This window comes from Sphingobium sp. B11D3D (assembly GCF_025961755.1).
Lineage (GTDB): Bacteria > Pseudomonadota > Alphaproteobacteria > Sphingomonadales > Sphingomonadaceae > Sphingobium.
Map to the genome: position 1 here is coordinate 3,176,139 of NZ_JAOQOG010000001.1, position 115,343 is coordinate 3,291,481.

At 62.8% G+C, this 115,343-nt stretch carries 77 protein-coding genes and 1 pseudogene (3 of these 78 running past the window's edge); 24 read left to right on the plus strand and 54 right to left on the minus strand.

All coding sequences use genetic code 11. The annotated features are described in order from the left end of the window. Positions 1–4: the 5' end (the start) of a response regulator transcription factor gene (locus M2334_RS14990; protein ID WP_264605830.1), read on the minus strand. The gene continues 749 nt to the left of window position 1, outside the view; 4 of the gene's 753 nt are visible here — the first part of the coding sequence; its start codon is at positions 2–4; its stop codon lies beyond the left edge, outside the window. Next, positions 1–2,240: the 5' portion of an ATP-binding protein gene (locus M2334_RS14995; RefSeq protein WP_264605831.1), read on the minus strand. Its footprint begins 13 nt before the window's first position; 2,240 of the gene's 2,253 nt are visible here — the first part of the coding sequence; the start codon lies at positions 2,238–2,240; its stop codon lies beyond the left edge, outside the window. Before M2334_RS14995 ends, M2334_RS14990 begins: the two co-directional genes overlap by 17 nt. Before the next feature lie 6 nt (positions 2,241–2,246). Then, positions 2,247–2,762: a YfiR family protein gene (locus M2334_RS15000; RefSeq protein WP_181560762.1), complete on the minus strand. Its 516-nt coding sequence runs from the start codon at positions 2,760–2,762 to the stop codon at positions 2,247–2,249. Position 2,763: 1 nt separating this feature from the next. After that, on the minus strand, positions 2,764–4,773 hold the full coding sequence (locus M2334_RS15005; protein WP_264605832.1) for a TonB-dependent receptor plug domain-containing protein: 2,010 nt from the start codon (positions 4,771–4,773) through the stop codon (positions 2,764–2,766). Beyond that, positions 4,770–6,287, minus strand: a complete 1,518-nt coding sequence (locus M2334_RS15010; protein WP_264605833.1) for a putative bifunctional diguanylate cyclase/phosphodiesterase — start codon at positions 6,285–6,287, stop codon at positions 4,770–4,772. The genes M2334_RS15005 and M2334_RS15010 overlap by 4 nt, the downstream gene beginning before the upstream one ends. Before the next feature lie 468 nt (positions 6,288–6,755). Then, positions 6,756–6,989, minus strand: coding sequence for a hypothetical protein (locus M2334_RS15015; RefSeq protein ID WP_264605834.1), 234 nt, complete (start codon positions 6,987–6,989; stop codon positions 6,756–6,758). A 125-nt stretch (positions 6,990–7,114) separates the two neighbouring features. Here M2334_RS15015 and M2334_RS15020 point away from each other — a divergent pair, with 125 nt between their 5' ends. Continuing rightward, a complete protein-coding gene (locus M2334_RS15020; protein ID WP_264572409.1) occupies positions 7,115–7,546 on the plus strand; it encodes a response regulator in 432 nt (143 codons plus the stop codon). A 60-nt stretch (positions 7,547–7,606) separates the two neighbouring features. Here M2334_RS15020 and M2334_RS15025 read toward each other — a convergent pair whose 3' ends face one another. The 7 genes from M2334_RS15025 to M2334_RS15055 form a co-directional block, all read right to left on the minus strand. Further along, positions 7,607–22,174, minus strand: a complete 14,568-nt coding sequence (locus tag M2334_RS15025; RefSeq protein ID WP_264605835.1) for a YDG domain-containing protein — start codon at positions 22,172–22,174, stop codon at positions 7,607–7,609. A 270-nt stretch (positions 22,175–22,444) separates the two neighbouring features. Beyond that, the gene (locus M2334_RS15030) at positions 22,445–23,215 is read right to left on the minus strand and encodes a SapC family protein (protein WP_264605836.1); all 771 of its coding nucleotides are present in this window, start codon (positions 23,213–23,215) and stop codon (positions 22,445–22,447) included. Between the two features lie 34 nt (positions 23,216–23,249). After that, a complete protein-coding gene (locus M2334_RS15035; RefSeq protein WP_264605837.1) occupies positions 23,250–24,971 on the minus strand; it encodes a ShlB/FhaC/HecB family hemolysin secretion/activation protein in 1,722 nt (573 codons plus the stop codon). A gap of 603 nt (positions 24,972–25,574) precedes the next feature. After that, the gene (locus M2334_RS15040; protein ID WP_264605838.1) at positions 25,575–26,261 is read right to left on the minus strand and encodes a response regulator transcription factor; all 687 of its coding nucleotides are present in this window, start codon (positions 26,259–26,261) and stop codon (positions 25,575–25,577) included. A 233-nt stretch (positions 26,262–26,494) separates the two neighbouring features. After that, positions 26,495–26,884, minus strand: coding sequence for a response regulator (locus M2334_RS15045; protein WP_264572414.1), 390 nt, complete (start codon positions 26,882–26,884; stop codon positions 26,495–26,497). Then, the gene (locus M2334_RS15050) at positions 26,881–29,319 is read right to left on the minus strand and encodes an ATP-binding protein (RefSeq protein WP_264605839.1); all 2,439 of its coding nucleotides are present in this window, start codon (positions 29,317–29,319) and stop codon (positions 26,881–26,883) included. The genes M2334_RS15045 and M2334_RS15050 overlap by 4 nt, the downstream gene beginning before the upstream one ends. 1,005 nt (positions 29,320–30,324) lie before the next feature. Beyond that, the gene (locus M2334_RS15055) at positions 30,325–30,663 is read right to left on the minus strand and encodes a GIY-YIG nuclease family protein (RefSeq protein WP_264605840.1); all 339 of its coding nucleotides are present in this window, start codon (positions 30,661–30,663) and stop codon (positions 30,325–30,327) included. Positions 30,664–30,765: 102 nt separating this feature from the next. Between M2334_RS15055 and M2334_RS15060 the strand changes: the two genes are divergently transcribed. Both M2334_RS15060 and M2334_RS15065 read left to right on the plus strand, forming a co-directional pair. Continuing rightward, positions 30,766–31,362 (plus strand): DUF2239 family protein, encoded by a 597-nt coding sequence (locus M2334_RS15060; RefSeq protein ID WP_264572421.1) that lies wholly within the window; start codon positions 30,766–30,768, stop codon positions 31,360–31,362. After that, complete coding sequence (locus tag M2334_RS15065) at positions 31,359–31,790, plus strand: ester cyclase (protein ID WP_264572422.1); 432 nt, start codon at positions 31,359–31,361, stop codon at positions 31,788–31,790. The genes M2334_RS15060 and M2334_RS15065 overlap by 4 nt, the downstream gene beginning before the upstream one ends. Positions 31,791–32,097: 307 nt before the next feature. On the opposite strand, the gene M2334_RS15070 is transcribed toward M2334_RS15065, so the two are convergent. Next, positions 32,098–33,027 (minus strand): LysR family transcriptional regulator, encoded by a 930-nt coding sequence (locus M2334_RS15070; protein WP_264605841.1) that lies wholly within the window; start codon positions 33,025–33,027, stop codon positions 32,098–32,100. Positions 33,028–33,140: 113 nt separating this feature from the next. Here M2334_RS15070 and M2334_RS15075 point away from each other — a divergent pair, with 113 nt between their 5' ends. The 11 genes from M2334_RS15075 (at position 33,141) to M2334_RS15125 (ending at position 46,359) form a co-directional block, all read left to right on the plus strand. After that, positions 33,141–36,017 carry a TonB-dependent receptor plug domain-containing protein gene (locus tag M2334_RS15075; protein WP_264605842.1) on the plus strand — a complete coding sequence of 959 codons (2,877 nt, stop codon included), beginning with the start codon at positions 33,141–33,143 and terminating at the stop codon, positions 36,015–36,017. 143 nt (positions 36,018–36,160) lie between these two features. Further along, on the plus strand, positions 36,161–36,571 hold the full coding sequence (locus tag M2334_RS15080; protein WP_264605843.1) for a YybH family protein: 411 nt from the start codon (positions 36,161–36,163) through the stop codon (positions 36,569–36,571). Positions 36,572–36,598: 27 nt separating this feature from the next. Continuing rightward, complete coding sequence (locus M2334_RS15085) at positions 36,599–38,917, plus strand: arylsulfatase (RefSeq protein ID WP_264605844.1); 2,319 nt, start codon at positions 36,599–36,601, stop codon at positions 38,915–38,917. A gap of 18 nt (positions 38,918–38,935) precedes the next feature. Beyond that, entirely contained in the window at positions 38,936–41,317 is a 2,382-nt protein-coding gene (locus M2334_RS15090) for an arylsulfatase (protein WP_264605845.1), read from the plus strand. Positions 41,318–41,493: 176 nt separating this feature from the next. Beyond that, entirely contained in the window at positions 41,494–41,823 is a 330-nt protein-coding gene (locus tag M2334_RS15095) for a hypothetical protein (protein ID WP_264605846.1), read from the plus strand. A gap of 723 nt (positions 41,824–42,546) precedes the next feature. Beyond that, positions 42,547–43,074 carry a hypothetical protein gene (locus tag M2334_RS15100; protein WP_264605847.1) on the plus strand — a complete coding sequence of 176 codons (528 nt, stop codon included), beginning with the start codon at positions 42,547–42,549 and terminating at the stop codon, positions 43,072–43,074. Further along, on the plus strand, positions 43,071–43,718 hold the full coding sequence (locus M2334_RS15105; RefSeq protein WP_264605848.1) for a hypothetical protein: 648 nt from the start codon (positions 43,071–43,073) through the stop codon (positions 43,716–43,718). Before M2334_RS15100 ends, M2334_RS15105 begins: the two co-directional genes overlap by 4 nt. A gap of 186 nt (positions 43,719–43,904) precedes the next feature. After that, a complete protein-coding gene (locus M2334_RS15110) occupies positions 43,905–44,351 on the plus strand; it encodes a hypothetical protein (RefSeq protein WP_264605849.1) in 447 nt (148 codons plus the stop codon). A gap of 40 nt (positions 44,352–44,391) precedes the next feature. After that, entirely contained in the window at positions 44,392–45,771 is a 1,380-nt protein-coding gene (locus tag M2334_RS15115) for a site-specific DNA-methyltransferase (RefSeq protein WP_264605850.1), read from the plus strand. Next, on the plus strand, positions 45,764–46,087 hold the full coding sequence (locus M2334_RS15120; protein WP_264605851.1) for a DUF5681 domain-containing protein: 324 nt from the start codon (positions 45,764–45,766) through the stop codon (positions 46,085–46,087). The genes M2334_RS15115 and M2334_RS15120 overlap by 8 nt, the downstream gene beginning before the upstream one ends. Then, positions 46,084–46,359 (plus strand): hypothetical protein, encoded by a 276-nt coding sequence (locus M2334_RS15125; RefSeq protein WP_264605852.1) that lies wholly within the window; start codon positions 46,084–46,086, stop codon positions 46,357–46,359. Before M2334_RS15120 ends, M2334_RS15125 begins: the two co-directional genes overlap by 4 nt. 543 nt (positions 46,360–46,902) lie before the next feature. Here the strand turns inward: M2334_RS15125 and M2334_RS15130 are convergent. Genes M2334_RS15130 through M2334_RS15140 form a run of 3 tightly spaced genes read right to left on the minus strand, consistent with a single transcriptional unit; the run spans position 46,903 to position 49,479 of the window. Then, positions 46,903–48,576 carry a recombinase family protein gene (locus M2334_RS15130; protein ID WP_264605853.1) on the minus strand — a complete coding sequence of 558 codons (1,674 nt, stop codon included), beginning with the start codon at positions 48,574–48,576 and terminating at the stop codon, positions 46,903–46,905. Next, a complete protein-coding gene (locus tag M2334_RS15135) occupies positions 48,563–48,961 on the minus strand; it encodes a DUF2924 domain-containing protein (RefSeq protein ID WP_264605854.1) in 399 nt (132 codons plus the stop codon). The genes M2334_RS15130 and M2334_RS15135 overlap by 14 nt, the downstream gene beginning before the upstream one ends. Further along, positions 48,958–49,479 carry a DUF3489 domain-containing protein gene (locus tag M2334_RS15140; RefSeq protein WP_264605855.1) on the minus strand — a complete coding sequence of 174 codons (522 nt, stop codon included), beginning with the start codon at positions 49,477–49,479 and terminating at the stop codon, positions 48,958–48,960. The genes M2334_RS15135 and M2334_RS15140 overlap by 4 nt, the downstream gene beginning before the upstream one ends. A gap of 545 nt (positions 49,480–50,024) precedes the next feature. Between M2334_RS15140 and M2334_RS15145 the strand changes: the two genes are divergently transcribed. From M2334_RS15145 to M2334_RS15160, 4 genes are all read left to right on the plus strand, one after another. After that, positions 50,025–51,176 carry a hypothetical protein gene (locus tag M2334_RS15145; protein WP_264595187.1) on the plus strand — a complete coding sequence of 384 codons (1,152 nt, stop codon included), beginning with the start codon at positions 50,025–50,027 and terminating at the stop codon, positions 51,174–51,176. Between the two features lie 383 nt (positions 51,177–51,559). Continuing rightward, a complete protein-coding gene (locus tag M2334_RS15150) occupies positions 51,560–51,991 on the plus strand; it encodes a DUF488 family protein (protein WP_264605856.1) in 432 nt (143 codons plus the stop codon). A 775-nt stretch (positions 51,992–52,766) separates the two neighbouring features. Continuing rightward, positions 52,767–53,843, plus strand: coding sequence for an efflux RND transporter periplasmic adaptor subunit (locus tag M2334_RS15155; protein WP_413716150.1), 1,077 nt, complete (start codon positions 52,767–52,769; stop codon positions 53,841–53,843). Further along, complete coding sequence (locus M2334_RS15160) at positions 53,840–57,067, plus strand: multidrug efflux RND transporter permease subunit (RefSeq protein WP_319801353.1); 3,228 nt, start codon at positions 53,840–53,842, stop codon at positions 57,065–57,067. The genes M2334_RS15155 and M2334_RS15160 overlap by 4 nt, the downstream gene beginning before the upstream one ends. A gap of 595 nt (positions 57,068–57,662) precedes the next feature. Here M2334_RS15160 and M2334_RS15165 read toward each other — a convergent pair. The 22 genes and pseudogenes from M2334_RS15165 to M2334_RS15270 all read right to left on the minus strand — a co-directional run bounded on the left by M2334_RS15165 (position 57,663) and on the right by M2334_RS15270 (position 84,330). Continuing rightward, positions 57,663–57,812, minus strand: a complete 150-nt coding sequence (locus M2334_RS15165) for a CBS domain-containing protein (RefSeq protein WP_319801203.1) — start codon at positions 57,810–57,812, stop codon at positions 57,663–57,665. A 12-nt stretch (positions 57,813–57,824) separates the two neighbouring features. After that, entirely contained in the window at positions 57,825–58,034 is a 210-nt protein-coding gene (locus M2334_RS15170) for a CBS domain-containing protein (RefSeq protein ID WP_264595191.1), read from the minus strand. After that, complete coding sequence (locus M2334_RS15175) at positions 58,031–59,374, minus strand: transporter (protein ID WP_264595192.1); 1,344 nt, start codon at positions 59,372–59,374, stop codon at positions 58,031–58,033. The genes M2334_RS15170 and M2334_RS15175 overlap by 4 nt, the downstream gene beginning before the upstream one ends. Before the next feature lie 13 nt (positions 59,375–59,387). Next, positions 59,388–60,128: a hypothetical protein gene (locus M2334_RS15180; RefSeq protein WP_264605857.1), complete on the minus strand. Its 741-nt coding sequence runs from the start codon at positions 60,126–60,128 to the stop codon at positions 59,388–59,390. A 2-nt stretch (positions 60,129–60,130) separates the two neighbouring features. Continuing rightward, positions 60,131–60,826 carry a C39 family peptidase gene (locus M2334_RS15185; RefSeq protein WP_264605858.1) on the minus strand — a complete coding sequence of 232 codons (696 nt, stop codon included), beginning with the start codon at positions 60,824–60,826 and terminating at the stop codon, positions 60,131–60,133. Beyond that, a complete protein-coding gene (locus M2334_RS15190) occupies positions 60,826–61,173 on the minus strand; it encodes a hypothetical protein (RefSeq protein WP_264605859.1) in 348 nt (115 codons plus the stop codon). The genes M2334_RS15185 and M2334_RS15190 overlap by 1 nt, the downstream gene beginning before the upstream one ends. 67 nt (positions 61,174–61,240) lie before the next feature. Next, on the minus strand, positions 61,241–62,515 hold the full coding sequence (locus M2334_RS15195; protein WP_220128492.1) for a hypothetical protein: 1,275 nt from the start codon (positions 62,513–62,515) through the stop codon (positions 61,241–61,243). Positions 62,516–62,755: 240 nt separating this feature from the next. Beyond that, the gene (locus M2334_RS15200) at positions 62,756–63,874 is read right to left on the minus strand and encodes a helix-turn-helix transcriptional regulator (protein WP_264584194.1); all 1,119 of its coding nucleotides are present in this window, start codon (positions 63,872–63,874) and stop codon (positions 62,756–62,758) included. 312 nt (positions 63,875–64,186) lie between these two features. Then, positions 64,187–64,452 (minus strand): annotated as a pseudogene (locus M2334_RS15205) (DksA/TraR family C4-type zinc finger protein). Between the two features lie 57 nt (positions 64,453–64,509). Next, positions 64,510–64,701, minus strand: a complete 192-nt coding sequence (locus M2334_RS15210) for a hypothetical protein (RefSeq protein ID WP_264605860.1) — start codon at positions 64,699–64,701, stop codon at positions 64,510–64,512. Between the two features lie 356 nt (positions 64,702–65,057). Then, positions 65,058–66,218: an alpha/beta hydrolase family protein gene (locus M2334_RS15215; protein WP_264605861.1), complete on the minus strand. Its 1,161-nt coding sequence runs from the start codon at positions 66,216–66,218 to the stop codon at positions 65,058–65,060. Positions 66,219–66,221: 3 nt separating this feature from the next. Further along, positions 66,222–67,124, minus strand: coding sequence for a VOC family protein (locus M2334_RS15220; protein ID WP_264605862.1), 903 nt, complete (start codon positions 67,122–67,124; stop codon positions 66,222–66,224). A 12-nt stretch (positions 67,125–67,136) separates the two neighbouring features. Beyond that, a complete protein-coding gene (locus M2334_RS15225) occupies positions 67,137–68,252 on the minus strand; it encodes an FAD-dependent oxidoreductase (RefSeq protein ID WP_264605863.1) in 1,116 nt (371 codons plus the stop codon). A gap of 200 nt (positions 68,253–68,452) precedes the next feature. Beyond that, complete coding sequence (locus M2334_RS15230; protein ID WP_264605864.1) at positions 68,453–69,349, minus strand: LysR family transcriptional regulator; 897 nt, start codon at positions 69,347–69,349, stop codon at positions 68,453–68,455. Between the two features lie 121 nt (positions 69,350–69,470). Next, positions 69,471–70,454 carry a creatininase family protein gene (locus M2334_RS15235; protein ID WP_264605865.1) on the minus strand — a complete coding sequence of 328 codons (984 nt, stop codon included), beginning with the start codon at positions 70,452–70,454 and terminating at the stop codon, positions 69,471–69,473. Between the two features lie 27 nt (positions 70,455–70,481). Further along, the gene (locus M2334_RS15240; RefSeq protein WP_264605866.1) at positions 70,482–72,044 is read right to left on the minus strand and encodes a carboxylesterase/lipase family protein; all 1,563 of its coding nucleotides are present in this window, start codon (positions 72,042–72,044) and stop codon (positions 70,482–70,484) included. 34 nt (positions 72,045–72,078) lie between these two features. Continuing rightward, positions 72,079–75,006, minus strand: coding sequence for a TonB-dependent receptor plug domain-containing protein (locus M2334_RS15245; protein WP_264605867.1), 2,928 nt, complete (start codon positions 75,004–75,006; stop codon positions 72,079–72,081). 260 nt (positions 75,007–75,266) lie between these two features. After that, the gene (locus M2334_RS15250) at positions 75,267–76,670 is read right to left on the minus strand and encodes a neutral/alkaline non-lysosomal ceramidase N-terminal domain-containing protein (RefSeq protein WP_264595203.1); all 1,404 of its coding nucleotides are present in this window, start codon (positions 76,668–76,670) and stop codon (positions 75,267–75,269) included. 30 nt (positions 76,671–76,700) lie between these two features. Further along, a complete protein-coding gene (locus M2334_RS15255) occupies positions 76,701–77,561 on the minus strand; it encodes a sugar phosphate isomerase/epimerase family protein (RefSeq protein ID WP_264595204.1) in 861 nt (286 codons plus the stop codon). Between the two features lie 43 nt (positions 77,562–77,604). After that, positions 77,605–80,310, minus strand: coding sequence for a glycoside hydrolase family 2 TIM barrel-domain containing protein (locus tag M2334_RS15260; protein WP_264605868.1), 2,706 nt, complete (start codon positions 80,308–80,310; stop codon positions 77,605–77,607). A 55-nt stretch (positions 80,311–80,365) separates the two neighbouring features. Further along, entirely contained in the window at positions 80,366–81,889 is a 1,524-nt protein-coding gene (locus M2334_RS15265; RefSeq protein ID WP_264605869.1) for a carboxylesterase/lipase family protein, read from the minus strand. A gap of 176 nt (positions 81,890–82,065) precedes the next feature. Further along, positions 82,066–84,330 (minus strand): TonB-dependent receptor, encoded by a 2,265-nt coding sequence (locus M2334_RS15270; RefSeq protein ID WP_264605870.1) that lies wholly within the window; start codon positions 84,328–84,330, stop codon positions 82,066–82,068. Between the two features lie 263 nt (positions 84,331–84,593). Here M2334_RS15270 and M2334_RS15275 point away from each other — a divergent pair, with 263 nt between their 5' ends. Continuing rightward, positions 84,594–85,352: a FadR/GntR family transcriptional regulator gene (locus M2334_RS15275; RefSeq protein WP_181558593.1), complete on the plus strand. Its 759-nt coding sequence runs from the start codon at positions 84,594–84,596 to the stop codon at positions 85,350–85,352. Between the two features lie 31 nt (positions 85,353–85,383). On the opposite strand, the gene M2334_RS15280 is transcribed toward M2334_RS15275, so the two are convergent. The 3 genes from M2334_RS15280 to manD all read right to left on the minus strand — a co-directional run bounded on the left by M2334_RS15280 (position 85,384) and on the right by manD (position 89,955). Next, complete coding sequence (locus M2334_RS15280) at positions 85,384–87,651, minus strand: glycoside hydrolase family 3 protein (RefSeq protein WP_264595208.1); 2,268 nt, start codon at positions 87,649–87,651, stop codon at positions 85,384–85,386. 163 nt (positions 87,652–87,814) lie between these two features. After that, a complete protein-coding gene (locus M2334_RS15285) occupies positions 87,815–88,747 on the minus strand; it encodes a sugar kinase (protein WP_264595209.1) in 933 nt (310 codons plus the stop codon). Beyond that, positions 88,747–89,955: a D-mannonate dehydratase ManD gene (gene manD, locus M2334_RS15290; RefSeq protein WP_264595210.1), complete on the minus strand. Its 1,209-nt coding sequence runs from the start codon at positions 89,953–89,955 to the stop codon at positions 88,747–88,749. The genes M2334_RS15285 and manD overlap by 1 nt, the downstream gene beginning before the upstream one ends. A 110-nt stretch (positions 89,956–90,065) precedes the next feature. On the opposite strand from manD, the gene uxaC reads away from it, so the two are divergent. The 4 genes from uxaC to M2334_RS15310 are packed head-to-tail and all read left to right on the plus strand — an operon-like array spanning position 90,066 to position 96,082. Next, positions 90,066–91,475 (plus strand): glucuronate isomerase, encoded by a 1,410-nt coding sequence (uxaC, locus tag M2334_RS15295; RefSeq protein ID WP_264595211.1) that lies wholly within the window; start codon positions 90,066–90,068, stop codon positions 91,473–91,475. Next, complete coding sequence (locus tag M2334_RS15300) at positions 91,472–92,878, plus strand: mannitol dehydrogenase family protein (RefSeq protein ID WP_264595212.1); 1,407 nt, start codon at positions 91,472–91,474, stop codon at positions 92,876–92,878. The genes uxaC and M2334_RS15300 overlap by 4 nt, the downstream gene beginning before the upstream one ends. Positions 92,879–92,909: 31 nt before the next feature. After that, positions 92,910–94,193 carry an MFS transporter gene (locus M2334_RS15305; RefSeq protein WP_264605871.1) on the plus strand — a complete coding sequence of 428 codons (1,284 nt, stop codon included), beginning with the start codon at positions 92,910–92,912 and terminating at the stop codon, positions 94,191–94,193. Between the two features lie 38 nt (positions 94,194–94,231). Beyond that, positions 94,232–96,082: a sulfatase-like hydrolase/transferase gene (locus M2334_RS15310; RefSeq protein ID WP_264606098.1), complete on the plus strand. Its 1,851-nt coding sequence runs from the start codon at positions 94,232–94,234 to the stop codon at positions 96,080–96,082. 252 nt (positions 96,083–96,334) lie between these two features. Here the strand turns inward: M2334_RS15310 and M2334_RS15315 are convergent, their stop codons facing one another. From M2334_RS15315 to M2334_RS15340, 6 genes are all read right to left on the minus strand, one after another. Beyond that, entirely contained in the window at positions 96,335–97,765 is a 1,431-nt protein-coding gene (locus tag M2334_RS15315) for a DUF1593 domain-containing protein (RefSeq protein ID WP_264595214.1), read from the minus strand. Between the two features lie 390 nt (positions 97,766–98,155). Then, entirely contained in the window at positions 98,156–98,659 is a 504-nt protein-coding gene (locus M2334_RS15320; protein ID WP_264605872.1) for an ester cyclase, read from the minus strand. 295 nt (positions 98,660–98,954) lie between these two features. Further along, a complete protein-coding gene (locus M2334_RS15325; RefSeq protein WP_264605873.1) occupies positions 98,955–100,493 on the minus strand; it encodes a carboxylesterase/lipase family protein in 1,539 nt (512 codons plus the stop codon). A 227-nt stretch (positions 100,494–100,720) separates the two neighbouring features. Next, positions 100,721–103,234 carry a TonB-dependent receptor gene (locus M2334_RS15330; RefSeq protein ID WP_264605874.1) on the minus strand — a complete coding sequence of 838 codons (2,514 nt, stop codon included), beginning with the start codon at positions 103,232–103,234 and terminating at the stop codon, positions 100,721–100,723. Positions 103,235–103,351: 117 nt separating this feature from the next. Then, positions 103,352–104,815, minus strand: coding sequence for a carotenoid oxygenase family protein (locus M2334_RS15335; RefSeq protein ID WP_264605875.1), 1,464 nt, complete (start codon positions 104,813–104,815; stop codon positions 103,352–103,354). 326 nt (positions 104,816–105,141) lie between these two features. Then, positions 105,142–105,855: a FadR/GntR family transcriptional regulator gene (locus tag M2334_RS15340; protein ID WP_264574328.1), complete on the minus strand. Its 714-nt coding sequence runs from the start codon at positions 105,853–105,855 to the stop codon at positions 105,142–105,144. A gap of 465 nt (positions 105,856–106,320) precedes the next feature. On the opposite strand from M2334_RS15340, the gene M2334_RS15345 reads away from it, so the two are divergent. Then, on the plus strand, positions 106,321–106,935 hold the full coding sequence (locus M2334_RS15345; protein ID WP_264574327.1) for a DUF3237 family protein: 615 nt from the start codon (positions 106,321–106,323) through the stop codon (positions 106,933–106,935). Positions 106,936–107,142: 207 nt separating this feature from the next. On the opposite strand, the gene M2334_RS15350 is transcribed toward M2334_RS15345, so the two are convergent. The 6 genes from M2334_RS15350 to M2334_RS15375 form a co-directional block, all read right to left on the minus strand. Continuing rightward, the gene (locus tag M2334_RS15350; RefSeq protein ID WP_264605876.1) at positions 107,143–107,982 is read right to left on the minus strand and encodes a dienelactone hydrolase family protein; all 840 of its coding nucleotides are present in this window, start codon (positions 107,980–107,982) and stop codon (positions 107,143–107,145) included. A gap of 472 nt (positions 107,983–108,454) precedes the next feature. Continuing rightward, the gene (cobA, locus tag M2334_RS15355; RefSeq protein ID WP_264605877.1) at positions 108,455–109,246 is read right to left on the minus strand and encodes a uroporphyrinogen-III C-methyltransferase; all 792 of its coding nucleotides are present in this window, start codon (positions 109,244–109,246) and stop codon (positions 108,455–108,457) included. Next, entirely contained in the window at positions 109,239–111,836 is a 2,598-nt protein-coding gene (locus M2334_RS15360; protein ID WP_264606099.1) for a nitrate reductase, read from the minus strand. The genes cobA and M2334_RS15360 overlap by 8 nt, the downstream gene beginning before the upstream one ends. 127 nt (positions 111,837–111,963) lie before the next feature. Next, a complete protein-coding gene (gene nirD, locus M2334_RS15365; protein WP_264574324.1) occupies positions 111,964–112,302 on the minus strand; it encodes a nitrite reductase small subunit NirD in 339 nt (112 codons plus the stop codon). Next, entirely contained in the window at positions 112,299–114,833 is a 2,535-nt protein-coding gene (gene nirB, locus M2334_RS15370; RefSeq protein WP_264595223.1) for a nitrite reductase large subunit NirB, read from the minus strand. The genes nirD and nirB overlap by 4 nt, the downstream gene beginning before the upstream one ends. Positions 114,834–115,039: 206 nt before the next feature. Next, positions 115,040–115,343: the 3' portion of an alginate export family protein gene (locus M2334_RS15375; RefSeq protein WP_264595224.1), read on the minus strand. 887 nt of this gene lie beyond the right edge of the window; the window shows 304 of its 1,191 coding nt (coding positions 888–1,191); the start codon falls outside the window, past its right edge; it ends in the stop codon at positions 115,040–115,042.

Sequence of the window (115,343 nt, forward strand, 5' to 3'; positions counted from 1 at the left end):
ACATGATGCATTCCATCATCAAAGGGTTGATCGGTCCGGACGCGCGCCAGAGCTTCGCGCTGGTCTTTGACCAGCTTCACGGCAGCCTTAACGAGGGCTTCCGGCGCGAAGCTTCTCGGATCGAGAAACGCATCCCCGCCCAGCCGGCGCAAAACGTCGTCTTCGGGCCGGCGCTCACCCATCACCAGCACCGCACTGGCCCGTCGCGCGCGCGTCCCGCGATGAACATGGTCGCTGACGATCTGGGCAAGATCGACCACAGCCAGGTCGGGCCGGTCGTCCGCCATGCAGAGAGTGAAACCAGCCTGTTTCAAACTCCGCTCCAGCTTCGCGCTCATCGTCCCGTCGAACCCGGAGACGCAGACCCGCGCCGCAAGCTGCCGCGCGTCCGCATAAAGCCCGAGCAGAGACAGCAGCCGGTCCCGCTGCAGCGGCTTGGGAAGATAGGCAGCCGCACCCAGGGCAAAGCTGGAGGCTTCCATATCGTGGACGCTGATGATGAAGCAGGGGATCGCCGCCAGCGCTTCGTCCTCGGACAGCTGACGCAGCACGGCGCGCCCATCGGTGCCCGGCATGACGAGATCGAGCAGAATGGCACACGGGCTGGTCTCTCGCACCATCTGCAGGCCTGCGTCGCCGCCGGAGGCCAGCCGCAGATCATATCCGGCCGGGGAGAGCCAGCGATCCAGAATGGCAAGACAGGCCGGATCATCATCGATGGCGATAATGTGATCCGGCTTCACCCCGGCAGGCGCCATCTCTTCGATAGACAGGACGCCCGACTGCGCCTCCCGCTCGATCGGGATGGCGACGGTGAAGATGGTGCCCAGCCCTTTTTCGCTGGAGACACTGATGGTCCCACCCATCAACTCCACGAACCGCAAGGTGATGCTGAGGCCAAGGCCCGTGCCGCCCGCCCGGTAGGAGGCGGTGCTGCCCTGCACGAACGGCTCGAACAGACCGTCGATCTGCTCGGCATCGATGCCGATGCCGGTATCCGCCACGCTGAGGATCAATAGCGTGCCTGCGCCCTCCTCCTTGAGCGAGGCGCTGAGCACGATATGCCCCTCGTCCGTGAATTTGCAGGCATTGCCGCCCAGATTGAGCAGGCATTGGCGGATCTTGAGCGGGTCGACCCGCATCGGTGTGGGCGGAACGTTGATTTGCAAGGCGACGCTGTTATTGCGGCGTGAAGCAATCGGCTCGAGTGTCGCCAGCACGTCGCGCATGATGTCGCCCAGATCGATCATCTCGAGATCCAGGGTCATCCCGCCCGCTTCGATCTTGGCGAAATCGAGCACCTCGTTGATCAGGGTGAGCAACTGGAGCGCCGACCGGTGGATGACCGTGACATCGGCAAGATTCTCCTTGTCGTCGAGCGCGGCCAGTTCCTCTTTCACCAGTTCGGCATAGGCGATGATGGCATTGAGGGGCGTGCGCAGTTCGTGGCTCATGCTGGCGAGAAACTCGGACTTGGCGACATTGGCCGCCTGCGCCTGATCGCGCGCTGCCTGCAAATCCGTCAGCGTCGCCGCCAGCGCGCCCTCGCGGCGTTCGATTTCGGTCAGCATCCCATTGAATGCCTTCACGATCCGGCCGAGTTCATCTCCGATCGACTGCGGCATACGGGCTGAATAGTCCGCCGTCTGCCGGATGCGCTCCATGGCCTCGACCATCCGGTCCATCGGGAAGAAGAGCAGCATGAGCATCCTGCGGGCGATGAGCCAGGCGACGAGAAACGCAATGCAGCCAAAGGCACTTGCGATGCCCAGAGTTCGCAGCATCATTTCGGTCAGCGTCTCGGTTTCGGTGGAGAGTTTGAGCCACCCCACGGTGTCCCCGGCCACCATGATCGGCGTGACGACCTGCAGGCCCGCCTGATCCGCTTTCGATCCGACGAGAGCGGCAGGTTTATCCTGATTTCCCGTCGGCGGTTGCCCACGGACGGCGATCCGGCGCTGCTGCTCGTCATAGACCTCGATGGAGCGGATCGTCTTGATGGTCGCCATGGAAGCCAGCGTTTCTTGGATCGCCTTCACGTCGTTGAAGACGAGCGGCGCCCCCAGCGTGGCCGCGACCACCTCCCCCAACTCACTTTGGCGCTCGGCATTGGCCGCGCTCTGGACATGATATTGCCAGGCCGCCAGACCGGCGCAGCTCAGGAGCAGGGCAACCATGCAACTGCTGAGCACCGTCGCGATCAGGCCGCGGCGGAAGCTCCAGGGGGAGAACCATGGCATGCGCCCTCAATCCCTGACGGCGCGTGCGAGGCGGAGGAGGCGTGAACTGAAGACGGCCCCGCCGCGAGCCCCGGCCTTCAGGTTCACCTCGAACCCGATCTGCCTGCCGAAATTGACGAGCGCGACGCTCCCCTGCCGATCGAGAAAGTCCGATCCTTCGCCGATGAGCAGCGGTGGCGGGGACGAGGCGACGAGCGGCGCAGTGCTCGTTCCGGGGCCGACATAGGCGATGCGGCAGTCGACGCTCCACGTCGTCCGCTTCACGATCCGCACCTCCAGCCGGCCGCCAGCGACATTGCGGCCTTCATAGACCTGCAGGGCGCCCGCGAGAGGCTCGTCACTGGAAACGCACAGGACCACACGGTCACGCGGCGGGCGCAGGTCGACGAAGCGGATGATGTTGTAGATGATCGCAGCCTTGAGCTCGCTCTGCTCGTCAGCCGCGCGCGCGGGCGCGCAGGCCGCGAAGAAGGCCAGAAGCGCGATGAAGGGGCCCGTGAGGAGATGAACGAGGCGCATCATCTCAAAAATCCACCGAGAGACGCAGGGCGACGGAGCGACCGACATAGCTGCGGGGCGCGGGATAGAGCTGCTGCGCGAACTCGACCCGCCTGTCGGCCAGCAGGTTCTGGCCGATCAGCGACAGATTGAGGCGCGGCATGAGCGCATAGTTGATGCGAAGATCGAGGTCTTGATAGGCCGGAATATCGCTCGCCGGCAAAGCGCTGACATGGCGCAGCCAGGCATCGACTTCCAGATTGGGTGCCACGTCGTAGCTGACCCGCATGCCGGCCTGAAACTTGGGCGAGAGGCCGGGGAGCGCATGGCTGATCGAGGTCGGACTGTCCGTCTCAAAGGAGAGATGCTGCATCGAGGCATTGGCCTGCACCTTCAGATTGGGCGCGGGACTGAAGGTGATCGCGGCTTCCACGCCATAGGTCTGCCCCTTGCCGATATTGGCGCTCTGATAATCCAGCAGCAGAACAGGCGTGGGCGAGAAGACCATGGACTGGCCGCGCGCGGCGTAGCCGATGAGGTTGCGATAGCGGTTGTAATAGGCCGCGATGTCATAAGTGAAGGAGCTTGAGAGGCTGCCGCGAATCCCCAGCTCAAAGGCGTCGAGATTTTCAGCGGCCAGATCGGCCTGACCTTCGATACGCGCGACCATGGGCATCGGGGTCGGATTCATCGGCGTTCCGGCGGGGACCCCCAGATTGACCCGGACGGCCTCCTCGAACCGTGCCGGCGTCCGCACCGCGCGGGAGGCAGCGGCCCAGATGGTCATTGAGGGCGTGGGCTTGGCGAGCAGGCGAACGCTGGGCTGAAGGGCAAAGCCGCTGATCGTGTTATATTCCGCCTTGGTCCCGACCGAGAGCCGCAGGCGATCCGGCACCAGCCAGAGATCCTGCTGCGCAAAGCCGCTCACCCAATGATGGGTTTCGCGCGGTACGGTGAAGGAGACGAAGCGGTCCGAAGAGCCCAGAGAATCGGTCGTCCGCCGGACGTTGAGGCCCAGGACCAGTTCCTGCCGGTCGCCGCCCAGCCTCAGGCTCGCGTCAAGGTCATCCACGGTGCGGGAAATGTTGACGCCGAATTCGCGCCGCTGAACCCAATCATGATAGGCCTGCAGATTGAACTCGCGCTGGCTGTCCCAGCGATGTGACCAGCGCCCGAGCAGATTCATACCAGAGAAGCTGCCGTCGAACGGGTACATGCCGGTCTGCTGGACCTGCGGCGGCGTTTGCAGCAGGTCCGCGACGAAGGTGCCATGCTGCACATCGCCCTGCAGCGTGATCGTGTCATTCTCGTCCGGCACCGCGTCCAGGCGGAAGCCAGCCTGCACGGCGCGCGAGCCGCTGTTCCAGCTGTCACCATTCGGCTGCTCGAGCCCATCGATGTCGCGCGCGGTCACATAGGCGCGATAGCTGAGCTTGTCCTTGCTTCCCCCGTAGCGCACCGTGCCGTTGCGCCCGTCGGCGGAGATGAACGCATTCGCCTGCCAGCCCTGGGTCTGGATGCTGTCCTTGGTGATGATGTTGATGACGCCGTTCACGGCGTTGGACCCCCACAGGGTGGCGCCCGGTCCCCTGACCACCTCGATCCTCTCGATGTCGGACAGGGGCACGAGCTGCTGGTCCCACAGCACGCCGGAGAGGCTGGAGACATAGAGCGAGCGGCCATCGATCATCACGAGCAGATTATTGGCAAAGCGCGTGCTGAAGCCGCGTACGGAAACCGCCGTCGAGACGCTGTCGATCTGGCCCACTTCAACGCCGGGCACCAGCCGCAGCACCTCGGGAATGCTCTGCGCCCCGGAGCGCAAAATATCGTCCTGGGTCAGGATGGTGACGGCGGCAGTGCTGTCACTGAGGCGCTGCCTGCGCTTGGCGACGGAGGTGGATTCGGTGGTCAGCAGGTCTTCGAGCGAATAGGTGCTCAGATCCTGAGCGTGAGCGCTCCTGACGCCGGGTAGGCAGGCGCCGACCAGCGCCGCGGCTGCCATCAGCCGCCACCGGAAGGCCTTGACGCTCATCGGTCGCTCCCGGCGACGGGCAAACCGGCCATGTGCGGACAGCGCAGCCAAGCCAGCGCGTCCGCTTCATTGAGGGGCCGCGCGATGGCATAGCCTTGCAGCGCATCGCAGCCCATCTCCTTGAGCATCTCGGCCTGGGCCGCCGTTTCCACGCCTTCTGCCACCACTTCGAAGCCGAGACCGTCCGCGAGGCTGACGAAGGTGCGCACGACCGTCTGATAGTCCTTGCGCGTGGCAAGGTCCGTCACCAGCGAACGGTCGATCTTGATGCAGTCGATCGGGAGAAGCAGCATTCTGGCCCAGTTGGAATAGCCGGTGCCGAAGTCGTCGATCGCAATGCGGATGCCCAAGGAGCGAACCTCCAGCAAGCGCTCGACGAAGATGGGCGAGTCCTCCATCAGCATCGATTCCGTAACCTCAAACTCCAGAAGCTCGGCGGATGCGCCGGTCTGCGCCAAAGACGCCCGCACGAAATCCACGAAGTCCGGCTGGCGGATGTCCTGCACGGTGATGTTCAGCGAGAGCAGGCAAGGCATGTCCTGCCGCGCCCAGTCTGCGGCGACCCGCATCCCTTCCAGAAGAGTCCAGCGGCCGATCTGCACCAGAAAACCAGCCTCTTCCGCCAGCGGGAGGAAACTGCCGGGCAATAACATGCCCCGCTGCGGGTGGCGCCACCGGACCAGCGCCTCGACAGAGGGACGCACATCGGGTCTGGTGGGCAGCTTGGGCTGGAACGCGAATTCCAGCTCGCCCCGGTCCGCCGCGAGCCGCAACTCGGCCTCCAGCCTTGCACAGTCCTGCGCCCGTTCGATGATCTGCGGATCGCATAGGCAGACCTGATTGCCGCCTCGCGCTTTTGCCTGATGCATCGCCATGCCGGCTTTCGCCATCAGTCGCTCATAGATCCTGGCGTCGTGCGGCATCCGCGCGGCGCCAGCGCTCGCGGTGAGCGTGGCCGGAAGCGTCCCGCCATCAAGGTCGAACGGTTCTGCCAGTAGGCGCAGGCACCGGGTCGCCAGTTCCTCCAGATCGTCCGCTGTCAGCGCGCCCGAGCAGAAGATGCCGAACTCATCGCCCGCGAGGCGCGCGATGATCGGCGCGGGGCCAGTCGGCCGCAACTCCCGGCACCAGTCCGCGGCCAACCGCAATCGCCCCGCAATCGCCTGCAGCAGCCGGTCGCTTTCCCACAAATCGAGCCGGTCGTTGATCTTTCGGAACGAGTCCAGGCCCAGATAAATGATGGCGCCGACCGGGCTGGTCGCACCGCTTTCGTGGATGGCGGCCTCGACCAGACGACGAAAGCCGACACTATTGTCCAGAGCGGTCGCCGGGTCGGTGAGCGCCGCCCGCTCACTGGCGCGCAATAATGTGGACACCCGCCTCATCAGTTTCGCGAGGGCAAGTCTGAGTTTTTCCGGCTCGGCATCGAGATCGGTCTCGGGGTTAAAGGCCCACTCCCCAAGCGCGGTCGCCTCGATCATCTCGCAGACGCGATCCAGCCACGTCTCATCCACACGCTCCCCTGTGGCGCGAGGCGTGAAAGCCGAAGGGCTATCGCCGCTATGGGAGGGGATTGGATCGTGCTTCACCAGTCGCCTGCCTTGCAGGAGAGAAGCAGCTTCTGTCGCATGGGGCCCCTGCCCCCGCGTCGCAGCGGCCGGCATGAGGTTAGATTTTGGGGGCGGGATTTCGCAGGCACGACAAGGGATTGCGCCACACGAAAACGATCGATGAACATCCGCACGAGCCTTTCAATCCAGCGCGGCTCAGCGAGACCGCGACCGATGGTCGGCCGTGACAAAACAGGGCAAGCCGCCGAGGAGAGAGAAGCGGCCTGGCCCTATCTGTTGCCAATCATCGAGTGCAAGCGGCTCATTCCCGCCCCCTTAAGACAATGATTGGCACAACTATTCGAGAAATTTAAGTTTCTTCTTGTAACATATTGAAAGCATCTACAGCCACACAGTATTAATTTATGTTAACTAAGTTATTGTGCTGGATAGTTCTTCAATAAGCTCATGAAGAGACTTTGACGCCCGCTTGAAACGGTCGATATCCTCCGCCTCCTGAGAATCGCGAATTTCTGTCGGCGGATGCATGAGTTCGAACGTTCCATCCATGACGCCTAATTTGTTCCGCATCTTGTGCTGCAGCTCCCGCACACGCGCGACCGACAGCGTCGTGGGTGAGTCCAAATTTTTCGGCTGTTCCATCATGACACCATATAAATTTGTCGCAGATGATCGTCTGCTATTGATTGCACGATAGGGAAGGCTTTTAAACGGGGGAAAATAAGCCCGCCGTTCGGCTTCAGGCCGTTCGCACTGGATAGGGTAAAGACATGCCGCAGGTCGCAAGCGTCGAAAAATCCACCCAAATACTCTATGCAGACGATGAGGATGATCTTCGAGTCGTCGTAACGCGTCTGCTGGCCCGCGTCCCTGACTTCGAGGTGCAGGACGTGAACAGCGGCGCAGCGCTGCTTGCACGGCTCGCCGATCCGGCGTGCAAGCCGGACGTCATTCTGCTCGATGTCATGATGCCCGGCCTTGATGGCCTGGAGACAGCCCGTCGGGTGCGGCGAACAGACCAGCAAACCCCGATCATCTTCTTCACCGCCAATGCCGAACTCACCGAGCAGTGGCGCGCCAGCGATGGGCCAATCCTCGGCACGCTCAAAAAACCCTTCGATCCCGACATGCTGGCGCTGGATATTTTGCGGATGCTGGGCCGCCAGCTGTCCTCAGACCCAGCCGCGCCATTCCCTGACTGAAAGAAGAAGGCACGGACACTGTTGCGTCCGTGCCTTCTGGCTGGATTGCCGGGTGCCCCGTCAGCGCCGGATGAAGCGCAGACTTGGCGAGATCACCCGATTGGTCGGATAGGGGAGACCACTTCCCTTCACCGTGACCCTGCAATCCTGCTGTTCGGTTCCGCTCTTGCAGACCAGTTCTTCATCGGACGAGGCCTCGACTGTGCCCTGCTCGCTGCTCTGGCCATTCCCGTTCGTCGCAGCGCCATCGGCATTGGCGACGCCGGTGCGGCCAAGTTCACCCGGGCCAGTGATGGTCTGGCCGGCATCGGCCCATCCATCGTTATAGCCGACCTGCACGTTGACGGGGATCGTACCGGGCAACTGGTTCGCACCGCCCCAGCCGAACACCGCGCCCGGATCGAACCCGGCGCCGCCCCGCACGGGTGCGGTCGAAGCCGACGTGTTGCTCGGCGGGGTGCTCTGCGAGGCCGTATCGGCCGCACCATGAGCTGCATCGATAACGGTGGAAGGCAGCGGGCTTCCGCCGTTACCCGAACCGCCATTGCCGGACCCACCGTTGCCAGACCCACCATTCCCGGTTCCGCCATTACCGGACCCATTCCCACCGGAAGCCGATGCCAGGATCGCGAAATTGCCCGGCGTGACGCTCAGCGCATAGTTGCCGCCGGCCGACAGCGAACCCAGTCCGATGGCGTAATTGCCGACCGCTTCACCTGCGACACGCGATGCACTGCCGGTGAGGTGGTCACCCGCGACCATGCCCTCGCCGCCGAGCGTGTAGGTGAAGGCGGGATCGACCGTGCCGCGCACCTTGCTCTGATCGGCGAAGACGATGCTGATCTGGCGCTGGTTGATCGTACCCACGGCGCCGGCAAGAGCAGGGCTGACCGTGTAGTTGCCGGCATCCGCACCATTCAGGGCCAGATCGGCAACCGAGACCATCTTGACAGTGCCAGCGTTCCGGTCGGCATAACGCGCCGTGCCGTTCGCAACCACTTGGTCGCCGGTGATCAGCCCATCGAGAGCCACGTCGCTGGCCGAGAAGCTGGCCAGATCGGCGCCATCATAGCCCTTGACCAAAGTGCCAACGAACCGTGCCGAGAGGGCCTTGGGCGAGATGGCGGCCACCAGCGGCGCGATGGTGTCGAGCACATAGTTGCCGGCATCCGCACCGGAGAGCCCGGCACTCGACACCGTGACCACCTTGCCGGTTCCCGCATTGCGATCGGCAAAGGTGAAGGTGGCGCCGGTCAACGCGACATGGTCGCCCGTCACCACGTCGGTGAGCGGATCGAACTCGCCCGTGCCGGCGGTCGTGCCGTCATAGACCTTGTCGTTGGCATGGGCCACCGTGGCAATCAGCCGCTGGGCAATGGTGCCGGTCGCATCGGTGTCGAAGCCCACGATATAGTTGGCGCCGCCATTGCCGTCGTCGAGGGTCCAGTTGTTGACCCGCAGCGTGCGGTTGCCGGCATTGCGGCTGTCGAACGCCTGCGTCGCCTGAGCCATGTCACCCTGCACCAGCCCCGTGATCAGCACTTGGCCGGAGGAGGCATCGGTGCCGTCATAGGTCTTGCTATCGGAGACAGTGCCGAGCGTCAGAGCCGCACGAGCGATGTTCGCGATGCCAAGGGCAGAGCCATCCGCCAGCACATAATTGTCGTAACCGTTATTGGTCAGGGCGTAACCCGAGAGCGTGACCGCCTTGCCGGTGCCTGCGTTGCGATCGGCCAGCAGGCCGGTCACGCCGGAGGTGTCGAGGAACACGCCATCGGCGCTCAGCAGATCCTGGGTTACCGTGTCGCCATCGGCGAGCGTGAACCCGATCGTGCCGAGCTGGTGCGTGCCGAGCAATGTGGTGCCGTCATAGGTTTTGGTGCCCGCACCGGAGACCGTCACCGTGATGGCCCGCGGCGTGATCGTGCCAATATTGGCTGCGGCATAATCCTGCAGCAGGACATAGTTGCCGGCATCCGCGCCGTTCAGGGTCATGCCGCCCACCGACACCATCTTGTTGGTGCCGGCATTGCGATCGTCATAATGAGCGCCAGCCGTGGTGAGCGTCAGCGCATCGCCGGCGATCACCCCATCGAGATTGATCGGCAGCACCGTGGCGTTGTCAGTCCCGTCATAGACCTTGGTGACGGTCCCGGTTAGTGCGCCACTCAGCATCTTCTGCGTGATGTCGCCCGACGCCGTGACGATATTGCGGATATAGTTATTACCGTCATTGCCGTCGTTGATCGTCCAGCCGGTGACCGTCAACGTGCGGTTGCCCGCATTCTTGCTGTCGAACGACTGCGTGGCAGTGGCGGTATCGACATCGACGAGGCCGGTGATCGTCACGGTCCCGGTGGACCCGGTGGTGCCGTCATAGACCTTGCTGTCGCCAGAGGCTGTCAGCGTCAGGTTCGCCTTGAGGATATTGGCCGTGCCGTTGGCGACATTGCTCAGCACATAGTTGGCTGCATCCGCACCGGAGAGGCCAAGGCCCGAGACGATCACGCTCTTGCCGTTGCCGGCATTGCGGTCGATGAAGGCCATGTGCCCGTTGCTGTCATCCAGCGAGACCAGATCATTGCCGATGACGCCGACAAGGCCGTCGAAGCTTCCCGCGAGGGTCGTGGTGCCGTCATAGACCTTGTCATTCACGATCGCGCCGGCGTTCAGCACCTTTTGCGTGATCGTGCCGCTAGCGGTCGAGCCGAGCGAGACGGCGTAGTTGTTACCACCATTGCCGTCATAGACCGCGTAGCCGTTCTGCACGGTGAGCGTGCGGGTGCCCGCCTGACGCTGGTCATATTCCTGCGTCGCGATGACGGTATCGCCCGCGATGAGACCGACCGCCTGCACGAGGCCGTTCGACAGCGTGGTGCCGTCATAGACCTTGCTGGCACTGGTTGCGTTGAGCACCAGGCTGGCCTTGTAGATGTCGGCCGTGCCGTTGGCGATGGAATTGAGCGTGTAGTTCGCCGCATCCGACCCTTCCAGCAGATAGCCGGTGGCGACCACCGCCTTGCCGAAGCCCGCATTGCGGTCGATGAATGTCAACCGGCCATTGGCGTCGTTGAGGTGAACCTGATCCGTGCCGATCACCCCGTCCAGATCGGCGAAGGTGCCGATTGCAGCGGTGGTGCCGTCATAGACCTTGTTGCCGACCGTCGCCGTGGCGGTGATCGTCTTGGGGGTGATGGTGCCGGCCGTGGCCGATCCGATCACGACCGCATAGTTGTGGCCACCATTGCCGTCCTGCACGCTCCAGCCATTCTCGACCTGCAGCGCCCGGACGCCCGCGTTGCGGCTGTCGAACGACTGGGTCGCGGTGACGAGGTCGCCACTGATGAGGCCACTGGCCACAACCGTTCCGCCAGAGGCGTTCGTGCCGTCATAGACCTTGCTGTCTGCGCTGGCGGTGAGCACCAGATTGGCCTTGAGGATGTCGGCGGTGCCGTCCGCCACCGGATCGAGGATGTAGTTGCTGGCATCCGCACCGGTCAGCACCGGGTTGGAGACAGTCACCGTCTTGCCGATGCCGGCGTGGCGATCGGCGAAGGCCAGTGTCCCGGCTGCCTCGACATGGTCGCCAGTCACCAGATTGGTGAGCGCGCTGAACGTGCCGGTGGCCGTGGTGGTGCCATCATAGACCTTGTTCTGGACGGACACCGTGGTGCTGGTCGTCCGGCGGTCGATGATGCCGTTGGCCGTTCCGAAGTCGACCAGATAGTTGGCCCCGTTGTTGCCGTCATTGATGACATAACCGTTCTGTACGACGAGTAGACGATTGCCGGCATTCTTGCTGTTGAACGCCTGGGTGGCGGTGGCACTGTCTCCCGCAATAAGGCCGACGATCTGCACCACTCCGTCCGAACTTTCAGAGCCATCATAGACCTTCTGATCGGAGACAGCATTGAGCGTCAGGGCGGCGCGGGCAACGTCAGCGACACCAAAGGCCGAGGACGATGCGAAGACATAATTGCCGAAGTCATTGCCGGTCAGCGTATACCCGCTCAACGTCACGCTCTTACCGGTTCCGGCATTGCGATCAGCCAGCGCTCCGGTCATCCCCGAAAGATCGACCCCGATCCCGTCCGCAGCCATCAGATTCTGGGTCGCACTGTCGCCATCGGCAATCAGCAGGGCAATGCTGCCGAGCTGGTTATTGCCCAGAATATCGGTGCGATCATAGGTCTTCGTGCCGAGGCCCGTCGCGGAGACGGTGATCTGGCGGGCGGAAATCGTCCCCACATAAGCGGAGGCATTGTCGCTCAGCAGATCATAGTTCGCCGCATCGGCGCCGCTCAGCTGGATGCCGGACACGGTGACCAGCTTGCCGGTGCCGACATTTCTGTCCGCATAGTTCGCCGTGCTGGCGGTCACCGCGACGGCATCGCCCGACACGATATCGACGAGGTTGCTCGGAAGCAGGATCGCCGTCGTCGTGCCGTCATACACCTTGCTAACGGCGCCGGTGAGCGTGGCACTGATCTGCTTGCGCGAGATGGTGCCCGCAGCCGTGTTGCGCACCACAAAGTAGTTGGCGCCGTTATTGCCGTCATCGATGGTAAAGTGGTCGACGACAAGCTGGCGATTGCCGGCATTCTTGCTGTCGAACGCCTGGGTGGCGCTCAGGCTGTCGCCTGCAAACAGACCGTTCCACTGCACCACGCCGTTCGATGTCGTCGTGCCGTCGTAGATCTTGCTGTCGGATACGGCATTAAGTGTCAGGGTCGCCCGAGCGATGTCGGCCAGACCCAAGGCGGATGTCGAGGTGAGGGCGTAATTGCCCAGGCTGTTGTTGGTGAGCGAGAAGCCGCTCAGCGTCACAGCTTTGCCATTGCCGGCATTGCGGTCTGCAAACGCTGCCGACAGGGTCGAAGAGTCGAGCCCCAGGCCGTCGGCGCTCAGCATGCCTTGCGTCGCGGCATCACCATCGGCGAGGATCAGCGCCAGACTGCCGAACTGCGAGAGCGCGAGGTTGGCGTTGCCGTCATAGGTCTTGCTGCCATGGCCGGTCACGGTCACGTTGACCTGACGCGGCGTGATCGTGCCGATGTCCGCAGAAGCCGAGGTGGCATTCAGCACATAGTTGGCGGCATCGGTGCCCGTGAGCTGCATGCCTGAGACGGTGACCGTCTTACCGGTGCCGACATTCGCATTGGCGAAATCGGCGCTGGCGGTGGTGACGACCAGATCGTCCCCGGCGATCACGCCGGCAATATTGACAGGCTGCAGCGTCGCGCTGGTGGTGCGGTCGTAGACCTTGCTCACCGTGCCGGTCAGCGAGCCGGAGAGCAGCTTCTGCGCGATGCTGCCGCTGGCCGCCGTGCCAAGGACGACGGCATAGTTGCCACCGCCATTGCCATCCTCGACCGTCCAGTGATCGACCTGCAATGTGCGGCTGCCCGCATTCTTGCTGTTGAACGCCTGGGTCGCGGTCACGCTGTCGCCGGCGATGAGGCCGCTGGAGAGGACAACGCCCGTCGAGCCGGTCGTGCCGTCATAGACCCGTGACTCCGACACCGCCGTGAGGTTGAGCGTCGCCTTGGAGATCGTCGCCGTCCCGTCGGCAATGTCGCTCAGCGTGTAGTTCGCCGCGTCCGCGCCGGAGAGCGTTGCGCCCGAGACCGTCACGGTCTTCCCGACGCCGGCATTGCGATCATAGAAGGCAAGGGTCGCGCCGCTGTGATCCAGCGATACATCGTCTCCCGTGATGGTATTGCCAAGGCCACTGAAAGTGCCCGTGGCCGTCGTCGTGCCATCATAGACCTTGTTCTGGACCGCCGCAGTCGCCTGCAGGACGCGCTGGCTGATCGTGCCGTTGGCCATGGCGCCATAGCCCACCAGATAGTTGCCGCCGCCATTGCCGTCGAACACCGTGTAGCTATCGACCTGCAGCGTGTGTGCGCCGGCCTTGAAGCCGTCGAACCGCTGCGTCGCCACAAAGCCGTCGCCCGCGATCAGGCCGCTGGCCTGCACCGCGCCCGCCGAAGCGGTCGTGCCGTCATACTGGCGCATGTCGGTCACTGCAGAGAGGACGAGCTGCGCCTGGCTGATCGTCGCGCTGCTGTTGGCAATGCTGCTCAGCGTGTAGTTGTGCGCATCGGTGCCGCCCAAGGCATAACCGGTAGCAGTCACCGCCTTGTTGATGCCCGCATTGCGGTCATAGAAGGCCAGGCTGCCATTGGTCTTGTCCAGCAGCACCTGATCGGTGCCGACGATCCCGCCCAGCGAGGAGAGGTCGCCCGTAGCCGTCGTCGTGCCGTCATAGACCTTGTTGTTGACGATGGCCGTCGCGGTCAGCACCTTGCGAGCGATCGTGCCGGATGCGGCCGAGCCAAAGGTGGTGACATAGTTGTTGCCGCCATTGCCGTCGTTCACGGACCAGCCGGCCTGCACCTGCAGGGTGCGCGACCCCGCATCGCGCGTGTTAAACGCCTGGGTTGCCGTGAAGCTGTCCCCGGCTGCCAGGCCAAGCGCCTGGACCGCAGCGGAAGAGGCGACCGTGCCGTCATAGCTCTTGCTGTCGCTCACGGCGGTCAGCACGAGATTGGCGCGGGTGATGTTGGCCGTGCCGTTGGCGATCGGATCGAGCACATAGTTGCCCGCATCCGCACCGGTCAGGACGGCGCCAGCCACGCTGACTGCCTTGCCGTTGGCGGCGTTTTTGTCCGCGAAGCTGAGCGTGCCGCTCGCCGCGACGATGTCGCCGGATATCACACCCGAAAGCGGGTCGAACGTACCGGTGGCGCTCGTCGTGCCGTCATACACCTTATCATTGGCGTGGACCGTCGTGCTGACCGCGCGCTTGTAGATCGTTCCGGCTGCGTCGATACGGCTGACGATATAGTTCAGACCGCCATTGCCATCGTTGACGACATAGCCATTCTGGACTTGGAGCAGGCGGCTGCCCGCATTCTTGCTGTCATACGCCTGCGTGGCCGACGCCGTGTCGCTGCCCTTCAGGCCGGAAATCGTCACCGTGCCGATCGAGCTGGTGGTCCCGGTATAGGTCTTGCTCATGCTCGACGCGGTCATGGTCAGCGCGGCGCGTGCCACATCCGCAATGCCGTTCGCCGAGGTGGAGCTGAGCACATAGTTGCCCAGCCCGTTGTTCATGAGGCTGTAACCGGAGACCGTCATCGACTTGCCGGTGCCGGCATTCTTGTCGGCCAGCATGCCGGAAATGCCGCTGCTGTCCAGCGTGACCCCGTCAGCGGACAGGAGCGCCTGCGTTGCGCTGTCGCCCTGCGCCAGCGTGAAGCCGACGCCGGAAAGCTGCGCACCGGTGAGCCCAGTGGCGGCATCGTAGGTCTTGCTGCCATGGCCGGTCGTGCCCACCGTGACGGTGCGCGCCGTGATGGTGCCCACATAGCCGGAGGTGCTGGTGCTGCCGAGCGTGTAGTTGGACGAGTCCGCTCCGGCCAACGCCAGACCGGTTGCGGTGACCAGCCGGTTCGTGCCGACATTCTTGCTATCATAGCTGGCGGACGTCGACGAGACGGTGACCGCATCGCCCGCCACCACACCATTCAGATTAGTACCTGAAATGGTTGCCGTGGCGCTGCCGTCATAAACCTTGGTGACAGGGCCGACGAGCGAGGCCGAGAGGGTCTTGCGGGCAATCGCGCCAATGTTGCCGGTGACGGAGCCCGCAATCGTGTAGTTCGCCGCATCCGCGCCGGTGAGGCTTAGGCCATAGGCCGTGACCGACTTGCCGGTGCCGGCATTCTTGTCGCCATAGAGCCCGACCAGACCCGCGGCTAGTGACACGGCGTCGCCCGAGACGACGCCGGTCATGGCGACATTGGACGCCGTGATCGAAGCCAATGTGTTGCCGTCATAGACCTTGTTGGAGGCGCCGGTGAGCGAGGCCCCCAGCTGCTTGGCCGAGATCACGCCGAAGCTGGCCGTGGCTGCCGTGTTCACCGTGTAATTCGCGGCGTCGGCCCCGGTCAGCGCCAGGCCGGAGACGGTCACCGTCTTGCCGGTACCGGCGTTCTTGCTGTCATAGAGGCCGGTCGTCGGCATCACCAGCGACACCGAGTCACCGCTTACCGCATTCGCCAGCGCATAGTTGGAGGCGCTGAGCGAGGCGGTGGTCGTCCCGTCATATGCGCGGGTGATCCCGCCCGTCAGGCTGGCCGTCAGCGCACGCGGCGTGATGCTGCCCATGACGGCGGAGGCCGTGTAGTTCGCCAGACCATAGCCGTAGATGCGGATAGCGCCATCGCGCACAACCACCGCCATCTCGTCCGCCGTCACCGTCTTGGAGGCGCCGACATTCTTGTTATCGAAGCTGCCCAGCGCGTAGACCGTCGCCTTGTCGTTGCCGAGCAGGCCCGTCACGAGGAAGTTGGTCTGGGTCAGCAAGGCGTCGGTCGTGCCGTCATAAACCTTGGTGACATTGTCCTTCAGCGAGATGCTGAGCAGCGGCATCTGGTTGTACATCACGCCATTGCCGGTGGTCTGCGCCGGAGCGGTGATGCCATAGGACGCGCCATATTGGCGGAAGCTGTAGGGGAGCCCGCCGACATCGTTGGTCGGATCCTGCAGCCAGATCAGCCAGCGGCCATTGGCGGCGGAGAGCGCGCTTGCACCACTGTTGTTGAAGAACTTGCCGTTGGTCACAAGCTGCAGGGACGTGTTGGCCCCGCTCGCCGAGACGCTGCTGCCCGACGTCATGGTCAGGTCGCCGACCGAGCGGATGACCGCGCTGCCGGTGGTCACGGCGCCGTTGATCTCCAGCGCGCTGCTGGTGAATAGGTCCAGCTTGTTCGTCAGCGACATCGGGCCGAGCTTGCCGATGGTGTTGCCGCTGTTGTTGAACGAGACGGTGCCCGCGCTGCCGGTGAGCTGGCTGGCGCTGATGTCCACGGACTGGGTGAACAGACCGCTGCCTGCCAGCGCCAGGCCGCCATTGGCGATCAGCGGCTTGTTATCGGTGTCGCCGGTGACGCTCACCGTGCCGGTGCCCGCAAGGGTGACCGGGATCGCATAGATGCTCGCGCCCGTCTGGGTGTAGAGCGTCAGGCCCGTGCCGGTGCCCGTCGTTCCGCCGAAGACGATGCCGCTATAGGCGCCGGTCAGCACATTATTGTTGATGAAGCCGGCGTAGATATCCGAGCCGAGCGTCAGATTGCCGCCATCCTCGGCGCGCAGGGTCAGCACGCCCTTGGTCAGCAGCTTGGCGGCGACCGGGGTGGCGCCGTTCTTGGCGTTGAGGAACATGCTGTTGGCGACGAGCGTCAGATTGCCCGTATAGGCTGCGGTGCCGAGCGTCGCGGCGCCGGTGTTGCCCTGGTAGATGCCATAGCTGTTGGCGTTGCCTGCCCGGCCGGTGAGGGTCACCGGACCGGAGCCCGTGGCATTGACCACGGCGACGTTGTTCGCGCCGTCGAAGAAGATGCCGCTATGGGTAAGCGCCGCGCTGCCGGCGGCACCGCCACCGAAGCCGGTGAGGTTGATCGCGCCAGCAGCCGTGGAGCGCACGGCGGCGCCACCAGAGATGGAGATGCCGGTGCCGTTGGCGGTGGCCGCGCCGCCGCGCCCGTTGATCGTCAGCGCCTTGGCGCCCGAAACGGCCACGGTGGCGTTCGTGTTCATCAGCACGCCGTAACTTGATGTGGCGGAGGAGGAGCCATTGCCGACGCCGCTGATGGTGATCGCGCCGCCCGTGCTGCTGATCGCGCCACCGTTCAGGTAAACACCCAAGTCGTTGCCGACATAGCGGCTGGCGCCCATGACGATGAGGTCGCCGCTCGCGGTGCTGAGGTTGGTCGTGGAGTTGGTCTGCACCGGATAATAGTCGCTGGCCCGTCCCAGCGCATACAGCCGCAGGCTGCCTGTGCCGGTGGTGGCGAGCGTCTTGTTTATCAGATTGAGGCCCGTATTGGCGTTATTGCTGCCGAGCGCGCGCATCTCGATGTCGCCGCCGCCGGCCGTGAAGGCCGCGCTGGAAGAGCTGATGTCGATGGTCGTGCCCGTCGCCAGCATCGCCGCCGTATAGGCCGCCAGATCCACCGTCGGGTCGAGCAGCGGAGACACCGCTGCCGATCCGCCACGCAGCAGGATGTTGCCGCCCTGCGTCGTGATGCCGTTGCTGACGGTGATGGTGCCCGTCGCCGCATCGGCCGCGCGGGAGACCAGGGTCACGTCCAGCTTGCCTGCGCCGCTCGCGGCGGTGATCGCGCTGGAAACGGTGACGTTGCCGTTCGACTTGGCGGTCAGGCTGGAGGCCCCCGTCGCGGCGGCGACCTTGTTCACCGTGGCGAGCGTGAGGTTGTTGACCGCCGAGAGCGTCACGGCGCTGCTGCCATTGAGCGTGATCGTGCCGGTCGAGAGCGTGCCGCCGGACGTGATGTTGGTCGCATTGGCCGTGGCCAGACCGATCGCGCCGGTCGTCACATCGCTGGCCGCGCTGATCGCCACGGCGCCGCTGGTTCCGGTCTGGTTGATATTGCCGGTGATGACGGTGGTGGTCGCGGACGACACGGTGAGCGCACCGGAGACGGTAGTCACACCGGAAATATTGAGGTTCTTGCTGCTCTTCGCCGTCAAGGCGCCACTGCTCACCGTCAGTGCCTGCGTGGTGAGGTTGCCATCCTTCGCCTCGACCAGCAGATCGTTGGCGTCGATAGTCACGTTGCTGCCCAGCGTCACCGCGCCGCCATTGGCGACGATGCGGCTGGCTCCACCGGCCGTCTGAGAGATGGTGCCGGCAATGTTGATGCTGCCCGCGCTGGTGATGTCGATCACGCCACCAGACCTGATCTTGGAGGCGGCATTGCTGGATTGGAAGCCATTATAGCCGCTGCCCGAGCGCGGCGCCGAAATCGTCACGCCGCCCGCGCCCGCCTTCAGATCGACCGGAGCGCCAAAGCTGATGCCAACGCCGGCACTATCCCCCAGCAGGGTCACGCTGTTGGTGCCGTCGATCGTCACGGCGCCGGTGCCGGAGAAGCTCGCGCCCACATTAACGCCGGAGGTCGTCTGGCCAGTGAGGACCACGTCATTGCCGGTGAAAGTGGCGGCCCCGGCGCTGCTGCGAGCAATACCAGCCAGATTCTGAGCCGAGCCGTTCAGAGTCAGCGTGCCGACTCCCGCGTTCATTGTGGTATTCGTGTCCGTGAGGAAATATATGCCATGGCCAGCGGCCGAAGTGCCGGTGAGCGTGATGCCACCGCTGCCGGAACTGAGGATGTTGGTCCCCAGGAAAATCCCTGAGCGTTCATCCGGGGTTGATCCGCCGAGGGCTCCCGAATCGCCGACGAGCGTAATGCCGCCCGTCCCCGCCGTGAGGATGTTGGCGCCTTCGCTTAGCCTTACGCCATTGCCAGTCTGAGCGGGGTTGCTCGGATTCGTGACGCTGCCATAGAGGCTGACAGTGCCGCCGGCGGTCGTGCCGCGGCGCGCGTCAATCGTTCCCGCCACTCGCACACCGGAACTGCCGGTGTTGCCCAGCGCAAAGCCGCCGAGCGTAGAGGTGCCATAGGCGATCACGTCACCGCCTTGGGTGGTGATGGCGGAGGCGATGTCGATATAGCTGCTGCTGGAGTTGCTGTCGTCGAAATTGCTGTTCAGCGTCACGTCCATCTTGCCTGCGCCGGACGCGGCCGTAATGCCATAATTGCTGGCGAGCCGTAACTTGGTGCGCACGATCACCTTGCTGGCGCCAGTGGCGGATGACGTCTTGACGATCTTGCCAATATTGCCGCCACCATTCGGCGAAAGCACATACAGATCGCTGTTGCCGCTCATCGTGGTGGAGTTGTACGCATCAAAATCCCAGCCCAACCCGCCGCTCAGCGTGATGGCATCGTTGGTCGCGGTGGTCAGCGCGCCGAACCTGATGGCCTCATCGCTGGCGATGGACACAGTGCCGGTGGGGCCGGTCTGCTGGATAGCGAGGTTGACGGTGTCCAGATTGACTTTGTTTTTGCCATAAATATCGATGGCGCCGGCGCTCTTGATGTACGACTTTGGCGAGCTCCCATCTGCCGTCCCGGTCACCAGATCGATGCTGTTGGTGCCCGCCGCCGTGCCGTTGGCGCGGATCGTCAGTCCGCCCGTGCCGGCGCTCAGATTCAGCGTCGGATATAGGCTGCCTCCCATGCCCGCGCGAATTGTCGCCTTGGTACCCGTGGAGTTGGCAGTGCCGTAACCATTTGCGGCCGAGGTGCCGACGATCGACAAGGCGCCGGTGCCGCCGGTCGTGATCGTGATGTTGCCGACGCCGAACAGGATCGCTTCCTTGGAGAGCGTGCTGCTGGTGCTGGCGCCGATCAGGCTGATATTGCCGCTGGTCGAGGTGATGGAGCCTCCGCCGCCGAGTTCCAGCAACAGACCGGAGTTGGTCACGCTGGTGCCCTTGACCGTGATGGCGCCGCTGGCCGTCGTGATCGTAGCCGTATTCGTGAGACGGGTGCCTTGGCCGGTATTGGCCGCCGGTTCGGTAGTAGCGCTGGTGGTGCCGTCGATGCTGATGCTGCCGGTCCCGGTCGTCGCCACCCGCGCACCGTAAAGATCCACGCCATAATAGCCGGCCGAGGTGTTGGTGTTGGTCCCCTTGATCGAAATGTCGCCATTGACCGAGGTGAAGCCGAGGCCTTGATAGGTTGAAAAACCAGAGCCATAGGTAGCAGACGAGGTGCCGGTCAGTGTCATCGGGCCATTGCCGCCGGCGATGTCGAACGGACCTGTGCCGTTCCGATCAACCCTGATCCCGCTCCCGTTCAGGCTCGTACCGGTGATGGTGATCGCGCCACCCGCACGGATATTTGTATTGTAGAGCCTGACGCCGACGGTGGCATCGCTGCTGTATGTCGGGGCGATGCTGCTACCGCTCACGTTGAGCGAGCCGCTGCCAAGGTCGATCAGACCATTGAGATTGTAGCCATTGAACCAAACGCCCGCAGTATCACCGAGATTGCTGATCGCCGCGCCGCTGCCCACCGCGCCGCTGCCGCCCCAGATGTTGAGGTCGCCGCCATTGGTGGAAATGTCGTTGAAGACTTTCACATAGCCGGTGGCGGCATCGTTGGCGCGGCTGTTCAGGTTGACGGTCAGCTTGCCGGCGGTCGAGGCGATCGTGCCGTTCAGGATGATGTTGCCGTCCGCCTTCAGCGTCAGCGCGGCGTCGCCGCCTGCCGTCTTGCTGATGTTGGCGCCCGAGGCCAGCGTGATGTCGCCCGTGCCGCCCGAAACGCCGGCGCCGCCGGTCGTGATCGTCACATTGGTGCCGCTGTTGAGCCGCCCGTTGAGGTTGGTGACGTTGATCGTGGAGGTGCTGGCAATCGGCGTGTAGGTGCCGCCCGCATAGGTGGCGGAGGCATCCGCCGCCGTGGAGATGGTGACGCTGGCAGGATCGAGCAGCCACTCGCCCGCCTTGCCGGTGCCGGCCTTGGCATCGACGGTGCCGACGGCCTGGAGGACATTCTTGGACGAGGTTTCGACCCGGCCGCCGTCGGTGGCGCCGCTGGCGTCGATGGTGCCGTGGAAATTAGTGAAATTGTCGGACCAGAGCACGGCCTTGCCGCCCGCGCCGGCCGAACCGGTCACGTCGATCTTCGCATCGGGTGCGACGACCACGGCCTGCGCGCGCTGAATGTCGCGGTCGAGCAGGCGGGTGTCGGCATTGTGGCCGCCCTCCCAGTCGCCGCCGACGAGCACGGTGCCGCCGGTCGTGCCGGAGGCGTCGAGCTTGGCGCCCTGATCGAGCAGGATGTTCTTGCCGGTCACTTCGATGGCGCCGCCGGTGGCGTCGGCCTTCTTCGCGGTGAGCGTGCTGGCGATGGAAACCTCGCCGCCTTCACCGGCAGTGAGGAAGATGCGCCCGCCTTGCGCGGACACACCCTGGGCGTTGATCGCACCGCTGGTGCCGGCGAGGGCATAGATATTGCCGCTCTGCGCGCGCAACTCGGCCTCTGCGGCCTTGAGCTGGCCCGCATTGGTGACGGAGGTGCCGGTGCCGCCGACGACGACCGAGAACTTGCCGTCCCGGTCCGCCTGGTCGCGCAGCATCACCTGATAGCCGGCCAGCAGGCCCACCGAGCCGTTCGCCGCCTCGATCGCGCCCTGATTGTCCACCTTCGCGGCGACCAGCACGACATCGCCGCCCAGGCTGCCGATCTTGCCATAGTTGACGATGGAGGCTTCGCTCGCACCCGCCAGCGTCTGGCTGCCGCCGGCCATGAAGCTCTCGTTGCTGATGTCCTGCGTGGAGCCGACGAATTTGCCGCCCACATCGACCTTACCGCTCTTGCCGATGACGATGCCGTTGCGGTTGATGAGGTAGACCGATCCCGTCGATTGCAGCAGCCCGTCGATGCTGGAGGCTGCGGCGCCGGTCACGCGGTTCAACGTAGCGCCCTTGCCATTGTCGATCGCGACGGTGCCGCCCTGGCCGATCGAGAAGTCATTCCATTCGATGATGGCCTTCTCGGTCGTCTGGCGGATGTCCGTCCGTCCCGCGCCCGCGTTGATCGTCGCAGAGCCGACCACCACGGACCCGCCCGATGGCAATGTCTGTGCGTAGACAGGCGCCAGCGGCACGAACGCGCACAGCGACAGGCCGAACAACGGCTTGGAAATGAGTGCGGCGCGGCGAGCCTGAGAGCGAGTGGTCATCGTATCAATCCCATCTTCTGTGAGCGCAGTGGTCCGGCCGCCGAAAGGGCGGGGAAGATCGCTCTGGTTTCGGTGCCTGCTGCGGGCCTTCCCGGGCGGGCGTTTCATGTGTGGGCCGCTCTGGGCGGCGGAAAATCCGGTGCCGCGTAGCGCGGCGGAAATCAGCGTGCTGCGTGGCGCAGCGGAAATCTTCTGGGGCGGATGGCGGCCGGCTGGGGATTGTGCCGGCCGCCATCCTTCGGGGGATCATGGGTGGTCAGGCGGCCCTTCTCAGGCGGCTTCGGCCACCGGCTGTTCCTCGGCCTGGCGGCGCGCCGCGCGGCGGACGATGAGATCGTCCCAGCGCTGCAGCGAAACCAGGTGCATGTCGATCATCGCGTGGGCGCCACGCTTGACGAGGTCGGCGAGCACCGCATCGGGCAGTTCGCGCAGCGTCTCTTCGGCGACGGCATAATAGTCCGCCAGATGCTCGGGGGTTTCACCCGGGATGAACGTGTTCTTGACCTCGAACAGGCCGGCAGCCTCGATCATGTCGATGAAGGTCTGAGTGCGGCGGCGCTCGGATTCGAACTCGTCGAGGAACGCGATGGCGTTCTTGGTGAATTCGGTCGGTTCGCCGCCGGAGAACAGGGCTTCGCCCTCCTCACCCTCGACAAAACCGGGCGCTGCGCGGTCGATGCAGACGACGAACTGGTCCTCGCCGGCACCGGCCAGCGTGAAGGGATAGCGGCGCAGATAAGCGGGCACATAGGCGCCGGCCTCGAACTGGCCGTTCGTCATGAACAGGTTCTCGCCCTCGGCCAGGCCCATCACGGCCAGCGGCGTGCGCTCGGCACCCGCGAAGATGATCGGATAGTGGCGCATCGCCTGCGGAAACTCGCCGACGAGCAGCGGCACCAGATGCAGTTCGCGCGCGTGGGGGAAGCCCGCTTCGGTGCGCTGAAAGCGCAGGGCGCCGTGAACTTCGGAGTGGAGCGCCTCGGGCTGATCGTAGAGAAGCTGCGAGCCAGAGAGTTCGATGTCGTTGTTAACCGTGGTCATGCGAGTGGTCCTTCGCTGTTAGTCGGGTTGTGATTTAGAAGCTGGCGGTGACGCGGGCCTGGAGGCGCCAGTCGCCGGAACGTGTGCTCATCCCATCCTTGAGAGCCCAGGCCGAATTGATGCCGGCAGAGAGGTGCCGGCCGAAGCGGTAGTCCGTACCCACGCCCGCCGATGCCACGGTCGTGTTGCGACGCGCGGCAATGTCGCGCCCATGCGCGACGTCGCTGAAGAGGTAGGGAGAAAGCTGGTCATCCTTGCCGAGCAGGGCGAAGGGCGGCAGGCGCAGCTCGTTGCGCAGCACGAAGCCGCGATCGTAACTGCCGTCATCTGCCGTGTAGCCGCGGGCCAGTCCCTCGCCACCGACACCAATCTGGGCAGGCAGCGGCAGCGGGCGGCGGGCATATTGGAACGCGAACTGGCTTGTCAGCGCGAAGTTCTTCGGCAGGCGAACCGCGCCGGATACGTCCAGCGTCGCATAGGCATAGCGGTCAGACGTGACGCGGTCGTTGGTCAGTTCAGCGAGCCGCGCGCCCGAGCTGCGGGCGCTCAGCCCACCGGGGCTGACATGGAGGTTACCGCTGACCGAAAGCTGGCGTCCATTGCCCGTCCATCCCTTCGAGAGGCCGAGCAGGCCCTGCCACATATCTGCGGAGTCGGAGAGCGCGGTCAGCTGGCCGAAGAAGACGTCCCGGCGCTGGCGCTTGAACTCGACGCCGGCGAGAACATCCCCAAAGCCGGCAGGCAGCCCCAGGTTGGACAGCGCCGAGCGATAGCCGAGGGTGGCCTCGCGGGTGCGCTGGCGAACCGAGAAGTCCGCGTTGATGACCTGATTGGTGAGCGCATCGCTCAGCGTCAGTTCGATATTCTGGCGGGGGGCCGTCGGAATATAGAGGCGGCCACCTTGTGCGACATAGCGGGGCTGACCGCGAAGAATGCTGCCATCCTTGTACCAGAAATCCGTGCTGCCGGTGATCTGATAGGACGCATAGCCCCCCTCGATGAGCGGCAGACGGGCCATCGCACCGAGGAAGAACCGGTTAATCCCGGTGGAGTCCGAACCGCCATTGCTCCAACCGCCATAGACCCGCACAGGGCGGTCGCGACGCACGGCCAGTGTGAGGTCGGTGACGCCGTCCTGGTCCACCGCCGGCGCGAAACGCGCACCGACTTCACCCATCGGCGTGCGATTGAGCCAGTCGAGATCTTCGGCAAGTGGGGTCGCTTCCACCGGGTCGCCCGACTTCTGGCGGATGCCATCGCGCACGGCCTTGGCCGCCTTGCCGTCAGCGCCCTGCACCTTGATGTCGCCGACCCGGAACTCGGTGACGCGGATTTGCAGGACGCCAGAGGTGATTTCCTGTGCAGGCGTGGAAAGAGAAACGAACGGGCGCCCGACACTGCGCGCCTTGCGCGCGATACCAGCCTGGATCTGGGCGATCAGCTTGCGCGAGAGCGGCTGACCGATGAACGACTGCAACGCCCTGTCGATACCGGCGCGATCGAGATTGGGAACGCGCGAGGCGTCGACCCCATCGGCAGGCACCACGTCGGAGGCGAGCGGCTCATCCGTGCCGGAGAGAAGAACGATGTGGCGCAGCGTCGCGCCAAGCGGGGTCTCGTCCTGCGATGCCGGGACGATGTCTGGCGCCGCAATGGGCGCGCCCGGCGCGACCGGAACCGGCGGGAGGCTGCGTTCAATTGCGGTCTGCGCAGTAGCCGCCGACGCACCCAGAAGGGCAAGGCTCGTCGAAAGCATTAAGATTGTGGTCTGTTTCATCATTCCAAGCCAATTACAAAGAGACATTAAGTCACGTCTGAAAGTAAATCTGCGACCTGTAATGAGTAATTCTGATTAATAATTAGTTAAATTGGCCTGTTACATAATATATGTAACCCTATGTTACATATTTCACTATGTATCATCTAAGATGTATTTGAATAATGATAACGGCTTTTGCGTATCAGGAAGGTGAAGCATGAGAGGCACGGCTTCCTGTGGCTGCGAGCAAACGGGATCTACGCGATCCACCCGCTTCCCCCGGTGGACGGTGATCCCAGTGACAATGTCGATAAGGAGAGGACTAGGGATGCAGATCCCGCCGCGCATACCTGCAAGGCCCGGAGAACCCGGCTCGCGTCACCGCCACCGACGCACTGCCGAGGCGCCCCGAGCGAGGTTCAGGATTCAGGCAACGGATGCAAGAGGAGCGCGGTCATCCATCAAATGGATCATCGACCGGAGAAAAAAAAGCGGCGCGTGGAAACCGACACCGCGAGAAAATCATGCTCAGTTCAATATGGCGCCTTGGGAGATATATACTCCCCGCGCGGGCCTGGCTGCGCCATTCGGGCGTGCGGTTCAGGCCCGGGGATGATCGGTAGCGGTGACGACATAGCCGGTCCCCCGCGCCGCGCGGACCGGAAATGCCATGCCGGTGAAATCCTCCACCCGTCGGCGCATCCGGGAGATCAGGACATCCAATGCGCGGTTGTCCGGGTCCACATGGGTTTTCCCAAGGTTCGCATTCAACACATCACGAGAAACCGCTTGCCCGGGCGTTTCCAGCAGCGGCGCCAATATCTGGCACTCCAGCGAGGAGAGCTTGACCGATTTGCCGTTCGGCGCGGTCAAAAGCCAGGCGCGCAGGTCGAGATGCCACGAGCCCTTTTCGCCAACAGGATCTTCCTGGCTTGTCCGGCTCTTGCTGACACGTCGCGCCAGATTTCTGATAACGCTCTCAAGCTCGCGCAGATTGACGGGCTTATGCAGATAATGGTCGACCCCCATGGACAGGCTGAGCAGCTTGTCTTCTTCCGCGGTGCGTCCGGTGAGGATGATGATCCCCACTTGCGACCATGACCGAAGCCGGGCCGCAGCCATGATGCCATTCTCGCCCGGAAGATTCACATCCAGGATCACGACATCGGGCGGATCAGCCCGCCAAACATCGTCAAGATCAACCGTATTGGCAAAGGGAGCGACCTTCATCCCGACGCCGGACAAGAACCGGCTCAATATACTCCTCAGGTCATCATCATCTTCCACGATGCTTACTAAGACACTGTCTGGCATAATGGCTCCTATCTCTCGCCTTTCAATGACTCATGCCCTCGCTAAACCCTTATGCTTTCTCAGATATTACCAAAATTACCATAACCCCCAAACGCCGCTTCGGTCGGGTTGGTTGCTGGCCAGCCCTAACCGGGTGTGCGCCACCCTGACGGGTGGAGGTCTCTTTGCTGATGCGTAAAAGCGCGAGGGCCGTCTCGCGAAGCACCTCAAATATTGACGACCTTGCGAATATGCTGAGCCAGCGTGATCGGGTTGAAGGGTTTCAGGATGATGTCCGCCACCCCCAGTTTGCGATAGCTCGCAAGGTCCATTTCCCGCCCCATGGCCGTGATGAAGATGAAGGGCTTGCCATGAAGCCCATAGTCATGGCGCAGCGTCCCCATCAACTCCGGACCGCTCATTTTCGGCATCATCACATCCAGCATGATCACGTCCGGTCGCCAGTCACTGGCATCCAATAACGCCAGAGCCTCTGCCGCGCTCCCCGCAGCGCGCAGGTCCATCGCGCGATCGAGCGATACCGCAAGCTTCACGATATGCCGGATGTCCGCGTCGTCATCGACATACAGCAAGGCAAGGGGCGCCTGACCGCTCATAACCGGAGCCTGACGTGACGTTCTGCAATCACCCGGCGAATGGTCGCCTTGAGATCGGGCATGGACGCACGAGATTTCAGGAGCACCGCATCGACCGGAGTAAGATCGTCGAACCGCAAGTCCTGCGCGGAATAGATGATAACTGGAATTGCGATACCATCTGCGGTGAATAAGTCAGGCAGTAGATCGAGCCCCGTTCCGTGCTCCAAATGATAATCAAGGATCACCAGGTCGGGTTGCCGCCTGGCAAGCAGGGTGCGGGCCTGCTCCAGCGAGCGGGCCTTGAAGATTTCGGCTTCACCAGCCAACGCCATGGCCGTCACGTCCAGCGTATCCTGGTCGTCATCGAGATGGAGGACGGTCGGCTGCTCTCTCCTATTAAGCGGGACACCGGCGGAGACAGCAGCCTTCAACCGTAGGACATCGACGGGCTTTTCGATCCAATCGACCAAATCCAGGGAGAGACGGGTCGTTGGCGCCTCAAGATCCTGCGGTGACACCACCAAAATCGAGAGGCTGTCAGGCCCCGCCTGCTGGCGCAGATCACGCGCGATCTCAAAAGCGTTGGCATCTTCCAGTGCCATGTCCAGCAGCAGCATCGTGTAACCATGCTCGGCAATGGCGTCGCGGGCTGCCATGGCATTGGTGACGAGGTGACTGGCATAGCCCTCACTCGCGAGGGCAGATTGCAGGGAAAGCCCAACCTGCGGGTCGCTCTCGCAAATCAGGATGCTGGTCTCCAGATCCAGATCGTCGGCGACAGTCGCCGACACCGATGCAGGGAGCGAGAAAACGAAGCGTGTGCCGGCCTTCGGCAGATCCTCAAACCAGATCTTGCCGCCATGACGGCTGACGATCTCCTGTGCGATGGCAAGTCCGAGACCGGTGCCGGCAGTCCCCTCATGCTCGACGGCGCGCTCGAAGCGGCCGAAGATTCGCGAGCGGAATTCCGCGGCAATGCCCGGCCCTTCGTCATCCACCTGCACGATTGCCTCGCCATCGTGCCGCCCGTGGCGCACGGTAATCTGTACACGGCCCTGCCCCGGCGTATATTTGAGCGCATTGGAAACGAGATTGCCGATCACCTGAAGTATGCGATCGTCGTCCACTTCAACGATCACCGGCGCCTCCGGCACATGACACGTCAATGCGGCGCCTTGCGAGCGGGCAAGCCCGTCGAAATTCTCGCAGGCACGCAAAGCGATATCGCGCAGATCGACCTGGGCCATCGACATCTGGAACCGCCCGGCTTCGATCCGATCAACATCGAGCATATCGTTGATCAGCCGGATCAGGCGGCGGCCGTTATTTTCGGCAATGCCGACCAGCTCGCGCGCGCCTTCGGGCAGTTCCCCGCCCGCTTCGGCGTTCAGGAGCGACAGCGCGCCAATGATCGAGGTGAGCGGCGTGCGTAGTTCATGGCTGACCGAGGAGATGAGGTCGTTTTTCTGCTGGTCGAGACGGCGGCGCTCGGTGATGTCGCGCAGGGACATCACGAGATGGTCTCCATCCGGCAAGCGCATGGTGCCCAGCGCGATATCGAACGGGATCATCTTGCCGCTGCGGTCGCGCACAAGTTGCTCATGGAAGAAGCTGACCTTCAACACGCCGTCGATCAGGCCGACCCGCTCGTGAAAGCTGCCGCTTCCCGGCGCGATATCGGTGACGACACTGATGTCACGACGATCGAGCTCGTGCCCCTCATAGCCCAGCGTGCGCGTGACGGCGGGATTGATCATCTCGATCGTTCCGCTTGGGTTGATGATGAGGATCGGATCGGCCGTGCCATTGAGGATTGCCTGATTGCGCTTGGCGGCATCGTAGCTCGCGAGCGCGATACGGTATTGCGCTTGCCGTTGCCGCCACAGCAACCAGAGCATGACGGCTAACACAATGCTTCCGATGGCAAGGATGATCCACATCGCCCGCTGGATGGTCGCGGATCGCGCCTGCACGGCCTGGACGCGCTGCGCGCCCGTGGCGATCTCGCGTTGCATCAATTGGCCCGCCAGTTGTTCAAACCTGGCCATCAACCGCTGGCCCTGCCCATCGCTGATCCGACCAAGCGCGACGGCAGTGCCCTGCGTGTCACGCAGATGGATCACCTCCTCCATCTCGGCGAATTTCGCATCTGCCGTCTGATCGAGGTCGGATAGCTTGGCTTGCTGGACGACGTCACCGCCATACGCCCTGTGCAGCTCGCGCAATAAACGGCGCGTTGCGCGCTCGCCCTCGACAAATCGGGCTCGGAGCGCCTCATCGCCACTGATCGCATAGCCCCGCTGGCTTGTCTCAGCCGATCGCATGATGGACAGCAGATCGCTGACCTGGTTTCTGCGGGAGTTGGATGCGAGAGCTTCCAGACGCAGCGTTTCCCAACGGTCATATTCGCTCTGCAGCCAGGTCAGCGTCGACGCCAGCAGCAGCGGGATCATCAGCGCAGGCAGCAGGAAGAGCCATACAAGGGGTCGGCGCGGTTGTAGCCGATTCATCCGGCCGTTCCTCCTCGCCCGAGGTTATCGAGCCCCAAAAGCATCATCCCGATAAATCGAAAACTGACGAATCCGCTCAATCTTCGTTTACTTGCGAGGCAGCGCACTCAGATTTGTCCAAATCGCACGGCTTTTTGGAAATCAAAGCTCATTAGACCAAGCCGCAACACGGGTTCCATCAAAGCTCTCCCGAAATCGAAGCCTCTCAGCACGCCCCCCCTCCTTGTACTAGCAGAGAGTTAGCTCCCTGCTTGGCAGGGTGCTCCCGGCCTAGCTTCACTTTCAATTTTTGCTCCTCTGCATAATGATTTCCGAAATCAACTTTGTCTAGATTGTAGATACCAGCGCGGTCTCCTCAATTGAATCGTCGAGCCGTTGACTGTAGGAGCGCTTGCGAAGTTGATGTCGGAAAAGTCGAACATGCACTCTATGCGGTGCTGCTTATAGTGCCTCCTAATCCGACTCCGTAGCCAGGGCGGTTCAAGCGACTAGGAGAATCGGGGCTCTTATTTTCTTCGATCCGCCGTGAGCTCGACGAAGCCCGTCTGACTACTTTTCGCGTGACGGGGCCATTTTCGTAAACCTCGCCCATGAGGCCGCACTGACCGTCGACTAGTCAACAATAGCTCTGATCAAGGCCTGATCGATGTCATTCCATCACGGTGCAAATTTGCCTCATCAACGAAGCGCAAGCTTCAGGGAGCCATTTCGACCCTTCCAATGCCCGCCGTGGCGACCGCTTCCGACCACATCAAGACGTTCGGCCGAGCCGGCCGGACGACCGATTTCGGCGTGAGCAGCTATTCGAGGGTAACGACTCTGCCGGACGGGAGGCGACCACTTAAGGCCGTTCCATCGATCTGCGTGTCCCCCCGAAACTGGCCGTTCGGCGGTACGTTGGGTTGCGCTGTCGAGGGCTCCTGATCGGAGAGCTCCACCGGGTACTCGCTATATACGGATGCCGTTCAATTTCTCGACCCAATGCGCATGCAGGCTTTTGAGCGCGGTGGTGCGGGTGTAGCCAGGATAATCCCCGTCGACCAGTCTCGCGACAACCTCGAAGGTGAAAGCCTCGCTCCCATAAGATGCCCACGCCTCTTGAAGAGAACGATGCGAATTGCTCCCCTGCCGTAGCGTGAACCACAGGCGGTTCTGGATAGTGGATAGATCGGGAGCACTGCCGACCCACATCCGATCCGTTGGCCCGCATCGAACAGCGTAGATGCCCGATTCAACTTCTCTCTCCTTATAGACCGCAACAGCCGCCCTTCGATCTTCCCCGTGCATGCGCCATCCTCCCGCTGCTGCGTCAGCCCTACAACGATGGAGCAGATCGCGCAATATTGTCCGGATGAATTGACGCACGATTATACCCGGCTATAAAGGCGCATGTCCGAGTATCTGTCCGCTCCCTGTACCGCCTTCGCCGGCACCAAGCGCCTCGCGAGCGGGGCGCTGATTGACGTGGCGTTGGCGATCAAAGCGTGGGAAGGCCAATCGCAAGGTTCGATCCTCACCTTCGATGATGCTTCTGGTGCCGTGATCGACCTCGATCTTCGAGGCACCACAGCAGAGATCGTCACGCGATTGACCGAGCATGGCGAGCTTGAGGCCTTGGCGGCTAAGTCTAACCGATCGAGAGGCCGGCCGAAGCTGGGCGTGGTTGCGCGTGAAGTGACCCTGCTACCGCGACATTGGGAATGGCTTGGAAGGCAAACGGGGGGAGCCTCGCAGACATTGCGTCGTCTCGTTGACGAAGCGCGCCGCGCCGATGGTGGTCAGGCCGACCGTAAGGCAGCACACGAGCGTACCTATCGCTTCCTGTCGGCGCTGGCCGGCGATTTGCCAGGTTACGAAGAAGCGATCCGCGCCCTGTTCGCTGGTGAGGATGGGACTTTCGCCGAGCGAATGGCGACGTGGCCGCAGGACATTCAGGACCATGCGCTGGCACTCGCCCAGCCGAACCCGAGCAAGGCGCAATCATGATCACCGTGGATGAGCGTAAGCAGCGGCTTGCCGCTTTCATACGACAGGTTTGGGATGGCGGCGATGCAGACGCGGCTGATGGCTATGTCGCGGAGACATACACCATCCATCACGATCCCGGCGATCCCTGGGAGGGCAGAACGCTTGATCGCGCCGGTTTCAAAGATCGGGTTCGAAAGTCGAGAGCTGCTTTCCCCGACCAACGGTTCGACACTCAGGGATTGTTCGCCGAGGGTGATAATGTCGTGATGACCTGGCTTTGGAACGGTACGCATCGAGGTGACTTGGCGGGGTTCCCGGCAACCGGCCGGGTGATCCGTATGTCGGGCGCGACGGTCTACACGTTCGACAGCGAAGATCGGCTGACAGGCCATTGGCAGATCACGGATCGGCTTGGCGTGTTCCAGCAGCTACAGCGCTCAGGCTAAGAGATTTTCGGGGAGGCTGACGCTTTCCCAGTTCCGATCTGCGGTCAGTCAGATTGGCAGCTATCTTTGCGAATTCCCCGAAACCCACCTGGCGGCTTCCCACCAGACTTTCGCGTAGGCGGTCCAAGGAGCGGTCTGCCGAACGGCCGAATCTGGTGATAGCTGTCGTTCAGCGGACCTTGCGGGAATAACGGGTTTGTCCCAAGTTCCGCCTATGCGGTCGGCTTAACAAGCAGCCGCTGTCAGAAAGTTTCTTTGGCCGTCTAAATGTCCGTTATCGAGGCGGCTGCGGTCGCTTTGCCATCAATTATCTGATTGATGAATCGACTAATCCGCGAAATTGGGCGCGTTTCTCCAGAACGCATTCGGCACGAACCAGGTTGAACAACCTCTCAAGCGCAGGATGATTGAGCGTCTGCCAAACAACGTACAACTCGACAGGCGGCAAATCCACGGGCAGTCGAATGAGCCGTCCGCTCGCCACCTCCTCTTTCGCTTCACTTTCGAAGAGCACTCCGATCCCGCTGCCGGCGAGCGTCATGAGCCGGACGGAGTCCTTCTGTTCGGTCCTGCCGCTGGCGAAGATGCCGTGGATTCCCACACGACCCAGCCGTTCCAGCACACGCCGTTCAAGCGCAGTGTTCTTGGGCGGCAGGATGAACCCGGCCGAGGCGATCTCGGCGGGACTAGGAGAGCCGATTTGCGCCAGCGGATGCGAGGGAGCGACAAAGAGACCGGCAGGAAGGACGCCGATTTTTCGCGACGGCAAAGACACCGCTTCGCCCTCGATCATCAGAAACCCGGCCGCGACCTCGCCGGACTCGACGAGCGCGATAATCTCCTCATTCGTGCCCCGCAAGATCGAGACAGCGAGATCGGCATTCTCTCGCTCGAGCTGAATGACCGCGTTACGCAGCCACTGATCGATAATATACGGTCGGGCGGCGACTCGCAGCTCAGCGATCGGGGAATGGGACATGCGACCGACCATGCTCATCAACAGATGGGCTTGTTGGACGATGTCGCGCGCCGGCTGAAGCAGTTGCTGAGCCTCACTGGTCAAAGCGGCCCTCGCTCCGCGTTTATTCTGCAGGAGCGCCAAGCCAGTCTCCCGCTCAAGGCCCGCAAGCAGGGAACTGGCGGCCGCCTGAGAGATATCCAGCCGTATAGAAGCCGCGCTGATGCTCCCGCTGTCCGCCAGCGCGATTAAAGCTTCCAGTTGCCGCAGAGTGAACATGTTGTGCCCCGAGCCATAACATTACCTTGTAGGTTGTTCAGCCTTAGGTGCGTTGCTCCCGCGCGTCATTCGGAAAATAGGACGGACAGAAAAAACAATCAGGGAGGATTGCAATGAGTTCGGCACATTCCGTCACCGCGCGGCGCGTCTTGACGTCGATCGGCCTTGCCGCTCTGGCGGGGTCTATTGCGCAGCCCGCTTTCGCGCAGGCAGATACCACCTCACAAAGCGGGCTTGAGAACGAATCCGCCAATGACGCGATCATCGTCACCGGATCGCGACTGGTCGCCTCCGGCTTCACGGCGCCGACGCCGGTCACGGTTCTCGGGGCCGAGCTGATGCAGCGGCAGGCCGTTACCAATGTCGCTGATGCCCTCAATCAGATTCCGTCCTTTCGCGCCCAGGGCTCGCGCGCGACGTCGGGCGTGTTTGGCAACAATGTCGGCGCACAGACCGCCGATCTGCGTGGGCTTGGCGCCGCGCGCACGTTGGTTCTGATCGACGGCCGCCGCGTGGTGGCCAGCACGGTGCAAGGCGGGTCATTCACCCCGGGCGGGGTGGTCGATCTCAGCATCATCCCGACCGCGCTCGTCTCGCGCGCGGAAGTGGTGACCGGCGGCGCGTCGGCTGCTTACGGCTCAGATGCCGTGGCCGGTGTCGTGAACATCATCATTGATGACAGCCTTCAGGGCATTCGGGCGCAAGGCCAGACCGAGTTTTCGAGCCGCGGCGACAATGAGGAATATTCCCTCTCACTCGCCGGTGGCACCGGCTTTGCCGGCGGGCGCGGTCATATCGTGTTCGGCGCGGAGTATATCGATTCGCGCGGCGTGCGTGATTGCTACATGCGCAGCTGGTGCGCGCAGAGCTATGCGCCGATCCAGAACGCAACGCCGGGCGGCAATGGCGGCCTGCCCGCCGTCAACATCCTGCCGAACGCCCGGACAGCTACGGCGTCGAATGAGGGCCTGTTCAACGCTGGCCCGTTGCGGGGCGTCGCCTTCGACTCTGCCGGCAATCCGATCAGCTATCCCTATGGCGTCTATTATGGCGGCGGCCTGTTCATGAGCGGGGGCGGCACCTACAACAAGAATCCCTTCTTCGAGCATTTCCCGCTCGTCGCACCGCTCGAGCGCTACAATCTGTTCGGAAACATGAAATTCGAGGTTTCCGATGGCATCGAAGCCTTCCTCCAGTCGTCCTTCTCGTCGATCAAAAGCGACAACCTCCAATCGCAAACGCGCGATGCCAATCTCGTCATCCGTTCGGACAATGCCTATTTGCCTGAAAGCGTGCGCGACATGATGCTGAATGCAGGCGTCGCCACCGCCTCGTTCGGCCGGATCGGCGATGATTTCGGCCCGACCAGGGCGCAGACCGAGCGCGAGACCTTCCGCATCGTGGGCGGCCTCAAGGGTGAGGTCGGCCCCGGCTGGCGATGGGATGCTTATTATCAATATGGGCAGACCAACTATTCGCAGGCGATCTCCAACAACAAGATCAATGCCAACTATACCCGAGCGATCGACGCTGTGGACGATGGCACCGGCAACATCGTCTGCCGCGCGACCCTCAGCCCCGATCCCGCCGTGCGCGCTGCAGCGGCGGGTTGCCAGCCGCTCAACCTGTTCGGCGAATTCCAGTGGAGCGACGCAGCGCGCGACTACGCGTTCGGCACGGCAACGAGCGACATCAAGCTGACGCAGCATGTCGCAGCCACGAACATCAGCGGTGATCTGTTCGACACCTGGGCCGGGTCCGTCTCGCTGGCGGTGGGCGGCGAATATCGCCGCGAGAAGGTCAGCGGATCGACCGATCCCCTATCTGCCACCAACGCCTTCTATGTGAACAACGGTCTGGCCGTGAACGGGTCGCTCGAAGTGTTCGAAGGCTATCTCGAAACCGCGGTGCCCCTGGCGCGGGACGTCAACTGGGCACGCCTGCTCGAACTCAACGGTGCCGTGCGCTACACGCACTATAATACGGTCGGCGGCGTTGTGACGTGGAAGCTCGGCGCGGTGTACGAGCCGACGGACGGCATCCGCTTCCGCGTGACGCGCTCGCGGGACATCCGGGCGCCAAATCTGTTCGAACTGTATAGCCCGGTAGGACGCAGCCAGGCGGCCGTTCGCGATCCGTCGACCAACGTCCAAAGCCTGGCGCTCGTGCTCAACAGCGGGAATGAAGATCTGCGCGAAGAAACAGCGAACACCTTTACCGCCGGTGTCGTGCTGCAGCCCAGCTTCGTTCCCGGCCTGCGCTTCTCTGCCGATTATTACAATATCGAGGTCGAGGACGTCATCACGGCGCTCGGTCCGCAGATCGTCGTCAACCAGTGCTTCACGGATGGCGGAGAGATTTGCGATCTCATTACGCGCGGCCCGGCCGGCATTGTTTCGGTCAGCAATCCGCTGCTGAACCTCAACCAGTTGAAGGTCCGCGGCATCGATTTCGAGGCGCAGTACCGGATCAATCATGGCGGTTTGTTTGGCCAAGGCGGATCGCTCATCCTTCAGGGCGTGGCGACCCGCATGATAGACCTGACTACCGTCGACATCACGGGAACCGCCACGGATCGCGCTGGCATGAACGGCTCGCCCAACGGCCAGACGTCCGGTCTGCCGACATGGTCACTCAATGCGCAGGCGACCTGGGAGGAAGGTCCGGTGAGCTTCACCACGCAGGTGCGCTACCTCTCGCCCGGCAAATATGATGTCACGTTGGTTGGACCGACCGACGCCGGTTACAGCCCGACGCTCAATAACAGCATTAGCATCAACGACATTCCGGCGGAGACTTACGTCAACCTCCAGCTGCAGTTCACCGTCCGCGAGGATGGCGACAAGCGGTTCCAGCTCTACGGCGCAGTCAACAATCTGCTGGATAACGACCCGCCCAATTATCTGCCCTCGTCGACCGGCCCGACCAACGCCGTGCTCTACGATGTGGTCGGTCGCTCTTTCCGCGTGGGCGCACGGGTTACATTCTGAATGATCGGGGAGGGCGTGAACAGCTTATGGACCGGAGACAAATCCTGCTCGCAGGCATCGGGTCCATGGCTGTCTACGCCGTGCCCCGTCCGGCCCATTCCAGGTTGATGCAACCGACCTCGGACAAAGGATCAGCTCACCTTATGGACCGCGCCGATTATGCTGCCTACATCGCCGCGTTCAATCGCCGCGACCTTCCGGGCTTCACGAAATTTTATGCGCCCGACATTTGCTTCCTGCTGGGCGGACGCATGGAACTGACTGGTCGCCAGGCGATCATCGAGTGGTACGAACACGCCTGGGCGAGGATCGAGGAGCACTGCCTCGTTCGGCGCATCATCATGGATGACACCGGGATTGCGGCAGAACTTGAGACGAGCTTCCGCACAATCGCCGACTGGCCCGACTTCACAGGCGGGCCCTTGCGCACCGGCGACGTGCTCCGTCGCATCGGCTTCATCCATTATGATCTCGGTCCGGAGGGATTCACGCGGGTGGCGACAGCGCCGCACCGTGTTCTCGAACAGCCGGCACACTGGATCGCACGCTCCTGAGAAGAAGCGACGAGAGGGGAGACAGATATGCTGCTTCGCACGCTAAACATCACGGTCGCCGCATTGGCGATCATCGCCACGGCCGCCTCTGCCCAAGACAGCGCAATCCCCGCTCAGACCAAGCCGGAACGCGCCTTCCCCATGGCGCCCAGTGCTCCACGGGGCGCGCCTAACATCCTCATCATCATGACCGACGATGAGGGCTTCGGTGCCAGCAGCAGCTTTGGCGGGCCAGTGCCAATGCCGACATCCGATGCCCTGGCCGCGACGGGCCTGCGCTACAACCGCTTCCACACCACGGCGATGTGCTCCCCCACCCGCGCTGCCTTGCTGACCGGACGCAACCATCACGCGGTCGGCATGGGCGCGATCACCAACGTGGCGACGCCAGACCCTGGCTATACCTCGGTGATCCCGGACAGTGCAGCGACCATCGGTAATATTTTGCGCGCCAGTGGTTATGCGACCGCATGGATCGGCAAGAACCACAACACGCCCGAGTGGGAAATCACCCCGGCGGGACCGTTCAACCGGTGGCCGAGCGGCTATGGCTTCGACTATTTCTACGGCTTTATCGGCGGAGCGACGAGTCAGTTCGCACCAGCGCTCGTGGAAGGTCATCGTCCCCGCACGCCTCCGACCAACGATCCCAGTTACATTCTGGACCGCGACCTTGCCGATCACGCGATCGAATGGGTGACAGCGCAGAAATCGGTGCGCCCCGATCAACCCTTCCTCATGTACCTGGCGCCCGGGTCACCCCACTCCCCTCATCAGGCCCCCGCAGACTGGATCGCGCGCTTCAAGGGCCGGTTCGACAAGGGCTGGGATGCGATGCGGGAGGAGACGCTCAAGCGCCAGATCGCGATGGGCGTCGTTCCCAAGGGCACCGCGCTGACGAAGCGGCCGGAGGCGATCCCTGCCTGGTCATCCCTTTCTCCGCAGGAACAGCGCGTCGCCGCCCGCATGATGGAAATCTATGCGGCGCAGCTGAGCTATTTCGATAATCAGCTCGGCCGGCTGGTTGCAGAGCTCAAGCGCACGGGGGAGTTCGACAACACGCTGATTTTCTACGTGCACGGCGATAATGGCGCCAGTGCTGAAGGTGGCATTTCTGGCTCGATCAGCGATCTTGCTGGGCTGAATGGGATCCGGCCCGGTCTCTCTGAGATGGCCAGCGGCGTCGATCTGCTCGGCGGCCCGCTCTCCTACGGCAATTATCCAACCGGATGGGCCTGGGCGATGAACACGCCATTCCAGTGGATGAAGCAGATTGCATCTCATTTGGGCGGCACGCGCAACGGACTGATCGTCAACTGGCCGGAGCGGATTAAGAAGGGCGAAATCCGCTCTCAATTCCACCATGTCATCGACATTGCGCCGACCATTTACGAGGCTGCGGGCATCACGCCACCGCAAACGTTCAATGGCGTAAAGCAGCAACCGATCGAGGGCGTGAGCATGCTTTACAGCTTCCGCAACGCCAAGGCGCCGGATGCACGACGCGAGCAATATTTCGAGCTGCTGGGCAACCGGGCCTATTACAAGGATGGATGGATCGCCGTTACGACACCGGGGCGGCCGCCCTGGAATATCTCGGGCGGCCCCAAGGCCGAGGATTTCAATTGGGAGCTGTACAATCTCGACAAGGATTTCTCGCAAGCTCATGATCTGTCCGCAAAGGAACCGCACCGTATTGCCGATTTGCAGGCTGCCTTCCGCTCGGTCGCCGAGCGCGAGAATGTCTATCCGCTCGATGCCGATTTCGGTCACCGGATCGACAGCAGCCTGCGTCCCTACGTCTTCAACGGTCGCACCGACGCGCGCTTTGCAAACAGCTCCATGCGCTATCCCGACACCGCGTTTCCGGACATCAAGAACCGGTCCTGGGTGCTGGAGGCCGATTTCACGGTAGCGAATGGAACGGACAGCGGCACCATCATCACCCAAGGCGGCTGGGTCGCCGGCTGGGGCTTGTTCCTCATCGAGGGCAAGCCGGTCTTCCTCTACAAGCAGGCCGATGGAATCTCGGAGGCGGTGCGCATCGCCAGCACGCAGGCGCTGGCCCCCGGCGCGCACAAGCTCGAGGTCCGTTTCGATTATGACGGCGGCGGTCGCGGCAAGGGCGGCGCTGTCGAAATCCTGGTCGATGGTGCTCGCGTTGCCCAGGGCAGGCTGGACCGGACTGTCCCGAGCCTGTTCGTGGGAGAAGGCGCTTCCATCGGCCGTGACTATGGCACGCCGCTGACGGCGGACTATCAACTGCCCTTCATCTATCCGGGCGACATCCGGGAGGTGCGGTTCCATTTTCCGCAAAGTCCCACCCCGCAACAACCAGCGAACTGAGGGACGCGCAACATGATCATGAGCCGGCTGATTTCGACGTCCTGCCTCACCTTCATCTGCGCGAGCAGCGCGGCGCTGGCGCAGGCGCAACCTGCAGGGCCTGGACAAGCAGAGGGGCGATCCGCACCGGCCCAGACGGCGGGCGCGATCTTGCCAGCGCCGGAACAGCGCTTTGAAGGCAAGATCGGCCGCACGCTGGCGCAGTCCGATCCGCCCAAATATGCGCCGCTGCCCAAGCCGCCTGCCGGCGCGCCGAACGTTCTAGTCATCATCACCGACGATGTCGGCTTTGGCGCTACCACACCGTTTGGCGGGCCGGTGCCAACGCCGACCTTCGAGGCACTCGCCCATGATGGGCTGCGCTACAACCGCTTCCATACGACGGCACTCTGCGCACCGACCCGGGCCTCGCTGCTGACCGGCCGCAATCCGCATCGCGTCGGCTTTGGCGCTATTACCGAAATGGGCACGGGCTATCCCGGTTACACGACGATCCTGCCCAAGAGCGCAGCGACGGTCGGCGAGGTGCTGCGCCAGCATGGCTATGGCACGGCGTGGTTCGGCAAGAACCACAATACCCCGGAATGGGAACAGAGCGCCGCCGGTCCCTTCGACCGCTGGCCCAACGGGCTGGGCTTCGACTATTTCTATGGCTTCATGGGCGGCGCGACCAGCCTGTGGAACCCCTCCCTGTTCGAGAACCAGCTTCCGCTCGCCCGCGGAAATTTCCCGCCGGGCTATCATCTTGAGCGCGACATGGCCGATCACGCGATCGAATGGGTCCGCATGCAGGGGATTTCGGCACCCGGTCGGCCCTTCTTCATGCTCTATGCGCCGGGCACCTCGCACAGCCCTCACCATGCCCCGGCCGACTGGATCGCGCGGTTCAAGGGCCAGTTCGATCAGGGCTGGGACAAGATGCGCGAGCAAATTCTGGCACGGCAGATCGCGGCCGGCGTCGTCCCGGCCGGCACCAAGCTTACGCCGCGCCCCGCCTCCATTCCCGCCTGGGACACGCTCGGCCCGGACGAGCGACGTCTCTACGCCCGGATGATGGAGACCTACGCGGGCGCCCTCTCTTATGCGGATCACCAGATCGGCCGGGTCATCGAGACGCTGCGGTCTTCCGGCCAGCTTGAGAACACGCTCGTCATCTACATCCAGGGTGACAATGGCGGGAGCGGCGAAGGCGGCCTGAACGGATCAACAAACGACATCGCGGCGATCAACGGGATGCGCCCCGATCTCCAGACAATGCTCGGCCAGATCGACAAGCTGGGCGGCCCGGAACTCTATAATAATTACCCCGTCGGCTGGGCCTGGGCGATGAACGCCCCGTTCCAGTGGACCAAGCAGGTTGCCTCTCATCTCGGTGGCACGCGCAACGGCCTGGTGGTGTCCTGGCCTGCGCGGATCAAAGCGCACGGCGAAGTGCGCACGCAATTCCACCATGTCGCGGACATCGTCCCGACCATCTATGAGGCGGTGGGCATCACGCCGCCCGAGCAGGTGGATGGTGTGACGCAGATGCCGCTCGATGGCATCAGCATGGCCTATAGTTTCGTTCAGGCCGATGCGCCGGACCGCCGCCACGAGCAGATTTTCGAACTGCAAGGCAATGCCGGCCTGTACCGCGACGGCTGGTTCCTGAGCAGCACCCCGACCCGCGCACCGTGGGATTTCGCCGGCCCCGGCGGCCTGCCCACCGACAATGGCTGGGAGCTCTATAATCTCTCCGAGGACTTTTCCCAGTCGCGCAATCTGGCGGCGCAAGAGCCGGCGCGGCTGAAATCGATGATCGACCAGTTCTGGGCGGACGCCAAGAGCGGGGACATTCTGCCGCTCGACAACCGCTCCTTCGCACGCTGGTCGAGCCGCAATCGCCCTACGCTGCTGGCCGGGGAGACACGCTTCACCTACCAGCCCACGTCACGGCCGATCACCGGCCCCGGCTTCCCGGATCTGGCCGGCCGCTCCTGGCGGGCAGAGGCTGATATCGCCCTTGCGAATGGCATACGCGCCGAGGGCACGCTGGTCATGAACGGCAGCCGTTATGGCGGCTGGAGCCTCTACATGACAGGCGGCCGACCGACCTTCCTCTACAAGGCCTCGGATTCGCCCGGCGACATTCTGCGCCTGCAGGGCCCTGCCCTTCCCGCCGGCAAACACCGCATCTCGGTTGCGGTGACCGACAATGGGCAGGGCAAGCCCGGCGATGCCGTGCTGCACGTGGATGGCGTCGCTGTAGGCCAAGGTCAGATCAAGCGGACCATTCCCGCCATCATTCGCGGCGGCGGCGCTATCGGGCGCAGCTTCGACACGCTGGACGGCAGCTTCACGGCCCCCTTCGCCTTTAACGGGCAATTGGACAATGTGACGATCGAGGTGGTGCCGGAATAGATTGGATATTTGCAAAACGCTTCGGGCGCTCGGTGTTGCAGGGCGGGTACCAGCAGCGCTTAGGAAACATACAGCATCAGCCGGTATGAAATGGTGTCGCGACAGGCTGCCATATCGACCGCGGAGACCAAGTCACGCCGATCTTCAGGGGGTGGAATGCTGCAACGACCGCGTTGATGGATATGGAAGAACTGCTCGCGAAGATCAGCAATCGCGGCATGGTCGGTTATATGCGCGAGGCTGCCACCTGCTATGCGGCCGGGGCCTATCGTGGGGGTATCGTCTTCAGCTACATAGCGCTTTTCGATGACATGCGCGCAAAGCTGGCTCAGCTTGGCACCATCAACAAGGTCGCGCATGCCGTGCATCTCGAGGTCGAGAAGCGCGCCAATGATCAGGATGTCTTCGAGACCTTCATGGCGGACCGGCTCAAGAAGGAAGGGCTTCTGACCGCCGCCGAGCACACCGCGCGTTATCAAACAATCTGGAAAATGTTTTCGAACTAAGCCGCCGTCCGGACCTGCTGCGCCACCGAGCGTGGATAAATGGCGTAACGACGGAGGCGCGAAGGCAGACATCGCGTAATGGCGTGACGGCCAAATTATGACACGCATATCTACGCGCTGAACGCCGTCGTGTAGCTGTCTGAACCAGGGCCGCTTGCGGACGGAATTTACTACCGGGCACACCTCACGCGAATGACGGTAGGTCTCGGGCGTTTGGCACGACCATGGGTGAATGGCCGCTTTCAGAGTACTCGTTCCTCAACCTGAACGTCCCGATGGGCGGAGCGACTACCTCCCCAACCCCAATTTTGAACGAAACACCGAAAGGCGCGCAAACAGAACACGCACAAGCGCAAGTCTGCCTTGGCAAATATGTCCAAGGTGTCCCCGCGCATTTGCACAAAGTTCCGGATATTCCACTTGATCCCTTTCGCCACGCGAGCAATGTGGCGTTGCTCCTCGTGAAAGCCGGGGAGCGGGGCGTGGAAACCTCAACGTACGAACTCGGTCGAGATTATCGGCCGGGTGGCATGCGCGCATGTCCAGCCGGAAACGGTAAAGGCGCATGCGCCTGTACGTACGTCAGGTTTCCAACATCCGGCTTTGGCCGTCGCCCCGAGTGGACATAGGCGCGACGAGGAAGCCCAGGCCAGAACGTCGCACCTTCATGGGAGTAAGAGCGACGTGACCTGCCAGATTGGTATCGAACCGCCCCATCACAATATGCAGCTATCGCTGGCCTCAACGCTGATCGAGAAAGCGCTGGAGTATCAACTGGTCGGCAAACTTATCGCCAAACTGCTCGCGCGCGGGCAACGCTGCGAAGTGCTGCACGGCATCTGTGACCGCGATGGCTATGATGTCGTGATCGAGGCAGCCGGGATCGTACGGCATATCCAGCTTAAGTCGCGGGTGCAGGGTGGCAAGAATGGCAAGTTCGACATCGCGACGAGACTGGCTGACAAGCCCTCCGGTTGCGCGATCCTGATCAGCTGGGACCGCGACACGATCCGGCCGACAGGCTTTCGCTTCCTGGGTGGCGCGCCGGGCCAACCACTCGACCAGCTTGGCGACAAGGTTACGACCCACAGCCGTTACAGCGGGCAGGGCAGCAAAGGCCCACGCCCCGCCTATCGCAGCGTTCCAATCGGTCGGTTCGACAAGACGGCGACGCTCGACGTGCTGGTCGACCAATTGTTTGGACCGGCGCCTGCGCCAGCGTCTCTCCACGGTCTGGAGGCCATGGCATGACGCGCGCTGGCGTCCTCGCGCTGAGCCTGGCTCTGATCGCAATGCCTGCGGTCGCCAAGGAGAAACCTCCCAAAACATGGCAGGCGACGCGCACGACGGATCCGATCACGGGCGCAACAAGCTGTGTGGTTTCTGCCCTCGATTATGTCGGTAAGCTCCGCTACTCGCGCACCGGCTATCTTTACCCTGTGATTGAGATGAACAGCTGGCATGGCCTCCTTGTCGGCGTGAGCAGTGGCGGACGTTTTCGCTTGCCCACTGGAACGATCGTCTGGCGCGTGGATGACCAACCGTTTCGGGAACTCAAGCCTGAAGATAATCCGCAAGGCGTATCAGTCTCCGCCTCCCCGACAGCCAATGATGCTGCGACCAAGGCGATGGCAGATGCCATGGCGTTCTCGAACAAGCTGATCATGTCCGCAACCGCGACCAGCACGCTCGCCAGCGGCGAGGTCGCAAAAGCGATGCTGAGCGAACTGCGCGCCGGTCAGGGCCTTATCTTTCGCGCAGCGGCAATCTCAAGCCCCTATGGCCTGCCCGATCCGAACATGATGCGGGTTGGCCAGTTACAAAAGGATGGTCTCAAGCCCATCCCTGTCGATGCCTCACTCGCCACTGCGTTGGCAGAGTGCGGCATCGAATAAGGAGGCTGAGATTGTCGCTACTGACGCAGGATGCTCGCAGCACGAGGTTTGTTGAAAAAATGATGACGCAATTTCAGCGCATTGGCTATAGGAAGTTCCTATAGCTACTCACTCAATGTCGCACATATGTTGACATCCTGATTTTGTTGACTGATATCACCATCAGTTAATCAGGATTCGTGCGATATGACCAAGGAAGAAATGGACTCCCTCACACAGGGCCTCGACAGCAAGGCGGCGAAAGTCCGCGCCCTGTACGGTGCTGGGGTGAGTGCAGGCGACATTGGTCGCTATATCGGCATCCGCTATCAGCATGTCTATAACGTGCTGCTACGGGCAGGCCTCATTGTGAAGGCGGCCCCTACCCGAGATCGCGAAAGCGCCCTCGGCCCAGACAGCGAAATCATCGTGGCCAGCATCGGCAAAGACGGCGGGATCGAACTACCAGACTCCGTCATGGACCGTTATGGCCTGAAGGCCGGCGAAGCCGTTTACTGCCAGGCCTTGCCCGAGGGTTTGATGATCCTCAGTCAGGACGCTGCGCTTGCCCACGTCACTCGTATGGCTCGCGAGAAAATGCCTGAACAAGCTGCCCTCATCGAAGCCCTGCTGAAGGGGCGAAGTCCCACCTGACTTGCACTGTTTGACGAACATCTAGCAAGGAACATCACTCATGAATGCGAACAACCCCATCAGGGGGGACGGTCTGATCCGTTCCCTCAAGGTCGAACTGCGCCCGGTTGCGGCAGTGCGCCCTGCCCCACGCAATGCCCGCACCCATAGCGAAATGCAGATCTCGCAGATTGCTTCGTCCATTCGCCAGTTCGGCTTCACCAACCCGATCATCGTCGATGATGAGGGCGTCATCGTTGCCGGACATGGCCGCTACGCTGCCGCAAAGTTGCTGGCGCTCCCCGATGTGCCGGTGGTTCCGATCTCTGACCTCAGTGCGGCAGAGCTGCGTGCTTACGCCTTGGCCGACAACCGCATCGCCCAGAACGCGGGTTGGGACGAGGATGTTTTGCGGATCGAGTTCGAAGAGCTTCATGCTCTGGACCTGAACTTCGATCTTGAGATCACCGGCTTTTCAACCACGGAGATCGACCAGCTCATGGTCATGACGCCGCAGGATGCAAAGCTCGAGAAAATGCCACAGATTGACAAGCGTCAGACCTGCGGGGTCGAGCGCGGTGACCTCTGGGCCCTTGGCAATCATCGCCTGCTGTGTGGTGACACGCGCAGTCCTGAGAGCTTTGCGACATTGATGGGCGATGAGCGCGCGCGGCTTGTCTTCTCCGACCCACCCTTCAACGTGAAGATCGACGGGCATGTCGGTGGCCTCGGCCAGATGAAGCATGCCGAGTTCGCCATGGCCTCAGGCGAGATGAGCGAGAGTGAGTTTACCGGCTTTCTCCAGACCGCTTTTCGCAACGCAGCCGACGTCAGCATGGACGGCGCCATCCATTATCAGTGCATGGACTGGCGGCATGTCGAGGAAATGATGAACGCAGGTCGGGCAGTCTATTCCGAGCTCAAGAACATCTGTGTCTGGAGCAAGGGCAGTGCCGGGATGGGCAGCTTTTATCGCTCCCAGCACGAGCTGGTGTTCGTCTGGAAGGTTGGTACTACGCCTCATCTCAACACGGTCGAACTGGGCAAGAATGGCAGGTATCGTACCAACATCTGGAACTATCGCGGGGCCACCAGGACCGGTGGCGATGCTGAACTGGCGATGCATCCGACGGTAAAGCCGGTGCCAATGATCATGGATGCGATCAAGGATACCTCGAAGGTGGGCGAGATCGTGCTCGATCCCTTCGGTGGCTCAGGCTCTACACTTCTGGCGGCAGAGAAGACGAAGCGTCGTGCACGGCTGATCGAATATGAGCCGGGCTATTGCGAGGTGACCATCCGTCGTTGGCAGGCACTAACGCGCAAGGCGGCCGTGCTGCTGGCAACCGGCGAGAGTTTTGCTGAGGTGGCCGCGCGGCGGATTGCCGATATGGAAGCCATGGCTGATGCAGCGCTTGCTGCCGGAGCGGCGCATGGATGAGCGCGACGGCAAGGGCCGTTTCTCCAAAGGAACCTCCGGCAATCGCCGCGGCCGCCCCAAGTCTCGGCACCGACGCATCGAAACGCCAGAGGATCTCGATGAGATGATCATCGAAGTCATGAACTTGCCAACGACCATTCGCACACCAAAGGGCGAAGAGACGATTCCCCTGATCAGGGCCACCATGCTCCGCTTGGCAACCGGGCAGGCAGAGAACAGACTGGCGGCGTCCTACGCGATATCACTCATGCACACCGCCCTGCTTCAAGCTCAACATAGAGAGAGGCAGCGGCGCAGGTCCGATGCGGAGTCATGACAAAAGTGGTGAAAACCGATGCCTTTCGTGCAACCTTGGCCAGGGAGAGCGCGTCGCGCGCCATCCTCGATCTTGCCAATAGCAGGGTCAGGATCACTTGTCCGGATAGCAAGCGCAGGACTGTCACGCTGCTCGAAGCCCGACTGATCGAGCTGACATCTCCAACCTGCAGACGGCGCCTTTTGTGTCAGGATTTTATCAGCATGGTTCGCACCGCTGCGCAAATTCAGCAGCGCATAAACTTTGAAGACAATGCGCCCTCAGACGCCTGAAAAATCGCGCTTCTCGGCAGTGGTTACGCTGCAAAATCATTTAAGGTCGCATCAGGAAAAAACTGCCTGATACAGCGTCTTGTTGCGAAAGGACGTTGCCATTTTCGACCCTGTTTTACCTGTTAACTGCCAGCGCCAATTGGCTCGGGATTCCCAAGGAAAACTTTAGAAAACAACATCAAAGGAGCCGAATTCTCGACCGATACCCCATCTGATCGCCGCTAAAATATTTTGGTGAGCACCGTCGCCCGTAAGACGAGTTCGCACAAGACTGCGCCCCGCACCAGATAGTCCGTGTTTCTCCGAGATTCGTCAGCCATGGTGTGGCCGCGGCATAACTCGCGCGAAACTGCGCCGTTTTGGCGCCGACGCTTCGCGAACTGAGGTCTACAGACCAAGCACGCGGGCACCGTCGGCCATTTCTATCCCATTATGTCAGTGGCCATTTTCCAAACCTCATGACAGGTCGGCGCTGCGCGGCGTCGAACAAGAAAACGGCCGGAGGACATCCGGCCGACGCTTTCCCTAGATGGGTGACTGAATTTACCTGCAGCCAAGCAAAGCCCGCTGCTCACTCCAGTTGATCGGCAGATCGATGTTGAGCAGTCCTTTGGTCGTAATCGAAACCGGTTGAACACCTTCGATGCACTGCGCCACGATATCTGGCGCAAGCATTGCGATGCGCAGCAGCTGCGCAGAACGCTTGCGGCACTTGCCCTGCGCGTCAGCAAGTGATGCTAGACTATGCTCGGGGGCGCCAAGCAGCGCTAGATGCAGCGCTCGGGCTTCTGCGATCAGCGCGACCAGCGGCTTATTGATCGTATCAGCTGACCGATCCCGCGAGTCGCCAATGATCATGCGAACATCCTTGCCTTGCCGGATGCGGATCGCGCGGCTGGTCAGCTGCACCGGACGGTCATGGGCCAGCTGATCCAGACCCAGGAGGGACTGCAGCTTGTCACGGTGGAGTGTGAGAGTGATGCTCTCCTCTGCCATGTCGATCCGACCGAGGAGCATCGTCAGCATCGCCGGACGCTTTGATGCCTTGTGCAGATCGGCTGCAACCTGGGATGCTCTGGTCAGCGCACCTATGGCACGTTGGGCGCCGACGAACTCGACGAGAGCCCGATGATCCGTGAGCCAGCCCTTCGGGCGGTCCGTGCCGATGCGCTCGATCTCCGGCGCGCTGACCCGCCATCGTTTTTCGCTGCTGCCGATGAGCGTATTGGGATGGGTTACATAATAACGATAGCGCTTGCCCGCCTTGGCCGTGTGGCTGGGCGACATCTTTCGGCCTTCCCCATCGTGGATCAGGCCGGTGAGCAAGCTGCGCCTGGGAGACCGCTTGGCCGGGGGGTTGTTGCGTCCTTCTTCCAGCTGACGCTGTACCGCATCCCAAAGTGCCTCATTGATGATCGCGTCGTGCTGGCCGTCATAGACCGCCCCCTTGTGCACGACCTTGCCGCGATAGATAGCGTTGCCCAACAGGTGTGAGAGCGCGCCGCGGCTGAACGCAATGCCGCCCCGACCATGAAGCTGCCTGGTGCGATAGCCATCGCGCAACAGTTCTTCGACCAGGGCCTGCAGGGAGCCCAGCGCGATATAGCGGTTCATGATGTGGCGGACCTGGCTCGCTTCGGCCTGGTTGATCACCAGCGCCCTGCCCTTCACATCATAGCCAAGCGGGGGGTTACCGCCCATCCACATGCCCTTCTTCTTCGACGCGGCGATCTTGTCGCGGATTCGCTCGCCGGTGACCTCGCGCTCGAACTGGGCAAAGGAGAGCAGCACATTGAGTGTGAGCCGCCCCATGCTGCTGGTGGTGTTGAACGCCTGCGTGACCGAGACGAAGCTGGCGCCCCGGGCATCGAGGATCTCGACGATGCGGGCAAAGTCGGACAGCGCGCGGGTCAGGCGATCGACCTTGTAGACCACGATCACGTCGATCTTTCCGGCTTCCACATCTGCCAGCAGGCGGACCAGCGCGGGGCGATCCATTGACCCACCTGAGTAGCCGCCATCGTCATAGGCGGTCTTGACCAGGGTCCAGCCTTCATGGCGCTGGCTGACGATGTACGCCTCGCAGGCCTCGCGCTGGGCATCGAGGCTGTTGAACGCCTGCTCCAGCCCTTCCTCGCTGGACTTGCGGGTGTAGACGGCGCAGCGCACGGCACCGCGCGGTCCTTCAACGACCTTGGGCCGCCTAGCCATGGTCATGCAGCCGGAAGAAGCGGGGACCAGACCAGGACGTTCCGGTTACCGCGCGGGCAATAGCCGACAGCGACCGATAGCAGCGCTCGTCCCACACATAGCCATCTTCAACCACGGTGACGCTGATGCTACGCCCGTTCCACTGCCGCATAAGATGCATTCCGCTCTTGAGCGGGACGCTCTCCTTGCCGGCAGCAAGGCGACGGAGGGCTTGGCCATGGGAGGGCGATAACCCTCCCATGGTTTTCTCCTGCAGCGCATAGCCGAGCAGTCGGCGCAGCAGATCGGCGCTGACGCGCGGCGGCTCTGAACCCATTGACGATCGCCATTGATCACGCAGCTCGCCCAACGACAGCGCCGCCAGAGCATCAAGGCGTGCCTCCAGGCTCATGCCGCAGCGCTTTCGACCAGACGATAGCAGGCGCGCTCACCGCTCTTGTCCAGCGTGATCCCATGGCCCTTCTTGCGCAGGCCGGTGAGCGCCGCGCGGGTGCTGTGCGGCAGCCAGCCGGTCATGCCGACCAGCTCATCAAGCGATGCGCCCTCGGCGCGGCGGAGCAGATCCAGCACCTGCTCTGATTTTGACCGTGTGCGGTTCGGTGGCGTGACGACGGCCGCGGTAGCAACAGTCTCAGTCTGAGCATTCTGCTCGCTGTCCAGGCCGATCGCGGCACGGCCCGCTTGCGTAATGACAAGCGCGAAGCGATCATCACCCTCTTCCCGCCAGACCTTCGGCAGGTCGGTCGTCGCCGCTTCCTCGATCAAACCCCGCTTGATCAGCGGCGGGATAGCCTTGCGGATCCGGCCTGCCTGGCCCGCGAGATGATCGGGCGGTGGCAGCAAGCTGCCATCGTCACGTTGGGCAGCAGCGGACAGCAGAACGAGTTGCAGGTCGTTGAGCTTGGTCATGGGTGGTCTCCTCTTGCGGAGCAGCACTGCGCTGCTCCCACCACCCACAGCCCTGTCGACCAAGCCGGCAGGGCATATCCGCAGTTCTTTCCAGCGGCTCGACCAGCACCAATGCTCGGTGTGCAGAACAAGTCCAGTCGAATGTGCGCCCTCAGCAATGAGGAAAGCAGCTGTTCGTTCAGCCGGATCGCGCACCTGCTTTGGGAGCGGAGTTTCGCGACTGCTTTTGCGGACAGTCCTGACGGGCAGCTTTTAACTGCTGATCGAGACAAAGCGGACATTCCGAAGCGATGAACGCTATGACTGCCTTCGACCAGACCCAGTCGTTCCCGATCAGAGCAACGAACGTCTCATCCGCCAAGAGCCGCCGGGCGGGTTGCGGGAAGAGAACCCGCAATAGCCGCCATTTGCTGCTTGGGCGGAGCATTGTCGGCTGCCGACCCCAACCTCAGTCGTTCCAATCGAGATAGACGTAAGCTTGTGCTAAAGCCGTGCTATATCATCTGCATCGGAGACTCTGAGTTTTGGGACGGTCTAGGAGCGCGATGACGGAATTTGAAGAAATCGCCCATTCGGGGGGCAAGATCACCGTCAACATCATGACGGATGAGCAGGGGCGGCGGGGGTATCAGCAGACCTACAGCGGCTCACGTCCCAACCCCATGTCCATGATCGCCGTCTGGGCGCTCCAGCAGGGCATTCCCATCGCGTCCGCCAATCTCGGCGGGATCGGCGACCAGCAAGACCCGCCTCCCGTTGGCGGCTGCTACATGATCATGATCGGCTCGGACAGCCGCGGCAAATTCGGCCACCACTGCCCCACGTGCAGTGGCTATTGGCGCAGCGGGCCATGGCCGCAACTCTGCCCCTACTGCCGATTTCAGGATCAGCCCTTCAATTTCCTTTCGGAAGCCCAGCGGCGCTATGTCGCACATTTCTGCCACGCGTTGACCGAAGCCCTGGATGCCGATCAGGATGGCAGCATCACCATCGACATGGACGCCGTGGCCGATGCCGCCGGTCAGGAAGGTGAAAAACCCGCCTTCTATGTGTCCGAGGAGAGCCAGCAGCACAAATTCAACTGCGCGGCCTGTGACGAATATAACGATGTTATCGGGCGCTTCGCTTATTGCTCTGCCTGCGGCACGCGTAACGATCTGGCAATGTTCCGATCGGACATGGCCGCATTGCGCGCGACATCTACAGCGGACAAGAGCAGCAACGCGGTGCGGGACGCGGTGTCGGCCTTCGATAATCTTGTCGGCCAATACACCAAGCAATTCCTTCATCTCGTGCCTCTGTCAAAGCGACGGAGCGAACGCCTGCAGCGCGGCCGCTTCCATGATCTCGGTGCTATCGACGATGTGCTCCAGTGGTTCGATATTAACGTGCTTACAGGCCTTGCGGCGGAAGAGGTCACGTTTCTCAAGCGCATGTTCCTGCGCCGGCACATCTATGAGCATAAGGGCGGCGAGGTCGATCACGCCTATTTGGATGCGTCGGGCGACACGAGCGTGCGGCTAAAGCAGCACATATCGGAAAGATTGGAAGACGTTCACCGGCTGATCAGTGGCCTCGATCGCATGGCGCAGCGGTTGCATGATGGCTTTCACGAGCTACTGCAGCCACTCGAAGGGCCGATCCGCGCTTATGCAGAACGTCTGGCGCGTCAAAAGGCTTATAGCGAGGGGCGATAAAGAATCAGCTGCGCCAACCAGAAAAATTCACATGTGGCCTAGTCTTACAGCTCTAGGCTGCGCTTATCTGCACAGTTTTGCCCGAATAATGGCTCTATTAAATCCGCAATCGAATGTTGCTAGTTCGCTTTCGGTCTAGCCTGTTGCACTCCCAATTGGTGCTGACAGTTTTTCAGAATGTCCGCTGTCCGCCTCATATCTGCCATCCACAAGCTCTGTTGCTTACGGCAGGAAAGTCCCAGTTCGCGGCATTAAAAACGGGACTGAACGAATGGCCGCTTTCGGGATGATCGTTCAACGGTCTGAATGTCGAAATTGGGGCGGGAGGCGACCATCCCAAGTCTTACCATAGCTATAACCGCCGCGCTTCCTATCTACAGAGAATGAGGATATTTTCGATCGGATATGAAGGTGCGACCCAGGCGGAGTTTGTATCCGCTTTGCTTGGTGCCGGCGTGAAATGCGTCGCTGACGTTCGCGCAGTCCCGCTTTCCCGCCGACCGGGCTTTTCGAAGAATATTTTGGCGGCCGGGTTACGAGAGGCGGATATTGCCTATGTCGGATTTAAGGCTCTTGGCACGCCCCCTGCAGGCCGCGAAGCTGCGAGAAAAGGCGATCATGCTCGCTTGGCCGAGGTTTATGCTGGTCAGCTGGAACTGCCCGAAGCAATCGCGCAAGGAGCGCAGTTATGCGACCTCGTGAACGAGACGCCTACCGCCTTGCTTTGTTTCGAGCGCAACCCAGAGAGTTGTCACCGTTCTCTACTGGTTGGCGCTCTCATGCATGACGCAGAGGTCACGCATTTGTTCGCATGAGCGTCAGATATGTTCGCAAATCCAGCTAGGGCCCTCCCCACTAACGAATGTCCGGCTCCGACACTCAAGCGAAGCGTGCTGAACAACGGCTATGTTGGCGGCAACCGACCAAACCTGGTCGTTCAGATCCGGCGTAACGGACGTCTGCTCCAAGCAATAGCAGTCGTTCGGGCCTCTTCATTCCGACGGGCAGGACGCGCAAACATATCACGTCAATGAGGTGCCAGTTCCCCTGCCCAGCGCCTTATTACCATTGGGCCGAGACACCGACACAGTGCTGACCGATGCTTCTGATGCACGCTCAACATGAGGGGTTGGCCGCCTTTCCGCTCTTAGGAGACAGTGAGATCTGACCTCTGGCGGAGATAGCGTAGGTGCAGGAAAGGTGCGAGCCCATTTTGGAGGATGAGCGCGTCGCGCTGCGCAACCGCGCCTGGCACCGTTATTTCGCTAGGCGCGTGCCCGTTGGTGAGGTGAAAGATCTGATGCAGGACGTGCTCGCCAGCACAACCGTCAGAAAAGCCCTCAGATCGAGAAGTTGCAGGGCGCTCATTCGCAGGCCAATAGTTGCTTTCGTCTACTATGAGGTGCTGCTAGGACGAACGGATATAAGCGCTGGAAAACAAAATTTTTGCAGTCTGCGCGGGGGGATGGACGAATGAGGGGGAGCCACAGCGCGGTAGCGCGACCTGAGGAATGGCATTGCCGCAGGATTGCTATCTCGCAGTTCCCCCGCAACCAGCGCACTTTTCTAATCGCTTTTGCCCTTCACGCTTTGGCTGCCTGCTCGGAAAAAGCGCCACCGCCGCCGCCTACACCGCAAGTCATTATCGCAAAACCCTTCAGCCGCAATGTGGCCGATTGGGTAGATTATGCAGGACGTTTTGAAGCGGTGGACGCCATCGATGTGCGTCCGCGAGTCTCTGGCTTGCTGCAATCGGTCCACTTCAAGGACGGGCAGTCCGTCACGCGCGGACAATTGCTCTTCACGCTCGATCAACGGCCCTTCGCCGCAAGACTGGCGCAAGCCCGCGCCGGCGTCGCCCGTGCGCAAGCGGCGCTCGCCAGAACCTCGGCTGATTATAAACGCGCGACTGCCCTGATCGGCGATGGCTTCATCAGCCAGTCCCTGGTCGATACCCGCCTTGCTGATTGGGAGCAGGCGTCCGCTGAGCTGGCCAACGCCCGCGCCGTCGCGCAGGCCGCATCGCTGGATCTCTCGTTCACGCGCATCACGGCGCCAGCAAGCGGGCGGGCATCCTATCGCAGGCTTGCAGCAGGCAATCTGGTCTCGGCCGAGCAGACCTTGCTCACCACCATCATGACACAGAACCCCATGCGCTTTGTGTTCGATGCGCCGGAGCGTGCTTTCCTGCAATTCCGCCGGGCTCGTGAGAGTGGCGCTGTCGTGCAGATCCGCCTTGAGGATGAAACCGAGTTCAGTTGGGCCGGTCAGATCGAGATGCTGGACAATGCGCTCGATCGAAGCTCCGGCACCATCCGCGGACAAGCGCTCGTACAGAACCCCACCGGCTTGCTCACGCCCGGCATGTTTGGGAGGATGCGCTGGACTTTGGGCGCGCCTAGCCCTGCACTGCTTGTTCCAGAGAAGGCGATCATTGTCGATCAGACCCGTCCGACCGTATTCGTCGTCGGCAAGGATGGTCTGATTGCCCAGCGCATTGTGGAGCTGGGCAATATAGCGGACGGCCTGCGGGTGATCCGCAGCGGCCTCGCGCCCGGCGAGCAGGTCGTCATCGCCGGCATGCAGCGCGCGCGAGTGGGGCAGAAGGTCGTCGCCAAGCTAGGCAAGATCGAACCTGAGCGGCCCGCACCGGGAGCGACCAAGTGAGCGCCGCCAACGCGCGGATGAGCTTCTCGCATTTCTTCATCGCGCGACCCATCTTTGCTTGCGCCTTGTCGCTGTTCATTCTGCTCGTCGGCATCATTAGCTATTGGCGCTTGCCGGTCGACCAATATCCAAAAATCTCGCCGCCGGTGGTCAGCGTCACCGCCGTCTATCCCGGCGCGTCTGCCGAGGTTATGGCGGACACCGTTGCAGCCCCACTGGAGCAACAGATCAATGGCGTGGACAACACGCTGTATGTGAGTTCGACCGCGATTGCGGATGGCCGCGTGACGATCAACATCAGCTTCCAGATCGGCACCGATCCTGATTTGGCGCAGGTGCAGGTGCAGAACCGCGTGCAGACCGCGCTGCCCCAGCTGCCGCAGGAAGTGCAAAATCTCGGCGTGACGGTGCGCAAGGCGCAGAACGACACACTGATGATCGTCCACATGCTGTCGACTTCACCCAGTATCGATCGCGAATATCTCGCCAACTACGCAACCATGCAGGTGCGCGAACGGCTGCTCCGCCTGCCCGGCGTGGGCGATGTCGGAACATTCGCTTCACGTGATTATGCCATGCGCATCTGGATCGACCCGGACAAGGCAGCCGCGCGCGACCTGACCGTGCAAGAGATATTGGCGGCGCTGCGCGGCAACAATATCCAGCTTGCGGCGGGAACGGTTGGCGGCGCGCAAATGAGCCAGAATCCCGGCCCTACCCAATATAATCTGAATGTTCAGAGCAAGCTCAACCAGCCCAAAGAGTTCGAGCAAATCATCGTCAAACGCGATGCGCAAGGGCGCGTCACCCGCATCGGCGACATTGCGCGGGTGGAGCTGGGCGCACAGACCTATTCGATCAACGCCTATCTCGATCAGGGAGAAGCCTATCCCCTAAGTGTTTCGCAGGCATCGGGCGGCAATGCACTCCAGACGGCCAACGCCGTTCGCGAGACGATGAAGGAACTCGCCAAGAGTTTCCCGCCCGGCGTTTCCTACCGGATCGTATTCAACCCCAGCCAATATATCAGCGATTCCGTGAACAAGTTGCGCGACACGATGGTCGAGGCGGTCATTCTCGTTGTGATCGTCGTCATATTGTTCCTGCAAAGCTGGCGCACCGCCATCATCCCGTTGTTGGCCATACCCATCTCGCTAGTCGGCACCTTCGCTGTCATGGCGGCGGCGGGCTTCTCGCTCAACAACCTCTCGCTGTTCGGGCTGGTTCTTTCCATCGGGATCGTGGTGGATGATGCCATCGTCGTGGTGGAAAATGCCGAGCGCCATATTCGCGCAGGCGTTTCCCCGCGCGAGGCGGCGTATCGGACTATGAATGAGGTGGGGGGCGCGCTCATCGGCATCGCGCTGGTGCTGGTGGCCGTGTTCGTGCCGACCGCCTTCATGGGCGGCGTCACGGGGCAATTCTACAAGCAGTTCGCACTGACGGTGACCGCCGCAACCGTCATCTCGCTCATCGTGTCGCTTACCCTCTCGCCCGCCCTGTGCGCGCTGCTACTGCGCCAGCATGACAGTGTCCCGCCGCGCACCGCCATCATGCGTTGGCTGCACCGGAGCGGCGAGCGCTTTACGATGATGTTTGACCGCTTCGGTCAAAGCTATGGCAGGCTCACACGGCGCTTGCTGCGTATGATGGGCCTCGTCTTCATCCTCTATATCGGCTTGCTGTTGCTCACCGGTTGGCGGCTCTATGACACGCCGCGCGGTTTCGTGCCTCAGCAGGATCAGAGCCTCGCCGTCGTCGCGATCAATCTGCCGACCGGCGCCAGCCTTGCACGCACCGATGCCGTCGTGCGGCAGGCCATCGATGTCATGCTGGAGACACCGGGCGTTCAGGCAGCCTCCGTCTATGCGGGCGTGGATGCGATGGGCATGTCCGTCCAGTCCAGCGCCGGACAGCTTTATGCCATCATGGAGCCGTTCAGCGAGCGGTTGCCCAAGGGACTGACCGCGGACGTCATCGTCGCCGACCTGCGCAAGCGCTTCTCGAGCATGACCGAGGCGGACATTCGTCTCATCATGCCGCCACCGGTGCGCGGCCTTGGCACGGCGGGCGGCTTCCGCCTCATGGTGGAGGACCGTGGCGGGCACGGCTACGCGGCGCTCGATGCTGTGACACGCGATCTCGCCGCGGCGGCCGCTGAAGAGCCCGCCATTTCCCAGAGCTTCACTAATTTCAACATGCGCAGCCCGCGCATCGCGGTGGAGGTGGACCGCGATAAGGCCGAGATGCTCGGTGTGGAAAGCCAGGATGTTTATGCCGCGCTCCAGACCTACATGGCGGGCTCCTACGTCAACAACATGACCCTGCTTGGCCATAGCTTCCAGGTGATTGCGCAAGCGGACCCGGCCTATCGGGAGAATGCGGACCTGCTGGGGCAGATAAAAACGCGCTCGGCGTCCGGCACGATGGTCCCGCTCGACGCGGTCGCTAAGCTCACGCCCTCGACCGGGCCGTATCGCGTTCAGCGCTACAATCTCTATCCATCGACCGATATTCAGGGCGAGGCAGCGCCGGGCTATTCCTCCGGCGAGGCGATGGAAGCGATGGAGCGGATCGCCGCTCAGCGCCTCCCCGCAGGCTTTGGCTTCGAGTGGACGGACTTGGCCTATCAGCAGCGTGTTGCGGGCGGCAGCGGTGAACTTGCCTTCGGGCTGGCGATCATCTTCGTGTTCATCGCGCTGGCGGCATTTTATGAGAGCCTGACGCTGCCGCTCGCGATCATCATGATCATACCGCTCTGCCTGCTCTCCGCCATTCTGGGCGTGAACCTGCGAGGCGAGGACAATAATATTCTCACGCAGATCGGCATGGTGGTGCTGATTGGCCTTGCGGCGAAGAACGCAATTCTGATCGTGGAATTTGCACGCCAGGCCGAGGATGAGGGCCTGTCCTCCCGGGAAGCCGCGATCATCGCCGCGCGCATCCGCCTGCGTCCGATCCTCATGACGTCTTTCGCGTTCATCGCCGGCGTGGTCCCCCTCGCTTTTGCGACGGGCGCCGGTGCGGAATTGCGCCAAGCGCTGGGAACAGCCGTCTTCTACGGGATGATCGGCCTGACCCTGCTCGGCCTCATCTTTGCGCCAATCTTCTATGTGGCCTGCAGGATGCTCGGCGACCGGGTTTCAGGCACAATGGAGCGTCGACGCGCAAGACGCGATCTTGATGTGTCTGACACTGCTGTTGAGAAGATCTCGCGGGAGTGAGCCCTTTCGCCGACTGAGGCCACTAGCAACTCGACTTCACATCATCTGCTGATATGGCCACGACCTTGGAATGCTCAAGCCCCCTGTGTCCGCGATACTCAAGCTCTCTACCCCCGGTTGTGCTTCCCCAGAGTAGATGTAGATCAAATCGTGAACGTTTCAACGGTCCTGGGCGAGTAATTCACGAATTTGTGGAAAGCGGCTCAGCGGTTCGATGAATTAGGTGTCGTCTGTCAGCAGCGCTGCTCTAATCCCAGCTCACGGGCCTTCCAGGCGGCAAAGCATTACTGCACTCGTTACTTCCCGAAGGTAGGCAATCAATACTCGCTCTTCAGGTTTAAGAGGCGCGGTATCGAATGCATTTGACACCAAATAGATGATCCACTGCTGATTGCAATGTCCCACGATCCGCGTTCGCTTCCTGCGACAGTCGATCAAAGCCGGTCGTTGGGGTCGGCCTACTTGAACGACTGCTCCAGCCAATAGCAGTCATTCGGGACGTTTCAGCCCGCCCTGAGAGACCCGACCCAATTCGAGACTTTGGCTTCGGAACTGTGCATCCCGACAGCGGACGTTCGATCAGTGCTAAGTCATTTTAACGGCCACGGGTGCGTTCCGCCTCATTTCCGATCCGTCGCGCCTTCAACAAATCGTGTCGCGATAGAATACCGATCACCTTGCTGGTGATCGGGTCGATGATCGGAACACGCCCGACGCCCGTCGAGACCATGAGATCGGCCACCACACCAACCGGTGCCTACGCGGTTGTAAAGGGCTGTGACGCATCCGAAACGACATCAGACAAAGCCACGTCTCCCGGTGCGCTTTCAACTTGCCAGCGCAGCGCGTCGGATCTCGATACCAGACCGAGCAACCGCCCTTCTTCATCTATCACTGGATAGCTGCGGTGCCTGGCCGTGCTCCCGAAAAATGCGATCGTCTCGCCAACTACTTTCCGCGGCGTCACCTGCCCCTCGACAACACGAACGGGATGCGCAGCACCGTGCGCAGATCGGTGGCGTCTTCGGTCGCCCCCACCTCGACCGACCAGTTCAGCGTCGTGCGGTCCGTCGCGCGGTAGCTTACGCCGAACAGCAGGCGGCCGATCTGGAGATCGCGCGCCGTCTGCACCTGCGGGTCGCCCCAGTCCATCGTGGGCATCAGCAGGCGCTGCGTGGTGCGCGTGCCGAAGGACCAGCTGTGCGCATAACCCAGGTTGAACGAGGTGCGTTGGTTCAATGATACGCCGATCCCCATGCTGACGGATATCGCGTCTCCCGGCTTCACATAGGTGATACGCACCGGCGGGATGACCGTATCGACCCCGTGACCGAAATTGCGGGTGTAGCCAATGGAGCCGAACAGGACGGCGGGGTCACTGGGCAGAATTGCGGTCAGGCTCGGCGTCACACCCCAGAAGCCGGACCCCGTGGCCGCACGGGTCGCGCGGCCCAGCGTATCCCGAGAGATGTCGAACGGGTCGGTGCCGGTGGGCACCACAACCTGCAAATTGCCGATCAGGAACGGCCAGCCGCCACGCGCAGAGCTCAGCTGATAGCGCGCCGACAGCTCAAGGTCGCCAATCCCCCGGCCGCTGGTACTGCTATCGATGGTCGCCGCATCGGGATCGCCCGTCGTGCCCTGAATCGGGGCCAGCACCGACTTGTCATTGCGATAGACGAACGGAAGACGGGCGCCGATCTCGACATTGCCGAGGAGCCCATAACGCAGGCCGGCGGATGCCGTGAGCACGTCCTGCCGGCTCTCGTTGATGTCGAACACGCCAACGAGCACGGACTCCACCACTTCGATGCCGCGAAAAAGCGCACGGTTGCGGTCGGCCCGCGCATAATCGAGCTGAAGCTCGGCGGTGAGCTGACCGCGCCGGGTCACGACGCTGCCTTGCTCTCCCAGCACCGCGACCTCGGGCGGGCGATCGATATCCGGTGGCGCTTCCCCCACGGGGCCAGCCGGGGCCTGGGGCGCACCATTGGGCGCGCGCGGCGGCGGGACAGCGTTGCTGGCGGACTGAACAGTTTGCGGCGGATTTGCTGCCGATGGCGCCGCCGTTGCGCCACTTGGTTGCGCATCCATGGCAAGGCGCTGCTCCAGCGCGCGAATGCGCGCCTCCTGCGCTTCCAACTGCTGTTGCTGCCGGGCGATGAGGCTGAGCGCCTGCTTCAGTTCGGGGCTGGCATTGCTCGACTGTGGCAGCGCGGTGCCCGTTGGCTGGGCCCATGCCGGTGATGCGGCCAGTGCGCCGCCAAGCATTGCCACTCCCCCCAGGAGCCGACCTATTCTGGTCATTTGTGTCCTTCCTTCAACGAATAAGATCCCGCGTCGCGTCAAGCGCCATGCTGTCGATCCTCGGCATGGCCGAGCCGACGGTCGCGGGCGTGGCGTTCATCAGATCGAGGTTGATCGTCGTGCTGGTCTCGATCGCACGGTTGTTACCGCTGTTGAGGAGCACACTGCCCAAGGCCTGCCCAAACACGTGGGTGACCTCCAGATCCTGCTGCGACAAGGTCACCTTGAAACCGCTGCCTAGCCGATCGAGCCCGACCGTGCCGTTCTGGGTTTGCGCGCGATCGCCCGGGCCTAGCGGGAGTGGTGTCGATCCATCGGGGCTGAGGCCGATCTCCGCCTGCTCGCCCGTACTCACGGTGACGGCGCCGACGCTCGGACGATAGCTCCGCTCGACGAGCGAGACACCGCTCTCGCGGTCGAAACTGACCCAGACATCTCCCGGGTTGCCCGCGTGTTGCGAGGGGCCGCTGGTGCCTGGCGCATCGGGCTGCCTTGTCGACTGTGGCGCGTAGATGGCAAGGCGCGGCGCGCCCTGATCGACGGTGAAGACACTGCGCAGGAGCAATTGCCCGTCGACGCTCGTATCGGTCTGTACGGCCATGGCGACTTCCACACCGTTGGGGAGGAGGAATTTGCCGCGGCTTTCGGCAAGAACATCCTCCGGAACCGGCTCGTGTCCCTCGACCGGCGGTTGCGCGAAGACGGGGTTGCAGAGGACAACTGCTGCAACGGCCGAGATGAGATCGCGGTTCATGGCTAGAAGTCCCTCATGAAGGGCGCAGTCAAAGCCAGTGCTTGCTGGCTGAGCGGCTGAACGAATGCGGCGCCGACCGGTGCGCGGGAGAAGGCCGCCCACTGCCGATCCCCATTAAAGGCGCTGCGCCCCACCGCAGTATCCTCGCCGATCACGAAATAAATGCCGTTCCAAGCGCGCTGGAACGCGGGTCGCGACATGGTGCGCAGACCGAGCGCCGGATCTCCGATCAGCAGCTCCTCCGCGCTGATGCCTTTGACCACGACGAAATGGCGGTAGCCGTTCGCCTCGATCAACGCGATGCCGGGCACGCCTGCCGCAGCGACCTGCTCGAGCGAGACCTTGTATCCGTCCGCGCTGAGGCCGGCATTGGCAAGATAGCGCTTCATGTCGAGCAACGAAAAGCCGAGCCGGGTAATCTGCGCGCGGTCTCCCACGCGCCACATGCCGTTGAACACGTCGGCTTCCGCCCTGCTCCGGCGATAATGATAAGTCAGCAACGTGGCGAGCGCAGCCGAACCGCAACTGAAATCAAATTGCTGCCGAACGACCGTCAAAAAACGCCGGTCCTCGAACGACGTGACAGGCGGCGTGACATCGCCGAGACCCGCCGCTCCGAGCTGGAACGTCGGCCCTCCGCTCACCTGCGCACTGCAGCCGGAGAGCAGCATGAGTGCGGCAAGGAGCATGCGCGCCATTATTGTGCGGGCAGCAGGGCGATGTTGACGTTCATCGAAGCATTGATCGCGACGTTGTTGCCGGAATTGGCATTGATGATCGACAGGCCGGAAAGGTTCTGGAATGCGTTCCCATCGATGGCCACCGCCCCGGTCACGGAATTGCCGCTCACGCTGCTGTCCGATACGGCGGCAACATGCTCGGACTGGGCGATCTGGTTGAGATCCGCGCGGCCCGTCACCTGCTCGAGCGTGGCGACATCGACGGGCGGCGCCGCGCCCTCAAATGGCGGTTGCGCAAGGACACCCGAGGCAAAACTGCCCGACAAGGTCACAAGCCATGCCCGGCGGGGTAGAAATCGGTTCATGCGTCCTCTCCCTTTATGATGTGAAAAGACTGGCCGGCGGTGGAGATCGCCGGCCAGTTGGAGAGGCTTAGCGAAGCGTGATGTCGCCCGCGGAGACCGCCACGCTCACCGACGCGTTCTGCGATGCGCCAACGCCGGTGTTCTGGTTGACCGCCTGCATGCCAGCGAAGTTCTGGAATGCGCTGCCACCCGTGCGGATGCTGTTGTCGGCCACTGGGGACTCGCCGCCACGACCGTCGAAGCTGACGCTCACGCCCGTGACATAGCTTGAGAGGTTGGCGCTGGCGACCAGGGCGCTGTCACCGAAGACGGAATCCGACTTGGCGGAACCGGCTGCGGTATCACCGCCGCTGAAGGCCCAGCTGTGATCGGAATTGTCCGAATTGTCTTCCCAGCTGTTGTTGCTGGCCACGGTGTTGGTCGAGCTGTCATCCTGAGAGGACATGTCGCGGCTGTCGGTTGCCGTGCCGCCATTGTTGGCCGCAACCTGCGCGCCCGAAGCGGAGCTGTTGTCCGACATGTCATGCGTGGACGAGTCATTGCCGCTGTCGGCCGTGTTCACCGAATTATTGGACATGTCGTTGCCGCTATCGGCGACGCTATTGTCCGTGGACGTGTTCGTGGTGGTGTTCGACGTCCAGGCGCTGTTGCCGCTGTCGCTCGTGCTGGTGTTACCGCTGTCGGCGGTGTTCACCGAGTTGTTCGACATATCATTGCCGCTGTCGGAGACAGTGAGGCTGTTGTCGGACATGTCATTGCCACTGTCGGCAATATCGACGCTATTGTCGGTGTTGGTCGTGGCGTTGGACGTCCAGGCCGAGTTGCCGCTGTCGCTCGTCGTGGTTGTGGTATTGCCGCTGTCGGCGGTGTTCACCGAGTTATTCGACATGTCGTTGCCGCTGTCCGCCACATCGACGCTGTTGTCGGTGTTGGTGGTGGCATTGGAGGTCCAAGCCGAATTGCCGCTGTCGCTGGTGGTGGTTGTGGTGGCGCTATTGCCGCTGTCCGCCACGCTGTTGTCCGTGTTCGTGGTGGTGTTGGCCGTCCAGGCAGAATTGCCGCTGTCGGACGTCATCGTGTTGCCGCTGTCGGCGGTGTTGACCGAGTTGTTCGACATATCGTTACCACTGTCGGCAACGCTGTTATCCGTGTTGGTGGCCACGTTCGTGGACGTGTTTGCGGTCCAGGCGCTGTTGCCGCTGTCGCTGGTGGTGGTGGTGGTGGTGGATTCGGCCATCCAGCTGTTGTTGCCGCTATCGCTGACGGTATTGCCGTCCTGCGCCAGCGCGGGCGATGCCGCGATAAGCGCGGCGGCCGAGGCCGTGATCAGTAGAGTTTTCATCGATTGTCGTCCTTTCAGGGTTCCCACGCCGCCCTCGGGGCTTTCCCCGATCGACGCATCGACTCCGCCTCCGCGGAGACCCACCCTGAATAGGTTAACGGCGAATTAACCTTCACCCCCACCAAACTATCTCTTCCCCCCTCATAGCGCTGTATGAGTAACCCTCATTTGGGGGTGAATGTGATAATTGTGAAGACGACCGAAATCCTAACAATAGTTATAGGGGAATCTGGATGTAAATCAGAGCGTCGAGAAATGACCCAATGATGTTCGGGCAATACTCGATAACATCACTCTGATAAGATCAGATTGCCGGTTTGTGGCCGTTTTTCCGAAGATTTGTTTCAAATAACTTCGGGCGGTTGCTTCCGCTATTTTCATCTTGGCCGCAGCATCACTCAGCGCGAGGCCGCAAACCAGATGTTGGACCAGCTGACCCTCGGTCTTGGTGAGCCGATAGGCGTCGCAACAGCGCTGGAGCGCCAGGGTTACGTCCGTGTCCGAATCATAAATGCACAGGACGAAAGAAGGATCCGCGGAAATTTCCGGGCGCGTGAATGTCGGCGATAAAAGGGCCATGAGAGGCCGGCGATAATTCTTCCGGCTCAGGCTGATCAGCACCGCTTCGCCATCGTGCGACGCATGGTCCATGGCCGCGTGCAGCTTCGTGGTCTCGCCGCGATTGACGGCAACAAGGGAATAGCGCGACTTGTGCACCACATCCCGCTTCTGAAACATCAGCGTGGCGACGGCATTCTCGCCGATCACCGCTCCATGGCCGTCAAGAATGATAATCGCCACGTCGCTCAGGTCGAGCGCCGACTTATAGGCGATCAAAGCCCGTTGCTGGCTTCGCGCATGCAGCCAGAGACGAAAATAGCCCGCCAGCACGGGCTGCAGCTTCTTGGCCATCTGCTCGGCGGCGAGCCGCTGGACCACGTTGGCATGACGGTAAAGCGCCGTGAGGATCAGGCGCAGCCCATCATGTTGTGCCACGGCCAAGGTCATCGCACGCTTCGCTTCCTCGACCTGCGTCAGTTCGTGCCAAGCAACACGCGCACCTTGACCGGTATAATGAAGCGCGTCGGTATCCTGGCAGGCGATCGCAACCGCCAAGTGCGGATCGGAGAGCAAGGCGCGATTGGGGCTCACTCGCGCAAGCAGCTCTGGGCTATTATCGTCGCGATGAAGGGAAAGAACCGCCTCATCCGCAAAGACGCGACCGGCGAACTTGCTCAGTATCCAGTCCAGATCGTCTGCAACCCGGTCAGATTGTCCGTCCTGATCGATCGGGCGCCCACCGTCCGGCTCTGCAAATATGCGGTCTGCGGCCACCTCGGTCTTCGATATCGTGACCATTCCTCCCCCTCAACCCACCATTGTATGGCATGCGCGTTAACCACAATGCGTGGGGGGCTGATTTGGCTCCGCTATCGCGGGATTGAGACTGCCCCGATTTGGTACATATCTGAAATTTGAGGATTTCATGCCGGCAATGCCCATCAATAACCGATCATCCGGTAATGGGGACGCTACAATTCTGGCGAAACGACATTTACGTTATTAATGAACGGCCGCTTCTGAACTCCAGCATTTGTAAGCTAAATGTTTGCTAAGTTGGCGACTGCGGCCAGCAGTGCCCCGATGGCGTGAGATTTTGACCGCTCACCATCAGCGCAGTTGGCTATCCTTACTGCCGCGCCGGTTGATGCAAGGAAAAAGCCCGGTGCTTGTCGCGGCCAGACTGGCAGGCCACGCATGTCCGGGCACCGGGCAGAGCTTCGCGGCGTGCCTGCGGGATTGGCTCTCCACCTTCCCTCACAATCGGCGCGACCCGAACCTGCCGGCATACGAGCACGCGCTGTTGCCAGCGCGTCTTTCACGCTGTCCTCGATTTGGTTCTGAACAGCGCCCTCGAGCGCCCAGCCATTGGCCATGCGTACTCGATCCTGCGCAATTGGAGGTTGAGGGACCGTTATAGGAATGCAGCGGCCTCATTTCATCCTCGCAGCGTCTTCGGACAGACCTCCGCTGGTGCGCAGCAGTCTCACAATGCCATTATAGGCGGCGTGCAATCCCTGATTGCGCCCAGTCTCATGGTCCGATCCTGCCACTTCCCAGAACGCGACCAGCCATCCGTCCGGGCAGCGCTCGCGCAGCACCCACAGCGCGAGCGCGACCCCCACGGGTCTCCACCTTGCCCTTCGCGGCCGTTGCGTCACGCAAAACATTCCGCGCGCGCTCGATAGTCCTCATATTGTGGGATGCATCCGCAATGGAAACCATGGATAAAATGCGTACGATGTCTTCCTGACTCTCGGCCGTGCCGAAAGGAGGCGAGCCTGCGCCGGTCCGCTCTCGAACCTTAAACGATTTGCACCGACAATAGACCGACCCGCCGTACCTCGCAGAACTTAGTCCCCTTATCGCGCTCCCAACCTGCTGGAGGCGGAAACAAGACATTCTAACAGGAGGTATGGCGACTTGCGAAAACGACGGGCGGCGGGAAGCGACGTCAGCACCCGACGAAGTTTTTTTTCGATCAATCGGTATGGCCACCCAGCGTCTCGGCGAACCAGTCAGCAATATAATCGCGCCCGTAAGACATATTGTCGGCGCCGACATGCTCCACCCCGCCTTCGCGCTCGGTGAAGATCTTGAGTTCGCGCCGGGGGCTGTTGACCAGTTGCGCGTAGCAGTCATGGGCATATTCCACGCTGATTTGGCGGTCATGTGCGCCGTGGGTGACCAGGAAGGGCACGCGCACGCCATCCATGCGGCCATTGAGGTTCATGTCCTCGGATTTAGCGAGGAAATCCTCCATGTCTGTCGCACCGAATGCCCAGAACACATGCGCCCAGTAGTGCGGTACGGGGTTCTCGCCTTCGCGGCGGATGCGCTTGTCCTGCACTTCCCGCCAATTGTGGTTGGCGCCCCAGCAGGCACCGCTGGCAAAGCGCGGCTCGAAGGCGACGGCGCGCGGCGCGAAGTGGCCGCCGAGCGAGATGCCCGTCATGCCGATGCGCTTGGGGTCGGCATCCGGCTGGGTCTCCAGCCAGTCGACGGCTTTTGATGCCCAGTTTTCGCTGTGCGGATCGACCGGCAGATTGTGCAGCCGCAGCGCCTCGCCGGTGCCGGGCTGATCGACGCAGAGCGTGGAGACACCGCGTCGGGCCAGCGCCTCGGGCAGGCGCGACCAGTAGAGCAGTTCCTTGCAGCTATCGAGGCCATTGCAGTAGACGACCACCGGCCGCGGCCCCTCGCCGGGCGCCCGCGTGTAGAGCGCCGACATCATGCTGCCATCGCCGAGCGGGATCTCCACCCGTTCGCGGTTGATCTTGCCGAGATCGGTCGATTGGGCGAAGATCGACAGCGCCCGGGCGTAGGTTTCCTCGCGCCCCGGGGAGCCATGGCCCTGCATCCGCTCCGCGACGAGCAGGTAGAGCGCAGCCCGCTCCAGCTTCTCGGATGCCGAGATGGCCCGGCCCTTGGCGATATCCTCATCGGCGAGGCTGACCAGCGTATCCGCCACGCGTACCCATTGCGCCATGAACTGCGGCGTACCGGCGTCAGCGCCGCTGGCGGCGGCATCCTTGATCGGCTGGCACATATCCACGATTTCGCCGATGCGCCCGCCGCTCTCCAGCGCGATGGCGACCGAGAGGTTCCAGATGTAATTGGGGAAATATTCGAACAACGCCACCGATCAGGCCTCCACTGCCACGAACAGGCCGGGATTGGCCTCCGGATGGGGCATGGTCTGCGGACCGCCGACGCCGATCCCCCACTGATCCATCACGCGCGGCGCGGGCACATGGACTTTGGGCTCATGCGTTTCGAAGTCCACGTCTTCCAGTTCAGCCGTATATTCAACCGCGAAGCCCGAGGGCGTGACAAAGTAGGAGAAGGTATTGTCGCCGGCCGTATGGCGCCCCGGCCCCCAGCGAATATCGGTCTTGTTCTGCTTGAGGCGGCTGATGCCCGCCATCATGCCGTCGACATCGGTCATGTCGTAAGCAACGTGATTGAGGCAGGGCGGCCCAGGCAGCAGCGCGATGCGGTGATGCGCGCTGTTGCAGCGCAGGAAGCACATGAAGTCGCCAAGCCAGTCGGAAACCTTGAAGCCCAGCACATCGCAGAAGAAGCGCACGGCCGCCTGATGATCCGGCGAATGCAGCACGATGTGGCTGATCTTGACCGGCAGGCCTTCCCAGCGCGTGATCTCGCGCGCCTCGCCACGCGCGACATCGGACGAGACCTCTATCAGCAGGCCATCGGGCGTGAAGAAGCGGAAGCCATAGCCGCCGCCGGGCGTGGTCAAAGCCTGCGGCTCGCTCACCAGCTTGGCCGCCGAGGCCCGCACCCTTTCGCACAGCGCATCGACATCGGCGCGGCTATCGGCAGCCAGGGCGATCACATCGACACGGTTCTCGTCGCTCGGCCGCAGGCGGACGACATGATGCTCGTCATGCCCCTGCGTCTTGAACCACGCCATGCCATCGTCGCTGGGCACGCGCTCAAGGCCCCATTGGCCCTCATAGAAGCTGGACTCGGTGGCAAAATCGGTGACGGCATAGCCGACATAGCGAATTTCGGTGACGCGGCTCATCTTCAGTTCCTTTCAAATCGGCTCGGCCGTGCGCGCGAACATTTCGGTGGTGGCCTTGGCGTTGTCGACGGGCGGGCCTTCTCCGATCTGGCCCATGCAAATGGCTAGGCTGGCGCGCACGATGTAGGCGCAGCGCTCGAAGCGGCGATCATGATAGGCCGCGAACGCTTCTTCGACGGAGGCGTGACGGGCCAGTTCCTCGGCGAGCACGATACTGTCTTCGATCGCCATGCCGGCGCCCTGCCCCAAATGCGGCGTGGTGGCGTGGACGGCGTCGCCGATCAGCACCACCCGCCCGTTGCTCCACGGGCCTTCGACCAGCATGCCTTCGAGCGGACGATAGACGACCTCCTCGTCATCGACGATCTGCTCGGCCAGCGCCTGCAGGGCCGGGGCGCAGCCGGCGAGCTTGGCGCGCATCGCTGCAGCCAGGCCCTCGCGCGGATACCAGGGATTGCCCGGCTCCGGTGTGGTGACATACAGATACATGAGGTCCGGGCTGATCGGCACGAGACCGGCGCCAATCGGCCCGTTATAGACCTGCAGCGCATCGAGATCGGCCGGGCGCGGGAGATTATAGCGCCACACGGCCTGCCCTGTGAACTGCGGCTTTTCTGCGTCCGGCAGGATCATCTCACGCGTCTTGGAAAAGACGCCATCCGCGCCGATCACCAGATCGAAACGGCCTGCGCTGCCATCCGAGAACGCCACCTCGACGGCGTCATCCCCGTCGCTGATCGCTTGCGCCGTCACGCCCAGGCGAATCTCGGCGCCGGCGCTTTGTGCCGCATCGCCCAGCACCTTCTGGAGCTGCCTGCGGCCGACGCCCAGATTGGCGGGATAATCCGGCAGCAGGCGCGGCGATGGCACCCGCGCCACCTGGACGCCGTTGGGCGCGAACACCTCGACGGCATCGAAACCGACGCCGGCCGCGGCATAGTCGTCCAATATGCCCAGCATGTGCGCCGCGCGGAGGACATTGCCCTGCTGGATGATGCCGACCCCATAGACGCTCCAGCTGGGATCACGCTCGATCACCGTTACGGAGAACCCCTGCTTGCGCAGCGCGATGGCCGAGGTCAGGCCACCAATGCCGCCGCCGATGACGAGAATGTTCTGGCTCTGCATGGTCTATGTCCGATGATTATGTTGATGAGAGGGGCGAAGCGCGGATGCAGGCACAGCATGTGCGGCAGCTTTCGACCTCCCTCTCCGCGCGCATGGCAGCCCTGAAGCGGGCCTTAGGCCTGTTCTATCGCCGCGTAGAAAATCTGAAAAATGAATTGTTCAGATACAGTTCCATCCAGATTATGGATGGGTCATTCGGCCTAGAGGATATGGTGCATCTGCCGCACCAGCCAGAGGATCCCGGCGTCATTCGCACGGGCGGCATGATATTGGACCATTTCCCGAAGCGGCGGCAGGCCAAGGGGATCCGGGCGCACGACGATGGGCAATTGATCGATAAAGGCATCCGCGAGCCGCTTCTGCAGGAAGGACACGCGCATCGTCCCCACGATCAGGCTGGGCACGCTAGAAAAGCTGTTCGTCGTGAGTTCCGTGCGCTGCTTGTCCTGCTGCGGAAAAACCTGCTGCTCTGCAAAAGTGCTCTCGCGCGACTGGCCGAAGCGAACGGCGACATGGCCCAGCGAGAAGAGCGTCTCGCGATCCAGCGGCCCCGCCAGCGCCGGATTGCCCGCCCAGCCGATGACGACATGCTCATCTTCCAGCAGCATCTCGCTGGGGTGCGCGGGGGATAGATATTGCTCGGGGCAGATGACCAGATCGACCTCGCCCTTCTCGAGAAAGCTCGTCGCGTCAGGCCCTGTCGGGTAGGCATCAATGCGGATACCCGGCGCGATCGTCCCGAGGCTGCGCATCAGCGGGCCGATCAGCACGGTCATCATATAATCCGACACGCTGATGCGGAACCGACGGTTGGAGATCGCCGGATCGAACGTGCTGGATGTCGACAGGATCTGGTCCGCCTGCTCGATCAACTGGGAGACCAGCGGCTGAAGGCTCTCGGCATAAGCGGTTGGGACCATGCGCCGGCCGACCTGGACCAGCAAGTCATCCGCAAAATGTTCGCGCAGACGGGTCAGCGCCGCGCTCATGGCCGGCTGGCTGATATTGACCCGCGCCGCAGCACGCGAGACGCTGCGTTCATCGAGCAATACGCTGAGCGCGTAGAGCAGGTTGAGATCAAGACCCTTGAACCGCATGGCCGGACCCATCTCATGTCGGCAGCGCGCTGGCCAGCGCAATCCCTGCCAATTGTTGGACAGCGCGCCTTTGATTGTGGAGATCGCCCCGCCGTTCCCGGGCGGGGCGTGCCGTCCGCCTTTAGCGACCCCTGCCGGGCAAAAGATCCCCATATTTCTTCTCGAGCTTCTTGGTGAACTCGTCGCGCTTGCGCAATTCGGTGAGCAGGCCGTTCACGTCGAAAGAGGCGACCTGGGAGCGAATAAGGTCGGCCCCCTCTCGCCCCCATTGCGCCCGCTCCTGTTCGGTCACCGGCTTGACGAAGCCCCCGTGCAGCACCGCATCGGGATAGAAACTGCCGGCAGGCGTGCCACTGAACGGAGGGACATAGCGCGACACGGCACTGGGATCGCGCTCGATCTCATGCTCAGGTTGGCTGAGGCCGACCGGCATATCGCTGAGACGGCCGACCAGCTGATAGGCCCCATAGCTCACCAAATTGCGGCCATTGGGCGGGCCGTCACCGAAGCCGGGGCGCGGCTGACCCGGCTCCGACTTGCGGACCATGTCCGTCCCCATCCACAGCACCGGGACATGCTCTTCATCGAAGATTTCGCGGACCAGCGGCAGCATGGTCTGCTGGGACGGGCCGTGCGAGGTAAGGAAAATAATGCGACGGAACCCCTGACGAATGAGCGAGCGGGTCAATGCCTTGAGATAGGGCAGGCTGTCGGATGTCGAGACATACACCGTGCCCCGGCTGGTCGTCGTCCCGCCGGGATAGAAATAAGCGAGGTAGGGCATCACGAGCCCGTCGGCTTTCTCGGCCAGTTCCTGCGCATAAGCGAGCGGAATGACATATTCGACATCCGTCGGATTGCCGCCATTCTGCTCGACCGGGCCAACTGGCACGAAGATGACATCGTTGCGCTTGAGATAGTCTTCCACTTCCCACCCGGTCAGCGTCGTCATCAAACGCGAGCGCATCTTGGGTGCCGGCTTTGCTGCTGTCTGCTGCGCGCCGGCCTGGCTCTGGGCCAGCGCAGGCGCGGCTCCCGAGAAAAGCAGCGCGGCCAGACCGGCCAGGGACAGCGCTCTTACGGCAGGATCAAATGGTCTCTTCATAACATCCTTGCTCCTCGTTGATATTGATCAGGGGAAAAGCCGGCAGATCTCGCCGCGCAGATCCGTCCCGAGTTCCACCGCGCCGGGATGATCCGAGGAGAACCGGGCATAGGCACGGCGATCCGTCTGGTAGGCCGGCCAAACGGGCAGCTTTGCGCCATTTGGATTTCCGGTCTTGGCGAAATTGGTCCAATATTCGACCATCAGATCAGAGAGCCGGCGGTCGGCCGCCTTGTAATCGGCAGCCGAAAAGCCCGTGGTCAGCAGATTGCCGAACACATAGGGCACCTCGAACGAATGCGCAGCGCCCCGCGCCTCACGGCCGGGCACGAACTGCTCGAACTGATAGTGCCAGACCGGCCCTCCCGCTCTTGCCGATGCCGCTGCGATCTGCACGGCGCCGCAGCGAAAGCTGCTGTCGGTCGAGAATTGCTCCGCCACCGTCCCCATTAGGCGGTCGGGCGCCGGCGGCATCGCGGCGGACAAGCCATAAGCCGCGCGGGCCGCAGCCGCATTCGCACCGAACGCGCTGGCCATCGCAGCATCGAGCTTGTCCGGCGGCAGAACCGCCAGCCCTTCCCGCGCGTTGCTGCCGATCAGCAGCGGGATGGGCTTGCGCCGCTGGTCAGAGATGGCGTCCGTGGCGGCGCGGGTGATGATGTAGCCATCCTGCACTGGCGAGAAGCGCGCGCCGGATTGGCCAGCCGCCTGCGCCATCTCGATGACCGCCGCCGTATCCAGGCCACGCAAGGCCGATAGCGGGAGGCCGTTGGCGAAGCTCTCGCCCTCCCGCTCCGCATCGGCCATATTGAGGGGCGCAATGCTGCTACGCGCCGCGCCGCTCTGGATGATGGCGCGCGCGAACAGCCCGTCCGTCACATCGGAGGTCACCAGATCAAGAACGCTGGCGCCGCCGGCCGACTGACCAAACAGAGTGACATTGGCCGGATCACCGCCGAATTGCGCGATGTTCGCCGCAACCCATCGCAGCGCGGCGATCTGGTCTTCCAATCCGAAATTGCCGGAGGATTTATGGAGCGATTCTGCTGTCAGCTGTGGATGCGCGAAGAAGCCGAACGCGCCGAGCCGATAGTTGAGCGTGACCACGATGACCCCGTGCCGGGAGAGGGCAACGCCATCATAGGTCGGACTGCTGCCCATGCCGTTCTGAAAACCGCCGCCATGGACCCAGACCATGACCGGCAGCTTTGGCTCCGCCGACGCACGTGGCACCCAGATATTGAGGGTCAGGCAATCTTCGCTGCTGATGCTGGATACCGCGGTTTGCCCGCGCAGCGGCGCCTGAGCACAGGGTGGACCATAATGGTCGGCCTGCTTCACGCCGGCCCAGGCGCGCGGCGGGGCCGGTGATCGCCACCGCAGCTCTCCGACCGGCGGCGCCGCATAGGGCACGCCCAGATAGGCTGCCCCGGTTTCGGTGGCGACGCCCTGAATTTGCCCCTGTGCCGTCGCGACATGCAGTGCCGCCAGCCCGGGCACCTGAGCGTGAAGGAGGGAGGCAGATGAGAGCTCCAGACCCAGAATTGTCAGGCTCGTGCCGAGCCGTTTCATCCCTGCCAATGCGCGCATCTGCCCCTCCCACTGCAGTCAGTTTTCAGAACCTCTAGAGATCGAAGCGGACCCCGACCCTGAAGCTCTGGCCCAGCAGATCGTACCAGGCGTTGTTATTGACGGCGGGGAGCGGCGGCTCCTGGTTCAACAGGTTGTTGACCGTGCCATAGATCTGCACCTTCCGGTCTTGCGAACCCACATTGTAGGCCACGCTCAGGTTTACATAGCCGCGCGCTGGGACGATGTTGTTGTTGATGCTGTTGATCAGCGTCGGGCTGTAGCCCGGCTCGTCCGGCCCGATGAAGGCGTTGTTGAACTTGCTCCGGCTGATCCAGCGGAAGTTGACGCTCGTTTCCAACCGCGTGCCGCGATAGGCGAGAGAAGTGTTCACCACCCACTTCGGCACGCCAGCTGTCCCGCCGAAGATCGCACCGGTCTGCCCGGCACGGTTCACACCATTGGGGTAGGCCAGCGAAACGTCGAAGGTCGAGCGATATTCCAGCGTGCGGGTGGCTTGTGCGCTGAGCGTGATGCGCCCTTGCGCACCGGCGAATATCTCATCGACCGGCTGCATGTAGGACAACGCCATGTCGATGCCGCGGGTCTTGAATTCGGCAAAGTTGGCGTTCTGCGCCAACACCGAGAGCACAGCGCCGTTCGCAGGATCGTTATTGGCGAAGGTGATCAGCGAGCAATAGGGGCTGCTCAGATCCGCCGTGCCCGTGCCCAGACAGTTGGTCAGCGACGTGCCCGCTCCGGTTGCGCCGATGGCGTCCTGGATCTTGATCTGGAAATAATCCGCTGAGATGTTCAGCCGCGACAGGAATTGCGGGTTGAACACAGCGCCTACACTAAACGTCTTGGCGATTTCCGGGGTCAGGCCGGCATTGCCGCCCGTGACGACGTCATACGCATAAGAGGGCTGCCCGGCGAACCCGGCGCGGGGATCGGCATAGATCGGGCGGGGCACAGTCGCCACGGCCGCTGTGAACAGTTCCGTCAGGCTGGGTGCGCGAATATCCCGCGAGAGCGTGCCCCGGAACAGAATGTCGGGGATCGGTTTCCAGACCAGACCCGCTTTCCACGTCGTCACCTCGCCGGAGACGCTATAGTCCGTCAGGCGGATGGCACCGTTGAATTCAAGCGAGCCCGTGACCCAGTCCGCACTCAACAGCGGAACGATCGTCTCGAGATAGGCCTCCTTGACCGACTGGCTTGCCTTCGGAAAATCGCGGGGTGCGCGTGCCATGAAGGCACCGGCCTGGCTCAGATCGTCTGCGTCGGTGACGAAGGTTTCACGCCGGTAAGAGGCGCCGACGCCTGCCGAAACTGGTCCCGCCCACAGCGCAAACAGATCCCCGTTAAGGTTGGCATTCGCCTCGAACAAGGTTGTTTCCGCCACTGCGTGGGTCGTGCCGAACGCGTAATTGTAGGCTGCCGGCGAATAGCTGGCACGCCCGAGAATGTTGATCGGCTGACAGCCGGCCGCGCGCGCCGCGGCATTTGCGCAGACGATCTGCCCGTTCAACGTGACGGCATTGACCGCGTTCAGGAAATTCGCGGTGATGGGCGTATTGGCCTGGTCCAGCGAGCTTCTGTTACGGCCATATTGAACGGCCGCATCCCACCGCCAGGAACCACCCAGTTCGCCGCGCAAGCCGCTGGACAGGCTGTAGGTCTTACTGGCGTTGCGCAGGATCGGCGGGCCGAAATCATTGCCGAGATAGCCGACCGTCAACGACCCGTTGGCGGGGATGAGCGCGAACTGGGCTAGCGTCAGCGCCTGCTGCAAATAGGGATTGTTGCGGCTGATCGAGAGGAAACCGGTCGTCCCGCCCGTCGCCGCTCTAATCTGGGCGCTGATATTCTGCGCCTCGGTGTTGGAGTAGAGTCCGCGCGCCCATAACGTCAGGCTGTCGGAGAGATCATATTCGGCATGTGCCGCGAGATTGTAGCGCTGCGTGTTGGCGCGGAGCACCTGATAGGGCGACACATTGGTTCCGCCGACCATGTTGGTGCCGATCTGGCCCTGATAGAGCCCGGCACTGAAGGGCGCAGTCGTCACGGTTCCGTTCGGCCCGACGACGAACTGCAGATTACGCAGCGCCGCTGGATTGCCGGCAGCGGTCGGGCTGATCAGGCCGCCCGTCGTCAGCATGCCGAAAATCACATCGTCGGTAATCAGGTTGGCCGGCAGTCCGGCGGCCCGGCTGTTCGGCAGCGTGACGCTGCTGACGTTCCGCCTTCCCCAGGGCCGCTTGTCATTGAAAAGATCGGTGCCGTCATTGCTGCCATATTCGCCGCCAATGACGAAACGCCCGCGACCGCCCGCGAACTGCGTTCCGAATGCAAGCGAGGCGAACATGTCATCGGCGTCGCCATATTTGGTCTGCCCCCATTGCACCGAACCCTTGACGCCATCCAGCCGGGTATTGAGCTGCAGGTTGAGCACGCCAGCAACGGCATCCGAGCCATAAGCCGCAGACGCGCCGCCCGTCACCACGTCGATGCGCTGGATCAGGGCCGAGGGAATGAGATTGAGATCGGTCGCGCCGGCCACCGCCGAGCCGGGCACATTGACGGCTGGCAAGCGCATCCGGTCCAGGAGGACAAGCGTGCGCACCGCGCCCAGGCCACGCAAATCGGCATTGTTCGCGCCGGAATTGCCGATGCCGCCGCTTTCCGGAGCCTGACTGCGCCGGAAGGACGGAACCTCGTTGATGACGTCGGCGACGTTAACCGCCGCCCTGTCCTGCAACAGCTCTGCGCCGATGACGACGGTCGGACTGGGCGCAATAAACCCTGCACGATCGATGCGCGAAGCGCTGACGATGATCTGCTCGACACCACCTTCTTCTTGCGACGATGCCGAAGACTGCGGCGCAGCGGTAGATGATGTTTGAGACTGAGCTATTGCCGCCATGGGCGTGGCGATGATTATCGCGCTGCCACCGGCAAGCATCCATGCTTTCAGGCGCACATTCCCTCTCCCTGTTTGCCCTTATTGGTTTTACCAGTTTGCACGACAATATAGCAATTGCAATGACAATTTGGTCAGCATGCCAGCCAGAGAAGTGATGACTGCCCAGCCAAGAACAGTAGGACTAAAACCTTTACAAATATCAGATTTTACTAGGATTTTATTGCAGGATCGGTGGAATGGCATGGCCAACGGGATACCGACCGACATTTGCCTGACCAATAAATCGGGTTCAAATGAACGCCGACTCGCCCACCCCATCATTTCAATTCGTCGATCATCTCGAGTGCGGATCTCACGATGGCGTCTTCGGCGCAGCCCGGCTGCAGGCGAGACCCAATGACCTGAAAGGTCAAATGCGAGCGCGCAGCGTCGGAATAAATATAGCCGGAATTGGCCGATCCGTTGGCCAGCGAGGTCATCATCAATTGCAAGCTAGGGGTGGAACGCTTGAGACGCGTGCCGATCTCGCTGTAGACCTCGCCATTGATCGCGCTGATATAGACCGGGCCGATCTTCAACATGCCCGCGCGGATCGTCACCGGCTCCCCGTCGGCATAGGGTGGAGCGGCGCCTTCCCGGACGGGATTGTCCCGGTCCAGCCGGTCTCGCCCCGGACATTGCAACTGCCTGACCGCGCCCGCAATCACCCCCTGCCGGCTGCGCGCCAACGTGCCGAAATGCATGAGATCAATCGCGCTCTCCCCGAGAAGCGCTCCCCCTGCCGCGACGATCTGGCTGACGTCCTCGACCGCAGCAAGATAGTCCGCCCGCCTTTGTGCTGGCACAGGGCTGCCCAACGCGGCCATACGGTCCGCCATCGACACTCCGGCGCTCGGCTGGCCCTCTGCCAGAACGCGCATGTCCGACGCGCCGGGCACGCCCGTGCGCACGCGACTTAATCTATTCTGCGCCCGCGTGAATCTGGGGTTCTGGTCACCGGAAGCGCCTTGCGCGAAAATTGCCACCGTGGCGTCGCCATAGCGCCGCTCGATATAGCGCGAGGCTTCGCCCGGCACGTCCGCGCTCACCACGCCCGACATGTAGAAATTGATCGGGTGCATGGCGTAGTTGAGATAGACGCCGATCGGTAGGCCATCCTCCCCCAGCGCTTCAAGAATTGCCAATGTCTTGTCGGATGGTCCGTCAGGATTGGCCCCCTGTGCCCAGCGGTTGTCCCGCAACAGGTCGCGATTGATGTTGAGGTCCACCTGCGTCGTGCCAAAGCCGATTGTGGCAGGCCGCAACGCGGCCTTGGCCATTGTCACCGCCTTGACGATGGCCAAGGCCGCGTCCGGCCCCGCACCCGCGCGCAAGCGCGACGAGCCGGATGCGCTATGCGTATGAGTGGCCGACACGACGAAATTCTCTTGCGGGCACCCCGTGATCTTTGCCGCTTGGGCGATCGCCTGCTCCGCGACCGCGTCGGATATGCCGATCAGATCGGCGCCGACAAGGACTGCGCAGTTCTTGTCATTGGCGATGACAAGGGCGCGGACGTAGAGGGGATCACGAATGATGTCGCCGGGGCTGAGCGTGGACGCATCGGGTGTAGTCTCGACTTTCGCCGCCCCCGCCTTCCACGCGCTATCCTGAGCGGCGGCCGGCCCCCATGCCGCAAAGGCGGTGGCGCCAAACAAAGCCGCGCGAACCAGAACTTTCATCACAGACCCCTCCCCTGAATGTGTCGGCTATCAGCGGTCCGAGACCGAGCCTCGCCGCACGCGCTGCACGAACACCGCGCCCCGGCCGGCGGCTGCAATCTCGTCCTCCGGCGCATCGACTTCGACATAGCCGATCGCGTTGGTCATCCTATCGAGCAGCGGTATCAGCCGCGCATAGTTCAATATGCCATCGCCCGGCGGGACCAGCCGGTCATGCTCCGATGGCCCGCGCGATGGATCGACATCCTTGAAATGCATGGCGAGGACGCGCGGCCCCAGCGCGCGGACGAGCCTCAGAGGCTCGGCGCCGCCCAAGGCGGCCCATGCCAGATCGATCTCGAAATCCACCTCGCCGGGCGCAAACCGCTCCGCGATCAACGCGAGCGGGGTCTTTCCCTCGAGCGGAACATGGTCCCAGCCGTGATTGTGGAAAACCAGACGCAGGCCTTCTTCATGTGCCGCGCGCGCAAGATCGTTTAGTCGCGGCAGCCACGCCTCGAACGCCGCGCGCGTCGTCTTGCCGGGGACCGCGCCCTCGAAGAACACCGGCGCGGCCGATTGCGCGACAATCGTTGCGCCGATCTTGCGCGCTGTGGCCATCTGCATTGCCGGCGCCACGCCGTAACCCAGCCGCACGACGCCGACCGACAGACCGGCATCCCGCACCATCGCGGCGACCTCGACCGGATCGGGCGCCGGCGGCTGGCGGGGGGAGAGCGCGGCGAGCGGGAAACCGAAATGGGTGTACCCCATCGCTTTGGCGGCCTTGAGGGTACCCGCATAGTCGCGCTGGAGCGCCTGCGCGACGGTGATGCTCGCCAGTCCGAGCGGCCTCGCTTCTGCCGCGGGCCGAACCAGCGAAGGCGTGCATCCTGCTGCGAACGCAGACACCGCGCCCGCCACTACAGCGCGACGGGCAACGCCAGAATCCGGCTCAGTTACCAACCGGTTCGACCTCAATGGCGGAAACCACCGCCTCGCCAACGGAAGCCTTGAACTGCAGCGTCAGCATCTGGCCCGTCACATCGACGTCGAACGTCTCACGCACGGCCGCGCGGACGGCGCCAGCCCGGGCGCGAATGTCATAGGCTTGCAGGACCGGCCTGCCATTGGCGGTGACGCTGAACCGCCGCTCGCCGACGCCCTTGTCTGGCTCCACAAAGCTCAGCGTGACGCGGTAACGGCCATCGGCGGCGGGGATTCGGTATTGGAACGCCTTCCCCTGCCGAAAACTCGCGACCACATCGCGCCGATCCGTTCCGCTAATCTCGGCGAGGACGGCCTGGCGGCCGCGTCCGCCGGGCTGATCGGTCGTGCCTGCCGTACCGCCGACGAAGAATTCATCCGAGCCGAACTTCACGTCCGCGCGCGCGGCGACGAGCGCGCCGCTGTCGATGCGGAAGCTGCGGGCCTGCGCCGGCGCGACGGTCCAGTCGATCCGATCCATGACCGGGCCGGACGGGAACACGCCACGGGCTTCGATGACATTGCCGCCCTGCTTCAGGCGCACGGCCGGCCATACGCATACACTGTCGGGGCAATCCTTCAGACCGCCCAGCGTGCGGCCATTCACCGTGAGCAGGGTCTCCGGGGCATTGCTGTAAACGCGAATGTCGGTGACGGGATAGGCGCGGTCCACATAGCGACGGCCGTTGATGTGGACGGTCGGCTTGTCGGACCAGTTCGCGCGATAGAAGTAGAAAATGTCCTTTCTGATTTTGCGATCATAGGTGACGATGCCCTTGGTATTGATGTCCTGCGCATCGCCCTCGCGCCGCACCGTCGAGCCGAAATCGAAGCCGTTCCACAGCCAGATGCCCCAAAGATCGCGCCGATCCTTGAGCACCTTCCAGCTCTGCTCATGATACCAGGAGAAGAAGGCTTCCGGCTGGGTCCGCCCAGCAGATTCAATCGGGCCGCCCAGCGGATTGTCCGATGCCATGTTGGCCGCGCCGCCAGCCCCGATCTCGCTGATCGAAATCGGCTGATCGGGTCGCTTGGCGCGCAGTTCATCGAGATGCGCGCCAAGCTGATCCGGCTCGCCATAATACCAGCCATAATAACGGTTGGCGCCGACGGCATCGACCGACTCCGCAACGGGCGGCACGTCGGGCATGCCTCGCCCTTCACAGCATTGCGCCAGCACGACCGGCCGTAGCGGATCGACCGATTTGGCCAGCGCGTTCAGCTCGTCAAGCAGCGGGCGCGGATTGGCCAGCACCTCCGGTGGGCGGCCCAGAAAGTCCGGCCGGCCCGGGCCGAAATCCACTTCATTGGCGATGCCCCACACCGCGACCGAGGCGTGATTGTAATTCTGCTTGATGAGATCCTGCAATTGCATCCGCGCATTCTCGCGAATGCCCGCCGGCGCTTCGGTCTGGTCGCGCGCATTGGTCCAAGCCGTCACCAGCGCGATCTCGTCCCACAGGATGAGGCCATAGCGGTCTGCGAGGTCGTGGATCGGCTGGCCGTGCTGATAATGGGCGAGGCGCAGGGAGTTGGCGCCCATATCCCGCATGATGTCCACCGTCTCTGCCACGTCCTTGGGCGTCATGGCCCAGTCGGCGGCTTCATTGTCCTGATGCAGCCCCACGCCGACGAGCGGCGTACGCTTGCCGTTGAGGAAAAAGCCCTCCTTCGGGTCGAGCCTCAGCGTGCGGATGCCGAAGGGCTGGTCCAGTGCATCGAGCAGTTCGCCGGTGGCAGACCGCATCTCGAAGCGCAGCGTGTGGAGATAGGGATCGGCCGTGCCGTTCCACAGATGTGGATTGGCGACGACCAGCGCGCCGCGCATCTCCCTGACCGCGCCAGCGGCCAGCTGCGCCGTCTCGCGCCATGTCGCGACCGCCTTGCCGCGATGATCGAGCAATTGCGCGTCGATCGTCACCGGCTGCGCGGAGGCGCTGTCGTTTCTGAGCCGCGCGAGCAGATCGATAGTCGCCTGGCCGCTCTCAACGCTGCGGGTCGCCGCGTAGATGCCCGGCCCGCCATGATCGAGCATGTCGATATGGACCGGATTGGTCATGACGAGACTGACCGGCCGATACAGCCCGCCCCGCACAAAGAAATCGCCGGTCATCGGCAGCACGTCCTCAGTGCTGTTCCCCAGACGCGGCTGGGTGTTGTCGACTTTCACGTAGAGCGAATTGGGCTCGCCGAAGCGGATCACGCTGCTGGCATCCAGGCGGAAGCGACCGAACGGATTGCGATGCTCACCCAAGCGCACGCCATTCAGCCACACCTCGGCCGTCCGGCTGGCTGCATCGAATTCCAGAAAGGCGCGCTTGCCCGCATTCGCCGCGGCGGGCGTGAAGGTCAGCTGATACCAGCCGACGCCCTGGATCTTGTTGACTGTCTCCGCCGAATTCACATGTGTTTCCGAGTCGGAGAGATAATAGCCGACGCGATTCCAGCTGTGCGGCACCGAGACCGGCTTCCAGTTCTCCGGCTTCGGGTCATGCGCGGCGGGACCGGCCTCGCCGACCAGATTGAACTGCCAGCCGTCGGCCAGCGCCATTCTGGTGCGCACGTGCTCGCTGGCCTGATCGCTGGACGACACCGCGTCGCGGGCAAGCGATGGGGAGGCATGGCTCGTTGCAGCGAGCGCCAGAACCAGTGCCATCGATGTCATCATCCGCATATCTATCTCGCCTTCTTCATGTCCTAGTGCGCGTCTTCAGGCAGGCGTTCGCCGGTCAGTCGCGCGCCGCGCCACCTGCGGGACGCTGGGCGGGCGCGGCACGGAAGAACGCCAGCCTGCGCTCCTCCGGCCAGGCAGCGATATGTGCGTCGGCCCCCAGTTCGAGCAGGCGCGGACGGGCCGGGTCGAACGTCACCCATTTCAGTTGCTGCGTGTCCGGCTTCCCCGAGCGGGCAAAGGCGACGAGCGAATCCGTCATCGCGCTGCTGAACGCGCGGTCGGCCTGGGACCAGTCCCGCATGGGGCGGAAGCGATTGAAGCTCTCGATCGTGGAGAGCCAGAACGGCACTTCCGAGGTGTGGTAAGCGCCGGCCGTCGCGGGATCGAGGTCGGGGATGTGCACCCCGGTCGGGTAGGAATGCGGGCGGGCGAACATATAGCTGTAAACCGGCGCTTTGCCTTTCGCGACCTGCGCCCGCGCCCAGGCATCCATCGCCGCCGCCATCGTCCCGTCCCGATCCGCAACCCGCGCCTGCGCTTTCGCTTCAGCATCGGTCGCCGCCGGGTAGAGCTTCAGGAAGGCGTCGGCACGATCGCCAAATGCGGCCGCAGCCCGCGCCTTGTAGTCAGCCAGCGTCTGCACAGGGCCGAGGCCACCGAGCGATTCATCGCGCGTGAAGCCGAGCATGAGCGGGACATCGCTCTGGGCGGAGCGGTTGAAAGCCTCGTCGATGGGATAAGGCAGCACATAGCCATCTTCGATCGGGCCGACCGGCGGAGATCCGGGCACGCGCGGCACGACCAGCCGGTCGGCGGGCATGGCGCGAAGATCAGCGAGGTTGCTGCCCTTCCAGATGACCTGCAGCCGCACGCCATCTTGCTCGGCCTGCGCCAGGGGACGCATGGCACCCGGCCCCGCCGAGCCGATGAGCGCACCGCTCATGCCCACGGCGCGCTGGAAAAGACCCTTGGCAAGCGGGCTGGCCTGCAAAGCGAGAACCGACATCGACCCGGCCGACTGACCAGCAATGGTCACATTGGAAGGATCGCCGCCAAATTGCGCGATGTTCTCCCGCACCCAGCGCAGCGCGGCGATCTGGTCCAGGAATCCATAATTGCCCGATGCTTTATGCCCCGATTCAGAGGTCAGTTCGGGATGCGCGAAAAAGCCAAGCGGGCCGACGCGATAATTGAGATTGACGAAGACAATGTCCCGCGTGGCGACAGTCTCGCCACCGTACAGCGCCATGCTGCCCGCGCCGATGAAGAAGCCGCCCCCATGCAGGAAGACGATCACGGGCGCCTTGTTGAGTCCCGGCTTGGCCCAGATGTTGAGATAAAGGCAGTCTTCGCTGGTGACTTCCGCGCCGGAATACTGGTTGGTCAGGATGCCGCGCTGCTGCTGCATGCATTGCGGGCCGAACCGGTCGGCATGATAGATGCCCTTCCAGGCCGCCACCGGCTGGGGCGCCCGCCAGCGCAAATCCCGTACCGGCGGTGCGGCATAAGGCACGCCCAGAAACGCGCGAACGCCGGAGGGCAGCATCCGTCCCTCAATCGCCCCCGCCTGCGTCGTCACCCGCGGCTCGGATGTGCCAACGGCCTCCCCAGCCAATGCCGGGGGTGCCGCCGATAACGCGCCGAGGAAAAAGAGGCCAGGACCACGCCATTGCTGAATGAACCCTCTCAAACGGGCAATCATCATGGTACTGTCCTCTCTTTCAGTTCTGCTTCGTTCCGTTGATTGGAACGGTTTTAGTTGCTGGCTCCAAAACCGACCCGGAGGCGGACGCCGACATAGCGCTGATAGTTGCGCGGAACCTGCTGGATCAGCGTCGGGGCCGAATATCCATTGCCCGTATAATCGGTGATGGACGTCAGATACGCCTTGTTAAACAGGTTGTTGACGAAGAACGACAGATCCCAGTTCACAGCGCCCGTGCTGCGCAGGCCAATGCTGGCATTGGCGATGCCATAGGCATCGAACTTGGTGAGCGGGTTGCGATCCAGCGAGAAGTTGACATCATCCTGCCAGGCATAGTTCGCGCTCATATAGGCGTTGATCTCGGTACCCTGAATGGGCGCCTCGTAAACGCCACCGACGTTGAACTTGAAGTCCGGCGAATTGGCGAGACCGACGCCAGCCAGATCCTGCACGAACGTGGTCGTGCCCGGAATGGCGACGCAGCCCTGCGCGACCGTCTGACCAGGATAGCAGCTCGCGCCCGGGAATTCGCGGATCTTCGCGTCGACGTAAGCGGCCGAACCATAGAGATTGAGGTTCGGAGTCGCCCGGATGGAGCCCTCGAACTCGATACCCTTGGTGCGCAGCTTGCCGACATTCTTGAGAATGAATTGCGGCGCACCGGCGATGAATTCCGCGCTCTGCGCCTGGAAGTCGTCATAGTCGGTCCAGAAGCCGGTGATCGCGAACGATCCACGGTTGCCCCAGAAGCGACCCTTCATACCGACTTCGTAAGATACGGAATGCTCGGGCTTGACGAGATTGTCGATCCGCGACTGGTTGAAGCCGGACGAGATATCGTAGGCCTGCCCCTTATAGCCCTTGGCGATGGCGGCATAGACCATCACTTCGTCGCTCACGAACTGCTGCAGCGAGGCCTTGCCGGTGACAGCCGTGTCGCTCCGCTGATCTTCATACACCACAGGCGTCGCCAGTCGATTATCCCGGAAGAATACGCCGACAGTCTCGCGATTGACGCGGCCGCCGAGCGTGAGCTTGGTCGTGGGCGTGAAATTATAGCCGAGCTGACCGAAGGCGGCATAGCTTTCCGTCGACGCGGTCGAATCCCAATCCTGACGGAGGAACGACAAGAAAGACGGCGCCGAACGGATGAAGCGGCGATCGGTATTGCCATCAGCATAGAACAGGCCGACCATATACTCGAACGGGCTGGCGCCCCGCGAGGTCAGGCGCAGCTCCTGGCTGAACATCGTCGCATCATAGGGGCCGCCCTGATAGAGGGTCGGCGCGGCAGAGAAGTCGAGATCCTGGCCGGATTCCAGCTTCCAGCGCTGATAGGCGGAAACCGATGTCAGCGTCGCAAAGCCCAGGTCAAGATCGGCTTTGGCCGACAGCAGATACTGGAAGCTGTCAGCGCGCGGATCGCCATCGAAGCGGACATTGTCGTTGCCGACGCCCGGCCGGATGCCGCGCAGGTCAATCGCCGCGCCATTCTGGGTCGCGCCAGGGGTCACATAATAATAGGTCGGCGCGTTGCCGTTCGACTTGGTGTTGCTGTAATTGCCGGACAACGTGAGATCGAGGTTGCCGGCACCGTAAGTGAACTTGCCGCCAAAACCGTAGCTTTCCGCGCCATTGAGGCGATGACCGTTGGTCAGGTTGTTGATGTAGCCTTCACGATCGGAATAGAAGCCGTTCAGCCGGAAGCCGGCATTCTGGCCGATGGGACCGGAGAGCATGGCGGATACCCGCGTCTCGTCGTCATTGGTCAGGACACCTTCGACATAACCGCTCAGGTCACGCGTCGGATTCTTGGTCGTGATGTTGACCACACCGGCAGACGCGTTCTTGCCGAACAGGGAATCCTGCGGCCCACGCAGAACCTCGACCTGCGCGATGTCATTCAACCCGCCACCGAACGCCTGGCCCTGCTGAAGCAGTGCCACACCATCCACGACGATCGAGACGGCCGGCTCAGTGCTGGTCGAAAAGGAGAAGGTGCCGATGCCGCGGATCGAGACGGACGACGACGCCGAATTGCCCTGCTCGTTCACTGTCAGTGAGGGCGACACGCGGGTGATGTCGGAAAACTGGGTGACCTGCGCGGTGTTCAGCACCGCCGAGTTGATCACGCTGACCGCCGCCGGAACTTCAAGAATGTCCTGCTCCCGCTTCTGGGCGGTTACGATGATCGCTTCCGGCTCAGACCCTGCACCGGCTTCGGGCGCCGCGCTCTGGGCGAAGCCAGGCGTTGCGACCGCACAGGCCGCCGCCAACGCAGCAGACGCAACGGAAAAACGTAGGAAAGAACGCATTTAGGGAGATCCTCTTACCAAAACTCGGAACCGAACCGGACTTGGCCAAGTCACTGCGGATAATTGGTCATGCCACATTGTAGGCAGAATATAAATGGCTGTGGCGGGAAAAATCAGCGTGCTGACCGAAAACGGCTAATTTCAGCCGCCACTTTCACACCTGACTGTTGCAAAGAAACCGCGCAAAGGTGTCTGGCCAATCCGCTCAATCCGCGATAGCATCGCCGCTTTCCTCTGGCAGAGGGCACATAGAACAGGTGGTCATGGCATCCGAACCGATCAGCGGCAGAGACCGACTTTATCAGGCAATCGCGCACCAGTTGCTGGAGGTGTTCGGGAGCGGGCGCTACAAGCCTGGCGACCGGCTACCCACGGAGCGGGAACTCGCGATCCAGTATAATGTCAGCCGCCCGACGATCCGCGAGGCGATCATCGCGCTGGAGGTTCAGGGCATCGTCGAAGTCCGCGTCGGCTCCGGCGCCTATCTCAAAGGCCTGCCCAGCGCGGGCGATCCTGCGGCATTCAATGTCAGCGCCTTCGAACTGACCGAAGCGCGCTTGCTGCTGGAAGGCGAAGCGGCCGCGCTTGCGGCGGCGCAGATCACCGACGAGGAGCTCGCTACGCTGGCGCAGCTGATCGACGAGATCGCGACGGAGAATGAACGCAACGCCGGCACGGAAGATGCCGACCATCAGTTCCACCTGACCATCGCGCGGGCGACGCGCAACTCGGCGATCGTGAACCTCATCGACAATCTCTGGTCGTTGCGCGCCAAATCCCCTGAGACCGCCCTGCTCTATGCCAAGGCGCGATCGGCCAATGTCAAACCGGTCATCGACGAGCATCAGGTCATTCTCGATGCGCTGCGGACGCGCGACCCCGCCAAGGCCCGCGCCGCCATGCGCGCGCATCTGACCGCGGTTCTGGACAGCCTGCTCTTTGCTACCGAGGAAAAGGCGATCGAGGAAGCGCGCAAGGCATCGGCATCGAAGCGCGCCCGCTATGAAAGGGCGATTGCCTGAGCAACATGCCGGGCAGCCCCGGCACGCGCACTCAGTAGGTCAGGCCAAAGCCGAACGGATAGAGCGTGCCGCCCGGCGTCTCGGCATAGCCGGGCGCGTCGGAATGCTGCCGGTCGACAGCATCGAGTGAGGCAGGCAAGGCAAATGGCAGGCGCCCGGCCGGGGCCTGCTTGCCGGTTAGCACATCGATCTGGGCCGCATCGCTCGCCCCGAAGCTGGCGATGATCGCCCCGGCATTGCGCAGGCCGCTGGCTTCATCCAGCACGTAAGGCTGGCGGAAATAGATATTGAGGATCACGCGGCGCGGATCGCCGATTTCGCGCATGACCGCCTGAATGTCGGCCAGCGATGGATAGACCGACCAGCTCTGCGCCTTCGCCATGGCGGAAAAGGACAGCATCCCCGCCTCCCACGGAAATGCGCCGCCGAAAATCAGATTGTCGTCCACGCAGGTGACGTCCTTGCTGACACCGGGCGCCGTGCAGGGGTCCTGCTCACCCCAGCTTGCCTGCCGCTTGCCCGTCACGCGGTTGGCAATGCTGGTCGCCGGATAGACCGCACGCCCGCCGGCTTCGGCTGACTTGCTGGAATAGCGCCGCGCGCCATCCGTGCTCACGCGGACGTTGATGATCGCATAGTCCGTGCCGGCCGGCACGGCCGGACGGACCTGCCCCTTTTTAACGTCATAATTGCCGTCAGTGGCTGCAAATCCCCGTGCGGCGAAGTCAGCACCGGCAAAGCCCATGGTGTAAATGCGACTGCCCGGGCGGAGCGGCAACACGCCCGTGCCATCCACCTTCTGATTCTGCAGCAGCACGAGCGACCGCCGCTGGACGTCCAGCCCGAGCGCGCGATGCTCAGCCGTGCCGATCATCTCCGGCGCTGCCTCGGCGTCGACATAGGGATTTTCAAACAGGCCCAGCGCGAATTGTTCGGTCAGCAGCCGCTCGACCGCCGGATCGATATCGCCTGCCTCACTGAGCGCGCCCTGGGCAACCAGATCGACGATCGTGCTCTTGCTGCGGAACTCGGAGAGAATATCCGTGCCAGCACGAACGGCGAGCGCCGTGCGATCCGCGACGGTGTACCCCTTACCAGTCGCCGGATTTGTGCGACTGTCTTCCAGACCCCATCCGCGCTCTTCGATGATGCCGCTGTCCGAGTTCACATAGCCGCGAAAGCCCAGCTCATCCCGCAGAATACCCGTGACGATCTGCCGCGAGAACGCCATGCCCAGACTTTCGACCGGCCGCCCGCCATGATGCGCATCAACCGGCACGCCATAATAAGGCATGATCGAACCCACGCCCGCGTCGATGGCTCGCTGGAAGGGGCGCAGATGATAATCGAACCCATACCGTCCGCTCGGATCGGTGTAGAACTGGTCCTTGCCGAATGTGTAATGCGCATCCAGCCCGAGCTGCTGCGGCCCACCGCCGGGGAAGTGCTTGAGCGTCATGCTGACTGCGGTGGCCGGAGAGAGCGCAAGGCCGCCCTGCCCTTTCTCGCCCTGCAGCCCTTTGGCGAGCGCCGTCACGATATCGCCGACCAGCTCAGCATCTTCGCTGAACGTTTCGTGGAAGCGTGACCAGCGCGGCTCCGTGCCCAGATCCGCCATATAACCATACATGCCGCGCAGGCCGATGGCCCGCCACTCCTGGCCCATCACGCGCGTAAATCCGGTGATGACGGACATATCGCCCCGCAGGCCAGCGGGTGGCGCACCGTCCGTTGCGTTGAGCAGCCCTGCAGCGCCAAGCGCAGCGGCAGCGAGCCCCGCCTCTTTCGGAAATTCGGTAAAGGCACCGGCGCCCTGGCCGATGCCGAAGGTCGGGCTGACCTCGACATGGTTGCGGGCATTGTCCTTGAAAAGGGCGGGGATGCCAAGCCGGCTCGCCTCGCGCGCTTCCTGCACCGCATTGGTGAAGCGCGCCATCTGCAGCGGCGTCTGCCTGTAACCGCCCCTCAGACGGAAGCCGGTCAACTTGACCGAACAATCTGCCGGCTCCGTGGAGACCGTGGCGCGCAGGATGAAGCGGCTCATCTCCTCCTTTTCGATGAGCGCCTTGCCATCCTCAGTGATCGAGCCGTCGCAATCGGGATTTTGCGTCGCGATCAGCATCGTCCCCGCCTTCTCGGCCAGCGTCATGCGCGTCACGAGATCGCGTGCACGTTCAAGCGCCGTCAAACGCCAGTCTTCATAGGGTTCGAGCGTGCCGGAGGCATTGAGGTCTTTGAACCGCAGTCCGGCCACAGTGATGACCGGCTTGCTGCGCGCCGCGACATCCGGCTGTGTCATCGTCGGTGAAGCAGATGGAGTAGACGCGGCGGCGGACCGGTCCGTTGTCGCACAGCCGCTAAACACGGCGCAGAGCGCCATTGCGGATACCGAGAACGAAATCTTGCCAGTCATGCGCACGGCCTTCTCCAATCATGCTGTTCTTATTGGCGGGGTCACCCGGTCAAACGGCCATCCCTGTGTCGTCGCCCGATGGCCGACTGTAGATCCCGGCTTCGGCCGGCGGAATAGCCCCGCGCCGCTGCACAACCCAAGCGGCCAGAGCATTGCCGGCCTCCGCCGACGCCTCCGGACTTCGCCCCACCAGCCGATGAGCCAGATAGCCGCCATTGAATGCATCGCCCGCGCCGGAGGTATCCAAAGGGCGCGCCACGATCTTGCGGGTCGGAACGAGGCAATCGCCCGCGATCGCGCCGGCCGCCCCCATTTTTACAGCGACCTCATCGACGCCGCGCTCGCGCCAATAGGTTATTGCTTCCTCGCAAGAAGTCGTCCCGAGCAGAGCCTGCTCATCATCGAGCGTCGGCAGACCAATGGACGCTGTCCGCAGCGCCGCATCATGCCAATGCCGGGCCGCCGCCACCGTCTCCCAAAGCGCCGGACGGTAGTTGCTGTCAAACGCGATGCGGCCACCGGCTGCGCGGCGGCTCCGCAAAATATCGAGCAACGTAGCGCGGTCTTCCTCCGGGAGGATGGCCAGCGTCACCAGCGAAAAATAAACTATCAGCTCGGCGTTACGGACTGCAGCGGCGAGGGTATCGGGCGCGATCAGTGAAACCAGGCGTCGTGCGGCGCTGTCGCTGCGACGGTAAGTGAACGAGCGCTCGCCATTCTCGTCAGTGGCGATGAAGTAGATGCCGCATTCGTGCACCGGACTGCGCGCCACGCAGGAGAGATCAAGCCCCTCACGCTGCCACGCGCCGGCGAGATCATCACTGAACCCATCGCGCCCGATGGCCGTCGCAAGGCCGGTCGCGATACCGAAGCGCGCCAGATGAATGGCCGTGTTGACCACATCGCCGCCATGGGCCTGCCGCCAGCACGCATCCTCCCGCCGGAACTCGACCATGCCCTCGCCGATCGCGAGAACGCGCATCACCAGTTCCACATGCTGCCGTCGGACAGCCGCGCGACCGGCAGATAGGCCGGCTTGTAGGGATATTTGGCGGCCAGAGTTTCATCGATGTCGACGCCATGACCAGGCGTTTCGCCGCAGTAGAGAAAGCCGCGCTCGAAATGGTAATCATGGGGGAAGACGGCGTCCGTCTCCTCGGTGTGGCGCATATATTCCTGAATGCCGAAATTCGGCACCCAGGTATCGAAATGCAGGGCCGTGCCCATCGTCACCGGCGAGAGATCGGTCGCGCCGTGGCAGCCCGTGCGGACCTGATAGAGCGAGGCCAGATCGGCGATGCGCCGCAGATGCGAAACGCCGCCCGCGCCCACAATGGTCGTGCGGATATAGTCGATCAGCTGGTTCTGGATGAGATCCTTGGCATCCCAGATGGTGTTGAAGATCTCGCCGACGGCCAGCGGGGTGACCGTGTGCTGGCGGACCAGCTTGAAGGCTTCCTGATTCTCCGCAGGCGTGACGTCTTCCAGCCAGAACAGCTGATAGGGCTCGAGCATCTTGCCGAGATTGGCGGCTTCCTGCGGCGTGTAGCGGTGGTGGCCATCATGCAGCAGATGATGGTCGAACCCGTAGGTCTGGCGCAGCTTGTCGAACAGCTTGGGCACATGGTTGAGCGCCTTGCGCGTATCCCAGCCGGTGACAGAGGGCAGCGCGGCATCGGCCGGCTCATAATAGAGCTTGCCGCGCCCGACGCCATAGGCGTCCTTCACATTGGGAATGCCGGTCTGCGCGCGGATCGCCTGATAGCCCATGTCGATATATTCGCCCACGGCATCGACGGTTTCTTCGATATCCGAGCCATTGGCATGGCCGTAGACCATCACGCCATCGCGGCTGCGGCCACCCAGAAGCTGGTACAGGGGCATATTGGCCATCTTGGCCTTGATATCCCACAGCGCGACATCGACCGCCGCGATGGCCCGCATGGTCACCGGCCCGCGCCGCCAATAGGCCCCGCGATAGAGATATTGCCAAATATCCTCGATCCGCCGTGGGTCCATGCCGATGAGGCAGGGCGCCACATGGTCCTGCAGATAGGACACGACCGAAAGCTCCCGCCCGTTGAGCGTGGCATCGCCGATTCCATAAACGCCCTGATCGGTCTCGATCTTGAGCGTCACGAAATTGCGTCCGGGACAGGTGACGATGACCCGAGCGGCAGTTATCTTCATTGCAGGCAAAGCTCCCGATGAGTGTCCAAGCATTTTCGCCTGACAATCAATACTAGATTGGTCAGGCATTGTATGGCAAGGGGTCATTTCCGGTCGCCAGGGAGAAGGTCATGAGTCCACTGAAACTGCATCCTGATCGGCTGTTTCCTGCGGACTCCACCACGCGCGCAATCGCTCGCGACCTTTATGCACAGGTTGCGCAACTGCCGATCGTGAGCCCCCATGGCCATACTGACCCGCGCTGGTTTGCGGACAATCAGGCATTCACCAATGCCGCAGACCTGCTGCTGATCCCCGACCATTATCTCCTGCGGATGCTCTACAGCCAGGGCATTCCCATGGAGAAGCTGGGCGTGCGGCGGCGCGGCGAAGCGGCGGAGACGGCGCCGCGAGAGGCATGGCGCATCTTTGCGGCCCATTATCACCTGTTCCGTGGCACCCCTTCGCGGCTCTGGTTGGATTGGGTGTTCGCCGAAGTGTTCGGTCTCGCCCAGCGGCTGGATGCGGACAGCGCCGACGCATATTACGATGCCATCGCAGAGCAGCTGGCGCAGGAGGCGTTCCGCCCTCGCGCGCTGTTCGAGCGCTTCAATATCGAAGTGATCGCCACCACCGAGTCCCCCCTCGACAGTCTCGACCATCACCGCACGATTGCCGCCAGCGGCTGGTCCGGCCGGGTGATTACCGCCTATCGCCCGGACCCAGTGATCGATCCCGAATTCGAGGGTTTTCGCGACAATCTGGTGCGCTTTGGCGAGTTGGCCGGCGAAGATTGCTTCACCTATGAGGGCTATCTCGCCGCGCACCGCAACCGCCGGGCGTTTTTCGCCCGGATGGGCGCAACCTCAACCGATCACGGCCACCCAACCGCTGCGACGGCGGACCTTGACGACGCGCAGGCCCGCGCTCTTTTCGCGCGCGTCATTGCCCCGGACGTGAGCGCCGCGGATGCCGAACTGTTCCGCGCGCACATGCTGACGGTCATGGCCGGCATGAGCATCGAGGATGGATTGGTCATGCAAATCCACCCTGGCTGTTTCCGCAATCACAATCCCTGGCTGTTTGAGCATTTCGGGCGGGATAAGGGCGCGGACATCCCGGTGCGCACCGAATATGTCCATGCGCTGCGGCCACTGCTCGCCAAATATGGCCGCGATCCGCGCCTGTCCCTCATCGTTTTCACGCTGGATGAAACGACCTACAGCCGGGAATTGGCTCCGCTTGCCGGCCACTATCCGGCACTCAAGCTCGGCCCGGCCTGGTGGTTCCACGATAGCCCGGAAGGCATGTGGCGCTTCCGGGAGAATGTCACGGAGACAGCGGGCTTCTACAACACAGTCGGCTTCAACGACGACACGCGTGCCTTCATGTCCATTCCCGCGCGCCACGATGTCGCCCGCCGGGTCGATTGCGCCTTTCTCGCGCGGCTGGTCGCCGAGCATCGGCTGGAGGACTGGGAAGCTGCCGAACTCGCGCAGGATCTCGCCTATAATTTCGCCAAGGCAGCGTACAAACTATGAGGCTCTCCGAGCAGACCCTCGCGTCGCTCGATGCGCGCGCTATTCAGGTGCCTTACGATCGCGCCGCCGGCAGCAAGCAGATCGTCCATCTTGGCCTGGGCGCCTTCACGCGGGCGCATCAGGCGGTGTTTACCGAAGATGCCATTGCGGCGTCGGGCGAGGTCTGGCGCATCCTCGGCGTGTCGATGCGCAGCGCCACGGTGCGCGATCAGCTTGCGCCGCAGGATTGCCTGTTCACCGTGACTACCAAGGGCGAAGGCGCGCCTGCGACGCGGCTGGTGCGCTGCCTGAGCGATATCATCGTCGCCCCGGAAGACCCGGCCCGTGTGATGGTCGCCATCGCCGATCCCAAGACCCATATCGTGACGCTGACCGTGACCGAGAAAGGCTATCACCTTTCCGGCAGGCAGGACGACGCGCTCGATCCGCTGCTGCAAGATGACCCCGCAAGCCAGGCGCCGCGCACCATCTACGGCTATCTCGCACAAGGTCTGAAGCAGCGCCGGGACCAGGGCCTGCCCGGCCTCACGATCCTGAGCTGCGACAATCTCGCGGACAATGGCACCCGCTTGCGCGCCATGCTCCTCAAGGTGCTGACCGGCACCGACCCGCAATTGGCGCAATGGTGCGCGGATAATTGCACCTTCCCCTGCTCCATGGTCGATCGGATCGTCCCGGCGACGCAGCCCGATGACATCGACCGGCTGGAAAGCATGATCGGTCTGCGGGACGAGGCTGCAGTGTTCACCGAACCCTTCCGCCAATGGGTGATCGAGGATCGGTTCGCCGGCCCCCGCCCCCCATGGGAAGCTGCTGGCGCCGAGATCGTGGCGGACGTGCGCCCTTATGAAACGGCCAAGTTGCGGATGCTCAACGGCGCCCACTCGGCGCTCGCCTATCTCGGCCTTGCCCAGGGGCATGAGCTGGTCAGCCAGGCCATGGCCGACCCAGACATCGGCGCGCTGGTCCGCAGCCTGATGCGGGACGAAGCCGCCGACAGTTTCGAGCCGGCCGCCGGGCAAGACCTGCAGGCTTATGCCGCCTCGTTGGAAACCCGCTTCGCCAACCCCGCCCTTCCCCACCGGCTCGCGCAGATCGCCATGGATGGATCGCAGAAGATCCCCCAGCGCTGGCTGGCGACGCTTGCCGACCGGCAGGCCCAGGGGAAAGCCTCGCCTGCGATCCTGAAAGCCCTCGCCGCGTGGATCGCCCACGTGCGGGGCAACAATCCGCATGTCAGCGACTCCCGTGCGGAGACGCTGGCGCTGGCCTGGAAGCAAGCGGGCCGGGACGGGATCGCCCCCGCGCTTTTCGCGGAGAGCGGATTGATCGCCTCCTCGTGGAAACCCACGAGCGATGAACTGGCCGCACTGTCCAGTCATCTGGAAACGATGGCGGACTGACTTTGCCAATCAAACAGGGCTTCGGGAGAGAATGACGGTGAATGACAAGCGGCGCATGCCCCTCATGGGCCTGAGATGGTGGATCATCAGCCTCGTCACGATCGGCACGATTCTCAACTATCTCGCGCGCTCGTCGCTCTCCGTCGCGGCGCCGACGCTTATGGAAGTGTTTGGCATGAGCACCCAGCAATATAGCTGGGTGGTCTTCTCCTTCCAGGCCACCTACACGGTGATGCAGACGTTCAGCGGCGCCATTCTGGACTGGCTCGGCACCCGCCTGGGCTTCGCCATCTTCGTGGTGGGTTGGGGCTTTGCCAATATGTGCCACGCCTTTGCCACCGGCTGGTTCAGCCTCGCCTTCTGGCGCGGGCTGCTGGGCAGCTTTGAAGCCGCCGCCATTCCCGGCGGCCTCAAGGTCGTTTCCGAATGGTTTCCGCCGCGCGAGCGCACCGTTGCAACCGGCGTGTTCAACATGGGCGCCTCCATCGGAAACATGATCGCCCCCGCGCTCGTCGCGTTCTGCATCCTGTATTTCGGCTGGCAGTCGGCCTTCCTCATCACCGGCGGCCTGAGCCTGCTCTTCGCCCTGCTGTGGTATTTCGTTTATCGCAGCCCCGAGCAGAGCAAGCGACTGACGCAAGCGGAACTCGCCCATATCCAGACCGCCGGTGACGATGCCGGGGTCATCGCGCGCCCGGCGCACTGGCGCGAGGTGATCCGCACCAAGGGCTTCTGGTCCATCGCCATCCCTCGCTTCTTCGCGGAGCCGGCGTGGCAGACCTTCAATTTCTTCATCCCGCTCTATCTGGTCACGGTGTGGGACTTTAATCTGAAAGATCTCGCTCTGTGGGCCTGGCTGCCATTTCTGGCAGCGGACGCGGGCTCCATGCTGGGCGGCCTCACCGCTCCCGCGCTTATCCGCTGGTTCGGCGTTGACCTGCTCACCTCGCGCAAGCTGACCGTCACGCTGGGCGCGGCGCTGATGATCGGCCCGGCCTGCATCGGCCTCGCCACCTCACCGGCTATGGCCATCGCGCTTTTCTGTGTCGGTGGTTTCGCCCACCAGATGCTTTCCGGCGCCCTGCTGACCCTCTCGGCCGATCTGTTCGACAAGCGGGCAGTCGGCACAGCGACCGGCATGGCTGGATCGATCGGATGGATCGGCGGCGCCATCTTCACGCTGATCGTCGGCGGGCTCGCGGAGATTGTGGGGTACAATCCGCTGTTCGTCATGCTCGCCGCCTTCGACCTGATCGGCGCGCTGGTGCTGTGGGGATTGCTTCGGTCCGGGAAGGCAAAGGCCGCCCTCAATTAAGATAAGGATACGCGAAGGTGGCGATCAGTCGCAGAGATATGCTCGGGAGCCTGGCTGCGGCCAGCGTCGCGACCGGTTGCACGACAACTGCGCAGACAAGCCGGCCCGACCCGAGAGGCAGGCCCAATATTCTGTGGCTGGTGAGCGAAGACAATAATCCCTTCATTGGCGCCTATGGCGACCCGATTGCCCATACGCCACATATCGACACGCTGGCGCGCCGGGGGCTGCTCTACCGGAAGATCTACGCGAACGCGCCGGTCTGCGCCCCGGCGCGCTTCTGCCTTCTGACCGGCATCTATCCAGAATCGAATGCGCCGGCGAACCACATGCGCGCCGACGCAAGCCTGCCTGATTTCCTCAAGACCTATCCGCAACTCATGCGCGCGGCGGGCTATTACTGCACGAACAATGAGAAAACCGATTACAATGCCGTCGTGAATCCAACGTCGATCTGGGATGAATCGAGCGTCAAGGCGCATTACCGCAACCGGCCTGAGAACACGCCATTCATGGCTGTTTTCAACTTTGAAACCACGCATGAATCGCGGCTGTTCGGCATCACCGAAGGCAAGGTGAAGCCCGAACAGGTCCGCGTCCCACCCTATCTCCCCGACAGCCCCGCCGTGCGGCAGGATTTCGCCAGCTATTATAACCTCATGGAGCGGATGGACGCACAGGTCGGCGAAAAGCTGGCCGAGTTGGAAGATGCCGGGCTGGCCGACGATACCATCATCTTCTACTTTTCGGACAATGGCGGCTGCATGCCCCGCTCCAAACGGCATTGCCATGAGGAAGGGCTGCGTTGCGCGCTGGTGGTCCATGTGCCCGACAAATGGGCGGACTATGCGCCGGCCGCGATGGGCGGCGAGATCGCGGCGCCGGTCAGCTTCATCGATTTCGTACCGACGCTGCTGTCCATCGCGGGCATTCCCCAGCCTGCGACCATGCCGGGCACGGCCTTCCTTGGCCGGAAGATCGCGCGTCCGAAAGCCTATGCCTTTGGCATGCGCAATCGCATGGATGAGCGTTACGACTTCGTCCGCACCGTCGCGGACGGGCATTACCGCTATATTCGCAACTACATGCCGCACCGCCCCATGGGGCAGGTCAACGCCTTCCCGATGATGTTGCGCAGCTATCAGGACTGGTATCGCCGCTATGCCGCCGGCGAGCTTAACGCCGTGCAGTCGCGCTTCTTCGAGCCTCGGCCCTATGAGGAACTGTACGACCTTGAAGCTGATCCTGATCAGCTTCAAAACCTTGCCGCCGATCCGAAGCAGAGCCGCCGCCTGAGCGCTTTGCGGACAGCGCTCGACCAGCACATGCTGGATATAAACGATAACGGCTTCATACCCGAAGGCTCGCCGCTAGAGGGCTACGAAGCCAGTCGCCAGCCCCATGCCTATCCGCTGGCGGACATTATGGCTCTGGCCGCGCAGGCGGCGACCGGAGGCCCATCAGCACTGCCGGATCTTACTCGGGCCCTGACACACGATAACGAAGTGATGCGCTACTGGGCAGCAACGGGTCTGCTGATCCGCAAAGCACAGGCCGCGCCGGCGCGAGAGACGTTACTCAGCGCAAGCAAGCGCGAAACGTCGGCGCAGGTCCGCGTGGTCATGGCGGAAGCCCTCACGCATCTGAGTGAAGGGGAGCAGGCCAAGCAGATTTTTGCCGAGTTGCTCGCCGCAAATCCTCCGGAAATGGTCGCACTGCAGACTCTTAATGCTCTTACTTATATCGAGCCGGTCTATCGGCCCATGGACATGCTGGCGAGATGGAAGACCGATCCCGGCTATGTCGGGCGCGCGACACGGTATCTCACACGCGTGAGTGAGGGCACTTACGATCCTTCAGTTTCGCTTCTGCCCCCACGAGGCGTGTGAAGGCTCATAGGCAAGTTTGACGAGACAGTCTAACGTTCCCCGAGATTCCAGTTCTGGCTGGTTGTTTAGCGTAAGCTGCACTGGTCCACGCAGCCATCCGCTTCGCTCGATGATCGGGAACGTCTACTTTCGTGATCGCTTGTCTGTGACAGTCCTACTTGCTCTCCAGCACGCCATTTGCCACAGGCCCTTCCAGAAAACATCAATGGCCGATCGAATGCAGGCCCGATCGACCATTGCGGCACAGCCCCGTCATGGTTCCAAAGTCACCACGGCCCGCCGGTAGCTGGTCAGGGGCGGCGATCCCGAATCCGTGACCTCCAAAATAATGTGATAGGCGGTGTCCTTGGGCACAGGGACGTTCGTGTTCGTCATCCGGTACATCGGCAGGGTGAAACTCACCTCCGTGCTGTCCGCGCCGGTAATCTCAAGGGGCGGCACCATGACGCCGGGCGCCTGGCTTGGCTCTGCATATTGCCACCAGCGATAGGTCAGCTTGTCGCCATCCCGATCATGCGTGCCGGCGGCGGAGAGGCGCACGGTTGCGCCGACCTTCGCCGACAAGGTGACGGGCGCCTTTCCGGCGACCCCGTTCAACACCAGCTCGGGATGGTGATTGGCGCGGCGCACGTCGGGCGAAAGAGTCCAGGCCATCCGTCCGGCAAAATCGTTCTGAAAAGCCCCGCGCCAACGAAACACCGTCGCCTGATTGCTGACCCAGACCTTGCCATTTGCGTCCACAAACCTGTCAGATGCGTCGGCCCGGTGGCCGGCACCTTCGTAGATCGGCAGATAGCGCCCTCCCCAGCCACCCCATTCGGGACGCTCGGGATTATTCAGGCCATTGGGAATCAAGCCCAGAAAGGACGGTGTGTCTCCTTCCATGATGAACTCATGCGGGGGATATAAGGCACCCAGCGGCCCGCGCCTGATATTGGCCTCCAGCCACTCATTGGTGACCATGTCCGCATTCGGCCATTTGTCGTCACGGCGGAAAAGGTCACCGGCAATGCCGATCCATGCGGCGAGGCCATATTGGCCCCAACCGTGGACGCTGGCGATCCAGAACAGGTCCGGAAAGGTCCGTCGCGCCCAAGCGCCGGTATCGTCCTGATCCGAGATGGAATAGACCCGAAGCTTGGCAACGAAGGCCTTCACCTGTTCAGGTGTGCGCGTTTCGCGAACCGTCCACAGGGCTTGCGCAAGATCCGCGCTGCCGCCCCACACGGGGATGTAAACCGGTCGGTCATCGGGGCGATCGACCACTTCGATGATCCGGCGCGAGGCCTCGGTATCCTTGCCCTCGCCCACCGCAGCCATGCCATAGACCGGCGCCCCGCTGACGATCGCGGCCATCAGCGTGCTGGCATCCGGATAGCCCTGAGCATGTTTCTGGAGATTGGGAAGCACCTTCCCATAGGCTTCCACCCGCTCGCGCATGAGCTGTGGCTGGACCTTCGTGCGCTGCCAGGTGGAGGTCGTCGCAACCAAGCCTTCGATGTCGAACTCGTTCGCATAAAGCAGCAAGCGGACAAGCGACTCAGAATCGTCGGGTTCATTCCCGATGTCGGACAAGATCAGGACACGCGACTTCGTCGTCTGCGAAGGTTCGGCAGCGGTCGCCGGAACCGAAACTGCCAGTGCCGCAGCGGCGGCCAGCACCATGCTAAATCGAGTGACCATCAGTTCTCCTACCTCAAATATCGATGCCTCGTCCGCCATGATCGCGCCATGGCGGACGGGCGGCCCGGCGGATCAGAAGCGCGTACGAATGCCGGGCTGAACCAGCCTTCCGAGCGTATTCCCGTTACCATAGCCATTGCCAGTGGTCAGGTATGGAGAACCCTGATCGGACACATTATCCAGGTTCGAAGTGAGTTGCGTCTCTTAATGAAGGAGAGGCCCTTCAAATCCCCAGCAAAGTAAAGATCGACGATATCGTAGGATTCCGCACGGGATGCAGCGCATTGTATGGAATCGGAAATGACGGGGGGCAATAGGCGCAGTTGAGACACTTGAATTGCAGCCGAACGCTCGCGCGCTTCTCACAATTCAAGAGATTTCCTTTAACGATCAGAGCTTCTTCTGATTTGGGTCAACCTTAGGCTCGCCCTTCAGCATCGGATCCCAATGCTCCGCGATCTTGCCGTTTTCGATCCGGAACATGTCGAACCAGGTTGTGTAATAGGTCTGCCCGTTCGCGTCCTTCTCGGGGCGCACAAATGCAATGACGACCTTGTCCCGCTCCGCCGTGATGTCGACCATGGGGAGGCTCAATTTTGCCTCCACAGGCCGCTGCGGGCGCGAGGACCGGACATAATCCATCACGCCGGCCAAACCCTGGGCGGCATTGGGATTATGCTGGATGTAATCCTTCGCGATGAACTCGTGCGCGCGATCAACCTGACCAGCCACGAGCACGATCCGATACATGTCGTACACCAGCCGCTTGTTCCGCGCGAGCTTGGGGTCCTTGCTGGCGAGCAAGGCAGCGTGATCCGTAGGAACGGACGGCGCTGCCGCCGGCGCTTCATGCGATGAGGGCGGGGCCACAGCCGGCGTCGAGTCCGGGGCCATGGCAAGAGCGGTAGCAAGCAGGATCGATATCATGGGAGAAGCCTAGCATGACAGAGGCGGAAAAAGGTAGGACTTTTAAGCGCCGCCAATTCCTCTCGTTTAGAGATCGGATGGCGAGGCAACGCTCTGTTATGAAAAGACAATAATCTGCGCCAGCGGCGAACGATTTCTACCATCTTTGAGCGAAAGCGGCTTTGCGCGTGGAACGCCGACCATAAAATCAGAGTATTGATCAACTGTTTCGCCCTCGCTCCCGATGTCCGTCACGCGCCGCCTTGAGAATTCGCGCGACTGCTCAGTCACGCAAGGCAGCCGCGACGGTTGCCAGTTCGGCGTGGTCGCTGCCGGTGTCGAGCCGGGTCTGATCGTCGTAGATCATGGTCGCAGGTCGGTCTCGATTTGCAGCCGCCCAGCGCGGCAAACCCGGTCCGTTGGGGTCACCGGTCCCGGCAAATCGGGTCCAGGCGCCGGCCATGATATTGGACAGCTTCAGCGCGGCCGCGTCCCCTCCGGTCATCGTGGCGCAGCGTTCGGCATTGGCGAACGCGTAGGGAATATCCGCACAATGGAATGCGCGTGGCCGGCCATCCAGCACCGGCGCAGGGCGTGCGAACTGGTACAGCCATGCGCCTGCTCCGCCGATGGCGGCCTTGCGACGGGCAAATTCCATCGCGCTGAGGCGCAGCGGCGCGGTCGCGATGCGTGACCATAGATCGCAGGGCAAAGCATGCGGCGTGCGACCTTTGAAGGCCTCGATAATGCCGTCCGCACGATCGCCGAACAGGCCGGTGACCCGTTCCCGCAATTGCGCTGGCGATAAAGCCTCGAACGCCGGGTCGTTGATGCCGGTTGCGAATTCGTTGAGCGTGGTGCCGACGATCAGCGGCACATGCGCGGAATTCGCCAGTGCGCCATCGGAGAGCACGCCGCCGGGAAGAGTGGCCCCGCCGATAACCGGCCCAAATGAGAAGCGCGGCAAATTTCGCGGATCGATGGGGCTTCCCGCAAGCTTGGGATTGAGCCGCCGCGCTGCCGCATTCGATGCCGCAAGCAATTGCGGATAGGGCACATCCTGCACGGCGCGCGCCGACGTCCTCGCAATGCCCAGTTCAGCGAGCGTTGCGGCGGCCAGGCTCGCAGCCTCGTCTACCGTCACGCCGGTGGGGACATAGCCGCTCTGAACGATCGCCCGATGGAACAGCCCGCGCGCCTGGGGCATGGCCATCAGCGCCGCAACCTTGCGTCCGCCGCCGGACTGGCCGAACAGCGTGACGCGCGCCGGATCGCCGCCGAACGCTGCGATATTGTCGCGCACCCATTGCAGCGCGGCTACGATGTCGAGCAGACCGACATTGCCGGAGTCCGCGAAGGCGGAATCGAACGTCGACAGATCGAGAAACCCGAGCGCGTTGAGCCGATGGTTCAACGTGACCACCACCACGTCGTGCAGGTCGGCCAGATTATGGCCGTCGAAGGCGGGCAGGTCATGGCCCGATCCGGCGATGAACGCGCCGCCGTGCAGCCAGACCATCACGGGTCGGGGGCGACCGGCATCGCCGCGCGTCCAGATATTGAGCCGCAAGCAGTCTTCGCGCTCGTAGCTGTCATTCCATTGAAAAATGAACGCTTCTTCGTCATTGGCCCGCCCCGATCCGCGATCTTGTGGACAGACCGGTCCGAAGCTCAGCGCGCTGCGCACACCCGACCATGGACGGGGCGGACGTGGCGGCAGGAAGCGATTTGGCCCGGCCGTGTCATCCGCATAAGGAATGCCCTTGAAGGTCAGGACGTCGCCTTGCCGATAGCCGGCCAACGTCCCCGATTGCGTTTCCACGCGTGCCGTATCCCGGCCTGCGGATACCGCCTGCCCGCCAGTGCGCGAGGGAGCAACAGCGGCGGCTGCCATGCGAGGGGTCTGGGTGCTGGCAGCGACGATCGCGGCGCCGCCCGTTAATATCGCTCTCCGACCGACTTTCACCCTGCCGCCTCCACCCTATTTCATCTTATGGTTCTCGCGGCGGGGCAGAGATCGCATCGCAACCACAGCCCCGCCGCCGATCATCAGAACGAACGCTTCACCGTGAGGCGCCACTGCCGCGGCGCGGCCGGGAAGCCATTCACCGTGCCATTGGTCGCACGGTTATCCAGATAAGCGTAGTAATAAAGCTTGTTCGTCAGGTTCATGACGTTCGCAATCACCTGCCAATCGCCGCCCGGAGCATCCCAGGTCAGGCCTGCATTGAGCAGCGTGTAGGCCGGCACCTTGTTGAACGTCGTGTTGGGGATCGACGTCTGGAAGCTGGACTGGAACGTCATGTCCAGCCGTGGCGTCAGAGTGCCGAAACTGGCCGTATCGATGCGATACTGGGCGCTCGCGCTGCCCTTCCAGTCGGAGATCAGCGGGAACTTGGAGTCCAGCGTGGTGCCGGCGCTGATCGCCGTCGCCTGCAGCGACTTGAAGCCGATGTTGATGTAGCCGACCGCCGCTTGCAGCGTGAGATTGCTGGTCGGGCGAGCGGTCAGTTCCAGTTCACCGCCCTTGGTCACCGCCTTGCCGACGTTCAGCAGCGCGCTGCACGGCTGTGCATAGCTTGCCAGAGGCACATCCGGATAAGCCGGGTTGGCCGGGCACGCGCTGACCGGGAGCTGGAGATCGGTGTAGTTGCCATAGAAGAAGCTGCCGTTGACGCGCAGCTTGCGGTCGAACAGGTCGCTCTTGAAGCCAACCTCATAGGAGGTCAGCTTTTCGGGCGCGAACGGGATGACCTGGTAGATATTGTACGGCCGCGGGTTGATGCCGCCGCCCTTGAAGCCGGTCGCGACCGACGCGTAGGTCATGATCGTGGGGGTCCACTGGTACTGCGCTGCAATGCGATAATCGACATTGTCGCCCTTGAAGGTGCCCGAGGCGCCATTCACCGGGCAGACCGCCACATTGACGATCGTCCCGCCCGCTTCGGGGCAGGGCAGATAGGGCGGGCCATCGGGATGGCCGCCGAGCTGCGTGCCCGGCACGCCGAGGCGGCCGAACTTGAAGGTCTTTTCCTGCTTCGAGTAGCGCAGCCCGCCGATCAGCTGCAGCTTGTCGGTCACGCTCCAGTCGACGTTGCCGAACACGGCATAGGTCTTCGCGGGCACGCGATCCCGCCCGATGAAGTCGAAGGGCGGGATGTCGATGCGCGAATCCAGCGCAGTAAACTCATCCATGAAGAAGCCGCCGAGCGTCAGATTAACCGCATCCTGCATCAGGCTGGCATTCACGCGCAGCTCCTGCGTCACCTCGCGATAGGTCAGCGCATTGAAGCTCTGCGCCAGCGGGACAGGCGTCGCATCATTATCCTGCGAGAACTCCATCTTCTGCTTGCGATAGGCTGTGATCGACTTGAACGAGACATTGTCGGCAAGCTTGTAGTCGATCGTCAGGGAGACGCCGCCGCCCTTGGTCGCCGAGCTTGAATCCAGGCAATAGGCGCCGGAGCGGCTGCTCGGGGTCGGGTCGCAATAGGTCGCGTAGTTGGTATAGGGGCTCGTGCTGAAGCTGTCGCCAGCGAACGCGCCGAACGGGGAATAGCTGATGAACTGCGACGCGCCGGTCGCGGTGCCGACGCTGACGCCATTGATGCTATTCTTGGGCGTCAGGCTGTCATTGCGGGCATAAAGCAACGTCTGCGGCGTGCCTTCCGACTTGTCGCTGACATAGTCCGCAGCGAGGTTGACCTCGAGCGCATCAGTGGGCACCCAGCGCAGCTGGACGCGCCCGGCTGCCACGGCCTTCCCGCCTTCAGTGCCGAGCTTGCAGTTCGCATCACGCGCGAAGGACGGAACCTGCGTACCCGGATGCGTGCAGGCATAATCGTACCGCGTGACATAGCCATCCTTGTGGTCGGTCACGCCGGTGATCCGCATGAACAGGCGATCGGGCACCAGCGTCATGTCCGCTGCCGCATTCACGCGCACATTATTGTAGCTTCCGTAAGAGAGCGAGATGAACCCGCTGCCATTGCCGGTCGGCTTCTTGGAATACAGCTTCACCGAGCCGCCGATCGAGTTCTGCCCGGCCAACGTGCCCTGCGGACCGCGCAGGACCTCGATGCGATCGAGGTCGACCAGATCGAAGTTGGCGCCAGCGATGGTGCCGTAATAGACGTCGTCGATATAGGTGCCGACGCCGGGCGACACGGCGGGATTGAAGTCCACCTGACCCACGCCGCGAATGAAGGACTGAACCGACGGACCGGCGCCAGCGGGAGCCGGCTGAAGCACGACGTTAGGGGCCTGGGCTGCGATATCGCTGACGGTGGTCAGCCCCTGCGCGGCGATCGTCTCAGCCGACAAGGCCGTGATCGCGAGCGGTGTTTTCTGGGCGCTCTGGCCACGGAACTGCGCGGTCACGACGATTTCGCTGATGCCGTCCTCGGTCTGCGCGGTCGGTTCCGCCTGATTGACGGGTGCCGTCGACGGAGCCGCCTCCTGCGCAAAGGCGGGTGCCGCACAAGCGATTGCCATCGCGCCGACCGCGACGGAGTTGCGCAACCAGGTCGCGCCGTTGATTTGCCAGATGCTCATGGTCTTCATTCTTTCCCTCCTAAAAGCACCGCTCTCGACGAGCGGGCCGAACCATTGAATTTCAATCGATTGCAAAACTGAACGAAAAAGAAGGCGCGCGGGGCGCCCGGAATTACTGCTTTGGTTTCAGGTCTTTGCTAGCACCAGTTGCGTGGCTGGCACCCATGTGCCATGCACCTGCGCGCGCAAGGGCAGCGGCACATGCACCTTGGCAACCGGCCCCGCCCCGACCGCGCCAGCATTGATGACCCAAAGCTGCGAGGCGAAGGCCTGATCGCCGACCTGGCGATCGACCACAGCAAGCAACCACCCGTCATGCCCCGGCGCGGCCGAGGGCACATGAACGGGCTCGCTGATTGCGTGACCGGGCGGCAGTGCGAGCGCGTCGAGCCCGCAATGCGCCACATCGATGCGGATAAGCATGTTGAAGGTCATGCCGACCGGGCCGCCGGGCAGCGGAGGCGGCCCATTCGGATTGACCGTCAGATACCAGCCGAAGCTGTACGGCAGGCCGGTATCGGCATCGCGAATGCGCGGCATGTCGCCCGGGGGGCCGAGCGGCCGCACCTCGTAGGAAGAGCCATCCTTGGTGAGGTCGAACGTCCAGCGTTCGAAGGCACCGCGGATCTCCTGCTGACCGCGCTGGATTCCGCCCGCTTCGCGCATGAACGGAAATGCGTTCGTGTCGGATACGAAGATATCGAGATGAACCCGATCGCCTTCATCGAAGGCGTTCATGATATGAAAAGCGGACGCGCCAGCCGCGCCTTCGAACCAGCGCATCGCAGTGACATCGCCATCGCGCGGCATGATTCCAACGCGGCAGGTCAGGTCCTGCTCATGGGCCCATTTCGGCCCGCCGGCGCGCAGCCGCTCAAGATCGGTGGTGGTCGGAAAAATCGGGAAAATCGCGCGGCTCTTCGTGATCGCAAAGTCATGGATCATGCCGCCATAGGGCTGGTCGAACCACTGCTCGCGAACGAGGTTGCCGTCGCGATCCGCAATCCCATAGGCGATCGCCCGCGAACATTCGCCATCGGCCTCATAGCCGAAGAAAAACAATTCGCCGGTCTCGGGATCGATCCGCGAATGGGCCGTCATCGTCTCCGATTTGAGGGCGCCGCCGAAATCCCAGGCACCGAGCGTGTCCAGGGTAGTCGGATCCACGCGATAGGCGCGGCCATCCTCCTTCGTCATGAACAGCCGACCTGCATGCCAAAGCGGCGTCGTGTTCGCGACCGTGCGATCAACGCCCGCAACGCTGGGGTCATCGGTAAAGGGATTGCGATACTGGCCGAACAGCGCGCGCCGGGCTTCGCGCTCGGCCGCATAACGCGCGGTTTCGACATAGCGAATGTCATAATCCACAGCGCCATGGTCGAACTTGAAACGCGCGATCATCCCGTCTCCCGACAGGATATGATCGTCATCGAACATCGGCGGGTGGGCCGGATCCGGCACGGCGCGAAAGAAGGCGCCTTCGATCTCGGACGGGATCTCGCCTTCCACCAGCAGGTTGCGGACAGACGCTTCGGTGCGAACAGGCGTATTAAGGCCCGTGAAATGAATGGTCTGAGGAAAAGCGGTCATGACAGGACTCCGGCAGAGCTAATCCGCCGCAGTTGGTCCGCATCTAGCGAATCGCCGATTATCTGACCGCCCGCCATCCCAAGCCCCTCACATCTATCTCTTTTCAGCATCTTAAGATGCTTCAGCCCTATAAATATTCACCGTCCGGCCGATCGTCTGGCCATGACGCGCCGGCGCCGATACCAACATCGCGCGGAAGGGGCCACAAAAAAACAGACAATTTGAGGAAAACCACACAGAATGCTCATGGCATATACTGCGCAATAGCGAGTGCTACGGGGCAGGGCGCTTTATGATTGGCAGAGCCCGGTAGCCCGCGTCGCAGGTCAGGTGCTGCGGATCAGGCCTTCCATGGCAGCGGATGCTTCCTCGGCTGCGCCCGCGGCGACGGCATCAAACAGCGCCCAATGTTCGCGCACGGTTTCGCGCGGCGTGCTGCTGCCGCCCTGAAATTCCGTGTACCACAGCACAAAAGTGCCAAGGCTGTTGCCCAGATTGACCAGCGGGGGATTGGCCGTCGCCTGCAACAGCACCTCATAGAACAGGCGGTTCGCCGCCTGTCCCTTTTCGCTGGTCAGGCCAAAACGTTCCATATCCTGCAAAGCCTCGCGCATTCTCGCGATCTGCTGGAGCGTGCGCCGCTGCGCCGCAAGGCTCGCAATTGCGGGCTCAATGATCAGCCGCATCTCGACCAATCCCTCGAGCACGGATGTGGAGGCGCCGCCCTCGAACATCCACTCCATCACATCCGGGTCAAGCAACGCCCAGCGCGTGATGGGCATGACAACGGTGCCGGTGCGCTGGCGGGACTCCACCAGGCCCTTGGCGGCAAGCACACGGATCGCCTCACGGTAGGCACTGCGGGAAACGCTCAGCTCATCGCTGGCATTGAGCTCGGTCGCGAGGATATCGCCGGGATGATGCTTGCCCGTTACGATCGCCACGCCGAGATCGTGCGCGATCCGACGGTGCAGGCTCGTTTTCTGCCGCTTCAGCTGCACCGGCCGGCGGCTCGCCTTGTTCGTTGCGGATTTTGTCATTGCCCACCCATGGTTGCGCCGAGTTTTGCAGCGTCAGCTAGCCGGATTGCGGCCTGAAAGCCAGCATGGCGCATACAAGCTGTCAGATTATGCAGCGAATTTATGCCTTTGCCGCTCGTGCAGAGAGCGCTGGCGCGACGAACTCTCAGCCGATTTGCGATGGCGCGGCGGGGCGGGAACCGGGCGTCCCCGCGTTCGTGACGCTCTAAGAAGATCGGAATACGGGGCGCTCAATAGCCGTTTTCCGATGTGCGCGGCTGTCCATGCAGGAAAGGGGTACGAAATTGGAGCCATCATGCCATCAGCAAGACCGCCAATCTTGCCAATGATCTGTTTTTTTGCGACCAAGCTCCGCCTCACCGGTCCTCGACTGGTGTTTATGGTCTGACAATTCTGCGGTACCCATGTTTCTGCATCCCCATCGTCAGCCTGCGAGAGCCTTCGGGCGATAGAGAGGAAGTCTATATGAGTAATGAGTCATTTTCGCGCCGCAGCTTGTTGTCTGCCGGCATCGGCGCTGCTGGTGTCGCCACTGCACTCCCGGCCATGGCCGCTGCCCAAACGAGCGCAGCGGCCGCGCGGCAGCAGCAGATCTCCGACATGACCGGAAAGGCGCTGACGCCGCCGAGCTTCGAATTCGCATTCGAAATCAAGATCGAGCTGGGCAAGCGCCTGCGTTACGGCCCGACCTTCTGGGGCATGGATCGGGGCTATGTTGGTGTTCTCGGCGGCACCGTGAAAGGCCCCAAGCTGAACGGCAAGATCATCCCGCACAGCGGTGGCGATTGGCCGACGGTGAAACCGGACGACACGGTGCGGTTCGACGCCCGCTACCTGATCGAGGCCGATGACGGCACCATTATCGAGCTGCACAACACCGGCGTTCGCTATGGCAGCAAAGAGGTGCTGGAACGGATGCGCAAATATGAGCCGGTCGATCCTTCCGAATATTATATGGGCCTCACCCCGCGCTTCGATGCGCCGGTTGGCCCGCACGACTGGCTGAGCCGCACGATTTTCGTCGGCAAGGCAGACCGCCGGGAGTCTCAATCCATCTTCACTTACTGGGCGATGGTGTAACAAGTCCGGCTGCCCCGGGGGCTGTGTGCTCGGCTGATGCCGTCGCGCCCCCCGGGGGACGGCCATTCTTAGCCATCACGCCAGATGGTCGGGATGCTCGGGATTGATCTCCTTCCAGGTGAAACCGGGATAAAAAAATAGCGGCTCCTCGTCACATACGAGAAGCCGCTATAACAGCCATCAGCGCTGACTGATGATCAGTCCCGCCTAGGGAATATCATGTCGCGCCAGCGTCCACTTGCTGTCGCTGCAAAGCGTACAATCCGCGCCCCGGAACACCTGGGCCGCCTTCTTGTCGCCCTTTAATTGCCATTGCAGCCAAGCGCCGGTCACCCGGCTATATTCGTCTTCATGCTGCGGGGCCCAATATTGCGCGGTATGTCCCACGCCCGTGCGATAGGCCCACACCGCCGGTACCGAGCGCAACAGGCTGAAATCATCCTTGCTGTTCGCATGGGCGCCATCGGACGGATCGCCGCTGAAATAGGCGATGGGCACTTTGACTCGCGCCAGATCGGCTTTGGTCACGCGCGCACCCGGCAGACCGCCCGGACCGGTGGACCAAACCCCGCTGTTGAGGATGACCGCTGTCGTCACCCGAGGATCGGCCACTGTCACTGCCAGCGCCTGCAGCCCGCCACAGGAATGGCCCATCACCGCAACATGGCGCGTGTCGACCCGCTTGAAATAGGCACTGCCGCGACGCTGGCTCTCCGCCGCGGCCCAATCGATCGCCCTGCTCAGTTCCACGGATTCGGAAGGGCCAGGCGCGTTGAAATCGATCGGGCCCGTCGGCATGTAGGGCTCGGCATCATGATCCGTCTCGTATCGCGCATCGCCGATCTGCCCGACCGCAATCACCAAAAAGCCCCGCGATGCGATATCCGTCAGGAACCTGCGGTAGCGGTTGCCCACCGCCGCGCAGCCGCCATTCCCCCAGGCGACGATCGGCATACGGCCTTTGACGCCCTCAGGACGGTAAATGACGTGGTTGGGCAAGCTCGACACCGTCTCCATCGTCACCGTGAACGGCCCGGTACGCGGCAAAAGTCTGACCGATTCAACAGGTGCCGTCGGAGTCGGAGTTGGAGCCGCCAAAAGTGAAGCCGGCCAGCTAAGGCCGGCCACGACTATTGCGATGATGGCATACTCCTCAACGCGGGTACCGATCGATTTCAGACCCGTCTCAAGCGACAGTCTCCTAAACATCTGATGCAGTCCTTATGGAGGATTTGGCCGCCTGCCAGCTATTCGATCCACTGGCATGCGGGAGTTCGTTGGAACCCATTTTCTGCAATTGCAAGGTGAAAGCAAGGCGGGCGTCGTGATTGCACCGCTACCAAAATTCAGCAGCGCATAAACTTTGAAGATACTGCGCCCTCAGACGCCTGAGAAATCGAGCGTCTGGGCAGTGGTTACGCTACACAATCGTTTAAGTTCAGATCAGGAAAAATCGCCTGACACAGCGTCCTGTTGCGAAAGGACGCTGCCATTTCGACCCTGTTATCTGAGCGATAGATCAATCGTGCGTGGTAGCCTGTCCTATCTGCGCCAACGCCGCGGCGCGCTTGCGCTCGCTCCCCGGGCACAGCAGCGCATCGCCGATCAGCAGCAGGGTGGGATCGTCGCGCCCGATGGTGCGCACGAGAAACGCCAGCGCATCGAGCCGGCCGCGCAGCAGGCGCTCATCCGGGCGGGAGACATTGACGGCGACCATGACCGGTGTCTCCGGGGGCAGTCCGGCGGCAATCAGGTTGCGGGCAATTTCCGGCGCGGCGTCGCGGCCCATATAGATGGCGAGCGTCGCTTCGCCGGCAGCGAGGCGTGACCAATCCACATTGAGCGGCTCAGCTCCCCGCGCATGGGCGGTGAGAAAGGTGAGTTGCCGTGCCGCCCCGCGCAGCGTAAGCGAGACGAGGCCGCTGGCGGCCGCGGCGCTGGCCGCCGTGATGCCGGGGCAGATGTAGACAGGGATGCCATGCGCGGCACAGGCCGTCAGCTCCTCGGTCGAGCGGCCGAAGATCGAGGGATCGCCACCCTTCAGGCGCACCACTCGCCGTCCGGCCAGCGCCGCCGCGACGATCAGCTGGTCGATCGTCGCCTGATCCTTGCTGTGGCGGCCCGAGCGCTTGCCGACGCTGACATGCTCGGCCTGCGGGGCAAGATCGAGAATGTCTCGCCCGGCCAGCGCATCGTAGAACACCACATCGGCCTGTTCGAGCAGGCGCAGGGCCTTGCGGGTGAGCAGATCGGGATCGCCCGGCCCGGCACCGACGAGCCAGATAGTGCCGGGTGCAAATGCTTCAGCCATGAACGGCCTCCTTCGTTTCGGCAGCGATGAGCTGCGCAATGGCGGGGCGGCAGGAGCCGCAATTGGTGCCGGCGCCGAGCGCCGCGCCAATGGCGGCGACATCGACGCCATCCTGCCCACGAATGGCCGCGACGATGGCGTGGAGGCCTACGCCGAAACAGGCGCAGATGATCGGGCCGGGATCGACCTGAGCGCCCGGCGCGCGACCGGCGAGCACCTGCGGCCCCTGCGGCTGGGCAAGCTGGCCGATGAGCCAATCGCGCGCCGGCAGATCGCCGCTGCGAGTGACGAACAACACGGCGGCGAGGCGCCCGTCCTGCAGGATCGCGGTGCGCCGCGTGCCGCGTGAGGAATCGCTCGCCTCGATGCGCTGACCGCGCGGCAGGGCTGCATCCAGCACGGCGGGATCGCCCTCCCCGGCCAGCTCATAGAGCGCGCCATTGGGCACGGCGATGCGCGTCGCCCAGAGGCAATCCGGTGCCTTGGGGGCGCCCAGTGCCGAGCCGTGGAGGATGAGGAAGCCTCGCCAGTCGACCGCGACCGGCTCGATGCGAGCGGGCGTCATCTTGAAGCCGGGCTGACCACTGTGCGGATCGACCAGCGGACGCGCAAGGAAGCCGGTGCGCCCGCCGGTGGACTGGCAATCGGTCCAGTGGATCGGCGTGAACACCTCGCCCCGGCGCTGGCCAGGCATATGTGCGACGCGGAACAGGCTCTCTCCCTGCGGCGTGATGACGCGGGCCAGCGCGCGATCCTCTAGCCCCAACCGCGCGGCATCGGCGGGATGCACCTCAACTTGCGGCTCCTCGCGATGGCGGGCGAGTTTGGGGCTGAGGCCCGTGCGCGTCATCGTGTGCCACTGGTCCCTATAGCGCCCGGTATTGAGCGTCATCGGCCAGTCGCGCAACTGCGCCTCGGCCTCGCGCTGGACGACCGGCACCAGCCGCGCCTTGCCGTCCGGCGTGGAGAAGCGCCCATCGGCAAAGGGCGTGCCGCCCCACTGGAAAGGCTCGAGCGCGTCGTAATCCGCATTGCCCAGCGCCACCTTGTCCCGCAGATCGAGCAGGCGGCCGCCCTCATTGCAATAGGTGGTCAAGCGGGCATGCTCGCGCCAGATTTCCGCCGGATGCGCATAGCCAAAGGCCGTGCGCCAGCCCATGCGGCGGCCGACTTCCTTGATGATCCACCAGTCCGGCTTCGCCTCGCCGGGCAGCGGCAGCACGGCGCGCTGGCGGCTGACGCGGCGCTCGCTGTTGGTGACGGTGCCATCCTTCTCGCCCCAGGCGGCGGCCGGCAGGCGGACATGGGCAAAGCGGGCGGTGTCGGTATCGGCCATCACCTCCGAGACGACGACGAACGGGCAAGTCTCCAGCGCCTCGCGCACGCGGGCGGCATCCGGCAGCGAGACGGCGGGATTGGTCGCCATCACCCACAGTGCCTTGATGCGCCCTTCCGCAATGGCGCGGAACATGTCCACTGCCTTGAGGCCCGGCTTGGTCGCCATGCGCTCGGCGGCCCAGAAGCGTCCGACCTCGGCCACGTCCTCCTCGCCAAAACCGCGATGCGCGGCCAGCGTCGTCGCCAGCCCGCCCACCTCGCGCCCGCCCATGGCATTGGGCTGGCCGGTGATCGAGAAGGGGGCCGCGCCCGGCTTGCCGATGCGGCCGGTGGCGAGATGGACATTGACGATCGCATTCACCTGATCGGTGCCGCGGATCGACTGGTTGATGCCCTGGCTGAACAGGGTGACGGTGCGCGGCGTGGCCGCAAAAAGGTCGTAGAAGCGCTGGAGATCGGCAGGGGGAAGGTCGCAGGTCTTTGCGATGCTCCACAAATCATGGTCGCGCTCAAGCGCTTCCCAGAAAGCCTCCGGCGCGGCGACGTGATCGGCGAGAAACGTTGCATCCACCAGCCCTTCGCGACGGCAGTGCGCGAGCAGCCCGTTCATCAGCGCCACATCCGTGCCCGGCTTGAGCGCAAGATGCAGGTCGGCATCCTCGCACGTCTCGGTGCGGCGCGGATCGATGACGATGATTTTCGTGCCGCGCTCGGCCCTCGCAGCCATGATCCGCTGATAGACGATGGGGTGGCACCATGCGGTATTCGAGCCGACGAGCACAATCAGGTCGGCCGCATCGAGATCGTCATAGCTGGCGGGCACGATATCCTCGCCGAACGCGCGCTGATGGCCCGCCACCGCGCTGGACATGCACAGGCGCGAATTGGTGTCGATGTTCGCCGAGCCAATGAACCCCTTCATCAGTTTGTTGGCGACGTAATAATCCTCGGTCAGTAACTGGCCCGATACGTAGAAGGCGACGCTGTCCGGCCCGTGGCGCGCTATCGTTTCGCGGAAGCGGCGGGCCACGAGATCGAGCGCTTTGTCCCAGCCGGCCTGCTTGTTGCCGATCATCGGGTGGAGCAGACGGCCCTCCAGCCCGACCGTCTCGCCCAGATGCGTGCCCTTGGAACACAGCCGCCCGCGATTGGCCGGGTGATCGGGATCGCCCTTGATCGCCATGCTGCGCGGGCCGGTGGGCGTCGCGAGAATGCCGCAGCCGACGCCGCAATACGCGCAGGTGGTGGGGATGTTAGCCCTCTCCCCTTCAGGGGAGAGGGTTGGGAGAGGGGAACTGGGATTGGCGGGGGTCAACGACGCAATCCCCCTCTCCCCGGCCCTCTCCCCGGAAGGGGAGAGGGAGAAGCAGTCGCCCCCATCACGCCGCCGCCTGCAGCGTGCCGGTGCGGCAGATCAGCACCCGACCACCATCGACCTTCACCGGGATCGTCGGCGTGCAGCCCTTGTCCTCACCCTGCGCCTCTCCGGTCGCCAGCGCGATGTTCCAGTTGTGCAGCGGGCAGGCGACGCTGTGGCCATGGACGATGCCCTGGCTCAGCGGGCCGCCCTTGTGCGGGCAGCGGTTGCGCAGGGCAAAGACCTTGTCGTCCCCGGTGCGGAACACGGCGATCTCCCCGGCGCCATCCACGGTGACGGTGCGGCTGCCGCGCACGGGAATCTCGTTCACCCAGCCGATGTCGAGCCAATCGCCGATCATGCCATTTCCTCCGCTTTGACGGGTTTGAACTGCGCCATATGTGCGTGCTGCTCGCGCTCGCCGCCTTCCGCGCGCGCCGCCCAGGGATCGTCCTGACTGAAGCTCTGCGAATAAAGGAAGCGGGCGCACAGGGCCTCGCGCCCCACTTCGTCTTCGACGATGCGCTGCTTCACATAATCGATGCCGACCCGCTCGACCCAAGGCGCGGTGCGCTCCAGATAGCGGGCTTCCTCGCGGTAGAGCTGGATGTAGGCCGCGCAATAATCGAGCACCTGCTGCTCGGTGGAGACGCGGCAGAGTAGGTCCGTGGCGCGGACATGGATTCCGCCATTGCCTGCGACATGCAGCTCATAGCCCGAGTCCACGCAGACCACGCCAAAGTCCTTGATGGTCGCCTCCGCGCAATTGCGGGGGCAACCGGAGACGGCGATCTTGAACTTGTGGGGCATCCACGAGCCCCAGCTCATCTTCTCCAGCCGCACGCCAAGCCCGGTGGAATCCTGCGTGCCGAAGCGGCACCACTCGCTGCCCACGCAAGTCTTCACCGTGCGCAGCGCCTTGCCATAGGCATGGCCCGAGACCATGCCGGCGGCATTGAGATCGGCCCAGACGGCGGGCAGATCCTCCTTCTTGATGCCGAAGATGTCGAGCCGCTGGCCGCCGGTGACCTTGACCATCGGCGCCTCATATTTCTCGACCACATCGGCGATGGCGCGCAGCTCGCGCGGATTGGTGAGGCCGCCCCACATGCGCGGCACGACGGAATAGGTGCCGTCCTTCTGGATGTTGGCATGGAGGCGCTCGTTGACGAAGCGGCTCTGCTGGTCGTCCACATAGTCACCCGGCAGGGCGCAGAGCAGATAATAATTGAGCGCGGGACGGCAGGAGGCGCAGCCATCCGGCGTGGCCCAGTGCAGTTTCTGCATCACCTCGGGGATCGACCGCATGCCTTGCGCGAGGATCTCGCGGCGCACATCGTCATGGGTGAAGCTGGTGCATTTGCACATCGTCTTTGGGCCGGACTGGACATCATCGCCCAGCGTGATCGCCAGCAATGTCTCGACGAGGCCCGTGCAGGAGCCGCAGCTGGCCGAGGCTTTGCAGGTCGCGCGCACTGCATCCAGGCTGTGCGCGCCCTTGGCGATGCAGGAGACGACCTGCCCCTTGGAGACGCCGTTGCAGCCGCAAATCTCGGCATCGTCCGAGAGCGCCGCAACGGCCGCCTTAGGGTCCGCCTGCCCACCCCCGGAGGCGAAGGCCTGTCCGAAGATCAGCAGATCGCGCAGGTTCGCGATGCTCTCCCCCTTCTTGAGAAGATCGAAATACCAGCTGCCATCCGCCGTATCGCCATAAAGCACCGCGCCGACGATACGGTCATCCTGCAGCACGAGGCGCTTGTAGACGCCCCGGCTGGCATCGCGCAGCACGATGTCCTCGCAGCCCGCGCCGGCGCCGGAGAAATCGCCCGCCGAGAACACATCGATGCCCGAGACCTTGAGCTTGGTGGAGGTGACCGAGCCGCGATAGGGGTTCGCCTTTCCGGTGAGGCCGTCCGCCAGGCTGCGGCACATGTCCCACAAGGGCGCGACGAGGCCGTAGACCTGCCCGTCATGCTCGACGCATTCGCCGACGGCCAGAATCGCGGGGTCGGAGGTGACCATATGATCGTCGACCTTGATGCCGCGACCGACCTCCAGACCGGCCTCGCGCGCCAGCGCCACCGACGGGCGGATGCCGACGGCTATGACGACGAGGCTCGCGGGGATCTCGCGGCCATCTTTCAGGCGCACGCCCTCGACCTTGCCCTGCCCAAAGATTTCAGCGGTATCGGCACCGGTGAGGATGGTCTGCCCGCGCGCCTCCAGCGCCGTCTTGAGCAGCCAGCCCGCCGCCTCATCAAGCTGGCGCTCCATGAGCGTGCTGGGCAGGTGCAGCACCGTGACCTTCATGCCGCGCAGGGAGAGCCCATGCGCCGCCTCCAGCCCGAGCAGGCCGCCACCGATGACGATTGCCTCGCCGCCGGCATCGGCCGCAGCAACCATCGTGTCGACATCCTTCATGTCGCGGAAGCTGATGACGCCGGGCAAGTCATACCCGGGTACGGGGATGATGAACGGGTCCGATCCGGTGGCGATGAGCAGGCGGTCATAAGCGACGACCCGGCCCGAGCGGCTGGTGACGGTGCGCGCGGCACGATCAATGGCGATGACCGGATCGCTCACGATCAGATCGATGCCGTTCTCCCGATACCAGTCGGCCGTATTGATGACGATCTCGTCAAAGCTCTTCTCACCGGCGAGCACCGGGGAGAGCATGATGCGGTTATAGTTCACATGCGGCTCGGCGCCGAAGATGGTGACGCGGTAGCGCCCGGCATCGCGCGCCAGCAGCTCCTCGACGGCGCGGCAACCGGCCATGCCATTGCCGATCACCACCAGATGTTCGCGCGGCGCAGCGCTGCCGCCCGATGCCCCTTCCGATGGTCCCACCTCCGGTGCTGCCCCTCCGCCCCGATAATCCTGGAAGTCCATGTGCCTTGCTCCAAAACGAAAAAAAGCCGCCATCCGGGCTCCGGTGTTTGAACCGAAGCCTGGATGGCGGCTTTGCCATCACATCGCGCCTTGACGGCCCATCCGCGGGCCAGTCTCAGCTATGAAATCCGTCGGGCGTCCTTGCCCTTCGCACTGCAACATGACGCGATTCGCGAAACCGCGCAAGCGATTCCGGCGCGTCATCGTCACAGCGCCCAATCCAGTTGCAGCCACAGCTTGCTGGTGTCGGTCCCGAAGCTGTCCGCCGCATAGCGTGCAAAACGCGCAGATACCGTGGCCTTATCACGCTTCACACTGGCGAGGAAATTGATCTCGTCGCCATAATGACGCGCCAGCCGGTCACTCTCGAATCGGTGATAGATGGCCTGCACCGTCACGCCCCGCCGGCCGTAGCTCGCGCCCGCGTAGAGATCGCGCAGGCCATCGGGCGGGGTGGTGAGGAACTTGTCCGCCCAGCCCTGAAACTTGAAATTGGTGCCGAGCGGCGTC

Bases quoted from the DNA above. Each gene is read 5' to 3' on its own strand.
- M2334_RS15000 (WP_181560762.1), bottom strand. From the start codon at position 2,762: ATGATGCGCCTCGTTCATCTCCTCACGGGCCCCTTCATCGCGCTTCTG.
- M2334_RS15005 (WP_264605832.1), bottom strand. From the start codon at position 4,773: ATGAGCGTCAAGGCCTTCCGGTGGCGGCTGATGGCAGCCGCGGCGCTG.
- M2334_RS15015 (WP_264605834.1), bottom strand. From the start codon at position 6,989: ATGATGGAACAGCCGAAAAATTTGGACTCACCCACGACGCTGTCGGTC.
- M2334_RS15020 (WP_264572409.1), top strand. From the start codon at position 7,115: ATGCCGCAGGTCGCAAGCGTCGAAAAATCCACCCAAATACTCTATGCA.
- M2334_RS15025 (WP_264605835.1), bottom strand. From the start codon at position 22,174: ATGACCACTCGCTCTCAGGCTCGCCGCGCCGCACTCATTTCCAAGCCG.
- M2334_RS15030 (WP_264605836.1), bottom strand. From the start codon at position 23,215: ATGACCACGGTTAACAACGACATCGAACTCTCTGGCTCGCAGCTTCTC.
- M2334_RS15035 (WP_264605837.1), bottom strand. From the start codon at position 24,971: ATGCTTTCGACGAGCCTTGCCCTTCTGGGTGCGTCGGCGGCTACTGCG.
- M2334_RS15045 (WP_264572414.1), bottom strand. From the start codon at position 26,884: ATGAGCGGTCAGGCGCCCCTTGCCTTGCTGTATGTCGATGACGACGCG.
- M2334_RS15050 (WP_264605839.1), bottom strand. From the start codon at position 29,319: ATGATCCCGCTGCTGCTGGCGTCGACGCTGACCTGGCTGCAGAGCGAA.
- M2334_RS15055 (WP_264605840.1), bottom strand. From the start codon at position 30,663: ATGCACGGGGAAGATCGAAGGGCGGCTGTTGCGGTCTATAAGGAGAGA.
- M2334_RS15060 (WP_264572421.1), top strand. From the start codon at position 30,766: ATGTCCGAGTATCTGTCCGCTCCCTGTACCGCCTTCGCCGGCACCAAG.
- M2334_RS15065 (WP_264572422.1), top strand. From the start codon at position 31,359: ATGATCACCGTGGATGAGCGTAAGCAGCGGCTTGCCGCTTTCATACGA.
- M2334_RS15070 (WP_264605841.1), bottom strand. From the start codon at position 33,027: ATGTTCACTCTGCGGCAACTGGAAGCTTTAATCGCGCTGGCGGACAGC.
- M2334_RS15075 (WP_264605842.1), top strand. From the start codon at position 33,141: ATGAGTTCGGCACATTCCGTCACCGCGCGGCGCGTCTTGACGTCGATC.
- M2334_RS15080 (WP_264605843.1), top strand. From the start codon at position 36,161: ATGGACCGCGCCGATTATGCTGCCTACATCGCCGCGTTCAATCGCCGC.
- M2334_RS15085 (WP_264605844.1), top strand. From the start codon at position 36,599: ATGCTGCTTCGCACGCTAAACATCACGGTCGCCGCATTGGCGATCATC.
- M2334_RS15090 (WP_264605845.1), top strand. From the start codon at position 38,936: ATGAGCCGGCTGATTTCGACGTCCTGCCTCACCTTCATCTGCGCGAGC.
- M2334_RS15095 (WP_264605846.1), top strand. From the start codon at position 41,494: ATGGATATGGAAGAACTGCTCGCGAAGATCAGCAATCGCGGCATGGTC.
- M2334_RS15100 (WP_264605847.1), top strand. From the start codon at position 42,547: ATGCAGCTATCGCTGGCCTCAACGCTGATCGAGAAAGCGCTGGAGTAT.
- M2334_RS15105 (WP_264605848.1), top strand. From the start codon at position 43,071: ATGACGCGCGCTGGCGTCCTCGCGCTGAGCCTGGCTCTGATCGCAATG.
- M2334_RS15110 (WP_264605849.1), top strand. From the start codon at position 43,905: ATGACCAAGGAAGAAATGGACTCCCTCACACAGGGCCTCGACAGCAAG.
- M2334_RS15115 (WP_264605850.1), top strand. From the start codon at position 44,392: ATGAATGCGAACAACCCCATCAGGGGGGACGGTCTGATCCGTTCCCTC.
- M2334_RS15120 (WP_264605851.1), top strand. From the start codon at position 45,764: ATGGATGAGCGCGACGGCAAGGGCCGTTTCTCCAAAGGAACCTCCGGC.
- M2334_RS15125 (WP_264605852.1), top strand. From the start codon at position 46,084: ATGACAAAAGTGGTGAAAACCGATGCCTTTCGTGCAACCTTGGCCAGG.
- M2334_RS15130 (WP_264605853.1), bottom strand. From the start codon at position 48,576: ATGACCATGGCTAGGCGGCCCAAGGTCGTTGAAGGACCGCGCGGTGCC.
- M2334_RS15135 (WP_264605854.1), bottom strand. From the start codon at position 48,961: ATGAGCCTGGAGGCACGCCTTGATGCTCTGGCGGCGCTGTCGTTGGGC.
- M2334_RS15140 (WP_264605855.1), bottom strand. From the start codon at position 49,479: ATGACCAAGCTCAACGACCTGCAACTCGTTCTGCTGTCCGCTGCTGCC.
- M2334_RS15145 (WP_264595187.1), top strand. From the start codon at position 50,025: ATGACGGAATTTGAAGAAATCGCCCATTCGGGGGGCAAGATCACCGTC.
- M2334_RS15150 (WP_264605856.1), top strand. From the start codon at position 51,560: ATGAGGATATTTTCGATCGGATATGAAGGTGCGACCCAGGCGGAGTTT.
- M2334_RS15175 (WP_264595192.1), bottom strand. From the start codon at position 59,374: ATGACCAGAATAGGTCGGCTCCTGGGGGGAGTGGCAATGCTTGGCGGC.
- M2334_RS15180 (WP_264605857.1), bottom strand. From the start codon at position 60,128: ATGAACCGCGATCTCATCTCGGCCGTTGCAGCAGTTGTCCTCTGCAAC.
- M2334_RS15185 (WP_264605858.1), bottom strand. From the start codon at position 60,826: ATGGCGCGCATGCTCCTTGCCGCACTCATGCTGCTCTCCGGCTGCAGT.
- M2334_RS15190 (WP_264605859.1), bottom strand. From the start codon at position 61,173: ATGAACCGATTTCTACCCCGCCGGGCATGGCTTGTGACCTTGTCGGGC.
- M2334_RS15195 (WP_220128492.1), bottom strand. From the start codon at position 62,515: ATGAAAACTCTACTGATCACGGCCTCGGCCGCCGCGCTTATCGCGGCA.
- M2334_RS15200 (WP_264584194.1), bottom strand. From the start codon at position 63,874: ATGGTCACGATATCGAAGACCGAGGTGGCCGCAGACCGCATATTTGCA.
- M2334_RS15220 (WP_264605862.1), bottom strand. From the start codon at position 67,124: ATGAGCCGCGTCACCGAAATTCGCTATGTCGGCTATGCCGTCACCGAT.
- M2334_RS15225 (WP_264605863.1), bottom strand. From the start codon at position 68,252: ATGCAGAGCCAGAACATTCTCGTCATCGGCGGCGGCATTGGTGGCCTG.
- M2334_RS15230 (WP_264605864.1), bottom strand. From the start codon at position 69,349: ATGCGGTTCAAGGGTCTTGATCTCAACCTGCTCTACGCGCTCAGCGTA.
- M2334_RS15235 (WP_264605865.1), bottom strand. From the start codon at position 70,454: ATGAAGAGACCATTTGATCCTGCCGTAAGAGCGCTGTCCCTGGCCGGT.
- M2334_RS15240 (WP_264605866.1), bottom strand. From the start codon at position 72,044: ATGCGCGCATTGGCAGGGATGAAACGGCTCGGCACGAGCCTGACAATT.
- M2334_RS15250 (WP_264595203.1), bottom strand. From the start codon at position 76,670: ATGAAAGTTCTGGTTCGCGCGGCTTTGTTTGGCGCCACCGCCTTTGCG.
- M2334_RS15260 (WP_264605868.1), bottom strand. From the start codon at position 80,310: ATGCGGATGATGACATCGATGGCACTGGTTCTGGCGCTCGCTGCAACG.
- M2334_RS15270 (WP_264605870.1), bottom strand. From the start codon at position 84,330: ATGCGTTCTTTCCTACGTTTTTCCGTTGCGTCTGCTGCGTTGGCGGCG.
- M2334_RS15275 (WP_181558593.1), top strand. From the start codon at position 84,594: ATGGCATCCGAACCGATCAGCGGCAGAGACCGACTTTATCAGGCAATC.
- M2334_RS15280 (WP_264595208.1), bottom strand. From the start codon at position 87,651: ATGACACAGCCGGATGTCGCGGCGCGCAGCAAGCCGGTCATCACTGTG.
- M2334_RS15285 (WP_264595209.1), bottom strand. From the start codon at position 88,747: ATGCGCGTTCTCGCGATCGGCGAGGGCATGGTCGAGTTCCGGCGGGAG.
- manD (WP_264595210.1), bottom strand. From the start codon at position 89,955: ATGAAGATAACTGCCGCTCGGGTCATCGTCACCTGTCCCGGACGCAAT.
- uxaC (WP_264595211.1), top strand. From the start codon at position 90,066: ATGAGTCCACTGAAACTGCATCCTGATCGGCTGTTTCCTGCGGACTCC.
- M2334_RS15300 (WP_264595212.1), top strand. From the start codon at position 91,472: ATGAGGCTCTCCGAGCAGACCCTCGCGTCGCTCGATGCGCGCGCTATT.
- M2334_RS15305 (WP_264605871.1), top strand. From the start codon at position 92,910: ATGACGGTGAATGACAAGCGGCGCATGCCCCTCATGGGCCTGAGATGG.
- M2334_RS15310 (WP_264606098.1), top strand. From the start codon at position 94,232: ATGCTCGGGAGCCTGGCTGCGGCCAGCGTCGCGACCGGTTGCACGACA.
- M2334_RS15315 (WP_264595214.1), bottom strand. From the start codon at position 97,765: ATGGTCACTCGATTTAGCATGGTGCTGGCCGCCGCTGCGGCACTGGCA.
- M2334_RS15320 (WP_264605872.1), bottom strand. From the start codon at position 98,659: ATGGCCCCGGACTCGACGCCGGCTGTGGCCCCGCCCTCATCGCATGAA.
- M2334_RS15330 (WP_264605874.1), bottom strand. From the start codon at position 103,234: ATGAAGACCATGAGCATCTGGCAAATCAACGGCGCGACCTGGTTGCGC.
- M2334_RS15335 (WP_264605875.1), bottom strand. From the start codon at position 104,815: ATGACCGCTTTTCCTCAGACCATTCATTTCACGGGCCTTAATACGCCT.
- M2334_RS15340 (WP_264574328.1), bottom strand. From the start codon at position 105,855: ATGACAAAATCCGCAACGAACAAGGCGAGCCGCCGGCCGGTGCAGCTG.
- M2334_RS15345 (WP_264574327.1), top strand. From the start codon at position 106,321: ATGAGTAATGAGTCATTTTCGCGCCGCAGCTTGTTGTCTGCCGGCATC.
- cobA (WP_264605877.1), bottom strand. From the start codon at position 109,246: ATGGCTGAAGCATTTGCACCCGGCACTATCTGGCTCGTCGGTGCCGGG.
- nirD (WP_264574324.1), bottom strand. From the start codon at position 112,302: ATGATCGGCGATTGGCTCGACATCGGCTGGGTGAACGAGATTCCCGTG.
- nirB (WP_264595223.1), bottom strand. From the start codon at position 114,833: ATGGACTTCCAGGATTATCGGGGCGGAGGGGCAGCACCGGAGGTGGGA.